At 61.3% G+C, this 111,332-nt stretch carries 111 protein-coding genes and 1 tRNA gene (2 of these 112 cut by a window edge); 38 read left to right on the top strand and 74 right to left on the bottom strand.

From position 1 onward, the window contains the following. Both AMK00_RS04435 and AMK00_RS04430 read left to right on the top strand, forming a co-directional pair. Positions 1–984 carry the 3' portion of a PA0069 family radical SAM protein gene (locus tag AMK00_RS04435; RefSeq protein ID WP_064800848.1) on the top strand. It extends 174 nt beyond the left edge of the window, so 984 of the gene's 1,158 nt are visible here — the last part of the coding sequence; its start codon lies beyond the left edge, outside the window; the stop codon is at positions 982–984. A 167-nt stretch (positions 985–1,151) separates the two neighbouring features. Further along, the gene (locus AMK00_RS04430; protein ID WP_064809695.1) at positions 1,152–1,841 is read left to right on the top strand and encodes a ribonuclease HII; all 690 of its coding nucleotides are present in this window, start codon (positions 1,152–1,154) and stop codon (positions 1,839–1,841) included. Between the two features lie 447 nt (positions 1,842–2,288). On the opposite strand, the gene AMK00_RS04425 is transcribed toward AMK00_RS04430, so the two are convergent. From AMK00_RS04425 to AMK00_RS04370, 11 genes are all read right to left on the bottom strand, one after another. After that, positions 2,289–2,780 (bottom strand): F0F1 ATP synthase subunit B, encoded by a 492-nt coding sequence (locus AMK00_RS04425; RefSeq protein ID WP_011424215.1) that lies wholly within the window; start codon positions 2,778–2,780, stop codon positions 2,289–2,291. 3 nt (positions 2,781–2,783) lie between these two features. Next, complete coding sequence (locus tag AMK00_RS04420; RefSeq protein WP_064800845.1) at positions 2,784–3,407, bottom strand: F0F1 ATP synthase subunit B; 624 nt, start codon at positions 3,405–3,407, stop codon at positions 2,784–2,786. 77 nt (positions 3,408–3,484) lie between these two features. Further along, entirely contained in the window at positions 3,485–3,712 is a 228-nt protein-coding gene (locus AMK00_RS04415) for a F0F1 ATP synthase subunit C (protein WP_003588243.1), read from the bottom strand. 68 nt (positions 3,713–3,780) lie between these two features. Further along, on the bottom strand, positions 3,781–4,533 hold the full coding sequence (locus AMK00_RS04410; RefSeq protein WP_064800844.1) for a F0F1 ATP synthase subunit A: 753 nt from the start codon (positions 4,531–4,533) through the stop codon (positions 3,781–3,783). A 62-nt stretch (positions 4,534–4,595) separates the two neighbouring features. Then, on the bottom strand, positions 4,596–4,934 hold the full coding sequence (locus AMK00_RS04405) for an AtpZ/AtpI family protein (RefSeq protein WP_064800843.1): 339 nt from the start codon (positions 4,932–4,934) through the stop codon (positions 4,596–4,598). Positions 4,935–5,206: 272 nt separating this feature from the next. Next, positions 5,207–6,418, bottom strand: a complete 1,212-nt coding sequence (locus AMK00_RS04400; protein ID WP_064809694.1) for a cell wall hydrolase — start codon at positions 6,416–6,418, stop codon at positions 5,207–5,209. 281 nt (positions 6,419–6,699) lie between these two features. Then, complete coding sequence (locus AMK00_RS04395; RefSeq protein WP_064800841.1) at positions 6,700–8,601, bottom strand: potassium transporter Kup; 1,902 nt, start codon at positions 8,599–8,601, stop codon at positions 6,700–6,702. Between the two features lie 18 nt (positions 8,602–8,619). Then, positions 8,620–9,594 (bottom strand): magnesium transporter CorA family protein, encoded by a 975-nt coding sequence (locus tag AMK00_RS04390; protein WP_064809693.1) that lies wholly within the window; start codon positions 9,592–9,594, stop codon positions 8,620–8,622. Between the two features lie 454 nt (positions 9,595–10,048). Further along, positions 10,049–11,215, bottom strand: a complete 1,167-nt coding sequence (locus AMK00_RS04380; RefSeq protein ID WP_064800838.1) for an Mrp/NBP35 family ATP-binding protein — start codon at positions 11,213–11,215, stop codon at positions 10,049–10,051. 615 nt (positions 11,216–11,830) lie between these two features. After that, a complete protein-coding gene (locus AMK00_RS04375; protein WP_064809692.1) occupies positions 11,831–12,565 on the bottom strand; it encodes a LuxR family transcriptional regulator in 735 nt (244 codons plus the stop codon). Between the two features lie 216 nt (positions 12,566–12,781). Continuing rightward, on the bottom strand, positions 12,782–13,576 hold the full coding sequence (locus AMK00_RS04370; protein WP_064809691.1) for an IclR family transcriptional regulator: 795 nt from the start codon (positions 13,574–13,576) through the stop codon (positions 12,782–12,784). A gap of 103 nt (positions 13,577–13,679) precedes the next feature. Between AMK00_RS04370 and AMK00_RS04365 the strand changes: the two genes are divergently transcribed. The 5 genes from AMK00_RS04365 to AMK00_RS04345 all read left to right on the top strand — a co-directional run bounded on the left by AMK00_RS04365 (position 13,680) and on the right by AMK00_RS04345 (position 17,755). Further along, entirely contained in the window at positions 13,680–14,477 is a 798-nt protein-coding gene (locus AMK00_RS04365; protein ID WP_064809690.1) for an SDR family NAD(P)-dependent oxidoreductase, read from the top strand. Then, positions 14,477–15,391, top strand: a complete 915-nt coding sequence (locus tag AMK00_RS04360) for a 2-dehydro-3-deoxygalactonokinase (RefSeq protein ID WP_064809689.1) — start codon at positions 14,477–14,479, stop codon at positions 15,389–15,391. The genes AMK00_RS04365 and AMK00_RS04360 overlap by 1 nt, the downstream gene beginning before the upstream one ends. A 13-nt stretch (positions 15,392–15,404) precedes the next feature. Continuing rightward, entirely contained in the window at positions 15,405–16,037 is a 633-nt protein-coding gene (locus tag AMK00_RS04355) for a 2-dehydro-3-deoxy-6-phosphogalactonate aldolase (protein WP_064809688.1), read from the top strand. Between the two features lie 4 nt (positions 16,038–16,041). Then, the gene (locus AMK00_RS04350; protein WP_064800833.1) at positions 16,042–16,929 is read left to right on the top strand and encodes an SMP-30/gluconolactonase/LRE family protein; all 888 of its coding nucleotides are present in this window, start codon (positions 16,042–16,044) and stop codon (positions 16,927–16,929) included. A 220-nt stretch (positions 16,930–17,149) separates the two neighbouring features. After that, positions 17,150–17,755, top strand: coding sequence for a PRC-barrel domain-containing protein (locus AMK00_RS04345; protein WP_064809687.1), 606 nt, complete (start codon positions 17,150–17,152; stop codon positions 17,753–17,755). 117 nt (positions 17,756–17,872) lie between these two features. On the opposite strand, the gene AMK00_RS04340 is transcribed toward AMK00_RS04345, so the two are convergent. Continuing rightward, positions 17,873–19,237 carry a putative bifunctional diguanylate cyclase/phosphodiesterase gene (locus tag AMK00_RS04340; RefSeq protein ID WP_064809686.1) on the bottom strand — a complete coding sequence of 455 codons (1,365 nt, stop codon included), beginning with the start codon at positions 19,235–19,237 and terminating at the stop codon, positions 17,873–17,875. A gap of 147 nt (positions 19,238–19,384) precedes the next feature. Beyond that, positions 19,385–21,112, bottom strand: a complete 1,728-nt coding sequence (locus AMK00_RS04335; RefSeq protein WP_064809685.1) for a response regulator — start codon at positions 21,110–21,112, stop codon at positions 19,385–19,387. Between the two features lie 183 nt (positions 21,113–21,295). Between AMK00_RS04335 and mutL the strand changes: the two genes are divergently transcribed. Together mutL and AMK00_RS04325 are read left to right on the top strand one after the other, a co-directional pair. Beyond that, complete coding sequence (gene mutL / locus AMK00_RS04330; protein WP_064809684.1) at positions 21,296–23,128, top strand: DNA mismatch repair endonuclease MutL; 1,833 nt, start codon at positions 21,296–21,298, stop codon at positions 23,126–23,128. Positions 23,129–23,195: 67 nt separating this feature from the next. Next, positions 23,196–23,426, top strand: coding sequence for a DUF2093 domain-containing protein (locus AMK00_RS04325; RefSeq protein WP_010010632.1), 231 nt, complete (start codon positions 23,196–23,198; stop codon positions 23,424–23,426). On the opposite strand, the gene lpxK is transcribed toward AMK00_RS04325, so the two are convergent. The 6 genes from lpxK to AMK00_RS04295 form a co-directional block, all read right to left on the bottom strand. Beyond that, entirely contained in the window at positions 23,423–24,466 is a 1,044-nt protein-coding gene (gene lpxK / locus AMK00_RS04320) for a tetraacyldisaccharide 4'-kinase (RefSeq protein WP_064809683.1), read from the bottom strand. The two genes, AMK00_RS04325 and lpxK, sit on opposite strands and share 4 nt — an antisense overlap. A 90-nt stretch (positions 24,467–24,556) precedes the next feature. After that, complete coding sequence (locus AMK00_RS04315; RefSeq protein ID WP_064809682.1) at positions 24,557–25,279, bottom strand: HAD family hydrolase; 723 nt, start codon at positions 25,277–25,279, stop codon at positions 24,557–24,559. Between the two features lie 9 nt (positions 25,280–25,288). Further along, the gene (gene waaA / locus AMK00_RS04310; protein ID WP_064809681.1) at positions 25,289–26,608 is read right to left on the bottom strand and encodes a lipid IV(A) 3-deoxy-D-manno-octulosonic acid transferase; all 1,320 of its coding nucleotides are present in this window, start codon (positions 26,606–26,608) and stop codon (positions 25,289–25,291) included. Positions 26,609–26,767: 159 nt separating this feature from the next. Then, positions 26,768–27,016, bottom strand: coding sequence for a DUF4170 domain-containing protein (locus AMK00_RS04305; protein ID WP_064800825.1), 249 nt, complete (start codon positions 27,014–27,016; stop codon positions 26,768–26,770). Between the two features lie 62 nt (positions 27,017–27,078). Next, the gene (locus AMK00_RS04300; protein ID WP_064800824.1) at positions 27,079–27,888 is read right to left on the bottom strand and encodes a 3'(2'),5'-bisphosphate nucleotidase CysQ; all 810 of its coding nucleotides are present in this window, start codon (positions 27,886–27,888) and stop codon (positions 27,079–27,081) included. Between the two features lie 29 nt (positions 27,889–27,917). Continuing rightward, positions 27,918–29,264: a TldD/PmbA family protein gene (locus AMK00_RS04295; protein WP_064809680.1), complete on the bottom strand. Its 1,347-nt coding sequence runs from the start codon at positions 29,262–29,264 to the stop codon at positions 27,918–27,920. A gap of 119 nt (positions 29,265–29,383) precedes the next feature. Between AMK00_RS04295 and AMK00_RS04290 the strand changes: the two genes are divergently transcribed. The 3 genes from AMK00_RS04290 to AMK00_RS04280 all read left to right on the top strand — a co-directional run bounded on the left by AMK00_RS04290 (position 29,384) and on the right by AMK00_RS04280 (position 32,174). Further along, positions 29,384–31,198 carry a monovalent cation:proton antiporter-2 (CPA2) family protein gene (locus AMK00_RS04290; protein WP_064809679.1) on the top strand — a complete coding sequence of 605 codons (1,815 nt, stop codon included), beginning with the start codon at positions 29,384–29,386 and terminating at the stop codon, positions 31,196–31,198. Positions 31,199–31,319: 121 nt separating this feature from the next. Next, complete coding sequence (locus AMK00_RS04285) at positions 31,320–31,691, top strand: VOC family protein (RefSeq protein WP_064800821.1); 372 nt, start codon at positions 31,320–31,322, stop codon at positions 31,689–31,691. Positions 31,692–31,694: 3 nt separating this feature from the next. Beyond that, the gene (locus AMK00_RS04280; RefSeq protein WP_064800820.1) at positions 31,695–32,174 is read left to right on the top strand and encodes an EVE domain-containing protein; all 480 of its coding nucleotides are present in this window, start codon (positions 31,695–31,697) and stop codon (positions 32,172–32,174) included. On the opposite strand, the gene AMK00_RS04275 is transcribed toward AMK00_RS04280, so the two are convergent. From AMK00_RS04275 to AMK00_RS04265, 3 genes are read right to left on the bottom strand one after another with little or no spacing between them, the layout of a single operon-like run. Continuing rightward, entirely contained in the window at positions 32,163–33,044 is an 882-nt protein-coding gene (locus tag AMK00_RS04275) for a patatin-like phospholipase family protein (RefSeq protein ID WP_064800819.1), read from the bottom strand. The two genes, AMK00_RS04280 and AMK00_RS04275, sit on opposite strands and share 12 nt — an antisense overlap. Before the next feature lie 15 nt (positions 33,045–33,059). Further along, positions 33,060–33,620 carry a 16S rRNA (guanine(966)-N(2))-methyltransferase RsmD gene (rsmD, locus tag AMK00_RS04270; protein WP_064800818.1) on the bottom strand — a complete coding sequence of 187 codons (561 nt, stop codon included), beginning with the start codon at positions 33,618–33,620 and terminating at the stop codon, positions 33,060–33,062. Next, complete coding sequence (locus tag AMK00_RS04265; RefSeq protein ID WP_064809678.1) at positions 33,601–35,571, bottom strand: pseudouridine synthase; 1,971 nt, start codon at positions 35,569–35,571, stop codon at positions 33,601–33,603. Before AMK00_RS04265 ends, rsmD begins: the two co-directional genes overlap by 20 nt. Positions 35,572–35,661: 90 nt before the next feature. On the opposite strand from AMK00_RS04265, the gene AMK00_RS04260 reads away from it, so the two are divergent. Next, complete coding sequence (locus tag AMK00_RS04260; protein ID WP_064809677.1) at positions 35,662–36,099, top strand: nucleoside deaminase; 438 nt, start codon at positions 35,662–35,664, stop codon at positions 36,097–36,099. A gap of 273 nt (positions 36,100–36,372) precedes the next feature. Here AMK00_RS04260 and AMK00_RS04255 read toward each other — a convergent pair whose 3' ends face one another. The 4 genes from AMK00_RS04255 to AMK00_RS04240 all read right to left on the bottom strand — a co-directional run bounded on the left by AMK00_RS04255 (position 36,373) and on the right by AMK00_RS04240 (position 42,167). After that, positions 36,373–37,002, bottom strand: a complete 630-nt coding sequence (locus tag AMK00_RS04255; RefSeq protein WP_064800815.1) for a hypothetical protein — start codon at positions 37,000–37,002, stop codon at positions 36,373–36,375. 131 nt (positions 37,003–37,133) lie between these two features. Then, entirely contained in the window at positions 37,134–40,040 is a 2,907-nt protein-coding gene (ileS, locus tag AMK00_RS04250; protein WP_064811637.1) for an isoleucine--tRNA ligase, read from the bottom strand. Positions 40,041–40,320: 280 nt separating this feature from the next. After that, positions 40,321–41,304 carry a bifunctional riboflavin kinase/FAD synthetase gene (locus tag AMK00_RS04245; protein WP_064805916.1) on the bottom strand — a complete coding sequence of 328 codons (984 nt, stop codon included), beginning with the start codon at positions 41,302–41,304 and terminating at the stop codon, positions 40,321–40,323. Positions 41,305–41,318: 14 nt separating this feature from the next. Beyond that, a complete protein-coding gene (locus AMK00_RS04240; RefSeq protein ID WP_064809676.1) occupies positions 41,319–42,167 on the bottom strand; it encodes a TIGR01459 family HAD-type hydrolase in 849 nt (282 codons plus the stop codon). A 343-nt stretch (positions 42,168–42,510) separates the two neighbouring features. On the opposite strand from AMK00_RS04240, the gene groES reads away from it, so the two are divergent. From groES to AMK00_RS04225, 3 genes are all read left to right on the top strand, one after another. Next, the gene (groES, locus tag AMK00_RS04235) at positions 42,511–42,807 is read left to right on the top strand and encodes a co-chaperone GroES (RefSeq protein WP_004675403.1); all 297 of its coding nucleotides are present in this window, start codon (positions 42,511–42,513) and stop codon (positions 42,805–42,807) included. A 70-nt stretch (positions 42,808–42,877) separates the two neighbouring features. After that, the gene (gene groL, locus AMK00_RS04230) at positions 42,878–44,515 is read left to right on the top strand and encodes a chaperonin GroEL (RefSeq protein ID WP_016734675.1); all 1,638 of its coding nucleotides are present in this window, start codon (positions 42,878–42,880) and stop codon (positions 44,513–44,515) included. A 606-nt stretch (positions 44,516–45,121) separates the two neighbouring features. Beyond that, complete coding sequence (locus AMK00_RS04225) at positions 45,122–45,568, top strand: hypothetical protein (RefSeq protein ID WP_064809675.1); 447 nt, start codon at positions 45,122–45,124, stop codon at positions 45,566–45,568. A gap of 214 nt (positions 45,569–45,782) precedes the next feature. Here the strand turns inward: AMK00_RS04225 and AMK00_RS04220 are convergent, their stop codons facing one another. Continuing rightward, positions 45,783–46,493 carry a glutathione S-transferase family protein gene (locus AMK00_RS04220; RefSeq protein ID WP_064809674.1) on the bottom strand — a complete coding sequence of 237 codons (711 nt, stop codon included), beginning with the start codon at positions 46,491–46,493 and terminating at the stop codon, positions 45,783–45,785. Between the two features lie 203 nt (positions 46,494–46,696). Between AMK00_RS04220 and AMK00_RS04215 the strand changes: the two genes are divergently transcribed. Continuing rightward, positions 46,697–47,116 carry a DoxX family protein gene (locus tag AMK00_RS04215; protein ID WP_064800810.1) on the top strand — a complete coding sequence of 140 codons (420 nt, stop codon included), beginning with the start codon at positions 46,697–46,699 and terminating at the stop codon, positions 47,114–47,116. Positions 47,117–47,193: 77 nt separating this feature from the next. Here AMK00_RS04215 and hisG read toward each other — a convergent pair whose 3' ends face one another. The 3 genes from hisG to hisS form a co-directional block, all read right to left on the bottom strand. Next, positions 47,194–47,889, bottom strand: a complete 696-nt coding sequence (hisG, locus tag AMK00_RS04210; RefSeq protein ID WP_064809673.1) for an ATP phosphoribosyltransferase — start codon at positions 47,887–47,889, stop codon at positions 47,194–47,196. Next, a complete protein-coding gene (locus tag AMK00_RS04205) occupies positions 47,886–49,007 on the bottom strand; it encodes an ATP phosphoribosyltransferase regulatory subunit (RefSeq protein WP_064809672.1) in 1,122 nt (373 codons plus the stop codon). The genes hisG and AMK00_RS04205 overlap by 4 nt, the downstream gene beginning before the upstream one ends. 180 nt (positions 49,008–49,187) lie before the next feature. Further along, positions 49,188–50,759 carry a histidine--tRNA ligase gene (gene hisS / locus AMK00_RS04200; protein WP_064809671.1) on the bottom strand — a complete coding sequence of 524 codons (1,572 nt, stop codon included), beginning with the start codon at positions 50,757–50,759 and terminating at the stop codon, positions 49,188–49,190. 129 nt (positions 50,760–50,888) lie between these two features. On the opposite strand from hisS, the gene AMK00_RS04195 reads away from it, so the two are divergent. From AMK00_RS04195 to copM, 3 genes are all read left to right on the top strand, one after another. Then, the gene (locus tag AMK00_RS04195; protein WP_064811636.1) at positions 50,889–51,653 is read left to right on the top strand and encodes a hypothetical protein; all 765 of its coding nucleotides are present in this window, start codon (positions 50,889–50,891) and stop codon (positions 51,651–51,653) included. Between the two features lie 59 nt (positions 51,654–51,712). Next, positions 51,713–52,081, top strand: a complete 369-nt coding sequence (locus tag AMK00_RS04190; protein ID WP_064809670.1) for a hypothetical protein — start codon at positions 51,713–51,715, stop codon at positions 52,079–52,081. 76 nt (positions 52,082–52,157) lie between these two features. After that, complete coding sequence (gene copM, locus AMK00_RS04185) at positions 52,158–52,514, top strand: CopM family metallochaperone (protein WP_064809669.1); 357 nt, start codon at positions 52,158–52,160, stop codon at positions 52,512–52,514. Positions 52,515–52,744: 230 nt separating this feature from the next. Here copM and AMK00_RS04180 read toward each other — a convergent pair whose 3' ends face one another. Continuing rightward, the gene (locus tag AMK00_RS04180) at positions 52,745–53,794 is read right to left on the bottom strand and encodes an aldo/keto reductase (RefSeq protein WP_064809668.1); all 1,050 of its coding nucleotides are present in this window, start codon (positions 53,792–53,794) and stop codon (positions 52,745–52,747) included. A gap of 254 nt (positions 53,795–54,048) precedes the next feature. Here AMK00_RS04180 and AMK00_RS04175 point away from each other — a divergent pair, with 254 nt between their 5' ends. Then, positions 54,049–54,753: an HAD family hydrolase gene (locus AMK00_RS04175; RefSeq protein WP_064809667.1), complete on the top strand. Its 705-nt coding sequence runs from the start codon at positions 54,049–54,051 to the stop codon at positions 54,751–54,753. A gap of 12 nt (positions 54,754–54,765) precedes the next feature. Here AMK00_RS04175 and AMK00_RS04170 read toward each other — a convergent pair whose 3' ends face one another. Both AMK00_RS04170 and AMK00_RS04165 read right to left on the bottom strand, forming a co-directional pair. Continuing rightward, positions 54,766–55,263 (bottom strand): hypothetical protein, encoded by a 498-nt coding sequence (locus tag AMK00_RS04170; protein ID WP_064809666.1) that lies wholly within the window; start codon positions 55,261–55,263, stop codon positions 54,766–54,768. Then, positions 55,260–55,889: a DNA-3-methyladenine glycosylase I gene (locus tag AMK00_RS04165; RefSeq protein ID WP_064809665.1), complete on the bottom strand. Its 630-nt coding sequence runs from the start codon at positions 55,887–55,889 to the stop codon at positions 55,260–55,262. Before AMK00_RS04165 ends, AMK00_RS04170 begins: the two co-directional genes overlap by 4 nt. A 229-nt stretch (positions 55,890–56,118) precedes the next feature. Here AMK00_RS04165 and AMK00_RS04160 point away from each other — a divergent pair, with 229 nt between their 5' ends. From AMK00_RS04160 to AMK00_RS04150, 3 genes are all read left to right on the top strand, one after another. Then, complete coding sequence (locus AMK00_RS04160) at positions 56,119–56,868, top strand: L,D-transpeptidase (protein ID WP_064809664.1); 750 nt, start codon at positions 56,119–56,121, stop codon at positions 56,866–56,868. 135 nt (positions 56,869–57,003) lie between these two features. After that, positions 57,004–57,696: a L,D-transpeptidase gene (locus tag AMK00_RS04155; RefSeq protein WP_064800799.1), complete on the top strand. Its 693-nt coding sequence runs from the start codon at positions 57,004–57,006 to the stop codon at positions 57,694–57,696. Between the two features lie 122 nt (positions 57,697–57,818). After that, a complete protein-coding gene (locus tag AMK00_RS04150; protein ID WP_064805913.1) occupies positions 57,819–58,493 on the top strand; it encodes an outer membrane protein in 675 nt (224 codons plus the stop codon). 121 nt (positions 58,494–58,614) lie between these two features. On the opposite strand, the gene AMK00_RS04145 is transcribed toward AMK00_RS04150, so the two are convergent. From AMK00_RS04145 to AMK00_RS04130, 4 genes are all read right to left on the bottom strand, one after another. Then, complete coding sequence (locus AMK00_RS04145; protein WP_064800798.1) at positions 58,615–59,052, bottom strand: hypothetical protein; 438 nt, start codon at positions 59,050–59,052, stop codon at positions 58,615–58,617. A gap of 43 nt (positions 59,053–59,095) precedes the next feature. Continuing rightward, positions 59,096–60,406, bottom strand: a complete 1,311-nt coding sequence (gene glcF / locus AMK00_RS04140) for a glycolate oxidase subunit GlcF (protein ID WP_064809663.1) — start codon at positions 60,404–60,406, stop codon at positions 59,096–59,098. A 242-nt stretch (positions 60,407–60,648) separates the two neighbouring features. Beyond that, positions 60,649–61,848: a glycolate oxidase subunit GlcE gene (gene glcE / locus AMK00_RS04135; RefSeq protein ID WP_064809662.1), complete on the bottom strand. Its 1,200-nt coding sequence runs from the start codon at positions 61,846–61,848 to the stop codon at positions 60,649–60,651. Continuing rightward, a complete protein-coding gene (locus AMK00_RS04130; RefSeq protein WP_064809661.1) occupies positions 61,845–63,284 on the bottom strand; it encodes an FAD-linked oxidase C-terminal domain-containing protein in 1,440 nt (479 codons plus the stop codon). Before AMK00_RS04130 ends, glcE begins: the two co-directional genes overlap by 4 nt. A gap of 157 nt (positions 63,285–63,441) precedes the next feature. Between AMK00_RS04130 and AMK00_RS04125 the strand changes: the two genes are divergently transcribed. The 6 genes from AMK00_RS04125 (at position 63,442) to AMK00_RS04100 (ending at position 70,016) form a co-directional block, all read left to right on the top strand. After that, the gene (locus tag AMK00_RS04125; protein ID WP_064809660.1) at positions 63,442–64,338 is read left to right on the top strand and encodes a LysR family transcriptional regulator; all 897 of its coding nucleotides are present in this window, start codon (positions 63,442–63,444) and stop codon (positions 64,336–64,338) included. Between the two features lie 352 nt (positions 64,339–64,690). After that, positions 64,691–65,200 carry an NUDIX hydrolase gene (locus tag AMK00_RS04120; protein WP_064809659.1) on the top strand — a complete coding sequence of 170 codons (510 nt, stop codon included), beginning with the start codon at positions 64,691–64,693 and terminating at the stop codon, positions 65,198–65,200. A 62-nt stretch (positions 65,201–65,262) separates the two neighbouring features. Then, positions 65,263–66,762: an inorganic phosphate transporter gene (locus AMK00_RS04115; protein ID WP_064809658.1), complete on the top strand. Its 1,500-nt coding sequence runs from the start codon at positions 65,263–65,265 to the stop codon at positions 66,760–66,762. Between the two features lie 17 nt (positions 66,763–66,779). After that, positions 66,780–67,517 (top strand): 16S rRNA (uracil(1498)-N(3))-methyltransferase, encoded by a 738-nt coding sequence (locus AMK00_RS04110; protein WP_064809657.1) that lies wholly within the window; start codon positions 66,780–66,782, stop codon positions 67,515–67,517. Positions 67,518–67,662: 145 nt separating this feature from the next. Next, entirely contained in the window at positions 67,663–69,036 is a 1,374-nt protein-coding gene (locus AMK00_RS04105; protein WP_064809656.1) for a glutamate--cysteine ligase, read from the top strand. Positions 69,037–69,134: 98 nt separating this feature from the next. After that, the gene (locus tag AMK00_RS04100; RefSeq protein ID WP_064809655.1) at positions 69,135–70,016 is read left to right on the top strand and encodes a DUF937 domain-containing protein; all 882 of its coding nucleotides are present in this window, start codon (positions 69,135–69,137) and stop codon (positions 70,014–70,016) included. 84 nt (positions 70,017–70,100) lie between these two features. Here AMK00_RS04100 and AMK00_RS04095 read toward each other — a convergent pair whose 3' ends face one another. Continuing rightward, positions 70,101–70,400 carry a DUF1127 domain-containing protein gene (locus tag AMK00_RS04095; RefSeq protein ID WP_010032235.1) on the bottom strand — a complete coding sequence of 100 codons (300 nt, stop codon included), beginning with the start codon at positions 70,398–70,400 and terminating at the stop codon, positions 70,101–70,103. A gap of 202 nt (positions 70,401–70,602) precedes the next feature. Here AMK00_RS04095 and AMK00_RS04090 point away from each other — a divergent pair, with 202 nt between their 5' ends. Then, positions 70,603–71,559 carry a LysR substrate-binding domain-containing protein gene (locus AMK00_RS04090; RefSeq protein WP_064809654.1) on the top strand — a complete coding sequence of 319 codons (957 nt, stop codon included), beginning with the start codon at positions 70,603–70,605 and terminating at the stop codon, positions 71,557–71,559. An 8-nt stretch (positions 71,560–71,567) separates the two neighbouring features. On the opposite strand, the gene AMK00_RS04085 is transcribed toward AMK00_RS04090, so the two are convergent. The 5 genes from AMK00_RS04085 to AMK00_RS04065 all read right to left on the bottom strand — a co-directional run bounded on the left by AMK00_RS04085 (position 71,568) and on the right by AMK00_RS04065 (position 76,271). Continuing rightward, positions 71,568–72,209 carry a TetR/AcrR family transcriptional regulator gene (locus AMK00_RS04085; protein WP_064809653.1) on the bottom strand — a complete coding sequence of 214 codons (642 nt, stop codon included), beginning with the start codon at positions 72,207–72,209 and terminating at the stop codon, positions 71,568–71,570. Positions 72,210–72,436: 227 nt separating this feature from the next. Then, positions 72,437–72,853: an MAPEG family protein gene (locus tag AMK00_RS04080; RefSeq protein ID WP_064809652.1), complete on the bottom strand. Its 417-nt coding sequence runs from the start codon at positions 72,851–72,853 to the stop codon at positions 72,437–72,439. 106 nt (positions 72,854–72,959) lie between these two features. Then, the gene (locus AMK00_RS04075; protein WP_064809651.1) at positions 72,960–73,514 is read right to left on the bottom strand and encodes a hypothetical protein; all 555 of its coding nucleotides are present in this window, start codon (positions 73,512–73,514) and stop codon (positions 72,960–72,962) included. Positions 73,515–73,516: 2 nt separating this feature from the next. Next, complete coding sequence (gene guaB, locus AMK00_RS04070) at positions 73,517–75,001, bottom strand: IMP dehydrogenase (protein WP_064800783.1); 1,485 nt, start codon at positions 74,999–75,001, stop codon at positions 73,517–73,519. A 280-nt stretch (positions 75,002–75,281) separates the two neighbouring features. Further along, complete coding sequence (locus AMK00_RS04065; protein WP_064809650.1) at positions 75,282–76,271, bottom strand: MBL fold metallo-hydrolase; 990 nt, start codon at positions 76,269–76,271, stop codon at positions 75,282–75,284. A 243-nt stretch (positions 76,272–76,514) separates the two neighbouring features. On the opposite strand from AMK00_RS04065, the gene AMK00_RS04060 reads away from it, so the two are divergent. Beyond that, positions 76,515–77,939, top strand: a complete 1,425-nt coding sequence (locus tag AMK00_RS04060; protein WP_064800781.1) for a DHA2 family efflux MFS transporter permease subunit — start codon at positions 76,515–76,517, stop codon at positions 77,937–77,939. A gap of 4 nt (positions 77,940–77,943) precedes the next feature. Here the strand turns inward: AMK00_RS04060 and AMK00_RS04055 are convergent, their stop codons facing one another. From AMK00_RS04055 to AMK00_RS04045, 3 genes are read right to left on the bottom strand one after another with little or no spacing between them, the layout of a single operon-like run. Next, entirely contained in the window at positions 77,944–78,327 is a 384-nt protein-coding gene (locus AMK00_RS04055) for a VOC family protein (protein WP_064800780.1), read from the bottom strand. 33 nt (positions 78,328–78,360) lie between these two features. Beyond that, complete coding sequence (locus tag AMK00_RS04050; protein WP_064800779.1) at positions 78,361–79,080, bottom strand: RlmE family RNA methyltransferase; 720 nt, start codon at positions 79,078–79,080, stop codon at positions 78,361–78,363. Positions 79,081–79,090: 10 nt separating this feature from the next. Next, positions 79,091–80,644 carry a Ppx/GppA phosphatase family protein gene (locus AMK00_RS04045; RefSeq protein ID WP_064811635.1) on the bottom strand — a complete coding sequence of 518 codons (1,554 nt, stop codon included), beginning with the start codon at positions 80,642–80,644 and terminating at the stop codon, positions 79,091–79,093. 246 nt (positions 80,645–80,890) lie between these two features. Between AMK00_RS04045 and AMK00_RS04040 the strand changes: the two genes are divergently transcribed. Then, positions 80,891–80,964 (top strand) — tRNA-Gln (locus tag AMK00_RS04040). 70 nt (positions 80,965–81,034) lie between these two features. On the opposite strand, the gene AMK00_RS04035 is transcribed toward AMK00_RS04040, so the two are convergent. From AMK00_RS04035 to gmd, 3 genes are all read right to left on the bottom strand, one after another. Beyond that, positions 81,035–82,057, bottom strand: a complete 1,023-nt coding sequence (locus AMK00_RS04035) for a class I SAM-dependent methyltransferase (protein ID WP_064809649.1) — start codon at positions 82,055–82,057, stop codon at positions 81,035–81,037. A 268-nt stretch (positions 82,058–82,325) separates the two neighbouring features. Beyond that, positions 82,326–83,276 (bottom strand): GDP-L-fucose synthase, encoded by a 951-nt coding sequence (gene fcl / locus AMK00_RS04030; RefSeq protein ID WP_064800761.1) that lies wholly within the window; start codon positions 83,274–83,276, stop codon positions 82,326–82,328. Continuing rightward, positions 83,277–84,338 carry a GDP-mannose 4,6-dehydratase gene (gmd, locus tag AMK00_RS04025; protein ID WP_064809648.1) on the bottom strand — a complete coding sequence of 354 codons (1,062 nt, stop codon included), beginning with the start codon at positions 84,336–84,338 and terminating at the stop codon, positions 83,277–83,279. A gap of 184 nt (positions 84,339–84,522) precedes the next feature. Here gmd and rfbB point away from each other — a divergent pair, with 184 nt between their 5' ends. Beyond that, positions 84,523–85,578 (top strand): dTDP-glucose 4,6-dehydratase, encoded by a 1,056-nt coding sequence (gene rfbB, locus AMK00_RS04020; protein WP_064809647.1) that lies wholly within the window; start codon positions 84,523–84,525, stop codon positions 85,576–85,578. A gap of 39 nt (positions 85,579–85,617) precedes the next feature. On the opposite strand, the gene AMK00_RS04015 is transcribed toward rfbB, so the two are convergent. The 20 genes from AMK00_RS04015 to rfbA form a co-directional block, all read right to left on the bottom strand. Next, positions 85,618–86,589: a hypothetical protein gene (locus tag AMK00_RS04015; protein ID WP_064809646.1), complete on the bottom strand. Its 972-nt coding sequence runs from the start codon at positions 86,587–86,589 to the stop codon at positions 85,618–85,620. Beyond that, on the bottom strand, positions 86,586–87,338 hold the full coding sequence (locus AMK00_RS04010) for a class I SAM-dependent methyltransferase (RefSeq protein ID WP_237350436.1): 753 nt from the start codon (positions 87,336–87,338) through the stop codon (positions 86,586–86,588). The genes AMK00_RS04015 and AMK00_RS04010 overlap by 4 nt, the downstream gene beginning before the upstream one ends. Before the next feature lie 59 nt (positions 87,339–87,397). Further along, complete coding sequence (locus AMK00_RS04005) at positions 87,398–88,591, bottom strand: CgeB family protein (protein WP_237352967.1); 1,194 nt, start codon at positions 88,589–88,591, stop codon at positions 87,398–87,400. Continuing rightward, positions 88,512–90,005 carry a glycosyltransferase gene (locus tag AMK00_RS04000; RefSeq protein WP_064809643.1) on the bottom strand — a complete coding sequence of 498 codons (1,494 nt, stop codon included), beginning with the start codon at positions 90,003–90,005 and terminating at the stop codon, positions 88,512–88,514. Before AMK00_RS04000 ends, AMK00_RS04005 begins: the two co-directional genes overlap by 80 nt. A gap of 2 nt (positions 90,006–90,007) precedes the next feature. Continuing rightward, positions 90,008–90,772 carry a TIGR04325 family methyltransferase gene (locus AMK00_RS03995; RefSeq protein WP_237350434.1) on the bottom strand — a complete coding sequence of 255 codons (765 nt, stop codon included), beginning with the start codon at positions 90,770–90,772 and terminating at the stop codon, positions 90,008–90,010. 146 nt (positions 90,773–90,918) lie between these two features. Next, positions 90,919–91,785, bottom strand: a complete 867-nt coding sequence (locus AMK00_RS03990) for a hypothetical protein (RefSeq protein WP_041683541.1) — start codon at positions 91,783–91,785, stop codon at positions 90,919–90,921. Continuing rightward, entirely contained in the window at positions 91,770–92,402 is a 633-nt protein-coding gene (locus AMK00_RS03985; protein WP_012482757.1) for a PIG-L deacetylase family protein, read from the bottom strand. Before AMK00_RS03985 ends, AMK00_RS03990 begins: the two co-directional genes overlap by 16 nt. After that, a complete protein-coding gene (locus AMK00_RS03980) occupies positions 92,399–93,100 on the bottom strand; it encodes a WbqC family protein (RefSeq protein ID WP_012482756.1) in 702 nt (233 codons plus the stop codon). Before AMK00_RS03980 ends, AMK00_RS03985 begins: the two co-directional genes overlap by 4 nt. Further along, positions 93,097–94,062: a PseG/SpsG family protein gene (locus AMK00_RS03975; RefSeq protein ID WP_004677162.1), complete on the bottom strand. Its 966-nt coding sequence runs from the start codon at positions 94,060–94,062 to the stop codon at positions 93,097–93,099. The genes AMK00_RS03980 and AMK00_RS03975 overlap by 4 nt, the downstream gene beginning before the upstream one ends. Next, a complete protein-coding gene (locus tag AMK00_RS03970) occupies positions 94,044–94,721 on the bottom strand; it encodes a cytidylyltransferase domain-containing protein (protein WP_012482754.1) in 678 nt (225 codons plus the stop codon). Before AMK00_RS03970 ends, AMK00_RS03975 begins: the two co-directional genes overlap by 19 nt. After that, positions 94,718–95,734, bottom strand: a complete 1,017-nt coding sequence (locus AMK00_RS03965) for an N-acetylneuraminate synthase family protein (RefSeq protein WP_064809642.1) — start codon at positions 95,732–95,734, stop codon at positions 94,718–94,720. The genes AMK00_RS03970 and AMK00_RS03965 overlap by 4 nt, the downstream gene beginning before the upstream one ends. 113 nt (positions 95,735–95,847) lie before the next feature. Further along, entirely contained in the window at positions 95,848–96,918 is a 1,071-nt protein-coding gene (locus tag AMK00_RS03960) for a radical SAM/SPASM domain-containing protein (protein WP_064809641.1), read from the bottom strand. 1 nt (position 96,919) lies between these two features. Next, entirely contained in the window at positions 96,920–97,765 is an 846-nt protein-coding gene (locus tag AMK00_RS03955; protein WP_064809640.1) for an NAD-dependent epimerase/dehydratase family protein, read from the bottom strand. Then, the gene (locus AMK00_RS03950; protein ID WP_064809639.1) at positions 97,758–98,471 is read right to left on the bottom strand and encodes a nucleotidyltransferase family protein; all 714 of its coding nucleotides are present in this window, start codon (positions 98,469–98,471) and stop codon (positions 97,758–97,760) included. Before AMK00_RS03950 ends, AMK00_RS03955 begins: the two co-directional genes overlap by 8 nt. Then, positions 98,464–99,444, bottom strand: coding sequence for an NAD-dependent 4,6-dehydratase LegB (locus AMK00_RS03945; RefSeq protein WP_064809638.1), 981 nt, complete (start codon positions 99,442–99,444; stop codon positions 98,464–98,466). The genes AMK00_RS03950 and AMK00_RS03945 overlap by 8 nt, the downstream gene beginning before the upstream one ends. Further along, positions 99,441–100,760, bottom strand: coding sequence for an ABC transporter ATP-binding protein (locus tag AMK00_RS03940; protein ID WP_004677155.1), 1,320 nt, complete (start codon positions 100,758–100,760; stop codon positions 99,441–99,443). The genes AMK00_RS03945 and AMK00_RS03940 overlap by 4 nt, the downstream gene beginning before the upstream one ends. Continuing rightward, entirely contained in the window at positions 100,760–101,635 is an 876-nt protein-coding gene (locus AMK00_RS03935) for an ABC transporter permease (protein ID WP_064809637.1), read from the bottom strand. Before AMK00_RS03935 ends, AMK00_RS03940 begins: the two co-directional genes overlap by 1 nt. Then, positions 101,632–102,738: a DegT/DnrJ/EryC1/StrS family aminotransferase gene (locus AMK00_RS03930; RefSeq protein WP_064809636.1), complete on the bottom strand. Its 1,107-nt coding sequence runs from the start codon at positions 102,736–102,738 to the stop codon at positions 101,632–101,634. Before AMK00_RS03930 ends, AMK00_RS03935 begins: the two co-directional genes overlap by 4 nt. Position 102,739: 1 nt before the next feature. Next, positions 102,740–103,114 (bottom strand): sugar 3,4-ketoisomerase, encoded by a 375-nt coding sequence (locus AMK00_RS03925; protein ID WP_012482746.1) that lies wholly within the window; start codon positions 103,112–103,114, stop codon positions 102,740–102,742. Between the two features lie 22 nt (positions 103,115–103,136). Next, a complete protein-coding gene (gene rfbA, locus AMK00_RS03920) occupies positions 103,137–104,048 on the bottom strand; it encodes a glucose-1-phosphate thymidylyltransferase RfbA (RefSeq protein ID WP_012482745.1) in 912 nt (303 codons plus the stop codon). Positions 104,049–104,294: 246 nt separating this feature from the next. Between rfbA and AMK00_RS03915 the strand changes: the two genes are divergently transcribed. Beyond that, positions 104,295–105,092 (top strand): glycosyltransferase family 2 protein, encoded by a 798-nt coding sequence (locus tag AMK00_RS03915; RefSeq protein WP_012482744.1) that lies wholly within the window; start codon positions 104,295–104,297, stop codon positions 105,090–105,092. 28 nt (positions 105,093–105,120) lie between these two features. Here the strand turns inward: AMK00_RS03915 and AMK00_RS03910 are convergent, their stop codons facing one another. From AMK00_RS03910 to AMK00_RS03900, 3 genes are read right to left on the bottom strand one after another with little or no spacing between them, the layout of a single operon-like run. Further along, a complete protein-coding gene (locus AMK00_RS03910; protein WP_064809635.1) occupies positions 105,121–105,921 on the bottom strand; it encodes an anti-sigma factor family protein in 801 nt (266 codons plus the stop codon). Then, entirely contained in the window at positions 105,918–106,523 is a 606-nt protein-coding gene (locus AMK00_RS03905) for an RNA polymerase sigma factor (protein WP_064809634.1), read from the bottom strand. The genes AMK00_RS03910 and AMK00_RS03905 overlap by 4 nt, the downstream gene beginning before the upstream one ends. 44 nt (positions 106,524–106,567) lie before the next feature. Then, on the bottom strand, positions 106,568–107,104 hold the full coding sequence (locus AMK00_RS03900) for a tetratricopeptide repeat protein (protein WP_064809633.1): 537 nt from the start codon (positions 107,102–107,104) through the stop codon (positions 106,568–106,570). Positions 107,105–107,273: 169 nt separating this feature from the next. Between AMK00_RS03900 and AMK00_RS03895 the strand changes: the two genes are divergently transcribed. The 3 genes from AMK00_RS03895 to AMK00_RS03885 all read left to right on the top strand — a co-directional run bounded on the left by AMK00_RS03895 (position 107,274) and on the right by AMK00_RS03885 (position 110,147). Next, the gene (locus tag AMK00_RS03895; protein WP_064809632.1) at positions 107,274–108,326 is read left to right on the top strand and encodes a type III polyketide synthase; all 1,053 of its coding nucleotides are present in this window, start codon (positions 107,274–107,276) and stop codon (positions 108,324–108,326) included. Next, a complete protein-coding gene (locus AMK00_RS03890; RefSeq protein WP_064809631.1) occupies positions 108,323–108,826 on the top strand; it encodes an isoprenylcysteine carboxyl methyltransferase family protein in 504 nt (167 codons plus the stop codon). The genes AMK00_RS03895 and AMK00_RS03890 overlap by 4 nt, the downstream gene beginning before the upstream one ends. 73 nt (positions 108,827–108,899) lie before the next feature. After that, complete coding sequence (locus tag AMK00_RS03885) at positions 108,900–110,147, top strand: NAD(P)/FAD-dependent oxidoreductase (protein WP_064809630.1); 1,248 nt, start codon at positions 108,900–108,902, stop codon at positions 110,145–110,147. On the opposite strand, the gene AMK00_RS03880 is transcribed toward AMK00_RS03885, so the two are convergent. Both AMK00_RS03880 and AMK00_RS03875 read right to left on the bottom strand, forming a co-directional pair. Continuing rightward, entirely contained in the window at positions 110,137–110,676 is a 540-nt protein-coding gene (locus tag AMK00_RS03880; protein WP_064809629.1) for a gluconokinase, read from the bottom strand. The genes AMK00_RS03885 and AMK00_RS03880 overlap by 11 nt on opposite strands. A gap of 26 nt (positions 110,677–110,702) precedes the next feature. Next, positions 110,703–111,332: the 3' portion of a peptide ABC transporter ATP-binding protein gene (locus tag AMK00_RS03875; RefSeq protein ID WP_064800742.1), read on the bottom strand. Its footprint extends 324 nt past the window's final position; 630 of the gene's 954 nt are visible here — the last part of the coding sequence; its start codon lies beyond the right edge, outside the window; its stop codon occupies positions 110,703–110,705.

Raw genomic sequence — 111,332 nt, 5'->3', positions numbered from 1 at the left:
GACGACGGTTGGCAGACGCTGGAAGAGCTGCCGCCGTTCAAGACCGAGGTGCAGATCGAAAAGCCGCGCACCGCGATTACCCGCAACGAATCGCCGGATCTTTCCTTCGACCGCTCGATCAATCCCTATCGCGGCTGCGAGCACGGCTGCATCTATTGTTTTGCCCGGCCGACCCACGCCTATATGGGGCTTTCGGCAGGGCTCGATTTCGAAACGAAGCTCTTCGCCAAGCCCGATGCGGCGAAGCTCTTGGAGCGGGAGCTCGCCAAGCCAGGCTACAAGGTACGGGTGATCGCGATCGGCACCAATACCGACCCCTATCAGCCGATCGAGAAGGAATGGCGCATCATGCGCGGCATCCTCGAGGTGCTGAACAAGGCGAACCATCCGGTGTCGATCGTCACCAAATCGGCAATGATCCTGCGCGATCTCGATATTCTCCAGGAGATGGCCGGCAAGAACCTGGTGCGCGTCGGCATCTCGGTCACCACGCTCGACCGCAAGCTCGCCCGAGCGATGGAGCCGCGCGCCGCCACACCGCCGCGACGGCTGGAGACCATTCATGCGCTCTCGGAGGCAGGCATCCAGACTGCCGTCATGGCCGCTCCGCTGATCCCGGCGCTGAACGATCACGAATTGGAGCGCATCCTCGAATCGGCCAAGGCTGCCGGCGCGGCCGAGGCGAGTTATGTCATTCTCAGGCTGCCGCTCGAAGTCAGCCCGCTCTTTCGCGACTGGCTGCTGCAGCACTATCCCGATCGTTACCGGCACGTGATGTCTCTGGTGCGCTCGATGCGCGGCGGCAAGGATTACGACGCCGAATTCGGCAAGCGCATGAAGGGCGCCGGCCCCTATGCCTGGCAGATCGCCCGGCGTTTCGAAATGGCGGCGAAACGCTTCGAGCTGACGCGGCGCAGTGTGCCGCTGCGCGACGATCTGTTCGTGCCGCCGGATGGCAGCGGCGTACAGCTGTCGCTGCTCTGATTTTTTAAGCTTGCGCATCGGCTGCTCAGAAAAACCGCCCTGTTTTCGAGCCCCGAGCGCAATTCCCGCGGATGGCTTTGACCGCCACCATCCGCCGGACCGTCCCCGGCCGCCGCCCTGATCCGGGGACTTGCGGGAAATCGGGTTGGCGTGCGAGGTTCAGCCGCATGAAACGTCGCACGCCACCCGATTCTCCCCTGCTTTTCGACACGGTCCCTCTCGTGCCGGATTTCAAGCTCGAGCTCAAAGCCCGCAAGGCCGGCCACTGGCCGGTCGCCGGCGCCGACGAGGCAGGCCGCGGGCCGCTGGCGGGGCCTGTGGTGGCCGCTGCGGTCATCCTCGATCCGAAGCGCATCCCTGAAGGCCTCAACGATTCCAAGCAGCTCTCGGCGCAGCGACGCGAGGAACTCTTCGTGCAAATCCTGGCGACTGCGACGGTTTCCATCGCCTCTTCCAGCTCGACCCGCATCGACGAGACCGACATTCGCAAGGCGAGCCTGGACGCGATGCGCCGCGCCATCTGCAGCCTCGCCGTTCCCGCAAGCTACGTGCTGACGGATGGGCTTGATGTGCCGCCTGGCCTCGATTGCCCCGGACAGGCGGTGGTCAAGGGCGATGCCCGATCCGTCTCGATCGCCGCCGCCTCGATCGTCGCCAAGGTGACGCGCGACCGGATGATGGCAAGGGCGCATAATGTTTTTCCGGATTACGGGTTTGCCGCCCATGTCGGCTACGGCACGGCGCAGCACCGCGCCGGCATCGAGAAACATGGGCCGTGTTCGCTGCACCGGATGAGCTTTAGACCGCTGCGCAAGGGCGAGGACGGTCCTGAAATGGACGAGCTGATTTCCGAATAGCTCACCCAAAGAAAACCTGGCAATGAGAAGCCGGACTAGCACCGTAAGAGGCGCGCGAGGAAAAGAGAGGCCACGGCATGTCCTCTTCTCCCCGGCGGGGAGAAGGTGCCGGCAGGCGGATGAGGGGCCGCCGGCACACCCTCACGGAAAACCTATCCGCCACGCCAGCGGTAACGCCGCGCGCCACCGCCCTGAACACCGTCGACACAGGCTTGAACGGTCGAAACCCGCATCGGTTTCATTCGGAAAGACGGCTTCCCCGGCTCCCTCATCCGCCCTACGGGCACCGACCTGGGTCGAGCCACGTGTCTCGACCCGTCCTTCGGACCCCCGAGGGGAGAAGAGGGAATCGAGAGGGAGCGGTATGCCCTCGACCCGAGATCGAGTATTCAACAACAAAAAAGGCCGGGACATGCCCGGCCTTTTCCTCATTCTATACGCTACCGCTCAGTTGAGCCGTGTCTTGACCTGGCCAACGGCGTTGCCGAAGAGCTCGGACTGGACTTTGCCGTCGGCCTTCTTGGCGAGCACCGTTTCGGCGGCTGCGATCGCCAGATCGACGGCGGCGGAACGCACCGCCTTCATCGCATCGGCCTCGGCCTGCTTGATCTTCTGCTCGGAGAGCGCCGTGCGGTTAGCGACGAATTCTTCCGTCTTCTTCTTCGCCTCGGCGGTCAGCATCTCGGCTTCGCGCTCAGCGGCGGCAACAATATGGGCGGCCTCTGCTTCCGCTTCCTTGCGCTTACGCTGGTATTCGGCGAGCAGATGCTGGGCTTCCTCGCGCAGGCGCTTGGCTTCAGCCAGTTCGTTGCGGATCTGGTCGGCGCGGTCGTCGAGCGAGCGCGCCATCATGCCCGGAACCTTGAGGTAAACGACCAGCGCCAGGAAGAGGATGAGACCGACAAAAGCGAAGAAAGTCGCGTCGAAATGAAATTCCATCGATCAAGCCTCCTTCTTGGCGGCCGCGACGGCGGCGGCGACGTCTGCCTGCGCAGCGGTGCTGCCGATCAGCTGTTCGACGACCGCGGCTGCCGTTTCCTCGGCAATGGTGCCGACGTCGGCGAAAGCCTTGGCCTTGATGTCAGCGATGCGGGCTTCGGCAGCCTTGATCTTTTCCGACAGGCTGGCCTCGACGGTGCGGCGATCCTCTTCGGCCTTGACCTTGGCGGCGTCACGGGCGGCGGAGCCGATCGCGTGGGACTTGGCGCGGGCAGCGGCCAGTTCGCCTTCATAGGTCTGGACGGCGGCGTCGGCCTCCGCCTTCAGGCGGCCTGCTTCTTCCAGGTCCTGGGAGATGCGCGTGTGGCGCTGATCGAGGATGGCCCCGATGCGCGGCGCGATGACCTTTTGCATAAGGAGGTAGAAGACGCCGAACGTAATCACCAGCCAGAGCAGCTGGGATGCGTAGGTCGTCGAATCGAAAGGCGGGAACGGGCCGCGGGCGTGTTCGCCTTCGGCAACGCCGGTCTCGGTATGGACCTCGCCTGCGGCCGGAGCGGCATGCGCATCCGTGCCGGTCGCTGCCGCCGGTGCTTCTTCAGCGTAAGCCGGGGTCACAAAAAACATGCTCACCTCCAGGTGGACTGCAAATGCAAAGGATCACGGCTTGCGGTCGCAGGCCGTGATCCATCTATTCGCCGATATCAGACAGCGAAGAGGAGGAGGAGAGCGACGAGCAGCGAGAAGATGCCCAGAGCTTCCGTAACGGCGAAGCCGAATACCAGACGGCCGAACTGGCTGTCAGCGGCAGACGGATTGCGCAGAGCGCCGGAGAGGTAGCTGCCGAAGATATTGCCGAGGCCGAGAGCCGTACCGGCCATACCAAAGCAAGCCAGGCCTGCACCGATGAACTTTGCTGCTTCCGCTTCCATGTTGAACTCCTTTGAAATGGTTGTTGCGGCGAATGACTGACGCCCTGGAGACGTCGTTGTCGTTATCCTTAGTGCCCGCCCGGATGGATTGCGTCGTTGAGGTACATGCAAGTCAGCACCGCGAAGACGTAAGCCTGAAGGAAGGCGACGAGGAACTCGAGACCGGTCAGGGCGACGGTCATGATGAGGGGAAGAACGGCGCCGCCGATACCAACGGCACCGAGGGTTCCAAGCGAGGCGACGAAGCCTGCGAACACCTTCAGCGTGATGTGACCGGCGAGCATGTTGGCGAAAAGACGAACGGAGAGCGAAATCGGACGGGACAGGAAGGAAATGATTTCGATCGCGACGACCAGCGGCAGCAATATGCCCGGCACGCCCGAGGGCACGAAGACATTCAGGAAGTGGAAACCGTGCTTATAGAAGCCGTAGATCAGAACCGTGCTGATAACGAGGATCGCCAGCGCGAAGGTGACGATGATCTGGCTGGTGATCGTGAAGAAATAGGGGAACATGCCGAGCAGGTTCGCCGTCAGCACGAACATGAAGAGCGAGAAGACCAGCGGGAAGAACTTCAGCCCCTGCTTGCCCGCGCCTTCCTTCAGCATGTTGGCGATGAATTCATAGGACATTTCGGCGACCGACTGCGAACGGCCGGGCACGATGGCGCGGTTCGAGGTCGAGAAATACAGGAAGCCGGCGGCAACGGCTGCCGAAGCGACCATGAAGAGCGATGCGTTGGTGAACGAAAAATCAATTCCGCCGATTTCGATCGGGACAATCTTCTGGATCAGGAACTGATGAGTCGGATCGTTAGACACCGCTTGTTCTCTCTCTTTGGCCCGCAGGACGCGGGGTCATTGCACTGGACCGGGACCGGCCCCTATTTCTTGTCGTCCTGGTCGTCCAGCGGATGAGCAACCACCCCCGCAGAACGCAATACGTTCAGAACGCCGGCACAGAATCCGAGAAGCAGAAGAACAATCAACCCCCAAGGCGCCGTGCCAACAAAACGGTCGAGAAGATAGCCAAGGACGGCACCGACGACGATTGCGGCAATGAACTCGCTGGAAAGCTTCATCGCCTGGGCATAACCTTTGCGGCTTACCTCGGCTTGGGCCTCGCTTGCTTTTTCCACTCCCGCCTCAGCGCGCTTGGTCGCGAGTTCCGCTCCCAGTTGCGCACGGCGCTTCTCAAGACTTTCCTCGCGGTCGTCCGCCATGGATCTCTCCTCGCCTGCCCGTCGCCCGCACTCCCGCTACCCCGGTCATTCGGACCCCGGACGCGAAGGTTGAGACCCTTCCGGCCCGTTCTGAAGTCGCGCGCAACATAGTTTTAGGGATTGGTATAGTCAAGGCGTAGACGGCTTCTGTCCAGCCAGAAAATAATGGTGTAAAATCAAGGAGATATATCGATATTCAGCCGTGTGGGCAAATTCAACGGAAAGAATCCGCTTTTGCGGGCCGGAAATCACTGCCGCCCTGGCGGATTCTCTTAGCTCCAGCCGCCGCCATAGGTGCGGTAGAAGACGTGGAGACCGATGCGCCCCACCTTTTCCATGGTCTTTGCCCATTTCGGGCGGACATAGACGGCATGGTAGTGTGTTGCCGAACCTACCTGCGGCAGCCAGATCTTGCCTGATGTCACCGCCATGGCCACGTCGCGGGCCACCCGCCAGTGATATTGTGAATTCACCCGGTCCTTGATGCTGTCGCAGGCGAAGGAAAACTGGCAGCGGTTGCGCCAATCCTCGTTCTGATAGACGACGCCGCAAATGCTCTTGGGATAGGCGGGGTTGCGGACACGGTTGAGGATGACCTGGGCGACGGCCGCCTGGCCCTTCACCGATTCCCCGCGCGCCTCGAAATAGATGCCGGAGGCAAGGCATTGCTGCTCGCGGGCGGAGAAGACGCTCGGCGGCAGCACGCTTGCGGCCCAGGCGTGGTCGCCCGGACCGATCTGGGGCACGAAGCGGCCGCTGTCCGGTTCGGTCAGGATCGAATCGAAGGGCGACTGGCGGGCATAATCCGGTGCGGCCGGCGCATAGGCGGTGGCAAGCACGTCGGCCTTGTTGCTGGTGACGAGGCTTGCGAGCATCGCCGGCACGCCGACCTCGGGCATCACCGGCTGCTTCTTATAGAAAGAGGTGGCGATCTCGATTTCCCTGCCCTGGATCTTCGGCTTGACGAAAGCCGACCGGTCCTTGAGATCGAAATTCGGGGTGAACAGCATCTTGGTGCGCTCGAGAATCGAGCCGGCGGAAAAATCCTTCGGCGGCTGCATCTTCTCGACGGCGACAACGCGGCCTTTCTTCGTGCCGCGAATGACGCGGTCCTCGTCCGGCGTGTCCTCGTGACCCTTGTCCTTGGCCGTAAAAGCCACCTTGCGGCCATCGGGCAGCACCATGCCGGCGTCTGAGGCGATCGAGCCGGTCGCTGCCGGATCGGCGAAGGCGAGCTCGGCCTGGTGGATGGAGCCGGCCGGCGAATTGGTCAGCACCATGCGCCAGCTCTCCCCCTCACGATCGAGACCGGCGAGCATCGTGGCGAGATCGGCGTGGGAGGCAACGCTCGGGAAGATCAGCCAGCCGGCAAGCCCGAAGATGGCGGGCGACACCCAGTTCTCGGGAAGAAGACGCAGCTTGCTACGGGAAGGGCTCTTTCGACGCAACACGAACTCCGGGCATGGAACGCGGGAACATGCCATCGAAAATCTCTCATTAACCTTGACGTCCGGTTAACGAGGCGTGCCGGAAAGTAGCAGTGGGAGTTTTTGGATGTTCTAATATGGCTGATAAGTTCATAGGACGAGGTGTGTGTCGCAGCCTTGTGAAAGACCCCTCCCCAACCCCTGCACACAAGGGGGAGGGACTAACCCGGGGGTTCCGCCTCGGGTCCTCCGACACGTTGAAAATATGTTAAGTCGTCGCGGCAAGTTAAGCCCCTCCCCCTTGTGGGCAGGGGTTGGGGCGGGTCTTTGCCCACGCATCAAATAATAACGTGCGAGCCCAGCTCCACGACGCGGTTGGCCGGCAGGCGGAAGTAGTCCGAGGGGTTGGCGGCGGCGTTGGCCAGCGCGATGTACAGCCGGTCCTGCCAGTAGGGCATGCCCGACTTGGCATCCGGCACCAGCTTGCGGCGGCCGAGATAGAAGGAGGTCGACATGATGTCGAACTTCAGACCGGTCTTGCGCAACGTTGCCAGCGCCTGCGAGACGTTCTGCGATTCCATGAAGCCGAAGAGCAGCTCGACGCGCGAGAAGCGTTCGGAAATCGGCTCGACCTTGTAGCGGTCGTGGCTCGGTACACGCGGCTTGTTGACCGTGCGGATCGTCAGGATGACGTTGCGATCGTGAAGCACGTGGTTGTGCTTGAGATTGTGCAGCAGGGCGGCGGGGGCCGATTCCGGATCACTGGTCAGGAAGATCGCCGTGCCCGGAACCTGGGCCGGCGAATGCTCGCTCTTACGCTCGATGGAACTGACGAAGGAGGCGAGCGGAATATCGGTGTGCCGGGTCTTCTCCATCAGGATCGCGGTGCCGCGGCGCCAGGTCCACATGACGACGGTAAAGGCAGTAGCGATCAGGATCGGGATATAGCCGCCATCGTGGATCTTCAGAAGGTTGGCGCCGAGGAAGATCATTTCGAGCACGACGAGCGGCGCGAGCGCGATCACCGCGACCGGCAGCGACCAATTCCAGCGGGCGCGGACGAATTCGAAGGCCATGATAGAGGTGACGACCATGGCGCCCGTGACGGAGATGCCGTAGGCGGTCGCCAATGCGTCCGACGTCTTGAAGCTCAGCACCAGGAAAATGACGCCAAAGAACAGCACGGCGTTGACCGACGGCAAGAAGATCTGTCCCGTGTTGGTTTCCGAGGTGAAGAGGATTTCCATGCGCGGCAGGAAGCCGAGGTTGATGCCCTGGCGCACCAGCGAAAAGGCCCCCGTTATGACGGCCTGGCTGGCGATGATTGTTGCGGCGGTGGCGAGGATGACGACCGGCAGCAGCGCCCATTGCGGAAACATCAGATAGAAGGGGTCGGACATCGTCTCCGGTCTGCCGAGCACGAGCGCGCCCTGCCCGAGATAGTTCAGCGTCAACGCCGGAAACACCAGCGCGAACCAGGCCCATTGGATCGGGCGACGGCCGAAATGGCCGAGATCGGCATAAAGCGCCTCGGCGCCTGTCACCGTCAGGAAGACGGCACCAAGCACGACGACACCGTAAAAACCCTCATGCAGCAGGAAGCTGACCGCATAATAGGGGTTGAAGGCGGCCAGAATGCCGAAATCGTCGGAGATGTGGGAAATGCCGGCGGCGGCGATGACGAGGAACCAGACGGCGGTGATCGGGCCGAAGAATTTGGCGACGGCCCCGGTGCCGCGCGACTGCACGACGAAGAGCAGCACCAGGATCGCCACCGAGATCGGCACGATGTATTCCGCCAGGCTGGGCGTGACGAGCTTCAGACCCTCGACGGCCGACAGCACCGAAAGCGCCGGCGTGATCATCGCATCGCCGAGGAACAGGGCAGCGCCCATCAGTCCGAGCAGCATCAGCAGTGCGGTATGACCGTTGGCGGTCTTCATCAGAAGGGCGAGCAGCGACAGCGTGCCGCCCTCCCCGTCGTTGTCGGCGCGCAGCAGGAACAGAACGTATTTGATGGTGACGATGATGGTCAGCGCCCAGATCATCAGCGAAATCAGACTGATGACCTCGAAACGGGTGACGCCGTCATGGGCGACGGGCTTCAGCGCTTCGCGAAAAGCGTAGAGCGGGCTCGTGCCGATATCGCCATAGACGACACCGACGGAACCGAGCGCGAGATAGAACAGCTTGCGTGGCGTCATATGGCGTTCGTGCGGAGGATGGCTCTCTTCGGACATGAAATTTCAACAAGCTCCTCAGAGCCAGCCTTTCCAGCGAAAAAAGAAAAAAGGAATGACGGCCGATATTACCATCAAGGCCAGCGAATAGGGATAACCCCCCGTCCAGGCCAGTTCCGGCATGACCTGAAAATTCATGCCATAGATGGAGGCGACCAATGTCGGCGGCAGGAACACGACCGAGGCGATCGAGAAAATCTTGATGATCGAGTTCTGTTCGATGTTGATGAGGCCGAGCGAGGCATCGAGCAGGAAGGTGATGTTGGCGGCAACGAAGGAGGCATGCTCCGACAGCGACTGAATATCGCGTGAGACGGTGCGGCAGAGCTCCTTCGCCTCGTGATCCTGCTGGATCGCCGGGATCGTGTAGAAGAACGTCAGAAGCCGGGAAAGCGAGCCGAGACTGTCTCGCAGCTTGCTGATCATGCGGTGATGACCGGCGATATCGCGCAATTTCTGCTCGAGGTAGTTTGAAGGCTTGCGGACCTTTTTCGCCCTGCCGAAGACATGCGTCGACAAGATGTCGATGCGCGAGACGGAGATTTCGAGGATTTCGGCAGTCCGGTCGACGATCGTCTCCAGCAGCTTGGCAAGAAGGGCCGCGCCGCTGCGCCAGTTTTCCGGCAGCCGGTGCAGGGCGGCGATAAACAGCGCAAAGGATTTCGGTTGGGCGTAGCGGATGGTGACCAGGCGGTTTTTGGCCAGGATGAAGGCGACATCAGTCAGCGTCGGCGCGTCGGTATCGGCCTTCCAGACCAGCGAAGCGGTCATGAAGACGGCGTCGTTTTCGATATAAAGGCGAGCCGAAGGTTCGATGTCCTTGAGATCGTCACGGGTCGGAACCTCGATGCCGAGAACCTTCTCGACATAAAGCTCCTCCTCGCGGCTCGGCTCGATCATGTCGATCCAGACGACATCCTCGGGAAAGGATGCCGGCTGCCCGAGATCGCGGATCTCGACCGATTTGCAATTGGAACGGTAAGCGGTGATCACCGGCAGCGTCTCCGATGCTCACGACACTTCGTGGTCATCGCCATCTTCATCGCAAGCCTTTCCATCCGTCCGCCATCGCGGCAATGCGAGGCTGGCACGTCCCAGGTCCAAACGGAAGCAGATCAAGAAAGTTCATACAACTCCGGCTGCATCCGGCCGCAAAAGCCAGCATGCCCATTGTGCTCCACCGCATCGCAGTACCCATCCTTCGACCTTGCAGGCGGGCCGGACCTTCGAAACGAAGACGGCCGTCGTTGAGCATCTGCAGCAATGCCATCATGGCGCCGCGGCATATGAAGCAAAGCCGTGAAATAATCAAGACATCTTCCGTGAAGCGCGGCTTTTCACCACATTTCCTGCACAATTCGGGGTGATCGCAACGGTGATTCGGCGGCTCAGCGCTCTGCTGTCATGCGCGCGCCCTGGCCTGGAAGTCTGCCCATAAACGGAGACGTCATTCAAAAACGATCGCCGGCGCCGGGCGCTGGGGCTGGCCGCCGAGCTGCTGCCACACCTTGGCGGCGATGCCGCGATAGATGCCGGCGACGACGCCGTTCGGATCGGAGGCGACGAGCGGCGTGCCGGCATCTGACGTTTCGCGGATGTTCATCGTCAGCGGCACTTCGCCGAGGAAGGGCACGCCGATGCGCTCGGCCTCCTTGCGGGCGCCGCCATGACCGAAGATGTCGTAGCGGGTACCGGTGTCGGGCGCTATGAAATAGCTCATGTTTTCGACGATGCCGAGAACCGGCACCTCGACTTTGCGGAACATGTTGAGGCCCTTGCGGGCATCGATCAGGGCAAGGTCCTGCGGCGTGGAAACGATGACGGCGCCGGCAAGCGGCACTTGCTGGGCCATCGTCAATTGCGCATCGCCGGTGCCGGGCGGCATGTCGACGACCAGGACGTCGAGCTCGCCCCATGCCACTTCGCGCAGCATCTGCAACAGCGCCGACTGGACCATCGGCCCGCGCCAGATCATCGCCGTCTCCTCGTCGACGAGGAAACCCATCGACATCACCTTGAGGCCGTAATTCTCCATCGGATTGATGATGCGGCCATCGATCTGCGTCGGGCGGCCGGAGATTTTCAAGAGCCGCGGCATCGAGGGGCCGTAGATATCGGCATCGAGAATGCCGACGCGAAGACCGTTGGCGAGCAGACCGAGCGCCAGGTTGACGGCGGTGGTGGACTTGCCGACCCCGCCCTTGCCGGAGGCGACGGCAATGATGGCGCCGACACCGGGGACGCCGATCTTGCCGGTTCGGGGCGGCTGTTGCTGCGGCGCATGCGCGTGTTGCCCATGATCATGACCGGGATGACCGTGGGGCGGATTCGACGCCGGGCGGGCAGCGGGCGCGGCGGCCGCCTTCTTGTCCGCAGTCAGCGTGACGAGAGCACCCTTGACACCCGGGATCTCCTTGATGACGCGCTCGGCGGCGAGCCGCATCGGCTCCAGTTCCTTGGCGCGCTCGGCCGGAACGGTGATGGAGAAATAGACCTTGCCGTCGGAAATGAAGATATCGGAGACCATGCCGAGCGCGACGATGTCGTGTTCAAGATCCGGTCCGCGCACGGTCTTCAGCGTTTCGAGAACCTGTTCCTTCGTGACGTCAGTCATTCCACCCTCATTGCTTCTTCTCGCAGACTACGGCGCCGCGCGCCTTTCAAGACGCGCGCATGATTTTAGTCTCGGCCGATTCCGACCAAGACATGAAATCATGCGGTAGAGATAGTGGAGCCGCACGCCTTCGCCAAACAAAATCATCGGGAGGAAAATTCGATTTGCCGGCGTCGAAAACGCCGGCGGGGACCCCGCGAAGCCGTTGCGGCCATCAAGTCCGCCGGGCTTTTCGCCCTGATGGCCGCAACGGTCTCTCTCCCCGAGAACCGGCGCAATGCGGGGCGAACTAGCGCAAGCCGAAAAAAAGGCCAGAGAAAAGTGATCGGGAAGAGGAATTCGTCAACAGCTGCGAAAGAAGCGGTGCCAAAAGGCAACAACCGCCACCGACGCCGAGGGCCGGGAGAGAAGCGGCGTCGGCGTCGGGCAGCGGTGTGTCGGCCGCGCCATTTCCTGGCGCTGGTCATCAAAGTCCCCTCTGGACCTCTGGCAAAGGAGATGCAGAAAGCGTGCCAGATGAAAAAATCGGGAAAAGCGCGCAGAAGTGCCGGCGGCGCGTCCCGTTTCTGCCTAAGCACTGAGCGGCCGCCCGCAGCGCGCCGCCATCTTTGCGACTTATTTGATCAGGCCGATCCGCAGCGCCTTGGCGACCGCCTGGGTGCGGTTGACCGTGTCCAGCTTCTTGGTGGCGCGGTTGAGGTAATGATTGACCGTATGCTCGGACAGCGCCAGGATTTCCGCGATTTCGGCGCTGGTCTTGCCGGCCGCCGTCCAGTTGAGGCAGTCGATTTCGCGGTCGGTCAGCGAGTCCGTCATGCGCGTGTCAAGGTTGCGGATTTCGGCAAGCCTGTCGAAGACATGGATGGCGATATAGCAAAGCTCGCGCATCTCGGCGGCGCTGAACGGTTCACGATCGCCCGAGAAGGAGACGGCGCCGCGCAGGCCGGAGGCCTCATGGGTTGGGAAATAGGCGCCGCGCATCATCCTGAAACGCTCGAACAACCCGGTGACCAGCGCGGACTTGCCGTCGTCCCGCGACCAGGTCTCACGCGACATGTCGTAAAAGAACGGCCGCGTCGATGTTCTCAGCCGCCTCAGAACCGGGCTGTTCACCATCAGCGCTTCCTGGTCGTAGAGCGCCAGAAGCTCGGCCGGCCAACTGGTGATGACGGTGCTGCCCTGCAGGTCGAGAGAGGTGATCGGCGGCAGATTGAGAACCATGAAGGCGCGGCTGCGATAAGCTTCCGTGACGCGTTTCAAGAAACGGAAAATATCGAACTGCGTCTTCAGGCCGGCGATTTCATTGATGTAATCGTCTTCTTCCGTGGATGTTTGCGACAAGGGTACCATCACAGTTTTCATCTTCGGCGCCGCGGCCGGTTTGGTTGCATCGAGGCGTGAGGAGCGTGAGTTGGATCACGTGGAGCCGGCCTCGGCGGACAGGCTTCGGCCAATGCGTGGTTGCAGATTTCGCGGGCCATTCCACTTGGCGTGATTCGACCGTAAATCTCAATATCGCGCTCATCATAAGCATGCTCAGCAAGGGGGTCGAGCAAGGGATGACCGTCAACGGCGCGGGCCGAGGCGAACGCGCATGCCCTCCATAATCCTTGCAGCCGCCAGCTGCACGGGAACGGCCCACTGACGCAGAAGTTCCATCGACAGCCGATAGGCCGGGCCGGTGACCGAAATGCCGCCGATGAAGGTGCGATCCTCCGACCAGACGGGCGCGGCGACGCAGCGGATGCCGGCCTCGTGCTCCTCGCGGTCGAAAGCATAGCCCTGTTCGGCAATCTCGCGGATTTCGGCGGTAAGCGTCTCGGCCGAAGCATGGGTCGAGGCGGTAAAGCTGGTGAAGCTCAGACCGGCGAGGAGGTCGACAAGAGTTTCTCGCGAAAGCAGCGAAAGAGCGGCCTTGCCGACCCCAGTGCAGTAGCAGGGCGACGCGTTACCGATCTGCGAATACATGCGCACCGGCTGACGGCCTTCAACCTTGTCGAGATAAATGATCGACTGTCCCCGGAGAACGCCGAGATGCACCGTCTCGCCGGTCGCCTGCTGGAGTTCGCTCAGGTGCGGTTCGGCAACCAGGCGGAATTCGTTGCGCGCCCAGCTGCGCGCGGCAAAATCGAGCAGGCGCAGGCCCGGCGCATAACGGCCGTCGCCATCAAGCTCGAGCAACCCCTCCTCCACCAGGTGGCTGAGCTGGCGATGCAGCGTGCCGCGCGGCTGGCCGGCCCGCGCCAGAATATCGGTGAAGCGCAATGGCGTATCCGCATGGGTGACGAGATCGAGGAGAACCATCAATTTGCCGAGGGTGCCGGTCTCGCGTGCCTGAGCCATGCCGTCGCTTGAAGTCATTGTCTATGTGCCATTCAATCGGTTCGCGCTTGCAAGCCTGCGCCCTTGACAGAAAGCCCAGCATAATCCGATAATTCCACATAGTCAAATTAAGTTCCAAATAATGGAACATCAGCGGCCGGAGGAGACGGTGAGCGCAGTGGCAGCACAATTTCCCGAGTTCAAGGATCGCGCCGTGCTCGTGACCGGCGGCGGATCCGGCATCGGCGCGGCGATCGTCGAAGGTTTCGCACGCCAGGGCGCCAAGGTCTCCTTCATCGACATTGCCGAGACGGCCGGCAGGGAACTCGCCGAAAGACTGTCGCGGGAAACGGCGCATCCGGTGCTCTTCTACCATGCCGATCTGCGCGACATCGAGGCGATCCGGCGCACGGTCGATGCCGTCGTTCAGACATCCGGGCCGATCCGCGTGCTTGTCAACAACGCCGCCTGGGACGACCGCCATGAATTTGATGATGTGACCGAGGCCTATTGGGACAACAATCAGGCGGTCAATCTGCGGCACGTGTTCTTCACCTCGCAGGCGGTGGCGCCGTCGATGCGGTCGGCCGGCGGCGGCGCGATCGTCAATATGTCGTCGATCGCCTTCAAGCTGAACATGGGCGGATTTCCCGCCTATGCGGCAGCGAAGGCGGCGGTCGTCGGACTGACGAAGAGCATGGCGGGCCGGCTCGGGCCGGAGAATATCCGGGTCAACTGCATCCTGCCCGGCATGGTGGTGACCGAACGGCAGATGCAGCTGTGGCTCACCGAGGAAAGCATCGCGCGCTCGGTCGAGCAGCAATGCCTGAAAGTCGCGCTCAAGGCCGATGCGATCGTCGGTCCCTGCCTGTTTCTTGCATCCGACTGCGCGGCGGCGATGACCGCCCAGTCCCTGATCGTCGATGGAGGCGTTTTGTAATGGCTAATCCCGCTTATGTCGCGGTGGACTGGGGCACCAGCAGTTTCCGGCTCTGGCTGATCGGCAGGGACGGCAGCATCCTTGCCGAACGCCGCAGCGGCGAAGGCATGACCAGCGCGGCAAAGACCGGCTTTTCCGCCGTGCTGTCGGGCCATCTTACAGCTGTCGAAGCGCCGGAAGGCCTGCCTGTCATCGTCTGCGGCATGGCCGGCGCAAGGCAGGGCTGGGTCGAGGCCGGTTATATCGACGTGCCCGCGCCGCTCGCCTCGATCCTCACTGCGGCGGTCCGCGTGCCGGGTGAAAGCCGTGACATCCGCATCCTGCCGGGCCTTGCCCAGCGGGATGTGGCGAGGCCCGATGTCATGCGCGGCGAGGAAACCCAGCTTCTCGGCGCGCTCGGCCGCGCGAATTCCGCGGCGCAGGCAGTCTGCATGCCCGGCACGCATTCGAAATGGGTGCATGTCGTGGACGGCAAGGTCACCGGCTTTTCGACCTTCATGACCGGCGAACTTTTCGACGCGATCAGTAAAAGTACGATCCTGTCGCATGCCGTGTCGGGTGCCGAACAACAGCCGGCGGATACGGCTGCCTTCGAGGCGGCGGTATCGGCGGCCTTTGCGCATCCGGCACTTGCCTCCAATCTGCTGTTTACCGCCCGTTCGGGCCAGCTGCTGCACGGGATCTCCGCCGCATCAGCGCAGGCCCGGCTTTCCGGCACACTGATCGGCCTCGAAATTGCCGGCGCGCTGCAGGATGCCGCCAACTCAGGCATCACCCTCGTCGCCTCCGGACGCCTGCAGGCGCTCTACGAGCAGGCTTTCAACACCCTCTCCCTTGCCTTCACCGCCATCGACGCCGACGCGGCCGTGCGCCGCGGCCTATCGGCAGCCGCCGAAGCCATCTGGCCGAATTGAGAAAGCTGACACGATGAACCGTATCCCCTTCCCCGACATGAAGCGCCCGCTGATCGCCATCCTGCGCGGCATCCGGCCCGACGAGACCGAGAGCGTCGTCGGCGCCTTGATCGAAAACGGCCTGACGGCGATCGAGATCCCACTCAATTCGCCGGAGCCGTTCAAATCCATCGAGATTGCCGCGAAGATGGCGCCGGCCGAGGTGCTGATCGGCGCCGGCACGGTGCTGACGGTGGAGGCTGTCGACAGTCTGAATGCGGCCGGCGGCAAGCTGCTGGTGACCCCGAATGTCGAACCGGAGGTGATCATCCGGGCGGGCGAACATGGTATGGTGACGATGCCCGGCGTCTTTACGCCGACCGAGGCGCTCGCCGCAGCGCGGGCCGGCGCCACCGGTCTCAAATTCTTCCCGGCGAGCGTTCTTGGCCCCTCCGGCATCACGGCGATCCGGGCGATCCTGCCGCCGGAACTGACGATTGCCGCCGTCGGCGGCGTGTCGGAGAAGAACTTCGCCGATTACACCAAGGCCGGCATCTCAGCCTTCGGCCTCGGCACCAGCCTCTACAAGCCCGGAATGACCGCGGCAGAGGTTGCCGAGCGCGCCAAGACGACCATTTACGCCTATGATGCAGCCATGGGAGCGTGAACGTATGACCGACATTTACGAGTTCGAAGGCAAGACCCTTTGCAACACCAATTCCGTTCTCGGCGAAGGTCCGACCTATGATCCGGACAGCGATACCGTCTGGTGGTTCAACATCCTCGGCAAGGAGCTGCACGAGCTCAACCTTTCGACGCGCGCCAAAAAGGTCCATTCGCTGCCGGTCATGGCAAGCGTGCTGGCCCGCATCGACGCCGGACGGCAGCTGATCGCGACCGAAGAAGGGCTTTTCGTGCGCGACTTGGCCAGCGGCAACCTCACCTTCTATGCGGCGCTCGAAAACGACAGACCGGAGAACCGCTCGAATGACGGCCGCACCCATCCGTCGGGCTCACTCTGGATCGGCACGATGAGCAAGCGGGCGGAGAACCAGGCCGGCGCCATCTATCATGTTGCCGGCGGCAAGGTGACAAAGATCTTCAGCGGCATCAGCATCCCGAATTCAATCTGCTTTTCCCCGGACGGCACGGTCGGATACTACACGGATTCCCGCATCAACCGGCTGATGCGCGTCATGGTCGATCCGCAGACCGGCCTGCCCTCGGGCGAGCCGATCGTGCTCGTCGACAGCATGAACGAGCCCGGCGGCATCGACGGTTCGGTGGTCGATGCCGACGGCTATATCTGGAATGCCCGCTGGGGCGCCGGCGTCGTCGATCGCTACAATCCCGATGGCTTGCGTATCTCGCGCTACAAGGTTCCCGCCGTCCAGCCCTCCTGCCCGGCCTTCATCGGCGCCAATGCAGACCGGCTGGCGGTGACGACGGCCTGGGAAGGGCTTGACGAGGATGCCCGTTCGGCTCAACCGAGTGCCGGCGCGCTTCTGGAACTCGGCATCGAGGTCAAGGGCGTGTTCGATCCCGTCTATGTGCTGTGACTGCCGTATCGGCCAGCCACCATTCAAGGCGCTCCCGAGTGGGGCGCCTTTTTCGTTTCGGGCCGTTCGCCAATAAAAGTTCCGTGATAATCGAGAAATTTTCCGTGTTTTCAACCGGAACCAATCGGCGCACCGCTCATTTTCCCTTCGAACCGGCGCGGCAAAGGATGATGCATTGCCGAGTCAGCGATCACTCTAGGGAAATGAAAGTAGGTTCGAAATGACAAGCAAACTTTTGACGACCGTTGCCGCTGGCGCGCTGTTTGCCACGGCTTTCGCACCGGCGGCATTCTCGCAGACGGCGCCGCAGCCTGCCGATCCCGCCGCGACCAATCAGGCAGCGCCGGCCGATCCGGCTGCCCCCAAGCCGGTCACCCCTGATGTCACCAAGCCCGCAGGCGACGCTGCACAGGCTCCGGCTGTAAAACCGAGCACGGATGTCGCTCAAGGTACCTATCTGACGGAGCAGGCTCCGGACCAGGTCAGTGCCAACACCTATATCGGTCAGTCGGTCTATAACGCCAACAATGAAAGCATCGGTAGCATCAACGACCTGATCATGAAAAAGGATGGCGGCATCGTTGCTGCGATCGTCGGCGTCGGCGGCTTCCTCGGCATTGGCGAAAAGGATGTCGCCGTTCCGATGGAGAAAATCGCCATCGCCCAGAATACCCAGGATGGCAGTCTCAAGCTGACAACCAGCGAGACCGCTGAATCGCTGAAGGCTGCGCCCGAGTTCAAGACGCTGGCAATGCAGTCTGCAGAGAAGGCCCCGGCCGCAACCGGCACCGATACGACGGCAACCGGCTCGACCACGCCTAAGTAAACCGCGCGCGCGGTAGTATAGCGTAGGTGATGGCGCTCCTAGGGGCGCCATCGCTGTTTGGTGATCGCTTGACGCAATCCCGAACGCAAAACCGCTGCGCACTTTTGCTGGGATAGCTTATGCGCTGACGCGTTCGGCGGGCGCCATATCGTAATAGTTCTCGTGCAGGAAGCGCAGCGTGGCGATGCCATCGGCCGGGCGGCCGAAATGGTAGCCCTGGCCCATGCCGCAGCCGAGTGTGCGCAGCTTCACCGCCTCGGCATAATCCTCGATGCCTTCGGCCACGACTTCCAGCTCCAAGCCTTCGCACATGGAAAGGATCGCCTTGATGATGTGTTCGGAGGCGCGGTCGGAATTGATGCGCGAGACGAAGGCGCGGTCGATCTTGATCTTGTCGAAAATGAAGTCGCGCAGACGCCCGAGGCTCGACTGGCCCGTGCCGAAATCGTCGAGGGAGATGCGAACGCCGGCGGCGCGCAGATCGGCGATGATGCGATGGGCGGTATCGGCCGAACCCATCACCGCCGTCTCGGTGATTTCCAGTTCCAGGCGGTGCGGGTCGAAGCCGACGCGGCCGAGGATCGACAGGATGCTACCGCTCGTGCCGGGATCCATCAGCTGCGCCGAAGAGAGGTTGAAGGACAGGAAGAGTTCGCGCGGCCAAGACAAGGCTGCTTCGGCGGCCTTGCGAAGCAGGGCCTCCGACAGCGCATCGATGAAACCGCGCTCTTCGGCGAGCGGCACGAAGACGCCGGGGGACACGAAGCCGAGATCGGGATCGTTCCAGCGGGCGAGCGCCTCGAAGCCGACGACCTGATTGTTGCCGAGCGAGACGATCGGCTGGAAATGAACGTCGATCGCGTCGGAGATGATCGCATTTCTGAGCGCCTGCTCCAGCTGTGTCGCACGCTTCATCTCCTGGGCGATTTCACGCGAATAGACGGTGATCTGGCCGCGGCCGCGACGCTTGGAACGATAGAGGGCGGTTTCGGCGCTCTTCAACAGTTCCTCGCAATCCTCTCCGGCGAACGGGAAGATGGCGAAGCCGAAGGAGGCGGAGAGACGGACATTGCGGTCGCCGAGGTCATAGGGCGCCGACAGCACCTCGCGGATCATCTGGCCGAATTTTTCGGCGCTCGCCCGCTCGAAGATCAACGGCAGCACGAAGGCGAATTCGTCACCATCGTGACGGGTGACCAGCGCCCCGTCCGGAATGCAGGCCCTGAGCCGATGGGCGACCTGGCAAAGGATCTCATCGCCGGCCGAGGAGCCAAAAAGATCGTTGATCGGCTTGAAGCTGTCGAGATTGGCGATGCCGATGGTGAAGGGAGCGGGATCGCTGGCGCGCTCGGCAGAGATCTGCAGCACCTTGTCGCGCATGCGATTGCGGTTTCCCAACCCGGTCAGCGGATCGGTATAAGCCATCGCCTGAAGCTCATTATGACTCACGGTCAAGGAAGCTGTTTCCGCCGATTTCATCATCCAAACCCGAGCTTCCCTCCGCAGCCGAGGAGAGAATGACCGGCATTTCTTAACAATTCGCTAGTAAATCAGCTGCCTTTGACGGGCTGATCTACCCCAGATTTGGGGAGATTGCTGTATACGGGAGACGGCGACCGGACTTCCGTCTCATCCGCTCGCTCGAACCGGCGCAGCCCCTTCCGTCAGGTATTTCTGAAATATCGTCTCCAGCATGTCGGGACTGACGGGCTTCATGATGACGTCGTCCATGCCCGATTTGGCGCATTCGGCGCGATCGCGCTCGAAGGCCTGGGTCAGCACGCCGATGATCGGCGTGCGGGCTGCGCGGCCGGCTTCCTCCATCTGTCGGATCAGGCGCGCCGCCTCGAAGCCGTTGAAGCCCGGCAGCGAAATGTCCATCAGCACCACGCCGGGCCGGTGTTCGGCCCAGAGGCGCACGACCTCGTCGCCGGTCACAGCGATCATATGACGATAGCCGAGGCCCTCGAGGATCTGTGAAAACACGATCTGATTGATATCGTTGTCTTCGGCGACGAGAACCTGCAAGCCGGCAGTATCGTCGGAAGTGCTGATTTCCCAATCCGCGTCCGCCCCGCTGCCGTTGTTGCGGCTGTTGCGATTGAAATGGCGGGCGATCTGGAAGGTGAGCTCGTTGGCGATCTGGAAGCCGTCCATGACGAGCGCCGGAATTCCGTATTGCTCGGCAAGCTCGAGGCAGCGCATGCCCATCTGATTGTCGATGATCAGCAGATCGAGCGAAATGCCGGAGGAGGTGGCGATTTCCAGGAACCGCTCCTCTTCATCCTCGCCGCGCACCGAGCAGGATTCGAAACCGTATTTCGTCAGCGTCCGCAGAGCGGCGGTCTCGGCGGCGAGGTCGGCGGTGACGACGAGAATCTTGCGGCCGGAGAAATTCTCCGGAACGATCGCCTCCATCGCCGCCGGCTCGCGGCGCTCCACCGCGCTCGGCACCGGCACATAGGCGCGGCGATAACTCTGGTTGGTGGAGGCGGTGATCGCCGAGGCGCGGTCGAACTCCTCGAGATCGGCGCCGTCGCGCGGCAGGTCCTGCATGGTCGACACCAGGAAATAGCGGCCGGGCTTGCCGATGCGATGCTTGCGGCTGACGATGTCGCGCTCGATGCCGTCGCGGGAGATCTGCCGCTGGCGGGAGATCGACATCTCGCCGGTTTCCAGCACGTGACGATCGCTTTCTTCGAAGCGCTTGGCGATCTCGGGTGAGAAGAGATCGCCGCTCTTGCGCCCGAGCACCTCGTCGGCGCTCCTCTGGTATTTCTCACAAAAGGCGAGGTTTACCGCGACATAGGTGAGGTTGCGATCCTTGACGAAAAGCGGGAACGGCAGGTTATCGAGAATGTCTTCGGTGAGCTGCACCCGCTCCATGTCCGAGCGCCACTGCTCCTCGCGCTTCTTGTCCTCGGAAATGTCGGAGACGACGGTGACGCCGTAACCGCCCGGCAGCCTGCGCTTGACGAAGCGGACCCAGCTGTCGGCGCCATGTCGCTCGACGGATTCGAAGCGTTCGCGCCAATGCGAGGCGATTTTCTGCGACAGCCAGTCCTCGCGGCTGAGCGAGCCGCTCTGCCTGATATATTGCTGGCGAACGCCGGTATCGTAGATCGCGCCCAGGAAATCGCGCAGCCGGATGCCTGGCTTCAGCATCTCGGACGGCAAGGGGAAGAATTCGAGAATCTGGCGGCTTGCGAAGATCAGATGATCGTTCTTGTCGTAGATGATGAACGCTGCCGAAAGGCTGTCGCACACCGCATCGAAGAGCGCCGTCTGCAGATCGGCCCCGGCGAGAGTCCCGTCGGTCTCTGATGATGTGTCCGCCTTTTCGAAGCCGGCACTCATTCCATTTCGTCCCACATCTGTTTGATTTCGCGGCTTCCGGAGGGTATTGATTAGAAATGCCATTTTTCTGTTAAAACCGGCTTAACACTGCCAATCCCCGAATTCGGGGCAGCCGCGGATCACAGTTTTGCCAAGCGATCGGAAAGCCCTTCCCTCCAGGCCGCGAATCCCCGAAAATAGCCCATGGCCATCAGACAGCTTTCCGAAACGCTCATCAACCAGATCGCCGCCGGCGAAGTCATTGAACGGCCGGCGAGCGCTGCCAAGGAATTGATCGAAAACGCGCTCGATGCGGGGGCGACGCGCATCGAGATCGCCACGGCAGGCGGCGGCAAGGCGCTGCTGCGGGTCAGCGACAACGGCTCCGGCATGGACGCCGGCGATCTGGAGCTGGCAATCAGGCGCCACTGCACCTCGAAGATCTCCGAGACGCTCGAGGATATCAGAACGCTCGGCTTTCGCGGCGAGGCGCTGCCTTCGATCGGGTCCGTGGCCAGGCTCAGCATCGCAAGCCGCAAGCGCGACAGCGCCGGCGGCCACGAGATTGCCGTCGCCGGCGGCAAGGTCCTGCATCTGAGGCCGGCCGCCGCCAATCCCGGCACGATCGTCGAAGTCCGCGACCTGTTCTTCGCCACGCCGGCGCGGCTCAAATTCCTGAAGACGGAGAAGGCCGAAGCCGGCGCCATTACCGAGATCGTCAAACGCATGGCGATCGCCTTTCCCGCCGTGCGCTTCGTGCTGTCCGGCTCTGACCGCGCAACGCTGGAATTTCCGGCGACGGGCGACGATCATCTGGCGCGCATGGCGCAGGTTCTCGGCAAGGACTTCAGCGACAATGCCATTGCGCTCGACGCCGTACGCGAGGACATCGCGCTGACCGGCTTTGCCGGCGTGCCGACCTTCAATCGCGGCAACTCCGCCCATCAATATGCCTTCGTCAACGGCCGCCCAGTGCAGGACAAGCTGATCCTCTCGGCGATCCGCGGCGCCTATGCCGAGACGATCCCGTCCGGGCGCTATCCGGTGGCAGTGCTGTCGATCACTCTCGATCCGGCCCTCGTCGACGTCAACGTGCATCCGGCCAAGTCCGACGTGCGCTTCCGCGATCCCGGGCTGGTGCGCGGCCTGATCGTCGGCGCCATCCGCGAGGCGCTCGCGCGCGACGGCAGCCGGGCGGCAACGACCGGCGCGAGCGATATGCTGCGCGCTTTCCGCCCCGGTTTCCCGCCCTATGGGCAGCGGCCACAGGCGCCATGGTCGGCAGAGACCTCCCCTTCCCGCCCCTACCAGCCGGCACCGGCTTTTTCCGAACGGCCGCAGGCATCCTTCGACGGTCTGTCGATGCCGACCGCACGGGCCGAGCCGCAATTTTCTCCCGACCCCGTGTCTCCCGGCCTGGCCTCTCCTCGCCCGGCCGCGCCGGAACCCGTCGGGCGTTATCCGCTCGGCGCGGCACGGGCGCAGATCCACGCCAATTATATCGTCGCCCAGACCGAGGACGGGCTCGTCATCGTCGACCAGCATGCGGCGCATGAGCGGCTGGTTTTCGAGGCGATGCGCAAGGCGCTGCATTCGAAGCGGCTGGCCTCGCAGGTGCTGCTCATCCCAGAGATCGTCGACATTCCGGAAGAAGATTGCGACCGGCTGATGCTGCACGCGGCAGAGTTTGCCGAACTCGGTCTGGCGATCGAGCGCTTCGGTCCCGGGGCGATCGCGGTGCGCGAAACGCCGGCCATGCTCGGCGAGGTCGACGCCCATGGCCTGATCCGCCAGCTTGCCGACGAGATCGCCGAATGGGATACGGCGTCGGGCCTGTCGGCCAAGCTCGAATATGTGGCGGCGACCATGGCCTGCCATGGATCGGTTCGCTCCGGCCGGCGGCTGCGGCCGGAGGAAATGAACGCGCTGCTGAGGGAAATGGAAGTAACACCCGGCTCCGGCCAGTGCAATCACGGCCGGCCGACCTATATCGAATTGAAGCTCAGCGATATCGAGCGGCTTTTCGGCAGAAGCTGAAAAAGCTGGCAAAGCCCTTCATGCGGGAGTATGGCAGACGGATGACAAGTTGCAGGGAACGGAGCGCATGAATTTGTTCGAAGGGCACGGAAACCGCGAGGCGAAGATCCGCTATCTCGACGGCGATTTCCAGATTCTCTCGCCCGGCTCCTACGTCGTCTGCGCGATGACCGGAAAAAACATCCCGCTCGACGAGCTGCGCTACTGGAGCGTCGCCCGGCAGGAGCCCTATGCGGACGTAATCTCGGCGATCGAAGCCGACAAACGCGCCGGCGTGCTGCCGAACCAGCGGCGTTAGCTCTTACCTTTCAATTCCCTTAAACGCCGCTCGCGACAGGCGACGATCGCCCGATCGATGATCAGGCTCGGGGCGAGGTGATCTTCGAAGATCATGTCGACTTCGATCACCCGGCATTTTTGCGCCAGTTGCTCCGCCTTGCCGTGATGGCCGGAGAGGCGAACGAAATCCTTCGACGTGGTGACGATCAGGAGGTCCTGGCGCTCGGCGGTCTTCAGGATATCGTCGATCTCCTCCTCGGTCAGGTGCTCGTGGTCGCCGAAGGTCTTGGCGACCACGATTTCGGCGCCGCGCGATTCGACGGTGCGGAAGAATTTGGCGGGATCGGCGATACCGGCGAAAGCAAGCACCTTGATGCCGGAAAGCCGGTCGTCGCCGCGCACCTTGAGCGAAGCGGTGAAATAGGGCTTTGCGGCGCGTGCCGCCATGCGGACGATGCCGTCGGCGGCATTGCCGCCGCCGACCTTCAGCAGCGCCGTCGCCGACCGCAGCTGCTGGCGGATCGGCGCGCGGACCGGGCCGGCCGGCACGATATGGCCGTTGCCAAGGCCGCGGGTCGCATCGATGACGAGCAGCGCATAGTCGATCGCCAGCCGGGCGCTCTGAAACCCATCATCCATGATGATGAGATCGGCGCCTTCCGCGACCAGACGCCGAGCACCGTCGACGCGCCGGCGGGAAATCACCGTCAGCGCCTCCTGGGCGAGCAACAGTGGTTCATCGCCGACGGCGACCGCCCGGTGATGATGGGGATCGACCACCGTCGTCACGTCGAGCGAGCCGCCGTAACCTCTGCTGAGAAAGCCGGGCTTCAGGCCTTTCGCCTTGGCGGCGCGGGCGAGCGTCAGCGCCGTGGGCGTCTTGCCGGCGCCGCCGACGGTGAAATTGCCGACGCAGATGACGGGAACGGAAACCGAGGCACGGCGCGCATGGGCCATGCGATGGCCGGCAATACGGCCGTAAAGAAAGGACAGCGGCGCCAGCAGCCAAGCCCGCCAATCGGCTTTCCTCCACCAGAACGGCGGCGCTTCTGAAATCATTTTGCCGTCCCGCTCCCCGCCCGGCCAGAGAATTTCGTTTTCCGGCCGGATTGAGAGGTTAAAATCGATGAAAATGCAAGCCTTTACCGATCAGGCCGGCTGCAGATCGGGCAGCAGCGTCTCAAGGGCGGTGATGTCGTCGAGCACATGATCGGCCGCCGCAGCAAGTGAATCGCGCGAGCCGGTTCCCGTCAACACGGCGATCCTAAGTCCCGTGCCGGCATTCAGGCCCATGTGCAGATCGTGATTGTTGTCGCCGACCATGGCGACCTCTTCAGGCAAAAGCCCGGTCGCAGCGCAGAAGCCGAGCACCATGCCCGGCTCCGGCTTGACGCCGAAGCCGCTGTCGTAGCCGGCGATATAATCGATATAGCCGGCAAAACCGAAGCGCTCCGCCGTCTGGCGGATGGAGCGCTCATTGTCGCTGGAGGCAACGCCGAGCTTGAAACCGCGCCGATGCAGCCTTGCAAAAAAGCCGGCAAGGTCGGTCACCGGCACGGAAAATTCAGCGGCGCCGGAAAAGAGGTCGTCGAGACGGATCGTCAACTCCCCGATATCGACCATCGATCCGGCGGCGACGAGACCCTCGGCGATCTGCCTTGTATTGCCGGCGGCGAGCAGGCTGTCGGGAACGATATGGCCGCTGACCGGATCCATGCCGCAGGCGGACAGCAGCCGGTCGGCCAGAAGCGGGTCGCCCTCAGCGGCGATGCGGGCAAGCTCGCGATTGACCGGCAGCCAGCTCTCATCATAGTCGAGCAGCGTGCCGTCCTTGTCGAAGAGGATGCCTTTGATGTGCGCCGGGCCCGACATCGCGTCTCCTCAGACCTGGGCCGCGGCCTTGGGCAACAAACGCGCCTTGACCGTCAGCGGATTGATATAGGGTTCGAGCCCCTTCACCGTCGCCGACAGCGCGCCGCGCATCTCGTGCACGGTGGCGACGCCGGCCTCAATCATGTTACGGCGGGCGCCATCGTTGGTCAGCAGGTAATGCACGCCCTTGGCCAGCATTTCGGTATCGCGCACCATGCGGGCGCTGCCGCTGCGGGCGAGCTTCTGATAGGCCTCGCGGAAATTCTGCACACTGCCGCCGGAGAGGATGGCGCAGCCGAGCATGGCAGGCTCCAACGGGTTCTGACCGCCTTCGGCAAAGAGCGAACGGCCGACGAAAGCAATTTCAGTCAGACGGAGATAAAGCCCCATTTCGCCGATCGTATCGCCGAGAAAGATATCGACATCGGCGGAGAGGACATCGTCGCGGGTGCGGCGGGCGACTTTCAACCCCTGCTTGACGAGCGCCGCCTCGATCTCGTCGCTGCGCTCGGGATGGCGGGGCACGATGATGGTCAATTGACGATCGCGCTCCTTCAGGGCGCGATGGACGATACCGGCAGCATTCTCCTCGCCGTCGAAGGTGGAGATCGCCGCCCAGGTTTTGCGATCGCCGATCTGCTTCTTGTAGCGGGCGAAGACAGCGCTGTCATAAGGCGGCGCGTCGGTATCGACCTTCAGATTGCCCGAGGTGATGACGGGAACGGCACCGAGATCGCGGAATCGCTCGGCATCGACATCGGATTGGGCGATGACGAGGGCGAGGTTCTCGAACAAGGCCTCCGCAATCGACGGGCGGCGGCGCCAGCGGGCAAAGGAGCGGTCCGACATGCGGGCATTGACCAGGATCTGCGGGATGCGGCGACGGCCGAGCTCCAGCACGGTCGCCGGCCAGATCTCGGATTCGGCGATGATGGCGCAATCGGGCTGCCAATAATCGAGGAAGCGGCTGACGGAGGGTTTCAGATCCAGCGGCACATATTGATGGATCGCCTCCTGGCCGAGGCGCTCGGCGGCGAGCCTGGCGGAGGTGATGGTGCCGGTGGTTAGGATGACATGGATATCGCGGCGGCGGATTTCGCGGATCAGCGGAATGACGGCATTGGTTTCGCCCACACTTGCGGCATGGAACCAGACGAGCGGGCCCTGCGGCCGATTGGCGCTTGGATAGCCGAAGCGCTCCAGGCGGCGCGCCCGGTCTTCCTTGCCCTTGGCCGTGCGGTAGGTCAGATAGAGGCCGACGACCGGAGAAGCGATGGTTCCCGCCAGACGGTATGTGCTCAGACCGAGCCGCGCCATGCGGGAGCTCATCGCGCCAGCCTCCGACCCAAGACGATCGACATCAAACCCATTCCCTTATTATCGTTGCGGCCGGAATGGCCGATCAATTTGTTCAGAATGCGTCAAACGATCCGGATCGACGGGCGCCCGATGCACAAAGGCCCGCTCGGCTGGCGGCGGCTGCCGAGGTCAGTTGCCCCCAGCCTTTTGCTGCGGATCGAGCAGACGGTGCATGTGGACGATGAAATAGCGCATATGCGCGTTGTCGACCGTCTGCTGCGCCTTCGCCTTCCAGGCCGTCAGCGCCGTGGCATAGTCGGGAAAGATGCCGACGATATCGAGACCGTTCAGATCACGGAACTGGACATCTTCGAGGCTTTTCAGTTCGCCGCCAAAAACGAGGTGCAAAAGCTGCTTCTTGTCACCGGAGTCAGTCATTTTCTTGTTCTCTTTCTGCCTAGTTCCTCCGCCACCTCATCTGCGGGATTTTGACGGAAACGTCAACTGTCTCCTCGCCCGGCAAAGGCCGCGAGGAATTCATCGATGCGGGGCACCGGGGCCGCACAGAGGACCTTATGGGTGACGTCCGCCCTGTTATAGACGATCGGCTTGCCGTCGAGGTCGACGAGGCCGCCGCCGGCGCAGGCCAGAACGAGATCGGCGGCGGCAAGGTCCCAGTCATGCGAATTGCCCTTGACGAAGGTGCCTTCAAGACGGCCGTCCGCCACCATGGCGATACGATAGGCAAGCGACGGGACATATTTCTCGCGTCTCACCCGGTCACGGAAGGTCGGTGGAAAGGTCTTCAACAGGTCTTCGCCGATCGCAAGCCGGCTCATCTCGTCCGGCCCGGCGGCCGAAACGGTGAAGGGCATGCCGTTCTTCAACGCCACGCCGCCATCGACGGCCTCATAGAACTCCTCGAGCGCCGGCGCATAGAGCACGCCGGCGACGGGGCGGCCGCGATGCACGACGGCGACGCTGACGCACCAGACCTTCTGTCCGCCGAGGAAGGCGCGGGTGCCGTCGATCGGATCGACGATGAACAGCGTCTCGCGCGAGAGGCGGTCTTCATCGTCCTCGGTTTCCTCCGACAGCCAGCCATAGTCCGGCCGCGCCTTGCGCAGGATCGTTTCAAGCGTCTTGTTAGCGGCGAAGTCGGCGGCGCTGACGGGAGAGCGGTCGCCGTTCTTCCACCAGACCTCTGGAGACTGGTTGAAGAAGCCGTAGGCAACCGCCCCGGCCTCCTTCGCAGCATCGGCGATCAAGGCGAGATCGCTCTGCCAGCGGAGCTTTTCCCTATCGCTCATCCGTTAATCCATTTCCTGCCGCCCGTTTCTCACTGTCCGGCAAGCGTCATGCCTTCGATCGCGAAGGTCGGAGCCGCGACGCCGAACTTGCGGTCGATGTCATTTGCCGGCGTCAGGCGCATGAACATGTCCTTGAGGTTCGAGGCGATCGTCACCTCGGACACCGGGAAAGTGAGTTCGCCGTTCTCGATCCAGAAGCCGGTGGCGCCGCGGCTGTATTCGCCAGTGATCATATTGACCCCGTGGCCGATCAGTTCGGTGATGTAAAAACCGTTGCCGATGCTGCGGATCAGTTCCTCCGGCGAGATGTCGCCCGGCTCCAGCGCAAGATTGGTGGAAGACGGCGTGACGGCGCTGCCACCGCGCACGCCGCGGCCATTGGTCTCAAGGCCGAGTTCGCGGGCCGTCGAGGTCGAGAGGAACCAGTGCTTCAGGACACCGTCTTCGATCATGACAAGCCGCTCGCCGGACACGCCCTCACCGTCGAAGGGACGCGAGGAAGGCCCGCGCACGATCAGCGGATCGTCGGTGATCGACAGGCCTGACTTCAGCACCTGCTGACCCATCCTGTCACGCAGGAAGCTGGTCTTTCTAGCGACGGCGGCACCGTTGATCGCACCGGCAATATGGCCGACGAAACCGCGGGCGACGCGCGGATCGAAGACGACGGTGACGTTCTTGGCGGTCGGCACCTGGCGCGGATTGACGCGCTTGACCACCCGTTCGCCGGCGCGGCGGCCGATTTCGGAAGGATCGTCGAGCTCGGCGTAATAAAGCCGGCTGTCGAAATCATAGTCGCGCTCCATGCCGGTGCCTTCGCCTGCGATGACGCTGACGGAGTTGCCGAAACGGGAGGCCATGTAGCTGCCTTGGAAACCGTGCGACGTGGCGAGAACGAGGCCGCCCATGCCGGCCGACGCGCCGGCGCCGGAGGAATTTGTGACGCCCGTGACCGCAAGGGCGGCCGTCTCGGCGGCAAGAGCGGCCTCGCGCAGCATCTCGGAGGACACTTCCGTGGTATCGAGCAATTGCAGGTCGGGATAGGACCTGGCAAGGTTCGGCTCGTCCGCCAGGCACGCGAAGGGGTCTTCAGGGGAAACCTTGGCCATGGCGACGGCACGTTCGGCCAGCGCCTGGAGATCGAAGCCCGGATTGGCCGAAACGCTGGCGACACGCTTGCCGATGAAGACGCGGAGCGAAAAATCGTCGCTTTCCAACGATTCCGTTCCCTCGACCTTGCCAAGCCGGACGCTGACCGATTGCGAGCGAGAGCGGACAACGACGGCGTCGGCAGCGTCGGCTCCTGCCTTCCTTGCCAGATCGATCAATTGACTTGCGCGGGAAAGAAGTGTCGAGGAATCGATTTCAGAGGACATGATTTGGCCTTTCCTTCGGCTTCCATTTATTGTGCACTCTCCCTGGCATCAAGGCCGCCGCCGCCGATTCTTTGTCAGGGCTGCCAGGATGTTTCCCGCCGTCGAAAGAAATTGTCAGCATGTCAGCGCCCAACGACCTTTTTTCCGAAACGATCCTGCTGCTCGGCGGCGCGGTTGTGGCGGCACCGATCTTCAAGAAGCTCGGGCTCGGCACGGTGCTCGGTTACCTCGCCGCCGGCATCGTCATCGGCCCGGTCTTCCACGGCATCACCGATGGCGAACAGATCCTTGCCGTCGCCGAGCTCGGCGTCGTCTTCCTGCTCTTCATCATCGGACTGGAGCTGAAACCCAGCCGCCTCTGGCAGATGCGGCGCGACATTTTCGGACTCGGCACGGCGCAGGTGGTGGTGACCGGGTTGGCGCTGACCGGACTCGCCTGGTTTTCCCACGTCCTCGATTGGCGCGGCAGCATCGTCGCCGGCTTCGGCCTGGCGCTGTCCTCTACCGCCTTCGCCATGCAGATCCTCGAGGGCGACGGCGACGTCAACACGCGATATGGCCAGCGTTCATTCTCGATGCTGCTGTTCCAGGATCTGGCGATCGTGCCGCTCCTGGCGCTGATCACCGTTCTCGACGGCAGCGGCAAGGGCAGCAATGCGCCGCTTTCCGATTTTGCCGTGGCCGTCGGCGCCGTGGCGGCGATGATCGTCATGGGGCGCTATCTGCTGACGCCGCTCTTCCAGATCATCGCCCGCACCGGCGCGCGCGAGGCGATGATCGCGGCGGCGCTCTTCGTCGTCATGGGATCGGCCAGCCTGATGCAGCTTGCCGGACTGTCGATGGCGATGGGCGCCTTCCTGTCCGGGGTGATGCTCGCCGAATCCTCCTATCGGCACGAGCTTGAGGCCGATATCGAGCCTTTCCGCGGCGTGCTGCTCGCCATCTTTTTCATCGCCGTCGGCCTGTCGCTAGAGCTCGGCGTCCTCCTCGACAATGCGCTCTTCGTCATCGTCACGGTGCCGATCATCATGGCCGTCAAGGCGATCATCATCTACGGCCTCTGCCGGATATCAGGATCTCCGCACAACGATGCGATCCGCATCGCCTTCCTGCTGCCGCAGGGCGGCGAATTCGGCTTCGTGCTGTTCACCACGGCGGGCGTCGTCGGGTTGATGTCGACGAGCACGGCATCGTTGCTGGTCGCAATCGTCACGCTGTCGATGGCGCTGACGCCGATCGGCGCGGCGCTGTCGAAGCGGCTGCTCAACGGCGATGAACAGGAGGAACTGGACGAGGATTTCGAAGGCGCCGGCGCCGACGTGCTGATGGTCGGCTTCTCCCGTTTCGGCCAGATCGCCGCGCAGATCCTGCTGGCCGGCGGGCGCAGCGTCACCGTCATCGATTTTTCCGCCGACCGCATCCGCCAGGCCTCCTCATTCGGTTTCCGGATCTATTTCGGCGACGGCACCCGCAAGGACGTGCTGCGCTCGGCCGGGATCGATCGGGCAAAGATCGTGCTCGTCTGCACGCAGAAGAAGGAAATCACCGACAAAGTGGTGGAGCTGGTGCAGGCCGACTATCCGCACACCCGCCTCTACGTCCGCTCCTACGACCGCATCCATTCGATCGAACTGCGCAACAAGGGGATCGATTACGAGCTGCGCGAGACGCTGGAATCGGGCCTGCTGTTCGGAAGACGGACGCTGGAGGCGCTCGGTGTCTCCGAAACCGACGCTTATGAAATCGGCGAGGACATCCGCAAGCGCGACGAGGCGCGGCTCGCCCTGCAGGTCTCCGAAGGGCTGCAGGCGGGGCGCGACATGCTGTTTTCCCATCCGGTGCGTCCCGAACCGCTGGTCAAGCCGAAGCGCGCCGCTGATCCCTTCGAGGACGATCCGCTGGCGGGAATCGCGGATGCGACGGCGGACGCATAAATCAGATCCGGCAAGCGCGACGCCCGAGCGGATCGACAAGCGGAAGGGACGGAGGCTGCTGCCAGAATCTGTCAGCATGTCTCTCTAGATATTCTCCTGCCTAACACACAGGAGGCTTATCGTGATCGACAGCAACAGCATTCTACTTTTCGTAACCGACGCGTCGAAGAGCGCCAGCTTTTATGCGCGGCTGCTCGGGCAGGATCCCGTGGAGGCCAGCCCGACCTTCGCAATGTTCATTCTGCCTTCGGGCCTGGCGCTCGGACTGTGGGGCAAGGCGGGCGTCGAGCCGGCGCCGGCGGCTGAGGGCGGCGGCTGCGAGGTCGGTTTCAAGGTCGCGACAGCAGACATGGTCGATAGGCTCCACACCGAATGGCAGGGCAAGAGCGCGGCGATCCTTCTGCCGCCGACCGACCTCGATTTCGGCCGTAGCTTTGTTGCTGCCGATCCCGACGGGCATCGCTTGCGCGTCTACAACGTGGCGGAGGACTGAACCATGTCCCGCAGCTGGATTGCCGTCGCATCAGCAAACCACGTGCGCATCGGGCGCGCAGCCGGGTTCATGCAAGTCTGTCACGGCAAGGCCGCTCCGCTTAAGCGGAGTGCGCCAGGCGACCGCGTGATTTACTATTCGCCGACTGAAACGTTTGGCGGCAAGGATCGCCTGCAGGCGTTCACGGCCATTGGCGTGATCGAAGAAACGGCGGCATATCAAGTGGAGGCTCACCTCGGCTTCCGCCCCTGGCGACGGGATGTCGCGTGGTGGCGGGCCATGGAAACGCCGATCCGACCACTGCTCGGTCGATTATCTTTCACGAGCGATCGGACCGGCTGGGGCTATCGGTTGCGCTTTGGGCTCTTCGAAATCGACAATGAGGATGCCGAGCTCATAGCCGAAGCGATGTTCGCTGAACCGCTCGTGCATGCCGCGCGGACGCAGACAACGGTGCCCATGCAAGGTTCTTTAGCGTTTTAGCCGCGCTTCGATCTCGCGGTCGAGAGCGAATTTCAGATCGTCCTTGACGCCGACGGACATGGCCAGCACTTCGCGGGCCTTGAGGAAATCCATGACGCCGGTGCGGCCGACCGTCGGGCGCAGGAAGATGTGCGGCTGGCAAAGCTTCAGCTTCAGCGAGATCGCCGTCTGCATCATCAGCTGACCGGAACCGAAGATGCTTTCCATGCGGTTCGGGATATGGGTGCCGTCGCCTTCCGGGGCGCCGACCACATCGATGCCGATGACGATGTCGGCAAGATCCATCAGGGGTTCATAGGGCACCGGATTGCTGATGCCGCCATCGATCATCACGCGGCCGCGCAGGCGCACCGGCATGAACACGGCGGGGATGGAGGACGAGGCGGCGAGTGCCGGAAACAGCTCGCCCTCTTCGATGATGACCTCGTTCTGTCCGTAATAATCTGTGGTGATGACCTTCATCGGCACCAGCAGATCCTCGAACCGGGCCGGCAGCTCGGACGGCAGGAAGGCTTTCAGGATCCGCTCGAGATTGAACTGGCCGATGCGGATGCCTTTCGCCACCGCATCGCGCACCGTTGCCGGCCGCATGCCCCAAATGCGGGCGACGACAGCCGTCTTGTTGCCGACGGTTGCCAGCGCATGTTCGCGGATTTCGGCGCCGGACATGCCGGCGGCCATGCCGGCCCCCATGATGGCGCCGATCGACGAACCCGCAATCGCTACCGGGCGGATGCCGAGCTCGTCGAGGGTTTCGATGATATGGATATGGGAAAGGCCGCGCGCGCCGCCACCGCCGAAGGCGACAGCGACGGTCGGCATATCGCTGATCGCAGGCAGTTTCGGACTGATGATCTCTGCCTGCTGCACGCCCCGCCCCTGCGCCTATTGCGGCTGATATCGGAAGAAATGCACCCTCGTATCGCCAAAGATACGGCTTTCGAGGAAAACATAGGAAGGATGCACCGAAACGACAATGTCGGCGCGTTCTTCGAGCACCGCGATCGCACCCGACCGCAGCCAGCCGCCAACGGCGGCCGCAGCCATCGCCTTTTCGCCGAGGCCCTTGCCATATGGCGGGTCGGCAAAGAGCACGTCGAAAGGCTCGAGATTGCCGACGCTGCCGAGATCGGTCGCATCGCGGCGCAGGATGCGGGTGCGGCCGTGCAGGCCGAGCGCATCGATATTTTCCCAGAGCAGCGCCCTGCCCTCGACGCTGTTTTCGACGAAGAGCGCGTGGCGACAGCCGCGCGATACGGCTTCGAGGCCGACAGCGCCGGTTCCGGCAAAAAGATCGAGGATCCGGGTGCCGTCGACGCATTCCGGATAGGCGTGGCTCAATATATTGAACAGGCTCTCGCGCGTCCGGTCGGCAGTCGGCCGGATGTCGTTGGATTTTGGCACGGCGAGAGGCCGTCCGCGAAACTCACCGCCGACGATCCGCACCGCGCGTCATTCCCTTCCCTCTCGCACCACCTCTGGACGGACCGCCCGCGGGCCTGTCACCGCCCGGCCTGTCACCGCCCGGCTTGCCACTCTTCGGCTTGCCGGAAAAATTCTTGGCCCCACCGGGCTTGGCGCCGAAGCTCTTGCCGCGCGGCTTCTCGCCCGGGGCCTTGTCCCCGAACGACCGTTCGCCGCGTGGACGCTCGGAGCGCCCCTCGCCGGCAAAGCTTCTGGCTGTCCGCGGGCGCTCGTCACCCTCCTCGCGCGGCTTTCGATCGCCACGCGGCTTGCCGGCGAAAGGTCGGTCGCCACGCGAAGGACGATCGCCGAAGGGGCGGTCGCTGCGCGGACGCTCAGAACGGCCCTCGCCGGTGGAGGCTCTGGCGGCGCGAGGACGCTCATCACCATCGGCACGCGGCCTGCGGTCACCGCGCGGCTTGTCGCCGAAAGGCCGGTCACCACGCGAGGGACGATCACCGAAAGGCCGGTCGCCGCGCGAACGCTCCGCACGGCCTTCGCCACGCGCCGGGCGGTCGCCATAACCGCGGTCTTCGCGGGCCGGGCGATCCCCGAACGAGCGCTTGCGGCCGCGGCCTTCGCCCTCATCCTTGCGGTGGGGCTGCTCGCTCGAGCGGATCCATTCGCCGTCCTCCTCGCGCACGCGATTGATCTGCGTGCGCGGGCGATCCTCGATATGGTGGAAACCGGTGCCCTTTGCCGGCGTCTGCTCGCCGCGCCGGCGCGCGGTCTGCTCATTCTTGGCGGCTTTCGCCGCAGCCTTTTCGCCGAGCGGTCGGGCGCCCGGCGCCATCCAGACATTGGCGCTGCGGCGCTGGCCGAGCGGCTGGGGACGCTTCGGCTTGTCGTCGTCGAAGCGGCCGCCATCGCGGCGGTCGTCATCTCGACGCCCGCCACCGCGACGGTCGTCGCGCTTGGTGTCAAGGCGGCTCAGCGCCCGTTCGCGCTTGTCCTCCTCGCGGCGTGGACGCTGTTCGCGCTTTTCCGGGGCTGCGGGTTCAGCTTCTTCCTCGGCCGCAACGGCGGGCGCATTGTATATCGGCGCCTCGAAATTCGCCTTGGCTTCCTCAATCAGGCGCGGTCCGAGCTGGTCGCGAAGCGTGCGGCCGCGCACCTCGACGACATGGCCTTCCGGCAAGTCGCCGAGCTGGAACGGGCCGTAGGATATGCGGATCAGACGGTTGACGTCGAGGCCGAGAGCGCCGAGCACGTTCTTGATTTCGCGGTTCTTGCCTTCGCGCAGGCCCATGGTTATCCAGACGTTCGAGCCCTGGGTGCGGTCGAGCGTCGCCTCGATCGATCCATAGAGCACGCCGTCGACGGCGATGCCGTCCTTGAGCTTGTCGAGCGCTTCCTGATCGATCTCGCCATGGGCGCGGACGCGGTAGCGCCTCAGCCAACCGGTCGCCGGCAGTTCGAGGGCGCGGGCGAGGCCGCCGTCATTGGTGAGCAGCAGCAGGCCTTCGGTGTTGATGTCGAGCCGGCCGATCGACATGACGCGCGGCAGTTCTTCCGGCAGATTGTCGAAAACGGTCGGCCGGCCTTCCGGGTCGGCATTGGTGGTCACCAGACCCGCCGGCTTGTGATAGAGCCAGAGCCTGGTGCGCTCTATGCCGCGGATCGGCACGCCATCGACCTCGATGCGGTCGGCAAGCGTGACGTTGACGACGGGGGTTTCGAGAACCGTGCCGTTCAGCGTCACACGGCCTTCCATGATCATGCGTTCGATGTCGCGGCGGGAGGCGACGCCTGCGCGCGCCATCACCTTGGAAATGCGTTCGGCCTTGGTGTCGCTGTCGGCTTCGGCCGCCGCCGGACGCGCGGCTGCGGCCTTCGCCGGCTTCGCGCCGCCCGCCTTCGGACCGGCCTTCGGCCTGATATCCCGTGAAAGGGGCTTTGCGCCCGGGCGTTTTGGCTTGTCTTTGGGTGTCATTTGCTGTTTGCCTGCCTTTTGGGCCTGTCTATCAGGTCACGCATCTGCGGTTAAGTGGAAATTCGTGCGATCGTGAAGACAAATCGTTTCATGGAGATGGCGCTTGAAGAAGCGCGCGCCGCCGGAGAACGCGGCGAAGTGCCGATCGGCGCGGTCGTCGTTGTCGACGATATTGCCGTTTCACGCTCGGGAAATCGCACGCGCGAGCTCAAAGACGTCACCGCGCACGCCGAAATCGCCGCAATCCGGCTCGCCTGCGAGGCGCTTGGGCAGGAACGCCTTGTCGGCGCCGATCTCTATGTGACGCTCGAGCCTTGCACCATGTGCGCGGCAGCCATCTCGTTTGCGCGTGTCCGCAGGCTCTATTACGGCGCCGAGGACCCGAAGGGCGGCGGCGTCGACAATGGCGTGCGATTCTATGCGCAACCGACCTGCCACCACGTACCCGAGGTCTATTCCGGCATCAACGAGGTCCAGTCGGCCGAGATATTGCGGAGATTTTTTGCGGAACGGAGAGAGGCGCCGTAGTCCCCGCGGCGTGCATGCCGTTATCATTGGTCGCGCGCTGGCACTGTCCGGCTGATGAGCAACAGATTCAAATGTAATCTTGAGATATCCCGGCAGGAGATCACCGATACAAGCCCCTCATCCGGCTGCCGCCACCTTCTGCCCGTAAACGGGGCGAAGGGGATATGCCGCACCGGCGTCCTCAATCCTGACGCTCCGTTTGCCTCGTCCCCTCGCCCCACGAGCGGGGAGAGGGTTAGGGTGAGCGGCAAATCCGCGTGGCGAGAACGACCGCTACTGCAGGAAGTTCCACCACTGCTTGCCGGAATTGGCGATCGCCGCATCCTTCTTGCGCTTTTTCTGCTTTTTGAGCTCGGGCTCGCCGACGTCGTCGAGCTTTGCCGGGTCGTCGACGGTGCGGTAGCCGGGCGGCGGATCGGAAATATAGCGGCGCTGATCGACATAGGAGCCCTTCTGCAGGGCGCGGGCCTCGCGATAGGCCTGGGTCTGGGCTTCGGTCGTGCGCCGGCCGCCTTCGATGGCGGAGCTCGCCAGCGGAGAGCGGTAATTCGGATTGTCCGAATTGGCGTCAGCCTCGGAAACGAGGCGGGCGCGCGTCTCCTCCGGCGATTCAAGCCATTGCGGATTGTCCTTGTTGGCCACCGTCGGCTGCGGCGCGATGAGGGTTTCGCGCTGGCCCTCAGCCGGCAGCACCAGTGTCGGACGCGGCGTATATTTGACGCCCTTGTTCTTCGGTTCCGGTCCGGTCAGCGACACGGACTGGCCGAGATCGTCGGTCAGCTGCTCCATGGCGGTCTTGTCGGTGCCGTAGGTCGGGCTGCTGGCGCAGCCGGACACAAGGGAGCATCCCGCCATGACAACAGACAGGCAGGCGCCTACACGGAACCAATGCGTTGCGAACATGAAAACCCTTCCAGCCACCGGTGCAATCGTCGCCCTACCGGACAACCGTCCCCCTGACGCAAAAATCCGGCCATTTTCAGGCAGCTTTTACCGGATGAACGCCGCAAAGGCAATTCACCCGGCAAATATCTTCAGCCGCGGATGCCGAGTTCGCGCAAGGCGGCAGCGTCGCGCGCCGAGACGTCGGGATAATCCGGATCGGAACCGACATCGGTGGTGATGCGCCAGGAACGGGCGCATTTGACGCCTTCGGCAAGCCTTGGCACGACGGCGACATCAGGCACCTCGGCCAGGCGGAAGGCGTCGACCGGGCCTGCGTCCGTCTTGATCGTGATGCCAGAGGTGATGCAGACTTCGCTGAAATCCTGGCCCTCGAGCGCCTTGCGAAGCGCCGCGTCGGCGACATGCACGACCGGAGCCGCCTCGAGCGAGGAACCGATGCGCTTGTCCTTGCGCTCGATTTCAAGCGCGCCGGTCACGACGCTGCGGATCGCGCGGATCTTCCTCCATTTTTCGGCCAGCGCATCGTTGCGCCATTCCTTTGCGACCGGAGCGAACTGCTCCAGATGCACCGAGACGGCCGAGGGATTGCGCGAGAGCCATGCCTCTTCCGTCGTAAAGGGCAGCATCGGCGCAAGCCAGGTCACGACGCAATCGAAGATCATGCGGATGACATAGAGCGCCGAGCGACGCCGAAGGCTGGAGGGCGCGTCGCAATAGAGCGCATCCTTGCGAACGTCGAAGTAGAAGGCCGAGAGCTCGACATTGGCAAAGTCGATCAATGCGCGGGCAATCTTCTTGAAGTCGAACGCGTCGTAGTTTTCGCGCACCAGCTGATCGAGCTCGGCAAGCCGGTGCAGCATCATCTGCTCCAGCTCCGGCAGATCGGCAAGCGCAATCACCTCGCCCTTGTCGTGGGCGAGCGTGCCGAGCATCCAGCGGATGGTGTTGCGCAGCTTGCGATAGGCATCGACATTGGTCTGGATGATCGTCTTGCCGACGCGCAGGTCGTCGGCATAGTCCGAGGTCATAACCCAGAGACGCAGGATATCGGCGCCGGCGTCCTTCATCACCTCCTGCGGGGCGGTGACGTTGCCCTTCGACTTCGACATCTTCTCGCCCTTCTCGTCCATGGTGAAACCATGGGTGAGGACGGCATCATAAGGCGCGCGGCCGCGGGTGGCAGCAGATTCCAACAGCGAGGAATGGAACCAGCCGCGATGCTGGTCGGAGCCCTCGAGATAAAGGTCGGCCGGCCATTTCAGGTCTGGGCGGTCTTCCAGCGTGAAGGTGTGCGTCGAGCCCGAGTCGAACCAGACGTCGAGGATATCCATGACCTGCGACCACTTGGCCGGGTCATGCTCATTGCCGAGGAAGCGTTCCTTGGCGCCTTCGGCAAACCAGGCGTCAGCGCCCTCGGCGTCGAATGCCTCGAGGATGCGGGCGTTGACGGCCTCATCCTGCAGCACGGCGCCATGCTCATCGACGAAGACGCAGATCGGCACGCCCCAGGCGCGCTGACGAGAAAGCACCCAGTCCGGGCGCTGCTCGATCATGGCGCGCAGGCGGTTCTGGCCGGCAGCCGGCACGAAACGGGTGTCGTCGATTGCGGTGAGCGCACGGGTGCGCAGCGTCGTTCCATCCGGCAGCGTCTTGTCCATATAGACGAACCACTGCGGCGTGTTGCGGAAGATGACCGGCTTCTTCGAGCGCCAGGAATGCGGATACTGGTGCTTCAGGCGGCCGCGGGCAAAGAGCGCGCCGCATTCGATCAGCGCCTTAATGACGCGGTCGTTGGCATCGCCCTTCTTGCCGTTGTCGTCGATGACGCGGGCGCCTTCGAGGCCCGGCGCATCGGCTGTGTAGAAGCCGCCGTCGTCGACCGGGAACGGGATCTTGGTCTCGATGCCGCGCGCCTCGATCTCACGGGCATGCGCCATCCAGACGTCGAAGTCTTCGCGGCCGTGGCTGGGCGCCGTGTGCACGAAGCCCGTGCCGGCATCGTCGGTGACATGGTCGCCCTCGAGCAGCGGCACGGCAAATTCGTAGCCGTCTCCCAGACCCTTGAGCGGATGCGCGCAGGTGATGGCAGCGAGATCGGCAGGCGTAACATCGGCAAGACGCTTGTACTGCAGCTTCGCCTTGGCAAAGGATTCCTCAGCCAGCTTGTCAGCGAAGATCAGCTTCTCGCCCGGGCGCGGGCCAAAATCATTTTCGGCAGCCGTGACTTCGTAGAGGCCGTAGGCAACCCGCGAGGAATAGGCGATCGCCCGGTTACCGGGGATCGTCCAGGGCGTGGTCGTCCAGATGACGACGAAGGCATCCTTCACGCCATCGGGGCCTTTCCCGACGGGAAATTTCACCCAGATCGTGTCGCTCTCGTAGTCGTGATACTCGACTTCGGCTTCGGCCAGCGCGGTGCGCTCGACCACCGACCACATGATCGGCTTGGAGCCGCGGTAGAGCTGGCCGCTTGCGGCGATCTTCAGGAGCTCGCCGGCGATGCGGCTTTCCGCATGAAAGTTCATCGTCAGGTAGGGGTTTTCGAAGTCGCCGACGATGCCGAGGCGCTGGAACTCGTCGCCCTGGACCTTGATCCATTTTTCGGCATAGGCGCGGCACTCGCGGCGGAACTCGATCATCGCCGCCGGCTCTTTCAGATCCGGCTTGGCCTTGCCCTTGGCGCGATAGTTCTCCTCCTCGATCTTCCATTCGATCGGCAGGCCGTGGCAATCCCAGCCGGGCACGTAGTTGGCGTCGTAGCCGCGCATCTGGAACGAACGATTGATGACGTCCTTGAGGATCTTGTTCAGCGCGTGGCCGATATGGATGTTGCCGTTGGCATAGGGCGGGCCGTCATGCAGGACGAATTTTTCGCGGCCGGCGGCGGAGGCGCGCAGCTTCTTGTAGAGATCCATCTGCTGCCAGCGCTTGACGAGCTCCGGCTCCTTCTGCGGCAGGCCGGCGCGCATCGGGAAATCGGTTTCGGGCAAATAGAGGGTCTTCGAGTAATCGATCTTTTCGGCTGTGTCGGTCATATCGGGACAATCGTTTCTGGCGGCCCAGAAAGGGGCGCAACGGCGTGAAAAAGCTGGTGACGGAAGCGCTTGTATCCAAGCGCCGAAAACCCGGACCTCCCGGCCGCTTAGCGCGCGCGGAAGGCCGGGCCGATAATTCGTATCTTGATCGCCAGCCGAAATTTTCTCATCGGGCCGGTTCATAGGCGTTTTTCGGCGGAAAAGGAAGAGAAGAATTCTGCAATGCGATCCCCGGGCGCCGAGGTTTTTACGCTTGAAAGACGCCGCGCTTACCACGGCATCAGGAAAAGCACAGTTTCGCATCGAGCGGGCTGAGCGGCACGACACCCGCCAGCAGCGCCCTCGCCTCTTCCTCGTCGCGCTTGATTTGGGCGACGAGCGCATCGAGGCCGTCGAATTTCAGCTCGGGTCTGATATAGCCGAAGAAGGAGACGGCGCAGAGCTGGCCGTAGAGATCGCCGCTGAAATCGAAGAGATAGGTTTCAAGCAGCGGCGCGCCGTTTTCCGTCACCGTCGGCCGGCGGCCATAGCTGGCCACCGCATCGTGGAGCGTTCCGTCCTGGCGGCGGAAGCGGACGGCGTAGATGCCGGCGGCAAGTTCGGCCTCGGGCGGCAGGCGCATGTTGGCGGTGGGGAAACCGAGCTGGCGGCCGAGTTTTTCGCCGTCGATCACCTCGGCCTCCGCCGTATAGCGGTAGCCCAGCATGCCCGCGGCTTCGCTGACATTGCCGTCCTTCAGCAGCGCCCGGATGTGGCTCGAAGAGACGACGTCGGCGTTCTCGTCGCGGAAGGCATCGATCAGGGTGACGCCGAAACCATAGGTCTGGCCGGCATTCATCAAGAAGGCAGGACCGCCTTCGCGGCCGCGGCCGAAATGGAAATCGAAGCCCGTGACGACTTCGGAGGCGCCGAGCCAATCCTTCAGGATCGAATGGATGAAATCGTCGGCCGAGCGCTGTGAAAATTCGTAGTCGAAGGGATATTCGATGACCGCATTGAAACCAAGCGTTTCCAGGATGCGGGCCTTGAGCGGCGCGGGCGTCAGGCGGAAGACCGGCGCCTGCGGCCGGAACACCGTGCGCGGATGCGGCTCGAAGGTCAGCACCAGGGCAGGAATGCCGCGCGCCTTGGCGATTTCGAGCGCGCGGTTCAGCACCGACTGATGGCCGCGATGGACGCCGTCGAAATTGCCGATGGCAATCACCCCGCCCTTCAGATGGGCGGGCAAGGGTTCCCGGGTTTCATTGCGGTGGAAGACGGTCATCGGCTGGCTTCTCTTCATGCAAGGCGCGGCATCCACCACTTCGGCGCAGCCTTCTCCCGTTCGAGATAGGCATTGAGGATCGCCTCGTCGGTCTCGCCGTTCAAGGTGTATTCCTTGGCGTGGATACCGCCGCTGATGTAGAGAAGATCGAGGCCAAAATTCAAGGCGCCGCGTACATCGGTCGGAATGCCGTCGCCGATCGCGAGCACCCGCTCGGTGGGGAAATCGCCGCGAAGCTCCCGGGCAGCCGCAAGCGTCGCCTCGTAGATCGGCCGGTGCGGCTTGCCGGCGATGCGGGTCTTGCCGCCGAGCTGCTCGTAATAGGCGGCCATGGCGCCGGCGCACGGGATGATGCGATGGCCGCGCTCGACGACGAGGTCGGGATTGGCGCAGATCATCGGCACGTCGCGCGCCTGGAAATCCAGAAGCATGTCGGTGTAATCCTCGGGCTTCTCAGTCTCGTCGTCGAAAAAGCCGGTGCAGACGAGCGATTGCGCTTCGCCCGCCGGCCGACGCTCGACGCCAATGCCTTCGAGAAGCGCCTTGTCGCGCTCGGGGCCAAGCAGAAAAACCGTCTTCGGCCCCTCAGAAATCAGCCCGCGGGTGACATCGCCCGAGGTGACAATTCGATCATAGGCGCCGTCGGGAACGCCGATATGGCGCAACTGCTCGACCACCTGCCAGGAAAGACGCGGCGAATTGGTAATGAGGACGACGGCAAGGCCGCTCTCACGCGCGGCTTGAAGGGCGGCTGCAGCCTTTGGAAACGGATCGACGCCGTTGTGAACCACGCCCCAGACGTCGCAGAGCACCACATCATAGTGAGCTGATATCTGCGAGAAGTTTTCTATCCGCCTGGCCATTCCGATTTCCCGATTTGCTTCAGTCACCGGTGACATTGCAAAGGCGCAAGGCGATGGCAAGGCATTTTCTTCACACACAAGATCGCCGGCAATCCCGTGAGAGCGGACGGCAAGGTCCGGCGACGTTGCCAAACGCAACGGTTAGAGAACATTTCAACGGCAATCTCCGATAATTCGCCGCCTCTTCACAATTCCGGCACAAAAATTCGTGATTGCTCTCATTGACTCCTCTCGGAGCCATCCCTAAATGCTCGAGCGCTAGCACTCACCTTAGAGGAGTGCTAACACTTATCCATGTGGACCGCTCCGGTCCGCGAATGTCATTCGATCGAGGGATTAGACAATGGCAAGCACCAATTTCCGTCCGCTTCACGACCGCGTCGTCGTTCGTCGCGTCGAGTCCGAAGAGAAGACCAAGGGCGGGATTATCATTCCCGACACCGCCAAGGAAAAGCCGCAGGAAGGCGAAATCGTCGCCGTCGGTTCCGGCGCTCGTGACGAGTCCGGCAAGGTCGTCGCTCTCGACGTCAAGGCTGGCGACCGCGTGCTGTTCGGCAAGTGGTCCGGCACCGAAGTCAAGATCAACGGCGAAGACCTTCTGATCATGAAGGAAGCCGACATCATGGGCATCATCGGCTGATTGCCGATCCGCTTTCCCGAAATGACTGACGGGCTTTTGCCCGAACAAATCGAATTCAGGAGTCACAAACATGGCAGCTAAAGAAATCAAGTTTGGCCGCACCGCGCGCGAAAAGATGCTGCGCGGCGTCGACATTCTCGCCGACGCAGTCAAGGTCACGCTCGGCCCGAAGGGTCGTAACGTCATTATCGACAAGTCCTTCGGCGCGCCGCGCATCACTAAGGACGGCGTTTCGGTCGCCAAGGAAATCGAACTCGAAGACAAGTTCGAAAACATGGGCGCCCAGATGGTCCGCGAAGTTGCTTCGAAGACCAACGACATCGCCGGCGACGGCACGACCACTGCAACCGTTCTTGCCCAGGCGATCGTTCGCGAAGGCGCGAAGGCCGTTGCCGCCGGCATGAACCCGATGGACCTGAAGCGCGGCATCGATCTCGCCGTCGCCGAAGTCGTCAAGGATCTCCAGGCCAAGGCCAAGAAGATCAACACCTCGGAAGAAGTCGCTCAGGTCGGCACGATCTCCGCAAACGGCGAGCGCCAGGTTGGCCTCGACATTGCTGAAGCCATGCAGAAGGTCGGCAACGAAGGCGTCATCACGGTTGAAGAAGCCAAGACCGCCGAGACCGAACTCGAAGTCGTCGAAGGCATGCAGTTCGACCGCGGCTACCTCAGCCCCTACTTCGTCACCAACCCGGAAAAGATGGTCGCCGACCTCGAAGACGTCTTCATTCTCCTCCACGAAAAGAAGCTCTCGAACCTGCAGTCGATGCTCCCGGTTCTCGAAGCCGTCGTCCAGACCGGCAAGCCGCTCCTCATCATCGCTGAAGACGTCGAAGGCGAAGCCCTTGCAACGCTCGTCGTCAACAAGCTGCGCGGCGGCCTGAAGATCGCTGCCGTCAAGGCCCCTGGCTTCGGCGATCGCCGCAAGGCCATGCTCGAAGACATCGCCATCCTGACCGGCGGCACCGTGATCTCCGAAGACCTCGGCATCAAGCTCGAGAGCGTCACGCTCGACATGCTCGGCCGTGCCAAGAAGGTTTCGATCTCCAAGGAAAACACCACGATCGTCGACGGTTCGGGCGCCAAGTCCGACATCGAAGGCCGTGTTGCCCAGATCAAGGCCCAGATCGAAGAAACCACCTCCGACTACGACCGCGAAAAGCTGCAGGAACGCCTTGCCAAGCTCGCCGGCGGCGTTGCCGTCATCCGCGTCGGCGGTTCGACCGAAGTCGAAGTGAAGGAAAAGAAGGACCGCATCGACGACGCCCTCAACGCGACGCGCGCTGCCGTTCAGGAAGGCATCGTACCGGGCGGCGGCGTTGCCCTGCTGCGTTCTTCCGTCAAGATCACCTCCAAGGGTGTCAACGACGACCAGGAAGCCGGCATCAACATCGTTCGCCGCGCTCTGCAGGCTCCGGCCCGCCAGATCGCCGAGAATGCTGGTGACGAAGCTTCGATCGTCGTCGGCAAGATCCTCGACAAGGATCAGGACAACTACGGCTACAACGCCCAGACCGGCGAATATGGCGACATGATCGGCATGGGCATCATCGACCCGGTCAAGGTCGTTCGCACCGCCCTGCAGGACGCGGCTTCCGTCGCATCGCTGCTGATCACCACCGAAGCCATGATCGCCGAGCTGCCGAAGAAGGACGCTCCGGCTATGCCGGGCGGCATGGGCGGCATGGGTGGAATGGACATGATGTGATAGGCCAAAGGCCTTTCGCACATCATCCATGAAACTGGACAGGAAGGGCGGCCCTCGGGTCGCCCTTTTCTTTTGGCCGCGGCGATTCGATCCGTTGCGCATTATTTTATGCCGTGCAGCGCGTCAGCCGACCTCGAAGCTTTCGTCAGGCTTGCGTCACCGCTTATTTTCGATCCCACGAAACGGGAGGAGGAGGTCGGTATCTTGCCGTCGTCTGCTGTGCGCCATCGGGTGAAAACGCTTTAAAGTGCCAAAAACAGCAATTTTTGCTACTTTTCTGACGAAACCGGCCGGGGGAATGCGGGAGCCTCTAGAAAATAGCCGCCGCACCGTCTCTGAAAAAGGCGTTGCCGTTTGTTTAAAAGCTCCTATAAATCCGCGCAGCAATTGACGTGCGCCCCGGCGATAATTTTCGCCTCAAACGAGGCCGGAGCGCGAAAAAGCGACGCCAGAACGTTCGGTTTGAAGGTTCCGTTTCGGAAGCCCGATGGCTGTGGCGATGAGCGGCGAATGCCGGCGCGGACATAATGTCCGCTGCTACATGATCCTGTTTCTTGTGTTTGACGTGCGTGCGGCGGAGGAGCCGCATCCGAACTGGGGAACGCCTTGTTTAAGATCGCCAAAGCCAATGCAGCCGTGCCCTTGATGACTGGCTCGCTGAACGACAACCATCAAAATCACCAGATGCTGGCGCAGTTGTCGGTTTCCGAAAGCTGGACCGGAGATTTTTCGAGCGGCCTGATCCGTCTCGGCAAATGGAGCGCGATGCTGCACGGCCTCACCGCCGAGGAATGCGGGCTGCTGAACCTGATCCGCTGCTACGATAGCAAGGATCGCTCCCGCGTGCTGGAATTGTTCGAGCAGGCGGCGACGCACTGCTCCTCCTTCTGCTTTTCGACGACGATCATCATGCCGAACGGCTTGCGCCAGCCGCTGTTCTGCATGGGCGAGTCGAACGGACTCGAGGAGAAATACAGCGGCAGCATGACCGGCATCTTCATCTTTCCCCGCTTCAAGCTGGAAGGCGCAAGGCAGATCACACGCCGGCAATAAGACCGCCAGTACAAGATGAAAAGGCCGCTCCCGAGGGCGGATCAGCCCCTCATCCGGCTGCCGCCATCTTCTCCCCGCTTGCGGGACCATGCCGCGACCTCTCCGTTTCCCACCAACCTCGTGCTGGGCACGTCCCCTCGCCCGGTTTACGAGGCTAAGGTGAGGGGCAGCCTCACGGCAGCCGCCTGCGGCAAGGGTGGCTTTGTGCTTTCCGTTACTCCGGCTTGACCGGAATATTCAGACCCCTTTCGCTGGCCGGACGGGCGATGCAGCGCTCCAGCCAATCGGAAACCGCGGGGAATTTCGCATATTCGAGCACCTCGCGGCCGCCATAGAAGATGTCGGCGCCGCGAACCCAGGTGAAAGTGGTGATATCGGCGATCGTATATTGATCGCCCATGATCCATTGACGACCCTGCAGCCGGCCTTCGAGCACGCCGAGCAGGCGTTTGGATTCATCGCGGTAGCGCTCCACCGGATAGGAATTGTTGGCGACCTTGTCGGCGGCGAATTTGTGGAAATGGCCGAACTGGCCGAACATCGGGCCGATGCCAGCCATCTGGAAAAAAACCCATTGAATGCATTCGTAGCGGCCGGCGGCATCCTCGGGGATGAGCTTGCCGGTCTTTTCGGCGAGATAGAGCAGGATGGCGCCGGATTCGAACAGGCCGATCGGCTTTCCCCCGGGCCCGTTCGGATCGATGATCGCCGGAATGCGGCCGTTCGGATTGAGAGATTCGAATTCCGGCGACTTCTGCTCGTTGGCGGCAAAGGAAATATAGTGCGGCTCATAGGGGAGCCCGAACTCTTCGAGGGCGACCGATACCTTCACCCCGTTCGGCGTCTGAAGGGAATAGAGCTGGATGATGTCGGGGTTTTTCGCCGGCCAGCGCGTGGTGATCGGAAATGCGGAAAGATCTGCCATAAGAGACTCCATATTAACAGCCGACCATAGGAGACGAGGCTCCGGAAAAGCAAGCGAGGGTATCGTTCCAGATTATTGAACGAAGCGTCCCCTTCTGTTTATCTTTCCATGACGTAAGAAATAGGCGAGATAGGGGTATCAGAGATCCACAGCGTGCCGGGGGCACCAAGATCTCCAGAGCCCTTCAAACGGAGACAACATCCATGTCGAACGCCATCATCCTGATTGCCCGCATCCTTCTGTCTTTCATGTTCATCCTTTCCGGCTTCATGAAGCTAACCGATCCTGCCGGTACTGCGGGCATGATCGCCGGTGCCGGCCTGCCGGCAGCAACCCTGTTGGCCTATGTCGCAGGCCTTTTCGAACTGCTCGCCGGCCTTGCGGTTCTCACCGGCTTCCAGGTCCGCATTGCCGGCTGGCTGCTCGCCGCCTTCTGCGTCTTTACGGGCGTTGCCTTCCATCTGCCCTACGCAAGTGGCACGGAACTCGTGAACATTCTCAACCAGATCATGGTCATGAAGAACATCACGCTGGCCGGCGCGTACATCCTGCTCGCCACCGCCGGTGCCGGTGCCTATTCGATTGACGCGCGGCGTGGTCTGCAGGCCGTCGCTGCCCGCTAATTCCATCTCCTCCCAAGCATGCAAAACCCGCCGTCATTGAACTGACGGCGGGTTTTCTTACGCGTTGACAGTGGAGATCAGAGGGCCGCGCGTACCGCGTCGACGATCGCCTGCACCACGGGTTGATCTGCATGGCTCTCCTTGCGGGCACGCACGAGGCAAGCCTCTGAATGCAGGATGACGCCGTCCTGGAGCACCTTCAGATGATTGGCGCGCAGGGTCGAACCGGTGGAGGTGATATCGACGATGATATCGGCCGAACCGGACGCCGGAGCGCCCTCGGTTGCGCCCAGGCTTTCAACGATGCGATAAAGCTGAATGCCGTGCTGGCTCGAAAAGAACTGCTGGGTCAGGCGCCAGTATTTGGTGGCGATGGCAAGGCGCCTGGAGTGGCGGGCGCGGAAATCGACGGCGACATCGCCGAGATCGGCCATGGTCTCGACATCGAGCCAGATCTCGGGCACCGCGACGACGACATCGGCATGGCCGAAGCCGAGCCGGGCGCAGAATTCGACACGCTTGTCGACTTCGGCAAAACCTTCCCGCATCAGATCCTCGCCGGTGACGCCGAAATCGACGGTGCCGTTGCCGAGCTCGCGGGAGATTTCCGACGCCGACAGGAAGGCAACCTCGACATCGTCCCAGCCTTCGACGCGGCCGCGATAGGAGCGGTCGTTGCCGACAGCCGATATCGGCATGCCGGCCCGTTCGAAGATTGCCGAAGCGTCGTCCTTCATCCGGCCCTTGGAGGGAAGCGCGATGGTGATGGTCATGCGGCTGCCCTTTCGGTTTCGATGCGGTCGAGCCAGAAGGAGAAGCCGACGGCCGGAATGCGGTCCGTCGCACCGAGGAAGGTCAACAGCCGGTCGAAGCGGCCGCCGCCGGCCAGAACCGCGCTCGAGCCTTCCACCGTCACCTCGAAGACAAGGCCGGTGTAATAGTCGAGCGGACGTCCGAAAGCGGCGCGGTAGTCCAGGCAGGACAGATCGACGCCGGTATCGGCAAGGGCGGCGACGCGGCCGTTGAAGCGCGACAGCGCATTACCGAGCTTCAGGCCGGCAGCGTCGGCAAAGCCGGCAAGGGCTGCGGACGCATTGACGAGCGGCACATGCAGCGACAGGAACTCTTCCAGCACATGGAAGGCGGCATCGTCGAGACGCGTCTCGGACAGGACGAGCTTTTCCTTGAGGCGTCGGGCGATTTCCAGCGGCGAGCGGCTGGCATTCGTCGAATAACCAGTCGCCTGCATCTCGTGCTCGATATGGGCGACCAGCGCCGGCTCGTTGCCTGAGGCAACAAGCCTGGCGATATCGTCGTCGAGGCCGGTGACGAATTGCGGGCTGACGAGGCCGGCCAGCAGCGCCTCCAGCTGCGTCATGTTGCCGAAAGCGTGGATCAGCCGCTTCTGCCACCCGAGCGGCAGGCCGAGCGCCTGGACGACTGCCTCGAACACCGCCTGATCGCCCAACGTCACGGCTAAGCGCCGGCCCGGCAGAAGGCGGGCGAGAATGCCTGTGGCGTCACCGATGGCGCGCGCATCGGCGCCCGGTATGTTGATGTCGCCGAGATCCTCGATGCCGGCCTGGTAGAATTCATTGGCGCCATCGCGCCGCTGGCGGAAGACCTCGCCGAGATAGGCGTAACGCTTCGGCGTGCCGGTTGCCGTCTCGATGTGGCGCAGGCAGACAGGGATGGTGAATTCCGGACGCAGGCAGAGGCTGGCGCCGGTTTCGCTCTCGGTCATGAAGATGCGGCGGCGCAGATCCTCGCCGGCGATGTCGAGGAACGGCTCGGCCGGCTGAATGACAGGCGTATCGATGCGCTCGGCGTTGCGGGCGGCAAATTCGGAGAGCAGGTCCCTGGAGAATTCGGGGAGATTGATCAGGGGCATAGGCTGAACTTCCCTCTTCTCCCCAGCGGGGAGAAGATGCCCGACAGGGCAGATGAGGGGGATGAGGAGTGGAAACGACGAATGTCCTGAGCGGCGAGCGAAGGACAGCTTCTGCTATGTCGCCCCCTCATCCGACCCTTCGGGCCACCTTCTCCCCGAAGGGAGAAGGGGAGATCCTTCTCAAATGTCGTCATCGGTGTCACCGGCCTGGGTGGGATCATAGGGAATTTCGAGGCCCAGGGCAGCCCTCTTCCGATCCTCCGCTTGCGCCGCAAGGATCTCCCTCACCTTGGCGACCAAGTCGGCTTCCGGCACAGTCTCCTGGGCCACGCGGGCTTCGCGCCAGCTGGCATTATCCTCGATCTCGCCGGAGAGCCGTTTGCCCTCGATCAGATCCTTGATCTGCACGACACCGTCGGCGCGTTCGTCGCCGCCCTGGATGATGGCGATGGGGCAACCGCGGCGATCGGCATATTTCAGCTGATTGCCGAATTTCTTCCAGTTGCCCTGGAACATCTCGGCGCGGATGCCGGCGGCGCGCAGTTGCTGCGTCATCTTCTGATAACGGCCCATCGCCTCGACATCACCGTCCATGACGGTCACCAGCACCGGCTCGATCACCGCGCTGGCTCCGAGCTTGCCAAGGTTCTTCAGCGCCGTCATCAGGCGGGAGACGCCGATCGAAAAGCCGGTCGCCGGCACCGGCTGACCCATGAAACGGGAAACCAGGCCGTCATAACGGCCGCCGCCGGCGACGGAACCGAAGACGACCTTCTCGCCCTTCTCATTGGTGACGTCGAAAAGAAGCTCCGCCTCATAGACCGGGCCGGTATAATATTCGAGGCCGCGCACGACGGAGGGATCGATCTTGATGCGATCGGCGCCATAGCCGTCGCTTGAAACGAGCGCACCGATGAAATTCAGCTCCTCGACGCCTTCGCCGCCCTTCGAGGTTCCCGCGACGAGTTCGGCGAGGCGGCCGGCGCTTTCGGTGTAATCCTTGATGCCTACGAAGAAGAGAACCTTGTCGATCTGCTCCTGGTTGAGCCCGGCGCCCTTGGTGAAATCGCCGGATTCGTCCTTGCGGCCGGGACCGAGCAGCAGGGCCACGCCTTCCGGGCCGAACTTGTCGAGCTTGTCGATGGCGCGCAGCACCGCTAACCGCTGGCCAGCCTTGTCGTCGCCACCGAGGCCAATCGCCTCCAGCACGCCGTCCAGAACTTTGCGGTTGTTGACGCGGATGACGTAGTCGCCGCGCTTGATGCCGAGAGCTTCCAGCGTATCGGCCATCATCATGCACATTTCGGCATCTGCCTGGACGCCCGGCGCGCCGACCGTATCGGCATCGAACTGCATGAACTGACGGAAACGGCCCGGGCCCGGCTTCTCGTTGCGGAAGACGTAACCGGCGCGATAGGTGCGGTAGGGAAGCTGGATCTCGTTGAAGTTCTCGGCGACATGGCGGGCGAGCGGCGCCGTCAGGTCGTAACGCAGCGACATCCACTGCTCGTCATCATCCTGCAGCGAGAAGACGCCCTCGTTCGGCCGATCGCTGTCGGGCAGAAACTTGCCGAGCGCATCGGTATATTCGAACAGCGGCGTTTCCACAGGATCGAAACCATAATGCTCATAGACTTCCCGGATCTTTGCCGTCATCTCGTTGACGGCGCGGATATCGTCGGCCGAGCGGTCGACGAAGCCGCGCGGCAGGCGGGCCTTGAGCTTTTGCGGTTTCTTCTGCTTGTCGTTCATTTCCGGGAATTCCGCTGACTGTGACAGTGGCGGTGTCCTAGCGGATTGGGCGGGGAGCGGCAAGGGCGAAGGGCCTTGATGGCGCTACCAGAATCGATTGAACAATGCGGCCTTGTTCAGAATGCGGATATGCTCATGATCACCGAGGCGCTCCTCTATGCCGCGACATTGCCGCTGACCGGCAAGCCCCACCGGAAGTTCATCCGCTATTCCGTCAATCTCTGGTCGCGGGCCGGGCGTTGCGCCGGGGATTGGGCCGACCACGAGGAGAAGAGCCGCAACGCTATCCGTGCAGCGGCGGCCGGCCTCAGGCAGAAGCGGACCGCCGTCGTGCTCGGCTCCGGCCTGTTGCGGGACGTGCCGATCGAGGAACTGGCGAAAAGCTTCGACACCGTCGTGCTTGTCGATCTCGTTCATCTCGCCTCGGTGCGGCTCTGGCTTGCGGCCAAGGGCTATCGCAACGTCCGGCTGATCGAGCGCGATCTCTCCGGCTACGACGATCTCGCCGCCGGTCAGGAGCCGGAGCCGCTCGGCTTTCTGCGCAACGTGCCCTATCTCGATTTCGTGGTTTCCGCCAATCTCCTGTCCCAGATCGGCCGCGGCGTGAAGCGGCGCCATGAAGCCGAGGCGACCGGTCGAATGCCTGAAGACACGGTGGAGAGGCTGATCGCGGCGCATCTCAGCGGCCTTTCCGGACTTTCCTGCCGGCACTGCCTCGTGACCGACATCGCCTATGCCGTCATCGATCGCAACGGTAAAACACATGAGGAGGCCGACCTGCTGCACGGCGTCGCCCCGCCGCCGGCGAAAGCGGTCTGGACATGGCCGGTCGCTCCGCTCGGCGAGGAGAGCAGGGATTACCGGATCGAACACAAGGTCATTGCCGGCTGGTGATCGGGATGTGCCCCCGGCGGTACTTGGCTTGCAGCCGGCATTCACCTATATCAGACGCCATGCGCATGCTCGCCCTCATCACGATGTTTCTCGGCTGGCTGGTCTACGGCGCCATGTCGGCATGGGCGGGCTGTCCGACATGCGCGTCGATGAATGCGCCGGTTGCCGTCGACAGCGGCAGCATGCACCACGAAATGGCTGGCATGCATAAGCCGAAAGAAGCGGGCCAGGCCGCTCCCTTGAAAGATCCCTGCGCCAGCGGAAACTCCGCACATATGCCGCTTTGCGCCGCCTGTCTTCTGCTGCCGCCGGGAGCAATGGCCGTCGCCGGCGGAAAAGCCGATTTCGGCTATCCCGCGCCGCCGCTTGCCCGCGCCCTCGATGACAACAGGCCTGCTCCACAGGCGCCCCCTCCCCGACTGGTCTGATCCCGGATTTTCCATGCAGAATGGGCGGCTTCGGCTGCCCGGAAAACTCTATTGTCAGACAGAGGAAGGAACTCTCATGTCTTTGAAAATCATCACGCTTACCGCAATTGCCGCTTTTGCCGCCCCCGTTTTTGCCGAAGACAAGCCCATGGATATGAGCAAGCCAATGGGCAGCCACGACGCGGCGAGCCACGCCTTCAGCGAGGCGAACGACAAAATGCACAAGAATATGATGATCGAGTATAGCGGCGATGCCGACGTCGATTTCGTGCGCGGCATGATCCCGCACCATCAGGGCGCGATCGACATGGCCAAGGTCGAGCTCCAATACGGCAAGGATCCTAAAATCCGCAAGCTCGCCGAAACGGTCATCAAGGCGCAGGAAGCCGAGATCGCGGAGATGAACGCCTGGCTCAAGGCCCACGGCAAGTAAACGATCGCTGCCAGAGGCTGCTAACAACCACTGCAACACCCACGACGTCATCCTCGGCCTTGTGCCGAGGATCTGCTGCGATCGAATTAAGCGATTGAAAAATATTTGTTTTCCCGTCAAATAATTGCTGTGCTCAGATGCTCGGCACAAGGCCGGGCATGACGGAGGAGAAGTAGTCAACAAACTAGGGAACGCCTTATATCAGGCGTTCCCTACTGGTTCGAGCGACCTCAGTCCTTCGCCTCGAAATCCGCCGGCCGGCGGCCCGCGCCCTGCCGCGACAGCATCCAGCCAGGATACTCCGGAGCAAGGGCACTCACCTCGTCGAGCTTTTTCAAATCGTCTTCATCGAGCTTCAGCTTGACGGCAGCGAGGTTCTGGTCGAGCTGGTCGACGCGCTTGGCGCCGATGATCACCGTCGTGACGAAAGGCTTGGCGAGAATATAGGCGAGCGCCACGGTCGCGACGCTGACGCCGTGCTTTTCGGCGATCTCGCGCATGACGGCGACGCAGGCCCAGGCCCGGTCCCTGTCGACGGGCGGGAAGTCGAAACTAGCGCGGCGGCCCTCGCCGTTGCCGGGGGCGCCCGGACCATACTTGCCGGAGAGCAGGCCGCCGGCGAGCGGCGACCAGACCATCAGGCCGAGCTTTTCCTCCTGCATCATCGGCACGATGTCCCGTTCGAGATCGCGGCCGGCGATGGAATAATAGGCCTGCACGGTTTCGAAGCGGGCAAAGCCGCGGCGTTCGGAGAGACCGAGCGCCTTTGAAATACGCCACGCCTGCCAGTTGGAAACGCCGATATAACGCACGAGGCCGCGCGAAATGAGATCGTCGAAGGCGCGCAGCGTCTCCTCGATCGGCGTCACCGTATCGGTCGCGTGGATCTGGTAGAGATCGATATGATCTGTCTGCAGGCGCTTGAGGCTCGCCTCGACCGAATCCATGATGTGGCCGCGCGAGGCGCCGCGGTCGTTCGGCTGGTCGCCCATGACGCCATAGACCTTGGTGGCGATGACGACGTCCTTGCGGGGGATGTCGAGGTTCTTCAGCGCCTGACCGAGCAGCCTTTCGGACTCGCCGGCTGAATAGACGTCGGCCGTATCGATGAAATTGACGCCTGCTGCAAGCGAGCGCTCGACGATCCGATCGGCGGCATTCTGGTCGACATCGGCGATGGCGCCCCACATGCTGCCTTCTTTGGCTTCGCCGAAGGTCATCGTGCCCAGGCAGATTTCCGAGACGAAAAGTCCCGTATTTCCGAGTTGATTGTAACGCATGGTCGAAAAAATCCTTTGTGTCTGCCGCAAGAGGGACTTGCGAACGGAAGAACTTCATCTTTTGATTATTGGCCTGCGCGCGACAGGCACAGCCGTGGCTGGCTGCTGGGTGAGGCCCATTCGATGTAGTGCGACGGCGACGCTTTTCAACGCCAAGCCTTGTCGCATCGAAGGCGGACGCCCTTGTCTCGACATAGCCCTTGTCTCGACACAGGCGGCCGATAGATTGCGGCCATAGTTCAAGAGGTGCGCATGTGACGACCCGAGCACTGACGACGATCGGCTTCGATGCCGACGACACGCTTTGGCAGAACGAACAATATTACCGACTGACGGAAGCCCATTTTACCGAGCTTCTTGCCGATTTCGCCGAAGGCCCGAAGATTTCCGAGCGGCTGCTGGAAGCGGAGAAACGCAATCTTCGCCATTACGGCTTCGGCATCAAGGGCTTCACGCTGTCGATGATCGAGACGGCGATCGAGATCACCGAGGGCAAAGTGCCGGCCAGCGTCATCGCCAAGATCCTCGATACCGGCCGCGACCTCCTCAGCCATCCGGTCGAGACCATGCCGCATGCGCGCGACACGCTGGAGGCGCTTGCCGGCAAATATCTGCTGGTCGTGATCACCAAGGGCGATCTCTTCGACCAGGAGCGCAAGCTTGCCCAATCCGGGCTCGGCGACTTCTTCGATGCGGTCGAGATCGTATCCGACAAGACGGCCGTCACCTATCGCCGCATCTTCGCCAAGGTCGGGGACGGGCCGGAGCGGGCGATGATGGTCGGCAATTCGCTGAAATCGGATATCGTGCCGGCGATCGCCGCTGGCAGTTACGGCGTCTTCGTGCCGCACGAACTCACCTGGGTGCTGGAACATGTGGACGAACCGACGGAGGCGCCGCGTTTTCGCAAGATCGGCCATCTCGGCGAATTGCGCGAGTTGATCGAACGGCTGGCATAGCGGGGGCGTGCGTCATTTCGCCTTGGGAGGCGCCTTCGGAAACAGTGAGGGCGATTCCGGCTCCGGCGGCTGCTGCGGGGCGGCGGCCAACGGCTCGATCAAAATGCTGAAGGGAGCGCCGAGGCCGCGGCGCGGCGAGACCTTGGAGTAGTAGGGACGCAGCAGCCAGGTGGTGTTTTCCTTCACCGTCGTCTGGAAGCTCAAACCGTCCTCATCGGTGCCGAAGAAAGCTTCGTCGTCGGGTTTCGACAGGTCGAAGATCGCCAGGAAGGCGAACTTGCTCCTGGTGGAAAAATCGATCTTCACGTGCTGACCGGCGCGCACCGGCAGCGTGTAGACGTGGCCGCTGCCGAATTTCGTCCATCCCTTGAGCTGCATGGTGACGGCCGGAAACTGCAGCTTCTCCAGCTTCTCGCCGGGATCGAGCTGCGGCGTCTGCGCCATGGCAAAGGCCGGCAAGAACAACAGGGCAAGGGCGGCGAACACTATTCTCACGGACAGATCTTTCATGGTCGAACCAGGACGGCGCGCATCGCCTCCACCTCGGGCCGGCAGAAACAGCCCTCGAGATGATCGTTGACGAGGCCCATCGCCTGCATGAAGGCATAAACTGTGGTCGGGCCGACAAAGGTCCAGCCGCGTTTCTTCAGATCCTTCGAAATGGTGACCGATGTCGGCGTCGTCGGATTGGCGACGATGTGTTCACGGTCGACCACAACAGGCCGCTCATTGTGGCCGGGTTCGTAGCGCCAGAAATAACGGGCGAGCGAGCCGAATTCGTCGCGGAGCTCGAGGGCGCGCCTGGCATTGTTGATCGTCGAAACGATTTTGCCGCGATGACGGATAATGCCGGCATCGGCCAGGCAGCGGGCCACATCCTTCTCACCGAAGAGGGCAACCTTCTCGAAATCGAAGCCGGCGAAGGCGGCGCGGAAATTCTCCCGCTTGCGCAGGATGGTCAGCCAGGAAAGCCCGGATTGGAAACCTTCGAGGCAGATCTTCTCGAAGAGGCGGATATCGTCGGTGACAGGGCGGCCCCATTCCTCGTCGTGATACTTGAGATAGTCCGGCAAGTTGGCGTGCCAGTGGCAGCGGCCCCTGCCGTCCTCGCCGATGATGATGCCAGTCGTGCTCATGTCCGCTTCGTTCTCCGGTCATGATTCCGGCTTTACCATTTGCAAACCGTCTTTCCAAACCGATCGGTAACCCTGACGAAAAGTTTATTCGGCCGGTCGGTCTTTCATGGATCGATCTTTACCATTCGCTGGCGGATGGGATGGCAGCGTCTTTCCCGGGCGGACCATCTCCGCCCAGGCGGACCCGTCCCGCCAGTCTATTTTCGGTCATTTGTAGAGAGTTCGTCCGATGATGAAACACCTTTTTCTTGCCGCAGCCTTCTGCGGCATCTTCTCCACGGCCGCCATTGCAGACGACCGCTACGCCACCCGACCGCCCGTCGTCCTCAGCCCCGACCTCACCGCGCCATGGATCAACCAGCTCGGCGGCGGCACGGTCCGCCCCGTCGTCTATCAGCGCCCCGTCGTCCAGCCGCAGCAGCGCGGCCTTTTCCAGCGCCGCGTCATCCGTCAGGCGCCGCAGCCGGCACCGCAGACCGTCTCAGCGATCAATCCCGGCATCCCGGCGATCCGCCATCCGATCGAGCCGCAGTATCTGCCGCAGATGGTCGATTACGACACCACGGAAAAACCCGGCACCATCGTCATCGATACCAATAACCGCTTTCTCTATCTCATCATGGACGGCGGCAAAGCGCGGCGTTACGGGGTCGGCGTCGGCAAGCCCGGCTTCGAATGGGCCGGCGCCCACAAGATCACCCGCAAGACGGAATGGCCGGACTGGACGCCGCCTTCCGAGATGATCAGCCGCGAGGCCGCCAAAGGCCACTATCTGCCGGCGCGCATGGACGGCGGCCCGGAAAACCCGCTCGGCGCCCGCGCCATGTATCTCGGCTCGACGCTCTATCGCATCCATGGCACCAATGCGCCCTGGTCGATCGGCAGCGCTGTTTCGTCCGGCTGCATCCGCCTGCGCAACGAGGACGTCGTCGATCTCTACGACCGCGTCAACGTCGGAACCCGCGTCATCGTCATGTAAAGACACAGGCGATATCTTGGAAGCCGCAAGAACAGGCGGTTTCCTTCAGCGAAATTGCTTTATCCGGCCGGGTCGATCTTGAATCGAGCAGGAGTTCATGTAGCTTCGGGCGAATTTGCTTGAGGGGAATCGATCATGATCAAACTAATGCCGGGTCTGGCTGCCGCCGGACTTGTCTTGTCCTTGATGTCTACATCCGCCTTTGCAGCACCGGCAGGCTCCACGCCCGACAATACACGGGCTCCGGCGCAGATCGTGCGCGTCGCGCAGATGCCGAAATATGTGAAGCCGCAGTTCAAGCGCAAGAAAGTGCGCCTGGTGACGACGGAAGTGGCCGGCACCGTCATCATCGATACCAACAACAAGTATCTCTACCTTGTCGAAGGGAACAACCGCGCCACCCGCTACGGCATCGGCGTCGGCCGCGACGGCTTCGGCTGGTCTGGTATCGTCAAGATCGGCCGCAAGGCCGAATGGCCGGCCTGGACGCCGCCGGCCGAAATGCGCCGCCGCGAAGCCGCCAAGGGCCACATCATCCCCGCCTTCCAGGAAGGGGGCGAGGACAATCCGCTCGGTGCGCGCGCCATGTATCTCTATCAGGGCGGCCGCGACACCATCTTCCGCATCCATGGCACCAACCAGCCCTGGACGATCGGCCTGAACATGTCTTCCGGCTGCATCCGCATGATGAACGAGGACGTGATGCATCTTTATGATCGTGCCCCCGTCGGCACCAAGGTGATCGTCATCGGTCCCGGCAACAAGCAGGGCAAGGTGGCATTCGAGGACCGGGGCATCGACGTGTTGCGCACGATGTTCGGCGGCTGAGCAACACTTGCGAAAAAACGAAAGGCGCATTCTGACGCGCCTTTTCTTTTCCTTAGACTTTACGGCGGAAAGCTGGCACTGGTGCCTAAGAGTCGACATATTTGCAATATCGGGGCTATTCAATGACATATGCGCTGCGTTCCTCCGCCTCCCTGCTTGCGGGCATCGCGCTTTTCACCATCTGTTCAGCAGCCTCCGCCTCGGCGGAAGACCTGGAATTCTCCATTTACGGCGGCTATCAGACCGCGCCGCACAGTGGCGTCGACGTCTCGGACGGCACGCATTTTACGGCCGGCTGGGAAGGCAAATCCTTCGGCGCCCCGCCCTATTATGGCGGCCGCGTCACCTGGTGGCTCGAGAATTTCAACAAGCCGAACTGGGGTATCTCGCTCGATTATACCCATGACAAGGTCTATGCCGACGACGACACGCTCGCCAAGGCCGGCTGGTCGCATTTCGAGTTCACCGACGGCCTGAACCTGCTCACCGTGAACGGTCTCTATCGCTTCCAGGATCCGACCCGCCGCTGGACGCCCTATCTCGGCGCCGGCATCGGCGTGAACATTCCGCATGTCGAAGTGATTCGCCCCGAGGGCAAGACCTGGGCTTACGAATTCGGCGGCGTGACGCTGCAGGCCCAAGCCGGCGTCGACTTCAAGGTGACCGACCGCTGGTCGACCTTCGTCGAATACAAAGGCACCTATTCGCGCGTCGACGTTCCGATCGACAGCGGCGACCGGCTGAAGACCAATATCTTCACCAACGCCGTCAATGTCGGCGTATCGTTCCACTGGTAATGATTGAAATTCAGCTGCGGCGTTAGAGCGGTCCTGCTTTTCATGAAAGCAGGACCGCTCTAACTTTTTGTCTGGGCGCAATTTTGGACGGAAAACCGCTCACACTTTTCCTGAAATTGCTCTATTTCGTGCCGCAGCTGACCTTGCCCTCGGCGGCGTAAGGTTTGCTGCCGCCCTCGATTGTCAGGGAATAGGTGCCGCTGAAATTCGCCGCCGGCTTGCCGCGGGCGCCGGCAACCACCACCAGATCCAGCGTTGCGCCGCTGGTATCGTCACCGCCGCCGTCGAAGACTTCCAGGAGCAGTTCGCCATCGCGCGACCAGTGATTGCTCAGATGCTGCGATTCGAACAGACGTTTTGCAAAAGCCGCTTGCGCGGGATCCTTGACAATAAGCGCGCCGCGGAAATGGTTGAGCCTATGGCCGCCTTCGTTTGCAAAACCGCTTTCGAGGGTGAACCGCGCCTGCGCGTCATCGGCGGAACAGAATAGGCGGCTGTCGGCATGGGCCGCGCCTGCCGCACCGAGCAGTCCCGCAAATACAATCATTCCCCGCCACATCGCCCAACCTCCCGGGAGCAGCCCGAATGGGCCTGCATTCCCTTCAGCCTAACGGCAAACCGGTTAATTTTTCCGGCACAGCGCCGCCATAGGCCCAATCGAGAAGCTCGACCGTATGCAGGATCGGGATCTCGGTGCCGGTGGCGATCTGAGTGATGCAGCCGATATTGCCGGTGGCGATGATATCGGCCTTGGTGGCTTGGATGTTTTTGACCTTGCGCGCCTTCAGCTCCGCCGAAATCTCCGGCTGCATGATGTTGTAGGTGCCGGCCGAGCCGCAGCAGAGATGGCCTTCGGCCGGATCGCGGACAGTGAAGCCCGCCGCCTTCAGCAGTTGCTTTGGCGCAAGGGTGATGCGCTGGCCGTGCTGCATCGAACAAGCCGAATGATAGGCGACCGTGATGCCCCTCGGCATATGAGCCGGCAGGTCGAGGGTCGCCAGATATTCGGCGATGTCCTTTGCCAGCGCCGAGACCCTCGCCGCCTTTGCGGCATAGGCGGGGTCGAGGCGCAGCATGTGACCGTAATCCTTGATCGTCGTGCCGCAGCCCGATGCGGTGATGATGATCGCATCGAGGCCATGGCTCTCGATCTCGCGCGTCCAGATATCGACATTGGTGCGGGCGCTTGCGAGCGCCTGTTCGGACCGGCCCATATGATGGACCAGCGATCCGCAGCAGACCTCACCTTCCGGCGCCACAACCTCGATGCCGAGCCGCGTCAGCAGTCGGATCGCTGCGGCGTTGATGCCGGGATCGAGCACCGGCTGGGCGCAGCCGGTGAGAATCGCCACCCGGCCGCGCCGCGCCGTCTCGGGCCGATGGGTGCCGGGTTTTGAAAAGTCTGAAGGCGCGGGGATGCGGCGTGGCGCGAGCGCCAGCATAGCGGCAAAGGGTTTGAGTGCCGCTCCCCGCATCAGGCCGGCAAAGGGGCGGCCGAGACGGGCGAGATGGAGCGCCAGGCGGAAACGGCCGGGATAGGGCAGTACGGCCGCGAGAATGGCGCGCGTCAGCCGGTTCATGAACGGCCGCCTGTAAGTCTTTTCGATATGGGCGCGGGCGTGATCGACCAGATGCATATAGTCGACGCCCGAGGGACAGGTGGTGACGCAGGCAAGGCAGGAGAGACAGCGGTCGATATGGGTGACGACCTCGGCATCGGCGGGACGGCCGTTTTCCAGCATGTCCTTGATCAGGTAGATGCGGCCGCGCGGGCTGTCGAGCTCGTTGCCGAGCGTCACATAGGTGGGACAGGTGGCGGTGCAGAAGCCGCAGTGGACGCATTTGCGCAGGATCTGCTCGGATTCGGCGACATGGGGATCGAGCAGTTGCGACGGGGTGAAGTTGGTTTGCATCTAGCGGGGCCTCCGCTTGGGGGGCGCTGTGCCTGGGGCACCCCCCTCTGTCCTGCCGGACATCTCCCCCACAAGGGGGGAGATCAACAAGAGGTGGGACCATCGTCCATTCTCTGCCGTATTCCAACTGCAGTGCCCCAGTTGTTTGGGGAAGCCGCTGCCGCGATCCGATCTCCCCCATTGTGGGGGAGATGTCCGGCAGGACAGAGGGGGGTAACTCGCGCGCAGAGCCATCTTATCGCTCACCCCATCTTCCCCGGATTAAAAATCCCCGCCGGATCGAACTTTTCCTTCACCCGCCGCGACAGCATCGCCACCGCCTCCGGCTCCGGATGAAAGGCAGCCGTTGCCGCCCTCGCCACCGCCGACGCGCGGATCAGCGTCGCATGGCCACCGCCGAGCGCCTTGATGAAGCGGCGGACCAGCTCCGCTTCGGGGTCTGCCTCCATCCTCATCCAGACGAGACCGCCCTGCCAGTCGTAGAAGGCATCGACGCCGGCTTCGAGGCGAAGTGCCGCGACCAGCTGATGGCCGGTTCCTGGGGCGACCGAGACGCGCCAGACCGGCCGCGTCGTGCCGTCGGCATAGGGCAGCACGTCGCGAATCTCCTGCCAGAGCCTGCGGCTTTCCGGCTCATCCAGCCGTGTCACCGTGGCAAAGGCCGACATCGCCGCCGCAAGTTTTTCGATGCGCACGTCGACCGAACCGGGCAGGCCTTCGACGCGCAGAACCGTCGCCTCGCCCTCGGGCAATTTGCCGGCAAGGAATTTCCAGGTCACCGTCAGCGGCAGATGCGCGGCACTGGAGACCTCGACCGGCAGCGCCATCGCCGCCGCCATGGCATTGGCCGCTTCGGCATCGTTGAGGCCGGACAGAACCAGCGTCTGTTCGGTCTTCGGGCGCGGCGGCACGCGGAAGGTGACTTCGGTGAGAAAACCCAGCGTGCCGTGCGAGCCGGCGATCAGCTTGACGAGATCGAGGCCGGTGACGTTCTTCATCACCCGGCCGCCGGCCTTGATGATCTCGCCCCTGCCGTTGACGAAGCGCACGCCGAGCAGGCTGTCGCGGGCGGCCCCCGCAATGAGGCGGCGCGGGCCGGAAACATTGGCGGCAAAGACGCCGCCGATCGTCGGCTCGCCCGACCTGCGCATGACTGGGCGATGATCCATCGGCTCGAAGGCAAGCATCTGGCCACCTTCGGACAGGGCCGCCTCGACTTCCGCAAGCGGCGTACCCGAGCGAGCTGTCATGACCATCTCGCCGGGATTGTAGGCGACGATGCCGGAAAGCCTGGTCGATCGCAGCCGGTCTTCTGATGCAACGGCATTGCCGAAACCCGAGCGCGTATCACCGCCACAGACAGCGAGCGGCCGGTTCGTCTCCGCATGTGCTAGGACGATCGCCGCCGCCTGTTCCTCTCTTGTCGGCATCAGGTCGATCATGCGGCAGGGCGCCCTTCGAGCGGGAAGACCTTCGACGGGTTGAGGAGCCAGCCGGGATCAAAGGCGGCGCGCACCGCCATCTGCTGGGCGAGATCGGCCTTGGAATACTGATGGCGCATCAGGTCGCGCTTTTCGATGCCGACGCCGTGTTCGCCGGTGAGGCAGCCGCCGGCGTCGACGCAGAGCTTGAGGATATCGTTGCCGGCGGCTTCTGCGCGGGCGGCATCCTCGGGGTCATTGGCATTGAAGAGGATGAGCGGATGCATGTTGCCGTCGCCGGCATGAAAGACGTTCGCGACCCTCAGGCCATAGTGATCGACGATCTCAGTGGTCTTCTTCAGCACATAAGAAAGCTGGCTGAGCGGCACGGTGCCGTCCATGCAGATATAGTCGGCGATGCGGCCGGTGGCGCCGAAGGCGGATTTGCGCCCCTTCCAGATCAGCGCCGCTTCAATAGCCGACTGGCATTCACGCACGGTCTTTACAGCATGGCGGCGGGCGATCTCGACGATGTCTTTTAGGGTGGCGTCCATTTCGGCTTCCGAACCCTCGACCTCTACGATCAGCAGCGCCCCGACATCGAGGGGGTAGCCGGCATGGGCGAAGGCCTCGCAGATCTCGATTGCCGGCTTGTCCATGAATTCGATGGCAACCGGGATGATGCCGGCGGCGATGACATCGGCGACGCAGGCGCCCGCCTCTTCCGAACTCTCGAAGCCGAAGAGCACCGGGCGCGCACCTTCGGGCTTGGCGATCAGCCGCACGGTCGCTTCGGTGACGATGCCGAGCTGGCCTTCATGGCCGCAGACGAGGCCGAGCAGATCGTAACCCGCCGCATCCAGCGCCTTGCCGCCGAGCTCGATCACCGTGCCGTCGACCAGCACCATTCTGACGCCGAGCAGATTGTTGGTGGTGACGCCATATTTCAGGCAGTGGGCGCCGCCGGAATTCATGCCGATATTGCCGCCGATCGTGCAGGCGAGCTGCGAACTCGGATCAGGCGCATAGAAAAAGCCGTCGGCCGAGACGGATTCGGAGATGTTGAGATTGGTGACACCGGCCTGAACCACTGCGACACGGTTCGGCAGATCGATTTCGAGAATACTGTTCATCTTCGACAGGCCGAGCACAACGGCATCCTCCTGCGGAATGGCGCCGCCGGACAGCGAGGTGCCGGCGCCGCGCGGCACCACGGGAATACCGTAACGATGGCAATAACGCATGACGGCTGCCACCTCGGCCGTGGTGCGCGGCAGGGCAACGGCGAGCGGCAGGCGGCGGTAGGACACGAAGGCGTCGGTTTCGAATGGCACCAGCTCGCGCGCCTCATGAACCAGGCATTCCGGCGGCAGAAGATCGGTGAGATCGGCAACGATCCGGGCGCGGCGCGCCAGCACATCGGCGCGCGGGGCGAGAAACGGAATGGCGTCGGACATGGTGTCCTCCCTGACCCTGACGACCGGAAATCACAGCGGCAAGATGACAGCGGGACGGGCCGCCAGCCTCTGCCGCCGGTGAACCGGCTTAGCACTTTCCCGAAACTGGCGCAAATGCTAAGCACTTATGCCAAAAGGGGAAAAAGTTGAAAACCTTATGACCAATCTGGGCGATCTCGAAATCTTTGCCAAGGTCGTTTCGACGGGAAGCATGTCGCTGGCCGGGCGGGCGCTCGGCTTCTCGCCTGCGGTCGTCTCCAAGCGGATCAAGCGGCTGGAGGACCGGCTCGGCACCCGGCTTCTGCAGCGCACGACGCGGCAGATCTCGCTGACGGAAGCCGGACAGGGTTTTTACGACCGCGTTCTCGGCATTCTCGCCGGGTTGGAGGAGGCCGAATTCTACATTTCCGGCCGCTCGGCGCAGATGCACGGCACGCTGAAGATCTCGGCGCCGACCTCGTTCGGCCGCATGCATATCGCGCCGCATCTGACGGCGTTCATGCAGGCGCACCCGGCGCTTGCGATCAACCTTGTGCTGACCGACGAATTCAGCGACATCATCGGCGGCGGTTTCGATCTGGCGATCCGGATTGCCGAACTGACCGATTCCAGCCTCGTCGCCCGGCGGCTGGCGCCGGTGCGCCGGCTGCTCTGCGCTTCGCCGGATTACCTGGCCGCGCATGGCGAGCCCAGGCATATCGACGACCTGAAACACCATCGCTGCCTGCCGGCGCACAACAACGATACCTGGCGGCTGACCGGGCCGGATGGCGCCCTCAGCCTGCGGCCCGACGGCATGCTGATCACCAATTCCAGCGAGGTGATCCGCGAGGCTGTCATATCAGGCCTCGGGATCGCGCTGCGCTCCACCTGGGATATCGGCGAGGAACTCAAGGCCGGCCGCTTGGTGCAGGTGCTGCCCGCCTATGAGGGCTCGCACAATGTCACGCTTTCGGCCGTCTATCCCAGCCGACAGTTCCTGCCGGCCAAGGTGCGGCTGTTCATCGACTATCTCACCGAGCTGTACGGGCCGGTTCCCTATTGGGAGCGCTGACAGCACCTCACGTCAACGCGAAGGACCGAGACGGGCGTTTGCACGTTGGGCCGATGTCGGCCACGCCACCGGCGAGGGGACGCACGGTTCTCCAAATCTGAAATCCCGGTGGAACAAACGGCCCCGCCATTGATTTGGAGGCACGCCGGGATCATATTGTACACCTGTGCAACGCGACGCGTTCGAGACAGGAGGTGACGGTTTTTCGAGCCTGCCCCAGCTCGATTTCCTTATGAAACAGGGAGAAACAAATCGCGTTCGGATCATGCCGCAAATTTTGGCTTGCGCAAGCTTTCCGTGATACAAGATATATGAGCGATTCCTAACATCAACGACAAAGGTGAGCCGACAATTGACCCTTCTCGCCCGACTGGCATCCGATGTGCAACTGATGTTCCGGCGCCCGCCGCGACAGCAATATGGTGCGCTCTGCTATCGAGTGGGGGACGGTGATAAGCTCGAGGTTCTCCTGATGACGAGCCGCGATACCGGCCGCTGGGTCATTCCCAAGGGCTGGCCGATGAACGGCAAATGTGCGCACGAAGTCGCCGCACAGGAGGCCATGGAAGAAGCCGGGGTCAAGGGTTCAGTCGAAATGGAGACGCTTGGCGCCTACAGCTATCCCAAGGTGCTCCGGGATGGGGTGCGTGTATCTTGCAAGGTGCAAGTCTATCCGCTTGAAGTCACCGGCATCGCGAAAAATTTCAAGGAAAAGGGTGAACGCACCATCGAATGGGTTTCGTTCGACGAAGCGGCCGCCCGCGTGCGCGAACCGGAGCTGCGCCACCTGTTCCTCGCCTTCAAGCGAAAGCTGACCGACAGGCTTTCTGCCAAAGCGGCGAAGCAAATCCCGGCGGAATGAATCCTGCCATCTTGCACTGCTAGAAAGGCAGCGTAGAAGCAGATTCATCCTTGGGAAAAAGAATGCCACCACGCCCTGCCGTCCTCACGAAACGCACACTCGACAAGGACCTCGACAGGATCACTCATGTCGAGGACGTGGCCAAGCATGTGTTGCGACGACTGGTGGCGCCCGGGCTTGGGCTGATCTTCGTCGGCCTGACCATGCTCTTTGCCGGTGTCTATGTGTTCGACCGCCCAGGAGCCATGCTCGTCGTGGCGGCGGCGGCCCTTGCCGGCTACATGGCGATGAATATCGGCGCCAATGACGTCACCAACAATGTCGGCGCGGCCGTCGGTGCGCGCGCCATGACGATGGGCCAAGCGCTCGTCATCGCCGCGATTTTCGAAGTCCTCGGCGCCACGATCGCCGGCGGCGAGGTGGTCAAGACGATCTCCTCCAACATCGTCGATGCCGTAGAGGTGCCGGAGGCAATACTCGGCTGGATCATGATGGCGGCGCTGATGGCCGCCGCCCTCTGGATCAACCTCGCCACCTGGATGAATGCGCCGGTTTCCACCACCCATGCGATCGTGGGTGCAGTGATCGGCGCCGGCATCTCGGCCGTCGGGACGGAGCCGGTGAACTGGCGGGTCATGCTGGAGATCACCTCGAGCTGGATCACTTCGCCGTTGATCGGTGGATTGATTGCCGCCGGCCTGCTCTACCTCGTCAAGACGCTCATCATCTATCGCGACGACAAGATCGCGGCGGCACGACTCTGGGTGCCGGTGCTGGTCGCGGCGATGGCCGGCGCCTTCATGGCCTATATGGTGCTGCAGCTCTCGCCTCCGGGCCGGTTCCCGCCCTTCACCGTCATTCTGATCGGTATCGGGATCGGGCTGGTCAGCTGGCTTGCGGCTCGGCCACTCGTTCTCGCGCAAGCGCGGGATCTTGAAAACCGCAACAGCTCACTGCGGGCGCTATTCCGGCTGCCGCTGATCGGCTCTGCGGCGCTGCTGTCCTTCGCGCATGGCGCAAACGACGTTTCGAACGCGGTCGGGCCGCTGTCGGCGATCGTCCATTCGGCCGGCATCGGCGGCGACGGCGGCGTGGGCCATCCGCCCCTCTGGGTAATGCTGATCGGCGCCCTCGGCATCTCCGTCGGCCTGCTGCTGTTCGGGCCGCGCCTCATCCGCCTCGTCGGCGAGGAGATCACCAAGCTCAACCCGATGCGCGCCTACTGCGTCGCACTGTCGACCGCTTTCACCGTCATCGTCGCCTCCTGGCTCGGCCTGCCGGTCAGCACCACGCATATCGCCGTCGGCGCCGTGTTCGGCGTCGGCTTCTTCCGCGAATGGTACACCCGCCGTTCGAAGCGCCGCATCGCCTATATCAGGCGCAAGGCCGACAGCTGGGAACTGGATGAACCGGAGGAGCCGAACATTCATGAAAGGCGGCGGCGCTATCTCGTGCGCCGTTCGCATTTCATGACAATCATCGCGGCCTGGATCATCACTGTACCGGTTTCGGGAGCGCTTGCGGCGATGATTTATTGGGTTATGTTCGCGCTCTTTGTCTGAAACCTCAGGTTTTTCGAATGCGCGCCAATTTCCGCATGCAACGGCTTTTCGTCGAAGCGCCGCTTTCCAGCGGCGCCGTCGTGGAGGCGAATGCCGATCAGTTCAACTATCTCGCCAATGTGCTGAGGATGGAGAAAGCTGCGGAGATCCTGCTCTTCAACGGCCGTGACGGCGAGTGGAAGGCCTCCCTCGCCTTCCCCACACGCAAACGCATCCAGCTGACGGTAACCGAGCAGACGCGGCCACAGCCGGCGCCTTGCGACCTGCATTATCTCTTCGCGCCGCTCAAAATCGGGCGCATGGATTATCTCGTGCAGAAGGCGGTCGAAATGGGAGCAGGCCTGCTGCAGCCAGTCATGACCCAGCACGTGCAGGGCAAAATCACCAATCTCGACAAGCTGCGCGCCAATGTCGTCGAGGCGGCGGAGCAATGCGGCGTTCTCGGCATCCCTGCCGTGGCCGAACCGGTGAGACTTTCCGATCTGCTCGACCATTGGCCGAGCGAGCGGCGCATCATCTATTGCGACGAGGGCGATGCCGGGCAAAACCCGCTGCCGGTGCTGGCAACCATTCAGGAAAGGCATCTCGCTCTGCTCGTCGGGCCGGAAGGCGGCTTTTCGGAAGACGAGCGGGCGCGGCTTCGAAGCCTCGATTTCGTTACCGCCATTCCGCTCGGGCCGCGCATCCTCAGGGCCGATACGGCGGCCGTTGCGGCGCTGGCGGTGGTCCAGGCGACGATCGGCGACTGGACGTGACTGCGAAAACGGGTTGACGCGGAAATCACTGCTGTTTTTTTGATGCGTCGTTGAAAGAATTTCACTTGCAACATACGTGGCTTGGGTCCTAATCACCTTCCAATTGCCCGGCCCCCTGGGCGCCTTTCGAATACAGGTACCCCGCATGGCCCGCGACACCACCGACCAGACGCCGCTCTCTTCGGTCCAGGAATTGACCGATTACATCGCCGCGGGCAACAAGCCGCGGGAGCGCTTCCGGATCGGCACCGAACATGAGAAGTTCGCCTTCTTCCGCGCCGACAACAGCCCGGTTCCCTATTTCGGCGATGCCAGCATCTCCGCCCTGCTTACCGGCCTGCAGAAAAAGAGCGGCTGGGAGCCGATCCTGGACGGCGGCAACATCATCGGCCTTGCCGAACAGAACGGCATGGGCGCGATCTCGATCGAACCCGGCGGCCAGTTCGAACTCTCCGGCGCGCCGCTGGAGACGATCCACCAGACCTGCCGGGAATCGAACCAGCACCTGGCGACGTTGCGCGAGATCGCCGAACCGATGGGGATCCGTTTCCTCGGGATCGGCGGCAGTCCGAAATGGACCTATGCGCAAACGCCGCAAATGCCGAAATCGCGCTACGAGATCATGACCCGCTATATGCCGAAGGTCGGCACCAAGGGCCTCGACATGATGTACCGCACCTGCACGATCCAGGTGAATCTCGATTTCTCCTCGGAAGCCGACATGCGCCAGAAGATGCGTGTCTCGATGAAGCTGCAATCCTTGGCGACCGCGCTCTTTGCCTCCTCGCCCTTCACCGAGGGCAAGCCGAACGGTTTGCTCTCCTGGCGCGGCGATATCTGGCGCGATGTCGACAACCAGCGCTCCGGCCTGCTCGACTTCACCTTCCGCGACGATTTCGGCTTCCGCGACTATGCCGAATGGGCGCTCGACGTGCCGATGTATTTCATCGTCCGTGACGGGCGCTATCACGACTGTACGCACGTCACCTTCCGCCAGTTCATGAACGGCGCCTTGAAGGGCGAGGTCGCCGATCCCTCGCCGACGATGGGCGACTGGACCAATCATCTTTCGACACTCTTCCCTGATGTGCGGCTGAAACGCTTCCTCGAAATGCGCGGCGCCGACGGCGGCCCGTGGCGGCGCATCTGCGCCTTGCCGGCCTTCTGGGTCGGCCTGCTCTATGAAGATGCGGCGCTCGAGGCCGCCGACGAGCTGACGAAGGATTGGAGCTTTGCCGAGGTCAGCGCCCTGCGCAACGCCGTTCCGGCCGAAGGGTTGCAGGCTGAATTCCGCGGGCACGCGCTGCTCGAGATGGCCCGCGAGGTGGTCGGCATATCGAAGGCCGGCCTCAAAGCGCGCGGCAAGCTCAACGGCGAAGGCCAGGACGAAAGCATCTTCCTTGCGCCGCTCGACGAGGTGCTTGCCAAGAAGGCGACGCTCGCCGAGGATCTGCTTTCGCTCTATCACGGCCGCTGGCAGGGTTCCGTCGAACCGGTCTTCGAGGACTATCAGTACTGAGATCGTCCTAAACGCCTCTAGCAAAAAGCCGTTTGCGCATTACCATTTCCGGATATAGTGACGTCAAAACGCGTCACGACTCGGGGAAAGGGACCTCCATGCTGCCACTCTTCGACATGATGATGCAGGCGCAGAACGGCGCGGCGATGGAGGCGGTCGCCCGGCAATTCAACCTGGCGCAGGAACAGGCGACCAAGGCGATGGCGGCGCTGATGCCGGCCTTTTCCGCCGGCCTGAAGCGCAGCACCGGCAATCCTTACGATTTCGTCGGGCTGATGCAGGCCGTCGCCTCCGGCAATTATGCGCGATATTTCGAGGATATGAGCCGAGCCTTCACGCCGGAGGGCATTTCCGACGGCAACAACATTCTTGCCCAGCTGTTCGGCTCGAAAGAGGTTTCGCGTGCGGTTGCCGCCCAGGCGGCGCAGATGACCGGCATCGGCCAGGATATTTACAAGCAGATGCTGCCGGTGCTGGCCGACACACTGATGGGCGGCCTGTTCAAACAGACGACCGGCCAGATGGCTTCGCCGCTCAATCCCTTTGTCAACACAGCAATGGGCGAGACCATTCAGAAATGGCTCGAGAGCACCGGCTTTGCGCCGAAGCCGAAGGCGGCACCGGAACCGAACATCTTTGACAATCCCTTCACACAGGCGATGCAGCTGATGTTCTCGGTGCCGAAACAGGAACCGGCGCCGCAGCCGAATCCCTTCCTCGACAATCCCTTCGCCAAGGCTTTCCAGGAGATGATGACCGGGCTCCAGCAGCCGGCGGCCAAACAACCAGTGGCCAAGCAATCGGCGGCCAAGACGCCGGAAGCGCCAGAGGAAGAGGCGAAAGCCGCTGCCGAGAGCTATACCGGCATGCTGAACGTCATGTTCGACAGCGGACTTGAGGTGCAGAAGAGCTACCAGAGGAACCTGGAGGCGATTTTCGAAACCTACCGGCCGAAGCCCTCCCCTGACACCAAGACATAAAAAGACCCGGCGATGGCTGGGAAAGCCGATCACCGGGTCAAGCGGCAGGGCTATTGGCTATCACCCTGCGGGGAAACGCGACTCCTACTCCTCGTGGGAGCGGAAGAGCTGCAGGCGCCAGCGATTGCGCGCCGAGCGCGTCAGATGTTCCGACGGATCCTCGAAAAAGGTCGAGGCCAGGAACGCCGAGGTCAGGTCGGCCCTGGTGAGGCCGATATCCCTCAGCTGACTGTCGTTCAGATCATGCAGCCCGTTGACCTCCATTCGATTGCGAAACCCGCGAAAGAGGGAGACCAGCGGAGCGAGGCCTGCCACCAGACGCTGGAAAAGCGTCGGGGTCAGCTTGCTGCAGTCGAGTTCTAGTGTTCGGTCTGTCGTGTGCATCGAACTCTCCTTTCTCGGGCACGCAACAACCCACCCCTCCCGCGAGGTCGTGCGAGAGGGGATAAGGCTGAATTCTGCTTGGGCAGGCAGGGTGTCTGCCCTTCACTTTGCTTGATTTGCACCCCGAAGATGCCAAAGACCTATTGATCAGTCCAACGAATGTTTCTAATGATTATCATCAGCTATCTTTATAGGTGAATCCATGTCCGCGCCTCTTGATCTCGACCAGTTGCAGACTTTCATCGCCATCGTCGATTCCGGCAGCTTCACCAAGGCCGCCGACAGGGTCTACAAGACCCAATCCGCCGTCTCCATGCAGATGCGCCGTCTCGAAGAGCGCATCGGCAAGCAGCTGTTCATCAAGGACGGCCGCGGCAACCGGCTGACGGTCGAGGGTGAAAAACTGCTCAATTACGCCCGGCGCATTATCCGCCTCAACAATGAGGCGATCGCCGCCTTTGACGACAACAGGCTGGAGGGGACGCTGCGCATCGGCACGCCGGACGATTACGCCGACCGCTATATGCCTGAAATCATCGGCCGTTTTGCCAAGACGCATCCGAATGTCGAGCTTTACATCGTCTGCGAACCGTCGATGGACCTTGCCGAGCGCATGCACAAGGGCGAGCTCGATATCGCCCTTGTCACCCACAATCCGCGCGAGCGCATGTCCGATGTGGTGAGAACCGAGCCGCTCTGCTGGGTCGGCTCGGCCAACCATCAGATCCGCGACGACGCACCGGTGCCGCTTGCCGTCGGCCGCCGCGACTGCCAGTGGCGCCAGCTCGCCTGCTCGGCGCTCGATGCCGTCGGCCGCGAGCACCAGATCCTCTTCACCAGCTGGTCCTGCACCGTCGTCGCTGCGGCCGTGCTTGCCGGCATGGCGGTGTCGGTGATGCCGGAATCGGCGCTGCGCACGGGCATGAAGGTGCTGAGCCAGGCCGACGGTTTCCCGGCGCTGCCGCCGGTGCAGATCGGCATCATGAAGCGGCCGGGCGTCTCGCTGTCGCTGATGAACGCAATCACGGCCCATATCACTGCCTGCCTCGACAACATCACGCCGGCTGTCGTCGACGACGGCCTGGACGCGGATGTCAAATCCGCCCAGGCGCGCCTTTATCCGCGGCTGAAGGCTGCGAATATGGTGCCGAGCTGGTAGGAAAGGCTCTACGCGGCGCTCGACGCGCTCGCGGCAAAAAGGGAAGCGCGGATGACGCGTTTCCACTCGCCGAGCATGCTCCGCGCTATGGTCTCCTCGCTGACGGCGGCGAGCCGGATGACGGCGCCGATCAGGTGGCTGAAAAGGTAAGTGCGCGCGAACATTTTCTCGTCGCAAAGGTCGGGAGCCAACCTGCGTACAGCGTCATCAAAGATACCGGCGACGCGACCGCTGTGCTCGATATTCAGCCGAAGCAGATCCTGATCGGTCTCGGTTCCCATCCAGACGCCGAGATAGACGGGATCGCCGCGATAGGATTCGTAATACCAGTCGATGGTGGCGCAGACGACATCGAGGGCCTGGTCGAGTGACTGCACGTCGCTGAACATCGCCGCCGTCTTCGCCTGGATCGTCGAAGCGTGCTGGTCGAACAGGGCTTTGACGATCGCCGCCTTCTCCGGGAAATACTGGTAAACCGAGCCGATCGGCACCTTGGCGGCGACCGCGAGCTCCGTCATCCGCATGGCGCTGACGCCCTTTTGGGCGATTATTTTGGCGGCGGCAGCGAGGATAAGATCCAGCCTCTGGATGCTACGCTCCTGCTTCGGCTTCCTGCGCAAGCCGATGCGATCCATGCTTTCCGCGCCCATGTCGTTCCCATTCTTATTGTTTCGCGGCGGAGGCTATCTGCCACCACCGCGTCGAGCGGATATGACATGCAGGCCTTCATCAGCGGTAAATGGAAAAGCTCGCATTTTAACGATCGGCAAACGTCTGGAAAATCGGGCTTCTGGACCACATTACCCTGATTGACTGGCACGCGAAAAACGTCAATTGGTTGTAAAATCCAGCGAGCTGCTGCCTGCGCACATCAGCGTCAGCCCACCGCCATCCAGATGGCGAGCCAACCCCACATGGCTGCAAGCACCAGATAACCGGCAGCGAAGATCGGGCTGCGATAGCGGAGATCATTGCTGGTGACGTGAACGGCGGCGTGGGCATAACGCAGGGCGACGAAGACCCAGGCGAGGCCGACGGAGACAAGATTATCGGCCTCGGTGACATAGAGAAGAACACAGCAGGCATAGAAGAGCACAGGCAATTCGAACTGGTTGGCGAGGCAGTTCTTGACCACAAGGCTTTCGGCGGGTTCGTCACGATTTTCGCGATAATCCAATTGCTCTATCTTGCCGGCGCGGACCATTTTCGCGCGCCGCATGCCCAGAAGCGCATAAAGACCATAGACCAGGGCCACATGGGCGAGGAGTGGCCAGAAGATTTGATAGCCGGTCATATGCCTCGTTAAGTCCTTTCCGCATTTGCAATCTTTCGAGCAATAGCCGAAAGCGGAACTGGATACCACGCGGCCTTAAATCGCAGAGACAGAGGGCGCAAGCCCCTCAGTCTTCGCCCGGAGAGAGCCAACGGGCGATGACAAGCCGGGTGGCGACGATGAAGCAGATAGCGAGACTTGCGAATTTCAACCGCGTCATCCATGGCAGCAGGTGCATTGCAAGGTCTGCGGACGCGCCGTTGCCGAAGGCGATCAAGCTGGAAATGTTCTCGCCGTAGTCGGAGATGCCGTAGATGAAAGGCAGCAGATAGATTGCCTTGGCTATGAGCGGATGAAGCGGCCGGCCGAACCACGAGCCGATGGGGCCAAGCCTGAGGAAAACAAGGAACAGCAGTGCCGTCAGCAATGCCGGAAAGATCAGCTCCGGCCCGAAATACATGGCGTTGAGCAACTTGGCTGCCGTCTCGTTCTCATCGAGCAGCTTCTGCATGTGGAAGACGGCCGATTCGTCGTAGCCGGCGAAATAGGTGTCGAGCACCGCCTGCCCGGTTTCGTGCTTGAAGGGCACGACGAAGCCGAAGGTCGTCCAGGCGAGCACGGCAAGGCAGAGGGCGGCGAGCAGCGCGACGGTCCAGAGGGGAATTGCGCTGCCCGCCTTCATGATCAGAGGCCGGCGCCCGGATAGTTCGGGCTCTCGCGGGTGATCGTTACGTCATGAGCGTGGCTTTCGCGAAGGCCGGCGCCGGAGATGCGCACGAAGGTGGCGCGCTCCTGGAAATCCTTCAGGTCCTTGCCGCCGACATAACCCATGGCCGCCTTGAGACCGCCGGCGAGCTGGTGGACGACGGCCGAGACCGGTCCCTTGTAGGGCACCTGGCCCTCGATGCCCTCCGGGACGAGCTTCAGCGTGTCGCGCACCTCGGCCTGGAAATAGCGATCGGCCGAGCCACGGGCCATGGCGCCCACGGAGCCCATGCCACGATAGGCCTTGAAGGAACGGCCCTGGTAGAGATAGACCTCGCCCGGGCTCTCATCAGTGCCGGCGAGCAGCGAGCCGATCATGACGGCGGAGGCACCGGCGGCGATCGCCTTGGCAAGGTCGCCGGAGAATTTGATGCCGCCGTCGGCGATCACGGGCACATCCTGATCCTGGGCGGCCTGGACGGCCGACATAATGGCGGCGAGCTGGGGAACGCCGACGCCGGCGACAATGCGCGTGGTGCAGATCGAGCCCGGGCCGATACCGACCTTGACGGCATCGGCGCCGGCATCGATCAGCGCTCGGGTGCCGTCATAGGTGGCCACGTTGCCGGCCATGATGCGCACCGAGTTGGAAAGCTTCTTGACGCGGGCGACGGCATCGAGAACGCGCTGCGAATGGCCGTGGGCGGTATCGACGACCAGGAGGTCGACGCCTGCCTCGATCAGGCGCTCGGCGCGCTCGAAGCCGTCATCGCCGACGCTGATGGCGGCGGCGGCGCGAAGCCTGCCCTGGGCATCCTTGGAGGCGTTCGGGTTCAGCTGCGACTTCTCGATATCCTTGACGGTGATGAGACCGACACAGCGGCCTTCGGCATCGACGACCAGCAGCTTCTCGATGCGGTGCGAGTGCAGCAGGCGCTTGGCCTCCTGCTGATCGACGTTTTCCTTGACGGTGACCAGGTTGTCCTTGGTCATCAACTCATGGATTTTCTGCTCCGGATCGGAGGCGAAGCGGACGTCGCGGTTGGTGAGGATGCCGACGAGGCGGCCCGACTTCTCGACGACCGGGATGCCGGAAATGCCATGCGACTTCATCAGGGAGAGCGCTTCGGCAAGCTTCGCTTCCGGGCCGATGGTGACCGGATTGACGACCATGCCGCTTTCGAACTTCTTCACCTGGCGGACCTCTTCGGCCTGCTCGATCGGCGTCAGGTTGCGATGGATGACGCCGAGGCCGCCGGCCTGGGCCATGGCGATCGCCAGCCGGCTCTCGGTGACCGTATCCATGGCCGAAGAGAGGATCGGGATGTTGAGGTCAAAGTCGCGGGCGATGCGGGTGGCGATATTCGTCTGGCCGGGCATGACCTCGGAATGGCCGGGCTGCAGCAGCACGTCGTCGAAGGTAAGCGCGTCCGCGCCGGTTGCCGTTTCAATGATGCGGGCCATGGCCAAATTCCTTCAGTTAAGAAAATGCAACCCGGCCCGGAAACGAATCGTCCGCCCCGGCGGTGTGCATGAGTTGCTTGGAAGTTGGCGAGGGCTGGTAACACGTCTATGACAGGAAGGAAATAGCAAAAAGCCCGGCGTGGCCGCCAGGCTCGTCATGGGAGCCATGCATCAAAAGCGCATCGCGTCAAACTTCATTCATGCGATGCGCTTTAGCTCTTTGTTTTTACGCATGTCGTTATCCCGGAACCGCTGCACACTTCCGGGCGACATGCGTAGATCAAATGTCGAACTGATAGGTCTTCGGCACGAAGCGGTAACCGCCATCCTGCTTCTCGGCGAAACCGACCGCGGGGAACGGCATGTGATAGCCGAGGAAGGCGATCTTGTCGGTCGCGATCATGTCGAAAACCTTGCGGCGGCTGGCTGCCGCCTGCGCCTTGTCCATATCGAAGCGCACTTCCCAATCCGGGCGCAGCAGCGACAGAATATAGTGGTTGGCCGTATCGCCGGTCAGCACCAGGCGCTTGCCCTCGGATTCCACATGGAACACCATATGGCCCGGGCTGTGGCCGGCGGCCAGCATCGCTGTCATGCCGGGTGCAACGCTGTCCCCGTCCTTGATAAAGGTGGCTTTTTCGACGAGCGGCGTCACGTTGGCGAGCACGGCCTTGTGGCCGCCTTCGGCGGGCGTGCCTTCGCGTGATTTGTTCGACCAGAAATCATATTCGGCCTGGCCGATGACATAGCGGGCATTCTTGAAGGCGGCTGCGCCATTTTCCATCAGACCGCCGATATGATCGCCGTGCAGATGGGTGAGCGCCACGAGGGTGACGTCGTCCGCCGAGTATCCTGCAGTTTTCAGGCTTTCGGCAAGCCGGCCGGCGCCGCGCGCCCGCCCCGCTGCACCGAAACCGGTATCGACAAGAATGACATCCGAGCCGGTATCGATGAGGGCAGGCGTATAGCCGCTCAGGAACTTGTCGGCCGGCAGGAAGTTTGCGGTCAGCAATGCCTTGACCGTTTCGGGATCCTGATTGGTGCCATAGGTTTCATAGGGTTTTTCGGAGATGTTGATGCCATCGCGCACCACGGTGAATTTATAGGAACCGAGCTTGAATTGATCGATCTCGGGCAAAGGCACTGCATTCATATTGCTTTCTCCAGTCGCGGCCGCCACGGCCTTCTCTCTTAAAATCACCGGCGCCGCCATCAGCCCGAGGCCTGCGGCAAAAAACGTGCGCCGCTTTATTGGCGTTGAAATTGCCATATCCACTCCCGATGCGCGGTGTCATTGCGCTGCCCCCGACGATATGCCCGCCCGGATTTCCTGCGTCGGGCGAGGTGAACATAGGTCAATCTTGATAGGGAAGGATGTCGGGCAAGCCATCTCACGCAGACGTGAACCAAACGTGCCATCGAAGCAGATTGAAGGATTGGCAGGTCCGGGAAGTGGGTCTACACAGCAAATGCCTTTCCTGCTCCGATCCGCAGCCTATCAAGGCTCCCGCCTATGAACCGAATCGTCCCGCTGATCCTTGCCGTCGCTCTCTTCATGGAGCAGATGGACTCCACCGTGATTTCGACGGCGCTGCCGGCAATTGCCAGGGATCTCGATGTCGGGCCGATCACGCTGAAGCTGGCGCTGACCTCCTACATGGTGGCGCTGGCGGTGTTCATCCCGGTCAGCGGCTGGATGGCCGACAGGTTCGGCGCCAAGAAGATCTTCCGCCTTGCCATCTCGGTTTTCGTCATCGGTTCCATCTTCTGCGCCGTCTCCTCCAATCTCGTCGAATTCGTCTTCGCTCGCTTCTTGCAAGGCATGGGCGGCGCGATGATGACGCCGGTCGGCCGTCTCGTCCTGGTGCGCACCACGCAGCGCAGCGACCTCGTCTCGGCCATGGCGCTGCTCACCATTCCCGCCCTTGTCGGCCCGCTCACCGGTCCGCCGCTCGGAGGCTTCATCACCACCTATTTCAGCTGGCATTGGATCTTCCTGATCAACGTGCCGGTCGGCATCATCGGCATCTGGCTTGCGACGATCTTCCTGCCGGAGGTGGAGGCGATGGCGCCGCCGAAGCTCGACTTCACCGGCTTCGTGCTCACCTCGCTTTCAGCCGCGGGTGTCGTCTTCGGCCTGTCGGTGGTCAGCCTGCCGGCCCTGCCGCCGATCATCGGCATCACCGCGACCTTGATCGGCCTTGCCTGCGGCGTCCTCTATATCAGCCATGCGAAGCGCCACCCAGCGCCGATCCTCAACCTCAACCTGTTCAAAAATCCGACGTTCCGGGCTTCGACCATGGGCGGCAATCTCTTTCGAATCTGCGTCGGCGCCATGCCGTTCCTGACACCGCTGATGCTGCAGCTCGGCTTCGGGCTGACGCCGTTCCAATCCGGCCTCATTACCTTTGCCGGGGCGATCGGGGCGATCACCACGAAATTCATGGCCAAGCGCGTTTTCGCGGCCACCGGCTTTCGCACGACATTGGTCGGCGCCGCCATGGTGACGACGCTTGTGACCGTCATCACCGGCTTCTTCACGCCGGCAACGCCGCATCTCGTGATCATCAGCGTGCTGCTGCTCGGCGGCTTCTCCCGCTCCTTCATGTTCACCGGCGTCAATGCACTTGCCTTCGCCGACATCGAAGATGCGCAGGCGAGCCAAGCGACATCGATGAGCTCGGTGATGCAGCAGATCAGCCTGGCGCTCGGCGTCGCGGTGGCGGCCGCAATATTGGAGACCTCGATCTATATCAGAGGTGAGGCGCTTGATGTGGCCGATTTCCACCTGGCTTTCTACATCATCGCCGGGCTGACGGTGATTGCGACCATTCCCTTCATCCGCATGGACCGTAACGCCGGCGCGCTCGTTTCCGGCCACCGCTCGAGACGCGTGGCGGCATCTGCGATCGAGGCCGAGCAGCAAGCAGTCAAATGAGCTCCTATCCAGGGCTCTCGCAGACGGCAGAGAGTTTGTTGCCGTCGAGATCTCTAATATAGGCGGCATAGAAATGGGCATGATAGGGACGCAGACCCGGCCCGCCTTCATCGGCGGCGCCTGCCGCGATTGCCGCCGCATGGAAAGCATCGACGGCCGCCCGCGTTCCGGCCGCAAACGCGACCATGGCGCCATTGCCCGCAGTCGCCCGGCGGCGGTTGAAGGGCGTCACCACCCAAAAGCGGCAGCGCGTATCGCCCTCGGCCGAATAGCCGATCTCGTCCTGCGAATAATGTTGGCGGCGATAGCCGAGCACGGGCAGAACGGCATCATAAAAATGCCCTGCGCGGTCAAGGTCGTTGGTTCCGAGCGTGACGTAAAGAAGCATGGGACGTCATCATCTGCCGGGATCTGCCCGAGATCAAGCCTGCTCTGCGTCAGCTTCCGCCTTGCGGCCTTTGAATCCCTTGGCGAGCAGGAACATCTCGACCGATTCGGCACGCGAGGAGTTCGGCTTCACGTGGACGACCTGCCGGAAGTTCTGCTTCAGCATGGCAAGCAGATCACGCTCGGTGCCGCCCTGGAAGGTCTTGGTGAGGAAATGCCCGCCCTCGCCCAGCACCTCGATGGCGAAATGGGCCGCGACCTCGCACAGATGCATGGTGCGCAGATGATCGGTGCGGTGATGGCCGGTGGTCGGCGCCGCCATATCGGAGATGACAAGATCGGGCGTGCCGCCGACAGCCTCCATCAGCTTTTCCGGTGCACTGGGATCGAGGAAATCGAGCTGCAGGATTTTGACGCCGGGAAGCTGGGCCATTTCGAGGAAATCGATCGCGGCCACACGCACGTCCTCATCGGTCGAGCCGGTAACCTTGGCGGCGATCTGCGACCAGCTGCCGGGAGCCGCGCCCAGATCGATGATGCGCCTGGCGCCGCGCAGGATGTGGTATTTCTCATCGATCTCCAACAGCTTGAAGGCAGCGCGGGCACGATAGCCTTCGAGCTGGGCGCGCTGCACATAGGGATCGTTGATGTGGCGCTGCAGCCATTGGCGGGAGGATGCCTTCATCTTCTTGTTCTTGACGCGCTGGCCGAGCTTGCGGCCGGTGCGGTTTCCCGCGATCGGTGCCTTTGTCATGCCCTTCCCCTTATTTCGCCCGCTGGCCGCGGCGGTTGCGATGGCGCCGCCACACGCCGTCATCGGCCATCATGTCGGTGAGCAGACCTTCCCTCAAGCCGCGATCGGCAACGCGCATGCGCGGGCTCGGCCAGCGACGGCGGATCGCCTCGAGAATGGCGCAGCCGGCAAGCACCAGATCGGCCCGGTCCGGCCCGATGCAGGGATTGGCCGCACGGCTTTCGAAATCCCAGGAGAGAAGCTTCGCCTGCATGGCGGAGACCTCGTCATCCGAGAGCCAGATGCCATCGACCTTGCGTCGGTCATAACGCGGCAGGTCGAGATGGACGCCGGCAAGCGTCGTCACCGTGCCCGAGGTGCCGATCAGGTGGAAATCGCCGGTCCCAGCGATCTCGATCTCTGGGCAATCGAAGCGTCCGAGCATGGCTTCGACCTCGCGCACCATGCCCTCGAAAAGTTCCGGTGTGACGTCGCGCCCCCCGTGACGCTCCGACAGCGTCACGACTCCGACCGGCAGCGAGGTCCAGTGGGTGATGTGGTTGGCAAGCCGGCTGAAGCGATTATCGCCGATGCGGATGACGGCGATCTCCGACGAGCCGCCGCCAATATCGAAGAGGACAACGGAACGGGTCTCGCGGCCGACGAGGGAGGAGCAACCGGAAACGGCAAGCCGCGCCTCGGTCTCCCGGTCGATGATCTCAAGCTCCAGGCCGGTTTCGGCGACGACGCGGCCGAGGAATTCCTCGCCGTTGACCGCCTGGCGGCAGGCTTCGGTGGCGATCAGCCGCATGCGGCGGATCTCCCGGTTTCTGAGTTTGCCGGCGCAGATCCTGAGCGCCTCGATCGCCCTTTCCATCGCCTCGTCGGACAGACGGCCGCTGGCGGCAAGACCCTCGCCGAGGCGCACGATGCGGGAAAAGGCATCGACGACGCGGAACTGACCCGGCCGGGTCGGCTGGGCTATGAGCAGACGGCAATTGTTGGTACCGAGATCGAGCGCGGCATAAAGCTCTTCCGGCCATGCATGCTCGCCGGCCTGACGATCCCCCTGGTGACCGTTGCTCTCCTGGCGTCCTTTGCGGCCAGCGGGCGCGCCGTTCTGCATCTCGCGCGGAACAGCACTGCGCGCCGTCTCTTCGACGCGGTTTTCCTGCAGCGGGAGATGGGAGGGCTTTGCCGACGACAGCGGCCGGCCCTGCAGCCCGCGCTTGCCGCGATGCTTCCGGCGGTTGCGCCGGCTCGATGCCTGTTCACTGCCGGGACGGGCGGCATTGACTGCCGCGTCCTGTTCCACCTTCTGGCTTTGAACTGAACTATCCTGTGAAGCGCTTTGACCGCCGCGACGGCGGCGCTTTCGCTTGCGAGCCGGATGTCCGGCCGCATCTTCCATGGGGCGCGCAGGCTGCCCGGCACCGCCGGGGAACTCATGCGAAGCGGGATGAGCGGCGCTGCGGGTCTGCCCGCCACGCTTGCCCTTGCGACGCCTGGACTTCTTGCCGTCCCTGCGCCCTGCCGCCGACGCCCCGTCAAATTGCGGCTTCGCGCCGCCTTCGGGGTCTTCCACGTTGTTTTCCACCGCGCCGCGCAAGTCCCGGAGGTATGCAGCAGGCGCTTATTCGATTTTTGCGTTGCCGCAAGAATATCAGCGCCCGCCAAAATCACCAAATTCTTTTTTGACAGAGGGCTTTGCGGAAGAGTTTCGCCCCCGACCTGAGAAGGCCGATTTTTTTCAAAACAGGTATTTGCAATCGCCAGGCTTTTGTTTATAAGCGCCGCACACCAGCCGAACCGCCCGCCGGTTCGCCCTTGCTGGGGAATAGTTCAATGGTAGAACAGCGGACTCTGACTCCGTCGATCTTGGTTCGAATCCAGGTTCCCCAGCCAATCTTCTTCTTCAATCTCAGATAGCTCTGTTCTGTCGACAAAACAGGACAGACGGCTTTTTTGCTGGGTCCTATTCAAAGAGGATGATGCTTGCCGGAGTTGGCGGCATCGGTTTGACCGTGACGCCGGCGAGGCCGGCCAGTTTTGCCATCTCAGTCAGCTCGCTTTGCCTATAAGCCTGGCCCGCCGGTGTGCTGGCGAGCATCTCCCAGGAGAACGCCGCGGGAAAAGGCGGCGAGACGCCGTCTTCATTCGGCACGAAATCGACCGCGACGATCCGGCCATCCGCTGCAAGGCTCGCGGTGATCTTTCGCAACAGCTCAGCACATGTCGGCAAATTGAAATGGTGCAGGAAATTCGGAAGCAGGACGAGATCATAACCGGCGCCCCAGTCGACGTCGAAGGCGCTGCCGGCGATCGTCCGGTAACGGTCCGCCACGCCTGATTTTTCCGCATTCTGCCTCGACAGCTCCAAGACGGCGCCCCAGTCGACGGCGACGATCTCCGTCGATGGAAAGGCCTTGGCAATTTCGATGCCGAAGAGGCCCGGACCTGCCGCGATATCCAACACCTTTTTTGGAGGGCTCGGCCAGCCGGAGATTTCATCAGCCAATATTTTAGCGCTGAGACCGGTGAAGGAGCCCATGCCGCGCGCAAACTTCAACCAGACGGGATTGTCCGCCGACATGTTCGCAAGACCGGCCGAACCGCCGTTTCGCACGACGGCGGCCGGATCGCGCAGAAAATTATTCAGCACTTCGGGTGCAGCGGTAAACTCGACGGCAGAGCCCATAAAGGCCGGCGAATTGCGATCAAGGAACATTCTGGTCGAGGGCGTCATTCGGTACTGTTCGCCGTCCTTGGTCAGGAAGCCGTGGACCACGAGATAGTCGCAGAGGATGCGCACCCCTCGCTCCGAGGCGCTTGTTGCCGACGCCAGCCCTGCCGCCGTCTTGCCGTCGCCGATATGAGTAAAGAGATCAAGCTCGATCGCCGCCCTGATCGCCGCCGTCTTTCGGCATGCAAACAGTGCATCGACCACGAGTTCGGGCGACACGACGCCAGCATGGGCGTCCTCGACAATTGTTTCCATGGAATCCCCCGGAGCCTCGCCCGATCGTGTCTGGCAGCGCGCCAGCCGCAGAAATTATGCGTATATCCGCATATTCCACAATACTCCCCGCGCTAACCCTATCGGGTTCCCCGCCTCAATGACCGGGCTATTCTGCCGGCCGCCGCACACTTGTTGCGGTACATGCTCCGGGTGCCCATGAGGCAATCGGAGGCTGGCGACACCGCGAAATCGCGAAGACCGCTGCAGGAATGGAGAAATGCCGGTCCTCACCGGCCCAGTATCAGTATCAGGCCGCGGGATCGGCTCCATTTTCGAACTGCAGAAACCAGGCGTAAGTGGCTCGGATACCATCCTCGAGCGAGATGCGCGGTTTCCAGCCCATGTCCTGCAGCTTCTTGTTGCTCATCAGCTTTCGCGGCGTGCCGTCGGGCTTGGAAAGATCGTGGATGATCTCACCCTCGTAACCGACAACGCGGCAGACCAGACGCGTCAACTCGATAATTTCGAGATCCGTGCCCGAGCCGACATTGACGTGCTGCGAGCCCGAATAGGTTTTGAGCAGAAACACCAGGGCGTCGGCGCAGTCGTCGACGTGAAGAAACTCGCGGCGCGGGGTTCCCGTGCCCCAGACGACGATTTGCGGGTCTTTGCGCAGTTTCGCGGCATGCGCCTTGCGGATCAGCGCGGGCAGCACATGGCTGGAGTTCAGGTCGAAATTATCGCCGGGGCCATATAGATTGGTCGGCATGGCCGAAATGTAGTCCCGACCATATTGTTTGCGATAGGCTTCCGCGAGCTTAATACCGGCGATCTTGGCGATCGCGTACCATTCGTTGGTCGGCTCGAGCGGCCCGGTCAACAGAGCCTCTTCGGGAATCGGCTGTGGAGCGAGCTTCGGATAAATGCAGCTTGAGCCCAGGAAGAGAAGCCGGTCCACGCCACCACGATGGGCGGCTTCGAAGAGGTTGGTTTCGATAATCAGATTGTCATAGATGAATTCTGCGGGATAGCTGTCATTCGCAAGGATACCGCCAACCTTGGCAGCGGCGAGAATGATCGCGTCAGGCCGGGTTGCTTCAACAAATTTCTCGACCTGGTCCTGCCGCTTCAAATCGACCTCGGCGCGGGTTGCCGTGATGACCGTGCAATCTTCGGATTGAAGCCTGCGCACAAGCGCACTGCCGACCATACCACGATGACCGGCAACCCAGATCTTCTTGTTGGATAGATCGTACACTCAGACCTCTTTCCGGCCGCCTTGAGCCTTCCAGTGCTTGATATCCTCGCGCACCATCTCGGCGGCGAGCTCACGAACCGGCGTCTTATGGTGCCAGCCCAGATTCTGACGTGCCTTGGCCGGGTCGCCAAGCAACAGATCGACCTCCGTCGGGCGAAAATATCGAGGATCGATTTCCACAAGGCAAGCGCCGGACGCAGAGTCATAACCCTTTTCGTCGACGCCGGACCCCTTCCATTCCAAGGTGATGCCGACGTCGGCGAAGGCCCACTCGACAAACTGGCGGACATGCGTCGTCTCACCCGTCGCCAAGACGTAGTCATCCGGCTTATCCTGCTGCAGCATGAGCCACATGCCCTCAACATATTCGCGCGCATGACCCCAGTCACGCTGGGCGTCAAGATTTCCCAAAAAGAGCTTGTCTTGAAGTCCGAGGCTGATGGCGGCCACGGCCATCGTGATCTTGCGCGTGACGAAGGTCTCGCCGCGAAGCGGGCTTTCATGGTTGAACAGAATGCCGTTCGACGCGTGCATGCCGTAGGCCTCGCGATAATTCACGACGATCCAGTAGGCATAGAGCTTGGCTGCAGCATAGGGAGAGCGCGGATAAAAAGGCGTCTTCTCGTTCTGCGGCACTTGCTGCACGAGGCCGTAGAGTTCCGATGTCGATGCCTGGTAGAATCGGCTTTTTTTCTCAAGACCCAGGATGCGGATCGCTTCGAGCAACCTCAAGGTTCCGATACCATCGGCATCCGCCGTATATTCCGGCGTTTCGAAACTGACGCCGACATGGCTTTGTGCGGCAAGGTTGTAGATTTCATCGGGCTGTGTCTGCTGCACGATCCGCAGGAGGTTGGTCGAGTCGATCATATCGCCATAGTGGAGGATGAAGCGCGGATGAGTTTCGTGCGGATCCTGATAGATGTGCTCGATGCGGCCGGTGTTGAAAGACGACGATCGCCGCTTGATGCCGTGCACTGTATAGCCTTTGCTCAAAAGCAATTCGGCCAAATAGGCACCGTCCTGACCAGTTACCCCAGTAATAAGCGCGGTTTTCGTCATTTTTCACGTCGTCTTTCGATGCAATCTTCGGGAGGTGTTTATGGAAACGACCGAACCAGCGCAACCCCAATGTGACCGACACCCGGGACAAACGAAATTCAGCATTGTCGATCTCTTCGGTTGACGGCGGCTTGGCGCAATGAGACTAGAGCTTTCCATTTATCAGATGTCCAAAGGGAAAAACATGATCTTGGTGACGGGAGGCGCCGGCTTTATCGGTGCGAATTTCGTGCTCGACTGGCTTGCGCTTCACGATGAGCCGGTCGTCAACCTCGATGCCCTCACCTATGCCGGCAATCTTGAGAACCTCAACTCCATCTGGAGTGATCCGCGTCATGTCTTCGTCAAGGGCAGCATTGCGGATTACGACCTTGTCGACGCACTGCTCCGTGCCCATCAGCCTCGCGCCATTCTGAATTTCGCTGCCGAAAGTCATGTCGATCGATCGATCCATGGGCCAGAAGAATTTATCCAGACCAATATTGTCGGCACGTTTCGTCTGCTGGAGGCAATCCGGGGATTTCTTGCCTCACAGAATGAAGACTTCCGGGAAAGCTTTCGCTTCCTTCACGTATCGACGGACGAAGTCTATGGTTCGCTTGCTCCCGACGAGGCCGCTTTCAGCGAACATCGCAAATACGAACCCAATAGTCCTTATTCCGCGAGCAAGGCAGCAAGCGACCATCTGGTTCGCGCCTATCATCACACCTATGGCCTACCCGTTCTGACGACGAACTGTTCGAACAATTACGGTCCCTATCATTTTCCCGAGAAGCTTATTCCGCTCGTTATTCACAATGCCCTCTCGGGGAAACAGATTCCGATCTACGGAGACGGGATGCAGGTGCGCGACTGGCTGTTCGTCAAAGATCATTGCAGCGCCATTCGACGTGTTCTGGAAAGAGGAAAAGTCGGGGAAACCTACAATGTCGGCGGCAGGAATGAGCTGACGAACCTGTCGGTCGTCAATACGCTCTGCGAAATTCTCGACGAATTGAGGCCCCTGCCAAACGGGGCGAGCTACAAGGCCCAGATTTCCTTTGTGCGTGATCGGCCAGGTCATGATCGCCGTTACGCCATCGATGCGGCCAAGATAGAAAGGGACCTGGACTGGCGCCCTAGTGAGACCTTCGAGACAGGCATTCGCAAGACCGTCGAATGGTATCTCGCCAACGATGCTTGGGTAGAGAACGTCACAAGCGGCAGCTATCGACAGTGGATCAACCGGCAGTACCAATAACAGCTTGGTTAGAGGCAGGCTCCGCCCGCTGGCGGGACGTCAATACCTGATGAAATGGTGCAGGAAGCTTATGACCGGCCGGGGTACATGGCGTTGCACCCATCTGCGCGCCTTAACCCGGAAAAAGGGACGAATGCCGCCGGAAAAGCCGGGAGAAACCGTTCTGATCGCCTTCAGGGCTTGCATCAGAGCGCGTTCGTAGACCCTGTAAGCAGCGTCAGGTTCCTCGCAGACGGCGGTGTAGAAAGCCGACAACCGATCGAACATGCCATTGGTCAGCAACTGAAACTGGTGGAAGTGATAGAAGATCAGAGGCGAACCATCGACCTCGATCCTGCCTGATGCATCCTGCGAAAAATGCAGCTTTTCGTAGTTCCAGGGCGCGATCCCAGCTCCGGGATGCGCGATGATATGGCAATTCGGATACAGATCCGGCCATTCGTCCAAATACTTCTGATCACCCATCTTGCCGTCTTCCAGGCGATAGTAGCACCATTCGATGCACTGCTCGCGCCAGCGAGTGAGGCAGCGCATTCCCTCTTCGTCGCGCCGGAAACTCACCCATTCGACACAGAAACGGCCATTAATTTCCCGATTCTGCAGCCGCGGAGCAAAACGGTGTTCGATAATGGCGATGGAACTATTGCCGATTTCGTCGAAAATCGGCCTGAGCGGTGAATAAAACAGCAGATCGGAATCGAGATAGGTGATGAAATCGATTTCCGGATGGTGCGCCAGGACGAAACTCGGCAGACACGGAGACAGGGTCCAGCAATATTCGGCGACGCCGCGCGATTTCTTGACTTCCAGGAGTTCCGGCGTCTCGATATCGGCGAGTGGAATGCAGGTGATGTAGGACCTGTTGAGAGCGGTTAATATCTCCTGCGTCTGCTGGTCCATGCAAAGCACAAAAACATGCGCCTCGGGGCACCATTGGACGAGGCTCTCCATCATGGTCATTCCCTTGATGAGATAGCCGTTGTCGAAAAGGGTACAGAAATAGTTCGTCATGATTGGGTTTGTTTCCTGCACAAATAGGTGCGCATTGCATTGCCCTTGCGACTGTCGTGTGGATCCACGTTCTCGGTAAGCGTGAACGTCGCCAGGACGTGCAGGCCGTGAACCCGAAACATGTCCAATAGCTGCGGCTCGGAAAAATGGATTTCTATGGTCTCGACGCCATAGGCCTGTTTGCGGAAATACTTGGTCGGCTCGCCATAGACAACAGGCGTACGGTGAAAAATCACGTATTCCTTGGCAACTCGGGCGCTCTCTGCGATCGCCGCGTCATAATTGGGGATATGCAGCAGACAACATCCTGAGACGACGACGTCGAAAGCGTCATTCTGATAGCTGAGCCGCGTCGCATCCTCCACGTCGAACGACAGCCCGGGATAGATGCTGCGCGCCATATCGATGAAAGCGTCCGAGTAATCGCAGCCGCGATAACGCAGCGGCAAGCCACTCACATCAAGCACTTCGGAATAATAGCCGCTGGAACAACCGATTTCGAGCAGCGAAGCATTGGCCGGAAGATTGTCGATGCTGCGCAAAGCCGCGGTAAAAACATCGAATACGTCAATGGTAGCGCCGCTGCGGTATTCCCTCAGCTGGCGCTCGACGAGGGCTCTCTGACGGGCGGGCAGATCACTCGCTTTCCAAGATGCGGCAAGGCGCGAACTCTCGCTGTCTCGACGAGCCGCCTCTATCTCGACATAGCGGGACGATACCGACGTCGCCGGCAACAGCCGTTCACGCAATCGCTTCAATTGGCTCTTCACCCCCGGAAAGCGATTGAGACTCGTACGCAGAAACGACATCAGCCCTGTTTCTCCAGATATCGTTCGAGGATCGGCACCAATTCTTCCATTCTCGATTTGTAGGTGTGGTCCTTCAGCGTCCTTGCCTGACCAGCCTTCGCGATCGCATCGGCCTCGTCGGGGTGGTCTATATAGTAGCGGACGAGTTCTGTCGCTTCCTCAGCACTGGAATAGGCAACCACTTCCTTGCCGACCTCGAAAATCTCCCCGAGATTATCCTTCCTATCGGTTATCAGCAGCGATCCGACACCGGTCGCCTCATAGAGCCGCATGTTATTGGCGTTGTTTTCGGCCACATTGATGTGTCGGTTGACGGTGATCCGGCTGCGCGCCAGCGCGCGATACATATCCGGGCCCCAGACTTCGCCATTGTGACGCTTGCGAATCGGAGAAGAGCGCGGGAGCGTCTTCGCGCCGTAGCCGAAAAACTGTATCGGCGTGGTATCGGCAAGATGTTCGAGCAAGGGAACGGCCTTGCCGTGATGACGGCTTATGCCGCCGACGAAGCTCACCGGCACATCGCGCCTGATATCGCCAAGGAGATCGAGCACTCGAGTATCGAAGCCAATCCTGAAATATTCGGATTTTATCCCCATCTCATGAAAACGGGATACGAAATGGGGGAAAGACGTCAGAATAAGGTCATAGGGTCGCAGAAACTCACCCGGTGGCAGCGGACAAGCGATCTGGCCGACAATCAACGGCACCGTCTTCTTCAGCTCCGTCAGGGCATGCGGCGGAAAGAAGCTGAGATCCTGACAGTAGAGTACATCCGGCTTGAATGCTCGAACACGGGCCATCGCGACCTCCAGCAAGCCAGGGAGCGCCGCCAGGCGTGCGCCAACATAAGGCAGCCTGAAAAACCGATGCGGCAGTTTCATCGCCCAAGCGCTGAATGGCTCGTTGTTTTCTTGCGCCCAGGCGGACTGAAGCGGGACACAATTGCCGATGATGTCAATGACGTCGCAACCCTGGTCCTTCAGGTGGCGCGAGTAGAAATCGGACGTGCCGAATGCGGCAGCCAAAAGAGCTTTCGTCTGTTCTGGCGAAGTCGATTTTCGGAGCTGTGGCCGCCGCGCATAGAATTGCTTCAGAAACCGCGCGTAATAGGTGTCAAATATTGCTATTTTCATGTTCACCGTCTGGTTGACTACCGGGACGTTCCTGGGACGTTCTATAGACGCTACCGACAACTTTTGCCGGGTTCCCGGCAATTATCGCCCCCTCGGGGAAATTTCCGCGGACGACCGCACCCGCAGCGATAATGCTATCACGTCCTATTTCCGTGCCACGCAAGATCAGGGCGTTGGTGCCAATGAACACATTATCGCCAATGTGCACCGGTGCAGTCTTTATATCCGCCTCGACATCCGAATGACGGCGCCCTTCCGGACGTATCGGATGAAAGTCCGTGTCGAAAATCGTGACGTTGGCTCCCATCAGCACTTCGGCGCCGATTGAAATCCGTGCAGCCGAGACGATGGTTGCACCACTGATCCCACTGTCTGCGCCAATGCTGATCTTCGATCCGGCGCGAATGGTCGCTATCTTCACCGGATGATTGAGAGCCAGCGCTGTAAATCGGGAATCAGAACACAGGACGACGCGATCACCGATGTGAATGTCACTGTCAGGATGCCGTTGCAACAGGGGGGCGCCATAGAGCACAACATCGCGGCCAACGCTTACTCCGTGACGTTTCAGTTCGCTAAGCCGCCTTGCACGCACAACGGAAACGGCAAATTTTTTAAGGCTGGTCGTCATCCTTCCCAAAAGGACACGAGCGTAAAAGAAATAGGCCATGCGGAAAGGTGCGGTCAATCTCTGCACCGGTGAACCGACAAGCGAATAGAAGATCAGGCGTTGAAAAACGTTGTGAGGAGAGCGCCTGCCAAACAATCGTTTTTTCCATGAATGCCTGGAGACGTCGTTTCCATATACTGGCGGCGAATAGACGATTGCTTTTGTGCTGACGATCAGAGGCACTCCGGCGCGCGAAAAGCGCATCGCGATTTCATAATCGGCCATGTAGTGCGGCAAAAGGCGTGGCCGCATACCGCCATATTTCCGAAACAAGAGGGCTGGATATAGAGTACCTCGACCGCTCAATGCATCCACGCGGTATTGGCTCTCAGGCGACCGTTGTTGCGCTTCGCTCAATTCCGAAAGAAGATCCCAAATCGCGAACCTGTTGATGTTGATCCGAGGTCCTATACTCACAAGAGGCGGATCTTTCCCCTCTTCATGGATAACGCTTCCGACGGCGGCTTCGCCATTCGCCTTGGATGTTTGCACCAGGGTTTCAACATAATCTTCGCCGAACCAGGTATCATTATTCAGAAACAGGATATAATCTTCCGCCTTGCAAGACGGAAGGACGTGTTTCAGCCCCTCCTCGATGGCACCCCCCCACCAAAGATTGCCGTCGCCTCGGATTTCGACCACATCGCCCTGCGACTGCAGGTATTCTGCCGTTCCATCGGTCGAACCGTCGTTGACAACGACGATCGTCAGCGCGTCGGCGAGAGTTTGTCTCCTGAGCGCGTCCAACACCTTCCGGGTGTGCTCCAGACGATTGAAGACAGGGATAATGACGTTAACGCGCATCGCTAGATTTCCGGCTTCTCAAGAAACCAGCCAGTATACGACCATTCGTATTGTCCCTGAGCTGGCGTAAGGCCAATGCCCCAACGCGTCAATTCTTGCAAGGGCGGCGGTGTTGCTATTCCAAATGTCCCAGCTGGCTGGAAACTGTCCAGCACTTCGTAGCCATGCCTCGCGAAGCGATCTTGCAATTCATGCGCGTTCAAGAACCACACGGGGTAGCTCGCGCGATAGATGCGCTCCGGCACATGCTGCACAAAAGGGACGTCGGCGACATCGAACTGCGCGCTTGTTCTATCAACAAGGATGAACTTGATGTCTTTCGAAAGTAGGCTCTCAAGATGCTGATGAGGATATTCGAGATACTGGAGCACGCCCGAGAGCAGAACGACGTGAGGGTTCACAAGATCGATTGCTTCTTCGAGGCAATGAGAAAAGCTCAGAAGCCCGTCTTCAAATTCTGCTCGGCCTGCTTCTGCAAAATGAGGCTGCTCGACGACGCACCATTTCAATTCCGCGAGATGAGCGAGTTTTGACCGGTGTTGGAAATAGGAGCTTCCGAGCGCGCCTCCAAAGTCGACCACTCTCAAACGACCATCGGATCTGGATGCAACATAGAGCAGCCAGGCAAGCAGCGGATGCGAGTAGCTTCTTTCCTTGAAGATTACAGTGTCGCGCTCATATGAGGCACGGCCCTGAACAACTGCGCGTGTGGCTTCGACGGCTTTTGCAAGAATGGCCGGCGCATCATAGCCGGTTGAATCAGCCATTGCCGAACGCCAATCATCGTAAGGTCCGTCGAAAGTGATGTTGTGCCGTCGGAATTCGGCCCAGATCTCCTGTTCGCGCGCTTGTGGCGATTCTCGCGTCACCTCAAGCAGACAGTGGATTCCCGGGAGCGCAAATTTAAGCCGTCTCATTCTTCAAACCAGGCTTGGAACGGCCGTCGCTCAAATTCGTCCAGTGCCCCACCGGGTGTGGAATTGAAGATGCGGATATCATTTGCTCGCGCGATATTTGCGATGGCTCTATATTGTCGCCACAGCCGCGCCGCCTGCTGAAAGTCGTCGTGACGGTTCGTTGTCGGGGTGCCGTCCGCATTTACGGTGAAATCTTTTCCTTTTTGCACCTTAAGGTCGAAAGCGTATTCATAGGTTGCCGACAGGAAGCGATCGTGGTCGACGCCCAGCAGGATGATTTCTTTGAAACCAAGATACATCGCTATCATGAGGGCCATCACCGGGACTGAATCGACGCGCGGCACTGGTTTGGAGATATCGACGATTTCCACAGATGGTCTTTCGTCGAAGCTTTCGCCGAGCATGAGATACCGGACCGTTCGTCCCGAAAACAGATTGTGTTTTCGAACCAGCTCCGCTTCCGTGGAGCTGAGGAACAGTTCCGCGCCGCCCAGGTGGGAATGCATCTCCTCGAACCAGCGGACCACGTCCTCGGGTGTCATTAATCCGTAGGTGATTTGCGGAACACAATGATAGCGAGACTGGAACTTGTCGAAATCGGAATGCAAATAGCCGTTGGAAACGGTTATGACATTTTCGCCTTGAAGCCGCGACAGATCCAAGCCCTTGACACTCGGTCCATTTCCTAAAATGAAACAGCGTTGGTCCGCACGCAGCCCGGCAAGCTGCCTATTTTCTGCCAGCGATCTCGCGACATCAGCAGATAACTTGTGACGATTTTTGAGCCTGCGCTTCAGCTCATGCACACCGTAGGGAAGCAGCATGGAGCCAAAGGTCAAAATCTTCCTCAAGGCTGCAGCCACTTCACCACCTCGAAGACTTCGGCGTATTTTACACCGATGCGCTGGCCGGCGTTCTCGGCTTCATTGCGGAAGAAGCTCACCCATTTCCGCCCGGTGCGCTCCATCTCGGATTCATGGGCAAGGATCGCTTTTTCCTTCTGGTCCCAATGGGTGGTGATGTCGACGTAGAAATTTCCCCTGAAATCGACGGTCGAATGATACCAGTTGCTGCGATACATCAGGAGGCGGGGCACATGACGGCAGCTGTGCAGCGATGCGCGCGACAAGGCCAAGTGATCATGATGGATGTCGCCCACCCAATGGGTATAGACCATATCGATCTTCAGATCCTGCACGAGCTTGAGGATCTCGATATTCAGCGGGTCGACGAATTCGATCTGGAGCGTTTTGAACTCGCCGCAAAACATCTTGTGGACGCCGAGAATTTCCATCGCAGCATCCGCTTCCGCTCTGGCGACCTGGCTGCTCCGCACGGACTGGTCATATTGGTTGGAAAAGCCGGAGACGGTCGCGACATAGACGTAAACCGTATCGCCGTTTGCTGTATGGCGTGCCAGTGCACCACCGCAGCCCAGCTCCACGTCGTCAAAATGGGCACCGATCGCGAGAATATTCATTTGCAACTCCAGAGCAGGTCACGCGTGCCTGCAATACCACAATTCAGCAGTGTGTCGAGAATACTGAGATAGGGAATGAACTCGCCGAAGGGCTGTGGATAAACCGGATGGACGAAATGCTGCCACTCGATTTCAATTCCGGCTGCCTCGAATAGTTCCGGTCGCATATAGTCGCGCGCGCCGAGACCCGAGAGATAGCGTGTTGCTCCCACTTTGCCCAGCAATTCGACAAGCAACTCGTTCCTATGACCCTCAGGGCTTAGAGTGCTCGATCGCACCGTCGGCATTGTGATTTCAAGCATATCCAGAATACCGTCCAGGAAATGCATGTTGAAATCGGCCAAAAGGTCGAACCGCTTGCCGTAGAGGGCTTCGATTCGGGGAAAGACTTCGCTCCAGCCGGCCGACTTGCGATAGTTTTCGCGAAGCAAGGAAAGGTTCTGATCTATCCAACCGGTGCCGGGCGCCAGCTCCACCTCGTTGATTGGGGTGCCGAAGCTTGGCTTTCTGATTCCGACGGTGAGCCAGCGATCCCCTTGCGCCGTCTTGATCCTGTCACGATGGGTCCAGCTCTTGCTCGTGCCGTGGACAAACTGGACATGATCCAGAACGATGTAGAGGTCGGCGTTCAGAAAACGCTGAAAAAAACCGAGATAGGAGGCAAAGTCCGGCTGATGGATCACCGCTGTCAGGGTCATGCAGCCAATCTTTCCAGCAAATCGGCAACGCGGCCCAGCCCGCCAAGGTCGACCTTGGTCATGGCGGTCTCGCTCATGCTCCGGATGGGGATCGCCTTCTCCAGGATGCCGAGATCGAAAGCCGAGTGATGCCCGGCGAAGAACGCTGCTCCAAGCTCCTCGAGCGCACGCCCGACCGGGACTTCAAAAGGTTCGTTGGCGACCACGACACAGGGCAGGCCGGCCGCACAAGCTTCGAAGGGCGTAAGGCCGCCACCGGTAATCGCCAGATCGTGCCCGTACATCTCCGCCGCAAGCGACGGCACCTGGTTCAGCAATCTGAACCGATCCGGCGCGGCGGTCGCGACCACCTCTTCAAGCTCCGCCATGTGCTGGAAGCTCGGGCCCGTGACAATGGTGACAGGAAAAGCCTTGCTGCTCAGCCATTTGGCGACGCGAACCGTCACTCCGTAAGTATCGGCGCCGCCGAGCGTGACAAGTATTGATGCAAGCTTTTCCCGAACTCTGCGATAGCTGGCGATTTCAGGATTGAGTATCATGTACCCTACGCCCAGCCGAACGTCCCTGCCTTTCAGGCCCTCCGTGTTTTCGAACAGGAGAGCGCAGATATTCAGGTCGGCAAGTTCCGCGCCATCACCACGATCATCAAAGGTGACAAGCTTGGCGTCCAAGCGCTTGATCGTCTCGCTATGGAGCCGCTGGGTGTTAAGGCGATCGTTGATCCAGATCGGAGACGAAGCAGCGGCTTCGAGGAAAGCCTTTTCCCATCCCGTCACGGCGGCGAGATCATAAAGCGCCACGTCAAAACCGCGCTCGCGGATGATTCTCAAGGAATTCGGATGATCGTTCACCAAAAAACGGACCGAGTGACCGCGGGTGCGCAATTCCGCTGCGAGCGTCAGCGACCGAAAGAGATGACCCATGCCGCGTGCATGTGAACTTTCTATGCAGAAGACGAACATAGCCGGATCGCTTCTTCCGTCCCGAGCCAATTCCCACCCGCCTGCGCTGCGAGTGCACGGGCGCGGCTCCAATCTTCCTCGGTATCCACCGTCAGGCGCAGCTCCGGAGAGATTTTGGCCGAGGGCACATCGAGCTGACCGATCTTGAACAGTTCGGGCCGATCGGTGAAGTATTCATTCACGTGTTCGCGATGGTGCGGCAGCTTCCCCTCGCGGTGGCTGCGCGCCAGGGCTTCGAAGGTAAATATCTCGGCGCCGACGCCAATAGGCAACTGGCCAAAGGCATGCGTGTAATCGAATCTCTGCTTTTGGTGCAGGTCGATCAGCCTCTCGAGTTCCTCGATGTCGGTGAAAGGATTATCTGCGGTCAACCGCACGATATCCGACATCCCGAGCGATCTCGCGCACTGAAAATAACGATCGAGAACATCGGTTTCGTCGCCGCGAAAGCAGCTGACGCCGTGCTCAAGGCACCAGGCTTCGATAACATCGTTCTCGCTGGCGGACGATGTCGCAACGACAACCTTGGCCGGGCGCTTCAACATCTGAAGCCGACCAAGGACATGTCCGAGCAGGGGCTTTCCGGAAATGTCGCGAAGCACTTTTCCCGGCAGCCGCGTCGATCCCATCCGCGCCTGGATAATAATTCCAAGCGTCACGCCAGATCGCTCCACTGGAGGACCGCGTCCGCATCGAGGTCGTTTGCGACCCGCCGTCCTGCGAGAGCGTCGAAATGCTTCGGTTCAATTCCTGTTCCAGGCCGCTTGACGGAAATGTCGCCGACGGAGATGACATGGCCGGCCTTGAGCGGTCGGTTGACGACAACGCTCTTGCGATTGTTCAACCTCGTCGTCGCTTCACTCGCAGCCGGCTCCTTGCGGCCACTGCCTTTCATGATCTCGAAGGCGCGTATCGCGTCGACGAGCCATTTCATTTCCGCCGGATCGGCCGAAAGCATATGGTCCGGGCCGTCTGCGGCCTTGTCATAGGTGAAATGACGTTCAATGACCCGGGCGCCCATTGCGACAGCGCACAGGCTTGCGACCGGGGTCAGCGTATGGTCGGAATAACCGACGTCAAGATCCGGAAACGCTTCCATCATCGTTTGCATCGCGCGCAGGTTCACATTTTCCGGATGCGTCGGATAACTCGTGATGGCATGCAGCAGAATGAGCTTGTCGTTGCCGGCCTCCTTGATTGCGGCGACGGACCCCCGAACTTCGTCGAGCGTCGACATCCCCGTCGACAGGATTATCGGCTTGCCGGTTCTTGCCAGATAACGGAGAAAGGGGATGTTGACCGCGTCGTCCGAACCCACCTTGTGGGCGCCGACTCCACACTTCTCCAGTAGGTCGACATCCGTTTCATGCGAGGGCGAGGAGAACCAGTCCAGCCCGTGCTCTTCGGCATAGCGAAACACCGCTTCGTGAAGCTCGTGACCGATTTCGTATTTGCGGAATAGTTCGAACTGCGAGGTAACGCCGGTGTTCTCCATGTCGAACATGGCGTTGCGGCTCGACAGGGTCTCCGCGCGATAGGTCTGGAGCTTGACGGCATCCACCCCCGCCGCTTTTGCCTCGTCAATCAGGCGCCTTGCCTGATCAAACGTCGTGAAGTTTCCGCCGATCTCAGCGATGATGTAGCACCGATCAGGCCGGTAATTCCGGAACATCCTGTTACTCCCTGTAATTCACGACCGGCAAAGCCGCCCCGCTCTCGCGGCGATCGCAGCCCCTAAACTATAGGCTTGGCGACGTCTGGCCGTAGCGCGTGGAATTCCGCCGATTACTGTCCGATTTCCTGGTTCCGGTCGACGTAATTCCGCACAATGACCTGCCGGCCGCAAATCTCAGCCGTCTCGTCATTGGTCTGTCTCGGCAGATAACACCTGCGGCACACCTCGCTCTTCAGGAAACCTTGGGGTTCCTTGTGCAGAGCGCGCACCGCGTTCATTTTTTCCCCATGCCAGATCTGGTGCACGGTTTCGGTGTTCGCATTCCCGATAACCTCGCGGTTCTCCTCGTCGTTCGAGCACTTCATGACCAATCCGTCGGCACCAATCACCAGGCGTTGGTACTGCTGCGGGCATGTGAAGTTATCGAGATAGGCGATATCGGAATCGTTGCCGAGGTAATCGATCAGCGGATTGAAGGCGACGAGATCCACGTGAGGCGCGAAGGTCTCGTAATAGAGATCCGGATTTTCCCGGATTGCCGGCCAGATACCCTGCACCTTGATGACAGGACGGTTGAGACCGCGCTCCTCCTTGTACTTCTTTATGTCCTTGATCTTGTCGAGCAGCGCCTCGAACTTGATCGGCTTGCGGATCTTCTCATAAGTCTCGCCGGTACCGTCGATCGAAACGGTGATCCAGTCGATGCCGGCATCGACGAGCTGGGCGAAATAGTCTCTGTTGAGCTTGAAGCCATGCGTCAGGGTCGAGACTTCCTTGATCCCGTGGTCCTTGGCATAGCGCACACAGTCGGCAAAACGCTTGTGCAGCGTCGCTTCGCCGCGCAGCGACAGACGGATGGCAGGAACCTTGCCGCCGATCTCATCGATGATGCGGCAATAGAGGTCCCAGTCCATCCGGGTCGTGTTGACGTTTTTCTTGAACTCGTCGCTGATCGTATAGCACATCGGGCAACGCAGATTGCAGATCGATGCCAGCTCGAGATCGACGAGCAGCGGGTAATCCGAAACCTGCTGGTTCAAGGCATATTCCGACCACTTGCGACGGTAATCCGCGTATTCGGCTTCCCATCCCTCGCCACGGAATCTGTCGAACGTGGCTTCGCGCTCGTCCGTGTCCATCGAGTAGTTGCCCTTATTGATCGGAACGTAACGCTCGTTCAATTTACGACTCCTTCATCATCACGCCGATGCCGGCCGGCAGATCCCACTCCGGCCGCCATCCAAGAACGGCGCGAGCTCGCGTAATATCCGCCCGCACGTCAGGTATTTCATTCCGCCGAACGGCGCAAGACGACACTACTGGTAGATCAGTGCCGGCCGCTTGCTGCAAGATATCGATGATTTCCTGCACCGAATACGACGTTCCGGAGCCGATATTGATGCAGTGGTAACCTTCCGACACATCCATGGCCTTGGCAAAGGCGCTCAAGACATCGTCAACGAAGACATAATCCCGCCGCGGACTGAGGTCCATAACCTGTATTTCCTGCCTCGCCCGTATCCGGTTCAGAAGCGTCGGTATCAGGAACTCCGGGCGCTGCCCAGCCCCATATATATTGAAAAGCCGCAATACCACCACCGGTATTTGCTCATGTGTGGCAGCGAACTCACAGAGTTGTTCGGCAAGATGCTTGGAGAGCGCATAAGGGTTATTCGGCCTGACCGGATCGTTTTCCTGGATCGGCAGTTGCTCCGGCACTCCATACACATAGGCGCTTGCGAATACGAGCTTGGCCTTGTGCCGCTTGCACCAGTTCAGAGCATGCTGCGTACCGAGAACATTGGCGGCCATGAAGCTCGGGCCTTGCGTCCAACTGTCGGGAACGAATGTCCTGCCTGCCAGATGAAACAGCGTACGCGCCGCGGGGAGCTCCTGCCACATCCCCTCCTCGCTTATGTCACCAAGCGTTCGGTCAGCTGCAAGCACATCGACGCCGGCCTGTTTAAGCCGCTCAACCAGACGCTTCCCGAGAAAGCCGCCAGCACCGGTGACGATGGCATCAACCATTCAAGAACCTGGACTGCATGGTTTCGAACTGCTCGATCGCCAAGGCATAATCGTCAGGGCGTCCGATATCGAGCCAATAGCCCGCAAAATCGCGAACAGTGGCTGGCTTTCCGGCCGCCAGAAGATCGAGCATCAACTGGTCAAAGCCGTAGGCGCCGCGTTGCGGTATGTGTTCGACGGCCCGCGACGACACCATGTAGACGCCCATGCTGACCTTGTATTCAGCCGTCGGCTTCTCTCGAAAGCCGGTCAGCAGCCCGCTCTCGCCGGTGTCGAGAACGCCGTAATCGATGCGATGCTGGCGTGTCTTGGACGAAATCGTGAATATATTGCCGTCGCGGACATGCGCGTCATGAAAATCGGCATAGTTCAGATCCGTCAGAATATCCCCGTTCATGACAAGGAAATTCTCCGGCAGATCCGTGATCAGCCGCAGCGGTCCCATGGTGCCAAGCGGTTCGTCCTCGAGCGAATAATCGATGCGCACGCCCCATTTGTCGCCATCCTGGAAAAACGCCTTGATCAGTTCGGCCTGATGGTTGACGGCAAGCGTTATGTGCTGAAAGCCACCTGCTATCAGCTGACGGATGATGACCTCGAGAATGGGATAATCGCCGATCGGCATCAGCGGCTTTGGAAGCACGACGGTGTAAGGCCGCAGCCGCGTTCCCATTCCGCCCGCCAGAATGACCGCGCGTCTAGACATTGAAGATATCCGCCTTGTATCTCGCCAGATTCTGCGGCTGACGCAGCCATTCGACAGTCGCCTTCAGACCTTCTTCCAAGCTATAACGGGGCGAAAATCCCGTTAGAGACTTGATCAGGCTGTTGTCGCAGCACAAACGCTCCACCTCGCTGTTTACAGGACGCAAACGCTGTTCGTCGCATTCGATCTCGACGCTGACACCGATGATGTCGGCGATCAGCCGAACGGTATCGCCGATCGAGATCTCGCTGCCGGAGCCGATATTGACCGTCTGACCGACCGCTTCGTCGCAGGCTGCAAGCGCCAGAAAACCGTCGCACGTATCCTGCACGAAATTGAAATCCCGCGTGGGTGAAAGCGCGCCGAGCTTCAGCGTCGTCCGCCCGCTCAGAAGCTGTGAAATGACTGTCGGAATAACCGCCCTGGCAGATTGTCTCGGGCCATAGGTGTTGAAAGGCCGTGCGATCGTCACCGGCAGATCGAAGCTCGAATGATAGCTGTAGGCGATCGCATCAGCGCCGATCTTGGACGCCGAATAGGGCGACTGCGCTTGCAGCGGATGGCTTTCGCTGATCGGCACAAAACGCGCCGTACCGTAGACTTCGCTCGTCGAGGTCTGGATCACTCTTCCGACGCCGGCGTCAAGCGCGCCTTGAAGAACGTTCAAGGTCCCGTGCACATTGGTGTCGATATAGCTTGACGGAGCCTGGTAGGAATAGGGAATCGCGATCAGAGCGGCGAGGTGAAAGATCGTGTCGACACCTTTGGCGACGGAGCGCATTTGGGCGGGATCGCGGACGTCTCCGAGGATCACCTCGAACTTGCCGCGGTATTCGGACTGATCGAGCCAGCCCCAGCTGGAAAACGAATTATACTGGCAGAGTGCGCGGACTTCGACACCCGATCTCACCAGCGTCTCGACAAGATGAGAGCCGATGAACCCATCTGCTCCGGTGACAAGCGCCTTCTTCATTTCAAAACACCTTCAGAATCGCGCTGGAAGACCTTCTCAACCTCCCAAGGCAACTGTATCGCCGAAATCGACGGCTTCCGCTGTTGACCGAGCATCTGGATAATTCCGACATTATCCTCCACGTCAAACCGAATACCCTCGGCGACGGAATATATCGAGAATCGACTCGATATGCCCAATCGCACGTAAAAAGTGCCGGTGTTGAGGAGATATCCGGGAAATTTCACGCGGGCTCGATAATAACCGGCAGGCCGGGCGTCCAGGCGGCTGACGTCGAGCTCGGGATCGGAGAGGCTGACGAGCGTGGTGTAGCCGTCCTCCATCTTGATCTGCATCCCGACCGAGAGGCCGGAAAGAGGTTCCCTCAACTCGTATTCGACCTCGATGGAGAAACCCTTCGACAGTTCCACGGTTTCGGAAATCTCGTCCTTCTCGTTCAATACCGCAACGCGACATATGACGGCCTTTCCGTCGATATCCTCGGGATTGACCGAGTAACTTGCCGTGCCGCCGAACTCAGGGCGATCGAGATAGGCCTTTATCACATCTGCGGTATCGCCCATTGCAGCGACCTTGCCGTCAGCCATCAAAATCGATTTCGGGCAGATGCTGCTGATCGCCGTCATGTTGTGGCTGACGAAGATGATCGTTCGGCCGGTCTTTGTCACTTCCTGCATCCGCCCCATGCATTTGTTCTGGAAGTTGACGTCGCCGACGGCCAGCACTTCATCGACCAAGAGGATCTCCGGCTCGAGATGCGCCGCGACGGAGAAAGCGAGACGCACATACATTCCAGATGAATACCGCTTCACCGGCGTGTCGATGAATTCGCCAATCTCGGCAAACTCGACGATTTCATCGAATTTCGATCTGACCTCGGCACGGCTCATGCCGAGGATGGCGCCGTTGAGATAGACGTTCTCCCGGCCGGTGAGCTCTGGATGAAATCCGGTGCCGACCTCAAGCAGGCTGGCAATTCTGCCCCGTATTCCTATGAAACCCGAATTGGGCATGGTGATCCGCGACATCACCTTCAGCAGCGTGGATTTTCCGGCCCCGTTCCTGCCGATAATCCCAACGATTTCGCCGTGCCCAACTTCGAAGGAGACATCATCCAACGCATGGAAGAGATCTCCTTTGAGTCGGGATTGCTTGCCGCGCTCGGACGCGTAATCTGACACGGAAACATTCGGATCCGGAAGATTGCGCCACTTCGCCCACCAGCTCTGAAGGTCGCGATAAAGGGTGCCGTGATTGATCACGCCGAGACGATAGAGTTTGCTGACGTGCTCCGCTCGAATAACGATATCGTTCATCAGACGGTGTCCATCGCGTTGGCTTCCGCCCGTGAAAAAAGCGCCAGCCCGCATAGGGTGATTGCGACAGTCACCGCGAGATTGGCAAGACAAAGACCGACGGGCAAGGCGGGGGCATCAAACAGCGCCCAGCGGAAGGTTTGAACCGGGGTCGTCATTGGATTGATATAATAAAACCAATGATACCGTTCCGGAATCTGGCTGAAAGGGTACACGATCGGCGTAGCATACATCCACAACTGCGTCATGAACCCGACGGCGTAGACGAGATCGCGGAAACGGACCGTTAGCGCCGAAACGACAAGCCCGGCACCGATGCCCAGCACTGCGATATAGAGCAGCACCAATGGCGTCAGAAGCAGGAACCAATAGCTCAGGACCAAATCGGGGTTGGCAATTTTCAACCCGATGGAAACCGTCAGCAAGAGCAGGAACTGGATCGCAAAGGCGACAAGGCCGCTCATTGCAACGGATACCGGCACCACCAGTCTCGGAAAGTAAACCTTTCCAAACAGATTGGAATTCTTCGAGAAAACGTCGGAGTTATTGGCCAAACAGACGGAAAAATAGCTCCAGATGATCGTGCCCGACATGTAGAACAGGAAGGGCGGAAGGCCATCCGTGGAAAGATTGGCTATTTTTCCGAACACGACATAATAGGTCAACGCCGTCAGCGATGGTTGAATGATGTACCAGGCCGGCCCCAAAACAGTCTGCTTGTAGAATGTCGTGAAATCCCGCTTGAAGAACATCCAGATGAGGTCGCGATACCGCCAGACAAGCGCAAGATCCGGTGAATTGCCCTTCGAAGGCTTGATCACGATGTCCCAAACCTCCTCGGGCGCGGAGGCCGATCCCTTCAAGTGCTCTGTCATGCCGCCAACTTCAGCTTTTCCGGGAGCGCCGCAAGAAGGCTGCAGACGCGCTCGATCTCATCCTTTCTGTGCCCGGCCGAAATAGGTAGGCTCAGCTCGGTAGCATGCAGTTCATCGGCAATGGGATAATCGCCGGAAAGAATGCCTTGCATTGCCTTCTGCCGATGCGGCGGTATCGGATAATGCACCTCGGTCTTGACCCCGTTATCGAGCAGCCACTGGCGCAACTCGTCGCGGGCCGGGTGCCGTATCGCGAAGATATGGAACACATCATACTCGGCAGGTCGACGAAGCGGCTGCGCCAGCCATTCAGGCAGATTGGCAAAATAGATATCGGCCAGTGCCCGCTTATGTTCAGTCACCTGATCGAGGTGACGCAGCTTGACCCGCAGGAATGCCGCCTGCATCTCATCAAGCCTCGAATTTACACCGATATAGACGTTCTCATATTTTTTCTTCGAGCCGTAGTTGCGCATGTGTCGCAAACGATCTGCAAATTCGTCATCATCGGTGACGATCGCGCCCGCATCTCCGAGAGCTCCAAGATTCTTGGTCGGATAGAAGCTGAAACAGCCGGCAATTCCAAAGGTGCCGGTCAGCTTGCCGTCATAGCGCGCGCCGTGCGACTGCGCGCAATCCTCGATCACCTTGAGACCATGCTCGCTTGCAAACGCGGCGATCTCGGTCATCCGGCAGGCTTTGCCGAAAAGATGCGTCACGCAGATTGCCTGCGTCTTGCGTGTGAGCGCCGCCGGAAGGCGCTCCGGATCGATATTGAAGGTTTCGCGCTCGGGCTCCACCAGAACGGGTTTGTGGCCCGCGCGAAGAATTGCCAGAATAGTGGCTATATAGGTGTTGGAGGCAACCATGATCTCGCTGCCTTTCGGCAGGTCGAGCGCTTCGATCGACAGGATCAATGCATCCAGACCATTGGCCACGCTGATGCAATGTTTGCTTTCCGCGAAGGCGGCGAATTCGGCTTCGAATGAGGAGACCTCATTGCCAAGTATGTACCATCCGGAACGAATGACACGGGATGCAACCGCCTCCAACTCTTCCATCAGCGCGCGGTTGGCTTGCGCAAGACTTTCATACTCAATCATCTCAGAGCCGTTCGTAGGGAGTGTCGATGTAGTCGTCCTTATCGTACCCGTGAGAGGCAAAAACCAGCAGGATAGAACCGGGACCGAAGGTCATTTCATGCCAATCCCTTGGCTCCACCAGCAGGCACTGGTCCGGTGACGACAAGGTGATCTCTTCCCTGGCTTTTCCATCGTCCATCAAAACCATCACGCTTCCCGATATCGCCACCAATGCCTGCCGAGTCTTGTGATGACGATGGCCGCCGCGTTTATATCCGTCGGCACCATAGATCCAGAAGCTCCGGACGACCGGAAATGGCAGTATTCCGTCCATGACGGTCAACGCGCCTCGTGCGTCGGACATCGTCTTTAACGTAAGCAGAGTAAAAGCAGACAAGATTGGTTTCCAGTTTTGCGGGTCAGCCGGGCGGGAAATGCGGAGCTGGTTCCCTCACCAGGCTGATGAGGTATCGACCGTAAGAGCTCTTTTCAAGTGGAGCCGCAAGTCTTAGCAACTGCTCGGCATCTATGTATCCCAAATGAAAGGCGATTTCTTCGGGGCAGGCAATCTTCAGCCCCTGGCGCCGCTCGATGGTGGCAATGAACTGACTGGCTTCAAGGAGTGAATCGTGCGTGCCCGTATCAAGCCAGGCATGTCCTCTGCCCAAGACGGCAACATTCAGCCTGCCGGCCGACAGATAATGCCGATTGATATCGGTAATTTCGGTTTCACCGCGCGGCGAGGGTTTCAAACCGGCTGCAATGTCAACCACGTCATTGTCGTAGAAATATAAGCCCGTCACAGCGTAAGAAGAGCGGGGCCTGGACGGCTTTTCCTCCAGGCTGAGGACTTTGCCCTCACCGTCAAACTCCACCACCCCATACCGTTCGGGATCGTGGACTTTGTACGCGAAGATCGTCGCTTCGTCCGATCTCGCGGAAGCCCCGGATAAATCATGAGTCAGGAGATTGCCGTAGAAGATATTGTCTCCCAGTACGAGAGCGGTTGCCTCCCGCGCGATGAATTCCCTGCCGATCGAGAATGCCTGGGGAATTCCGTCCGGTGCGGCCTGCACGGCATATTGGAGGTTTAGTCCCCATTGGGCGCCGTCACCCAGCAGCTGTTCAAAACGTGGGGTGTCCTGTGGCGTGGAGATAATCAGGATATCCCGGATGCCTGCAAGCATCAGCGTTGACAGGGGATAGTAGATCATCGGCTTGTCGAAAACCGGAAGAAGTTGCTTCGAAATGGCGAGAGTCGCCGGATGAAGTCGGGTGCCCGAGCCACCGGCGAGCAAGATGCCCTTGCGCAGTTTTTTATTCGAAGACAAGAGACCTCCTGCAACCGGTAAATCCACGCGCACTCACGAGCTTATCGTGGTGATATCGCTATTCGACAGTGCTCACTACAGATAGATGGGGCCGCATGCAATGCACTTAGCAAGAGGAGCAGCCGCCGCCGCTCACCAATCAGGCGTTGATCGAGGATAACTTGCGGTACTCGATTGCGGTAGTGCCTTTCCGTCTGATACGGGTTGGTGCTATCGCCTTTTGAAATGTGAGCAAGATACCCTTAGATGGCTGCAGATACTGCCAATCCAAGCTCCCCCCGGATAAGCCTCATCACCGTTTGCTGGAATGTCGAGCAGACAATTGCTGATACCTTGCGGTCCATCGACGCTCAAACCTACCGCAATTTCGAACACATCATCATTGATGGCGGCTCGAGCGATTCCACCCTCGCCATCATCGCTTCGGCGCCGGCGGACAACCGCTGCGTAGTCTCGGAACGGGACGGAGGTATCTATGAGGCCATGAACAAGGGGATTGGTCTTGCGAGCGGCGACATCATCGGCTTCTTGAATGCGGACGACACTTTCGAGAGCAATGACTCCCTCGGAACCGTGGCGGCCGCGCTGGATGATGAAGCATATGACGGCTGCTATGGTGATCTCGTCTATGTTTCCAACCGGCACATCGATCGCAAGGTCCGTTACTGGAAATCCCGCGCGTTCAAACCCGGTTTCTTCGCGCGCGGGTGGTGCCCGCCGCACCCAACATTCTATGTTCGGCGCAACATCTATGAACGGTTCGGGCGGTTTGATCTGCGTTATCGGCTTGCAGCCGACGTCGAGCTGATGATGCGATTCTTGGAAGTCGCGCGGATCAGAACAATCTATATCCCGCAAGTCTTGGTCAGAATGCGCTTAGGGGGCGCCACGAACAAAAACGTTCAAAATATATCGCGCCAGAACAAGGAGGTGCTGCGCGCCCTTGCCGACCACGGCCTCAAGGTCTCAACATCGATGTTCTGGGCCTTTAAGATCGTGAACCGGCTAGGCCAGTTCCTGAGGCGCAATCGATCGCAGGACTGATCAGCTCAAAGCCGCCGCCAATGGCGGGTCACACCGCCACCCTCCCCCGCACCCCATTCGCAATCGCCGTCATCCTGTCCGCCGCAGCATGCCCGATCAGCATGAACGCATGCGTCGCATTCGACCAGTAGACGACATTCATTCCCTTGCGGTTTTCAAGGTCCGGCGCCTTCGGCCCAGCGTCGGATTTCACGATGCAGAGCGCCATCGGGCCGGTCTCGGGATCGAGATAGGCGATCTGGGCGAGCGCCTTGCCGTCATATTGTAGCAGCAGGGCGCGTTTGAAATCGACCCCCGGGAGCGAAACGGCTTCCGGTGAGAGCGACAGGCCGAGCTTCTCGTCAAGACTGGCGAGCTGGGCGGCCTGGTCCTGCCTGCCGGGAACGGGGCCGGCGAGCGTTTCGGCGGTATAGAGCGAGATATAGTCCGCGACCACGGCGCGCCATTCGCTGTTTTCGTCCTTTGCCGACAAACCTTTACCGATGCCGATGACGGCGCGGTCGATGGCGATGCCGGCCACAAGCGAGGCGGCGAGCGCACCGAGGAAGCGACGGCGCGTGGGCGCGGGTGCAGCGACCGATCTTGCGTTCTCATGCGCAGGAATGGCGGAGAGCATCGCCTGCAGTTCTTCGCGCGGGGCTTCGGAGAGCAGCGGAGCGAAAGCCTGCTCGAACGGCAGGCTGGCGCGCGCCAGGAAATCCAATCGTTCGGCGACGCTCTCATCTTCCTTGACGATGGCCTCGATGCGGGCTCTCTCTTCCGCCGTCAGCTCGCCGTCGATGAAGGCTGTGAGGTCCTCGTCGGAAGGAATGGTGTGTTTCGTGCTCATGGCCGTCCCCCTGCCGGTCCGGCGCCGGAGAGCCTGGCGCGGGCGGCCGCCAGCCGGCTCATCACGGTCCCGATCGGAATATCCAATATGCCTGCAACCTCGCGATAGGAAAGTCCTTCCACATAGGCGAGGAAAACCGCCGTCCGCTGCGCCTCGGGCAACGCATTTACCTGCTTCAGCACCTGCCCCGCCATCACATGCGTTTCAGTATCGTGCGCGCCGTCGAAGGTCAGCGCCTCGCCGGCATCGACAAAACCCTGGCCCTGTCGCACCCGGCGCGATCGGATCTCGTTCAGCCAGATCGAATGCAGGATCGAAAACAGCCAGCGGTCGAGCCGGGTGCCGGGAACGAACTGGCCGGCGCGCTCGAGCGCGCGAAGGCAGGTCGCCTGCACCAGGTCGTCGGCGACATCGCGCTGATGCGAGAGAACGAGACCATAACGCCAGAGCCTGGCCAGGTTTTCCGTCAGACCGCTCCTGATATCCGCTTCGCTCGCGATGGCCGCCTCCGCCGATCCTGCATCCCTTGGAACCGCCTGACAAACCGGCGATTCCATTCTCGCGCGACTATAGGCAGGAAATGTAGCGTCCGCGACCGACATTCGGATATCCTTTTCCGGCTCCATTTCCCGCCAGTGGCCTAAGCTCAGATCTTCGACGGGTCGACGATCGCCGCGTTCAGATCCTGATATTCCTCGCAAGCCGTGCCGCAGATCGTCTTGATCGTGTTCAGCTGTTCTCTGGCAAGATCGAGCCGGCCCTTGATGACATAGGCTTCGCCGAGATATTCGCGGACCTTGGCGTATTGCGGATCCATCTTCACCGACTTCAGGTAATAGGAGATGCCTTCGTCGGTGCGGCCGAGCTTGCGGCTGGCGTAACCGCGATAGTTCAACACCTCGGCGCTGTTCTGGTTCCTGACCGTATCGAGCATGGCAAGCGCCTCTTCATAACGGCCGGCCTTGGCTAGCGAATAGGCATAGTCGGTACGGTTCTCGTCCGAAACATTGGCGCTCTGCTGCTTGACGCATTTCTTGGTCTTCTTGTCGTAGATCTCACCCTTCTTGCAGGTCGGCATCGTGCTGTTGTCATTGCCGACAGCAAAGACCGGGCCGGAGAAGAGCGAAGCGGCAAGGCAGCCGCCGAGAAGGACGGAAGCAATGCGGACTGTCGTGATCGTCATCGGAAAACTCCTGGAAAGTGACGTTGCGAGGAGAGAACACCGCTGCCCTGGGCTTTATTCGCCTGCCTCTCTATTTTCTCCATCACTGCTTCGTGAAGTCCCCGAGGCCGAATAAATCATCGGGACCGGGTGTTCTCAGCGTTGTGCCGGGAACGACAAGGAGAATTCCGTGACCGATACCGTCAGACTCGTCAGCCTCGCCACCGCCACGCCCGAACATGTCATCTTCCAAAACCAGGCGGCCGAAGCCTCGGCCCGGCTGTTTGCCGGCCGTTTCGAGGATTTCCATCATCTAGCTCGCGTCTTCGACAGCGCCGGCATCAACAAGCGCCATGCGGCGCGGCCGCTTGCCTGGTTCGACGAAACGCATGGCTGGCAGGACCGCATGCAGGCCTATGGAGAGGTGGCGGGCGCCCTTTTCGTGGAGGCCGCCACCTCGGCAATTCGCCGGGCGGACCTCAGCGCCTGTGATGTCGACTGTATCGTCACCGTCTCTTCCACCGGTTTTACGACGCCGAGCCTCGATGCGCAGCTTGCCCGCCGCATGGGCTTCAGAACCGATATCGAGCGGGTGCCGGTCTTCGGGCTCGGCTGCGCCGCCGGCGTCTCGGGCTTTGCCGTCGCGGCGCGGCTGGCAAGCAGCCGGCCGGGCGCCGTCGTGCTTTTCGTCTCGATCGAGCTTTGCACGCTCGCCTTCCGGCTGGACGAGCTGACGCGGCCGAACATCATCGCGACGGCGCTGTTCGGCGACGGCGCGGCCGCCTGCGTGCTCCGCGCCGGCGAAGGCGGGCTGGCCGAAGTGGAATCAACCGGCGAGCATCTCTTCCCGGACACTCTCGACATCATGGGCTGGAAGATCGACGATGGCGGCTTCGGCATCGTGCTGGCGCAATCCTTGCCGCCCTTCGCCGAACGGGAACTCGCCCCGGCGGTCACGGCCATTCTGGCGCGAAACGGGCTGGAACTGGCAGACATCGACCGTTTCATCTGCCACCCCGGCGGCATGAAGGTGCTGGCCGCAATGGAGAGCGCGCTTTCACTGACACCCGGCACGCTCGATCACGAACGAGGCGTGCTTGCCGAATATGGCAACATGTCTTCGCCGACGGTGCTGTTCGTGCTGGAGCGGGTAATCCGCGCCGGACTGCCGGAGCGAGCGGCGATGATCGCCATGGGACCGGGTTTTTCGGCCAGCTGCGTGACGCTGCGGAGGGCGGCATGATGTGGCCGTCGATCGCGCTCCTGACATTCGTGACGCTGCAGCGGCTGGGCGAGCTCGTGCTTGCCCAGCGCAACACTGCCGCCCTTCGTGCCAGAGGTGCAAGAGAGGTCGCGCCCGAGCACTATCCCATGATGGTGGCACTGCACGCGGCCTGGATCATTGGCCTCTGGCTGCTGGCGCCCGGCAGGCCGGTCGAGCCCTTCTGGTTGGCGATATTTATGGGGCTGCAGGCGCTGCGCCTCTGGGTGCTGGCGACGCTGAAGGATCGCTGGACGACACGCATCGTGATCTTGCCGGGTGTGCCGCTCGTCAGCTCCGGCCCCTACCGTTTCCTGCGGCATCCGAACTATGTGGTCGTCGTCGGCGAGATCGCCATCCTTCCGCTGACCTTCGGTCTGCCCGGCTATGCGACCGTCTTTTCGCTTTTCAACGCTGCGATCCTGCATGTGCGCGTAAAGGCCGAGAATGCCGCACTAAAAAGCGCAATGATTTTGAAATGAATGCTAATTTTCGTTTGCACGCCGCTATCGGCAGGGGCATTTTCACTGCGATAACAGAGCGGAATGCAGGGGAATGACGAAAAACGCAATCGTACTCGGCGCCGGCATCGTCGGGGTGTCCACCGCCATCCATCTGCAGCGACGCGGCCGCCAGGTGATGCTGATCGACCGCAAGGATCCGGGCAACGAAACCTCCTTCGGCAATGCCGGCCTGATCCAGCGCGAAGGGGTGGCACCTTACGGCTTTCCCCAGCAGCTCGGCCTGCTCATGCGTTATGCGCTCAACAACCGCATCGATGCGCATTATCATCTTAGAACGCTGCCGAGTCAGCTCGCCTTTCTCGCCCGTTACTGGTGGAATTCGAATGCCCGGCGACACGCGGCAATCACCCGTGCCTATGCGCCGCTGATCGAAAATTCGATTGCCGAGCACAAGGACCTGATCGAGGCCTCCCAGGCGCAGGCGCTGATCCGCAAGGACGGCTGGATGAAGATCTTCCGGACGGAGGCCAAACGCGACGAGGCCCTTGCGGAGGCCGTCCTTTGGCAGAATGAATTCGGAATAGACTATGACAGCCTTACCTCGGCCGATATCGTCCGAATGGAACCTGATATGACAGTCCGTTTCGCCGGCGGCATCCGCTGGCGCGATCCCTGGTCGGTGCTCGATCCGCATGCGCTGACATCGGCCTATCGCCGCTATTTCGAAAGCCTCGGTGGCCGCTTCGTCACCGGCGACGCCGCCTCGCTCGGCCAGTTCGGTTCCGGCTGGAAGATCATGACCGGGGAAGGCTCGCTCGAAGCCGATGATGCGGTGATCGCGCTCGGCCCCTGGGCAGCCGTCTCGACGCGCCGGCTCGGTTATTCCTTTCCCCTCGGCGTCAAGCGCGGCTATCACATGCATTATGCCGCCGAGGGCGATGCCGTGCTCAACAATTGGATTCTCGATGCCGAGCGCGGTTATTTGCTGGCGCCGATGAGCCGCGGCATCCGCCTGACGACAGGGGCGGAGTTCGCGACGCTCGACGCGCCGAAGACGCCGGTGCAGCTCGACCGGGCCGAAGCCGTGGCGCGTACGATCTTCCCTCTCGGAGGCAGGCTCGATCCCGAACCATGGATGGGCGCGCGCCCCTGCACGCCGGACATGATGCCTATCATCGGCAAGGCGCCGCGCCATCAGGGCCTGTGGTTCGCCTTCGGCCACGCCCATCACGGACTGACGCTCGGACCGGTGACCGGCCGCGTGCTTGCGGAACTCATCAGCGGCGAAACGCCGTTCATCGATATCTCGGCCTACTCGCCGCAGCGCTTCAAGCCATGACACCGAGGGTGGAGAGCCCGCTGAGCGCCGTTGCCGCAATGCCGTCGATCGTATCGTCGATATCGACGGTGACGACACCGGGTTCGCCTGTCGGCACCTCGAGTGTCGCCAGCTGACTTTCGAGCAGCGAGATCGGCATGAAATGCCCCTTGCGCTCGCCCATGCGCTTCGTCAGCAGAGCCTTGGATCCTTCGAGATAGACGAAGAACAGATTGCCGCCGGCAGCAGCCCTCAGCCTGCCGCGATAGGTACGTTTCAGCGCCGAACAGGAGACGATGATGCCCTCGCCTTTTTCCAGCGAGGCCTGCATCCGTTTGCCGATCAGGTCGAGCCAGGGCATCCGATCCTCATCGGTCAGCGGAATGCCCTTCGACATCTTCTCGACATTGGCGGCCGGATGAAGCGCATCACCTTCGACGAAGGCCAGATGCAAGGCCTCAGCAAGTTTCTCGCCGACCGAGGATTTGCCACAACCGCTGACCCCCATGACAATGATCGCATGAGGTCTGTTGATCCGATCGTCCTGCATGTTTCCTCTCAACGGCGGCTTCCCGCTCAGTCGAGCGGGAAATGACAGGCATATTGTTGTGCGCCTTCTCCACTTAATTCGGGAGAAACCTGCCGACAATAGTCCTGCGCCTTCCAGCAGCGCGGATTGAAGTGGCAGCCGGACGGCGGCTTCAGCGGCGACGGCAGTTCACCCTGCAGGCGGATGCGGTTCTTCTCGCGCTCGGGATCGGCGATCGGGGTCGCCGACAGCAAGGCGGCCGTGTAGGGATGGCGCGGACGGGCGAAGACTTCGGCGGCAGGACCGGTTTCGATCGGGCGGCCGAGATACATCACCATCACCTCGTCGGCGATGTGATGGACGACCGAGAGGCCGTGCGAGATGAAGAGATAGGCAAGGCCCATCTCCTTCTGCAGGTCCATAAGCAAGTTCAGCACCTGCGCCTGGATCGACAGGTCGAGGGCCGAAACCGGTTCGTCGAGCACCAGCACCTTCGGCCGCAGCATCAGCGCGCGGGCAATGGCGATGCGCTGGCGCTGGCCGCCGGAGAACATATGGGGATAACGGCCATGGTGTTCCGGGCGCAGCCCGACGCGGGCCATCATCTCCTCCACCTTGCGGCGGCGGGCGCTGGCATCGAGATCGGTATTGATCTTCAGCGGCTCGTCCAGAATTGC

It is taken from the genome of Rhizobium sp. N621 (assembly GCF_001664325.1).
Lineage (GTDB): Bacteria > Pseudomonadota > Alphaproteobacteria > Rhizobiales > Rhizobiaceae > Rhizobium > Rhizobium esperanzae.
Note: the sequence above shows the minus strand (reverse complement) of the source record. Positions and strands in the feature narration are given on the sequence as shown.

Excerpts from the sequence above, each read along its gene's own strand:
- AMK00_RS04430 (WP_064809695.1), top strand. The coding sequence starts at position 1,152 with ATGAAACGTCGCACGCCACCCGATTCTCCCCTGCTTTTCGACACGGTC.
- AMK00_RS04425 (WP_011424215.1), bottom strand. The coding sequence starts at position 2,780 with ATGGAATTTCATTTCGACGCGACTTTCTTCGCTTTTGTCGGTCTCATC.
- AMK00_RS04420 (WP_064800845.1), bottom strand. The coding sequence starts at position 3,407 with ATGTTTTTTGTGACCCCGGCTTACGCTGAAGAAGCACCGGCGGCAGCG.
- AMK00_RS04415 (WP_003588243.1), bottom strand. The coding sequence starts at position 3,712 with ATGGAAGCGGAAGCAGCAAAGTTCATCGGTGCAGGCCTGGCTTGCTTT.
- AMK00_RS04405 (WP_064800843.1), bottom strand. The coding sequence starts at position 4,934 with ATGGCGGACGACCGCGAGGAAAGTCTTGAGAAGCGCCGTGCGCAACTG.
- AMK00_RS04400 (WP_064809694.1), bottom strand. The coding sequence starts at position 6,418 with ATGGCATGTTCCCGCGTTCCATGCCCGGAGTTCGTGTTGCGTCGAAAG.
- AMK00_RS04395 (WP_064800841.1), bottom strand. The coding sequence starts at position 8,601 with ATGTCCGAAGAGAGCCATCCTCCGCACGAACGCCATATGACGCCACGC.
- AMK00_RS04380 (WP_064800838.1), bottom strand. The coding sequence starts at position 11,215 with ATGACTGACGTCACGAAGGAACAGGTTCTCGAAACGCTGAAGACCGTG.
- AMK00_RS04375 (WP_064809692.1), bottom strand. The coding sequence starts at position 12,565 with ATGGTACCCTTGTCGCAAACATCCACGGAAGAAGACGATTACATCAAT.
- AMK00_RS04370 (WP_064809691.1), bottom strand. The coding sequence starts at position 13,576 with ATGACTTCAAGCGACGGCATGGCTCAGGCACGCGAGACCGGCACCCTC.
- AMK00_RS04365 (WP_064809690.1), top strand. The coding sequence starts at position 13,680 with ATGGAACATCAGCGGCCGGAGGAGACGGTGAGCGCAGTGGCAGCACAA.
- AMK00_RS04360 (WP_064809689.1), top strand. The coding sequence starts at position 14,477 with ATGGCTAATCCCGCTTATGTCGCGGTGGACTGGGGCACCAGCAGTTTC.
- AMK00_RS04355 (WP_064809688.1), top strand. The coding sequence starts at position 15,405 with ATGAACCGTATCCCCTTCCCCGACATGAAGCGCCCGCTGATCGCCATC.
- AMK00_RS04350 (WP_064800833.1), top strand. The coding sequence starts at position 16,042 with ATGACCGACATTTACGAGTTCGAAGGCAAGACCCTTTGCAACACCAAT.
- AMK00_RS04345 (WP_064809687.1), top strand. The coding sequence starts at position 17,150 with ATGACAAGCAAACTTTTGACGACCGTTGCCGCTGGCGCGCTGTTTGCC.
- AMK00_RS04340 (WP_064809686.1), bottom strand. The coding sequence starts at position 19,237 with ATGATGAAATCGGCGGAAACAGCTTCCTTGACCGTGAGTCATAATGAG.
- AMK00_RS04335 (WP_064809685.1), bottom strand. The coding sequence starts at position 21,112 with ATGAGTGCCGGCTTCGAAAAGGCGGACACATCATCAGAGACCGACGGG.
- mutL (WP_064809684.1), top strand. The coding sequence starts at position 21,296 with ATGGCCATCAGACAGCTTTCCGAAACGCTCATCAACCAGATCGCCGCC.
- AMK00_RS04325 (WP_010010632.1), top strand. The coding sequence starts at position 23,196 with ATGAATTTGTTCGAAGGGCACGGAAACCGCGAGGCGAAGATCCGCTAT.
- lpxK (WP_064809683.1), bottom strand. The coding sequence starts at position 24,466 with ATGATTTCAGAAGCGCCGCCGTTCTGGTGGAGGAAAGCCGATTGGCGG.
- AMK00_RS04315 (WP_064809682.1), bottom strand. The coding sequence starts at position 25,279 with ATGTCGGGCCCGGCGCACATCAAAGGCATCCTCTTCGACAAGGACGGC.
- waaA (WP_064809681.1), bottom strand. The coding sequence starts at position 26,608 with ATGAGCTCCCGCATGGCGCGGCTCGGTCTGAGCACATACCGTCTGGCG.
- AMK00_RS04305 (WP_064800825.1), bottom strand. The coding sequence starts at position 27,016 with ATGACTGACTCCGGTGACAAGAAGCAGCTTTTGCACCTCGTTTTTGGC.
- AMK00_RS04300 (WP_064800824.1), bottom strand. The coding sequence starts at position 27,888 with ATGAGCGATAGGGAAAAGCTCCGCTGGCAGAGCGATCTCGCCTTGATC.
- AMK00_RS04295 (WP_064809680.1), bottom strand. The coding sequence starts at position 29,264 with ATGTCCTCTGAAATCGATTCCTCGACACTTCTTTCCCGCGCAAGTCAA.
- AMK00_RS04290 (WP_064809679.1), top strand. The coding sequence starts at position 29,384 with ATGTCAGCGCCCAACGACCTTTTTTCCGAAACGATCCTGCTGCTCGGC.
- AMK00_RS04280 (WP_064800820.1), top strand. The coding sequence starts at position 31,695 with ATGTCCCGCAGCTGGATTGCCGTCGCATCAGCAAACCACGTGCGCATC.
- AMK00_RS04265 (WP_064809678.1), bottom strand. The coding sequence starts at position 35,571 with ATGACACCCAAAGACAAGCCAAAACGCCCGGGCGCAAAGCCCCTTTCA.
- AMK00_RS04260 (WP_064809677.1), top strand. The coding sequence starts at position 35,662 with ATGGAGATGGCGCTTGAAGAAGCGCGCGCCGCCGGAGAACGCGGCGAA.
- AMK00_RS04255 (WP_064800815.1), bottom strand. The coding sequence starts at position 37,002 with ATGTTCGCAACGCATTGGTTCCGTGTAGGCGCCTGCCTGTCTGTTGTC.
- ileS (WP_064811637.1), bottom strand. The coding sequence starts at position 40,040 with ATGACCGACACAGCCGAAAAGATCGATTACTCGAAGACCCTCTATTTG.
- AMK00_RS04245 (WP_064805916.1), bottom strand. The coding sequence starts at position 41,304 with ATGACCGTCTTCCACCGCAATGAAACCCGGGAACCCTTGCCCGCCCAT.
- AMK00_RS04240 (WP_064809676.1), bottom strand. The coding sequence starts at position 42,167 with ATGGCCAGGCGGATAGAAAACTTCTCGCAGATATCAGCTCACTATGAT.
- groES (WP_004675403.1), top strand. The coding sequence starts at position 42,511 with ATGGCAAGCACCAATTTCCGTCCGCTTCACGACCGCGTCGTCGTTCGT.
- groL (WP_016734675.1), top strand. The coding sequence starts at position 42,878 with ATGGCAGCTAAAGAAATCAAGTTTGGCCGCACCGCGCGCGAAAAGATG.
- AMK00_RS04220 (WP_064809674.1), bottom strand. The coding sequence starts at position 46,493 with ATGGCAGATCTTTCCGCATTTCCGATCACCACGCGCTGGCCGGCGAAA.
- AMK00_RS04215 (WP_064800810.1), top strand. The coding sequence starts at position 46,697 with ATGTCGAACGCCATCATCCTGATTGCCCGCATCCTTCTGTCTTTCATG.
- hisG (WP_064809673.1), bottom strand. The coding sequence starts at position 47,889 with ATGACCATCACCATCGCGCTTCCCTCCAAGGGCCGGATGAAGGACGAC.
- AMK00_RS04205 (WP_064809672.1), bottom strand. The coding sequence starts at position 49,007 with ATGCCCCTGATCAATCTCCCCGAATTCTCCAGGGACCTGCTCTCCGAA.
- hisS (WP_064809671.1), bottom strand. The coding sequence starts at position 50,759 with ATGAACGACAAGCAGAAGAAACCGCAAAAGCTCAAGGCCCGCCTGCCG.
- AMK00_RS04195 (WP_064811636.1), top strand. The coding sequence starts at position 50,889 with ATGCTCATGATCACCGAGGCGCTCCTCTATGCCGCGACATTGCCGCTG.
- AMK00_RS04190 (WP_064809670.1), top strand. The coding sequence starts at position 51,713 with ATGCGCATGCTCGCCCTCATCACGATGTTTCTCGGCTGGCTGGTCTAC.
- copM (WP_064809669.1), top strand. The coding sequence starts at position 52,158 with ATGTCTTTGAAAATCATCACGCTTACCGCAATTGCCGCTTTTGCCGCC.
- AMK00_RS04180 (WP_064809668.1), bottom strand. The coding sequence starts at position 53,794 with ATGCGTTACAATCAACTCGGAAATACGGGACTTTTCGTCTCGGAAATC.
- AMK00_RS04170 (WP_064809666.1), bottom strand. The coding sequence starts at position 55,263 with ATGAAAGATCTGTCCGTGAGAATAGTGTTCGCCGCCCTTGCCCTGTTG.
- AMK00_RS04165 (WP_064809665.1), bottom strand. The coding sequence starts at position 55,889 with ATGAGCACGACTGGCATCATCATCGGCGAGGACGGCAGGGGCCGCTGC.
- AMK00_RS04160 (WP_064809664.1), top strand. The coding sequence starts at position 56,119 with ATGATGAAACACCTTTTTCTTGCCGCAGCCTTCTGCGGCATCTTCTCC.
- AMK00_RS04155 (WP_064800799.1), top strand. The coding sequence starts at position 57,004 with ATGATCAAACTAATGCCGGGTCTGGCTGCCGCCGGACTTGTCTTGTCC.
- AMK00_RS04150 (WP_064805913.1), top strand. The coding sequence starts at position 57,819 with ATGACATATGCGCTGCGTTCCTCCGCCTCCCTGCTTGCGGGCATCGCG.
- AMK00_RS04145 (WP_064800798.1), bottom strand. The coding sequence starts at position 59,052 with ATGTGGCGGGGAATGATTGTATTTGCGGGACTGCTCGGTGCGGCAGGC.
- glcF (WP_064809663.1), bottom strand. The coding sequence starts at position 60,406 with ATGCAAACCAACTTCACCCCGTCGCAACTGCTCGATCCCCATGTCGCC.
- glcE (WP_064809662.1), bottom strand. The coding sequence starts at position 61,848 with ATGATCGACCTGATGCCGACAAGAGAGGAACAGGCGGCGGCGATCGTC.
- AMK00_RS04130 (WP_064809661.1), bottom strand. The coding sequence starts at position 63,284 with ATGTCCGACGCCATTCCGTTTCTCGCCCCGCGCGCCGATGTGCTGGCG.
- AMK00_RS04125 (WP_064809660.1), top strand. The coding sequence starts at position 63,442 with ATGACCAATCTGGGCGATCTCGAAATCTTTGCCAAGGTCGTTTCGACG.
- AMK00_RS04115 (WP_064809658.1), top strand. The coding sequence starts at position 65,263 with ATGCCACCACGCCCTGCCGTCCTCACGAAACGCACACTCGACAAGGAC.
- AMK00_RS04110 (WP_064809657.1), top strand. The coding sequence starts at position 66,780 with ATGCGCGCCAATTTCCGCATGCAACGGCTTTTCGTCGAAGCGCCGCTT.
- AMK00_RS04105 (WP_064809656.1), top strand. The coding sequence starts at position 67,663 with ATGGCCCGCGACACCACCGACCAGACGCCGCTCTCTTCGGTCCAGGAA.
- AMK00_RS04100 (WP_064809655.1), top strand. The coding sequence starts at position 69,135 with ATGCTGCCACTCTTCGACATGATGATGCAGGCGCAGAACGGCGCGGCG.
- AMK00_RS04095 (WP_010032235.1), bottom strand. The coding sequence starts at position 70,400 with ATGCACACGACAGACCGAACACTAGAACTCGACTGCAGCAAGCTGACC.
- AMK00_RS04090 (WP_064809654.1), top strand. The coding sequence starts at position 70,603 with ATGTCCGCGCCTCTTGATCTCGACCAGTTGCAGACTTTCATCGCCATC.
- AMK00_RS04085 (WP_064809653.1), bottom strand. The coding sequence starts at position 72,209 with ATGGGCGCGGAAAGCATGGATCGCATCGGCTTGCGCAGGAAGCCGAAG.
- AMK00_RS04080 (WP_064809652.1), bottom strand. The coding sequence starts at position 72,853 with ATGACCGGCTATCAAATCTTCTGGCCACTCCTCGCCCATGTGGCCCTG.
- AMK00_RS04075 (WP_064809651.1), bottom strand. The coding sequence starts at position 73,514 with ATGAAGGCGGGCAGCGCAATTCCCCTCTGGACCGTCGCGCTGCTCGCC.
- guaB (WP_064800783.1), bottom strand. The coding sequence starts at position 75,001 with ATGGCCCGCATCATTGAAACGGCAACCGGCGCGGACGCGCTTACCTTC.
- AMK00_RS04065 (WP_064809650.1), bottom strand. The coding sequence starts at position 76,271 with ATGGCAATTTCAACGCCAATAAAGCGGCGCACGTTTTTTGCCGCAGGC.
- AMK00_RS04060 (WP_064800781.1), top strand. The coding sequence starts at position 76,515 with ATGAACCGAATCGTCCCGCTGATCCTTGCCGTCGCTCTCTTCATGGAG.
- AMK00_RS04055 (WP_064800780.1), bottom strand. The coding sequence starts at position 78,327 with ATGCTTCTTTACGTCACGCTCGGAACCAACGACCTTGACCGCGCAGGG.
- AMK00_RS04050 (WP_064800779.1), bottom strand. The coding sequence starts at position 79,080 with ATGACAAAGGCACCGATCGCGGGAAACCGCACCGGCCGCAAGCTCGGC.
- AMK00_RS04035 (WP_064809649.1), bottom strand. The coding sequence starts at position 82,057 with ATGGAAACAATTGTCGAGGACGCCCATGCTGGCGTCGTGTCGCCCGAA.
- gmd (WP_064809648.1), bottom strand. The coding sequence starts at position 84,338 with ATGACGAAAACCGCGCTTATTACTGGGGTAACTGGTCAGGACGGTGCC.
- rfbB (WP_064809647.1), top strand. The coding sequence starts at position 84,523 with ATGATCTTGGTGACGGGAGGCGCCGGCTTTATCGGTGCGAATTTCGTG.
- AMK00_RS04015 (WP_064809646.1), bottom strand. The coding sequence starts at position 86,589 with ATGACGAACTATTTCTGTACCCTTTTCGACAACGGCTATCTCATCAAG.
- AMK00_RS04000 (WP_064809643.1), bottom strand. The coding sequence starts at position 90,005 with ATGCGCGTTAACGTCATTATCCCTGTCTTCAATCGTCTGGAGCACACC.
- AMK00_RS03995 (WP_237350434.1), bottom strand. The coding sequence starts at position 90,772 with ATGGCTGATTCAACCGGCTATGATGCGCCGGCCATTCTTGCAAAAGCC.
- AMK00_RS03985 (WP_012482757.1), bottom strand. The coding sequence starts at position 92,402 with ATGAATATTCTCGCGATCGGTGCCCATTTTGACGACGTGGAGCTGGGC.
- AMK00_RS03980 (WP_012482756.1), bottom strand. The coding sequence starts at position 93,100 with ATGACCCTGACAGCGGTGATCCATCAGCCGGACTTTGCCTCCTATCTC.
- AMK00_RS03975 (WP_004677162.1), bottom strand. The coding sequence starts at position 94,062 with ATGTTCGTCTTCTGCATAGAAAGTTCACATGCACGCGGCATGGGTCAT.
- AMK00_RS03965 (WP_064809642.1), bottom strand. The coding sequence starts at position 95,734 with ATGTTCCGGAATTACCGGCCTGATCGGTGCTACATCATCGCTGAGATC.
- AMK00_RS03955 (WP_064809640.1), bottom strand. The coding sequence starts at position 97,765 with ATGGTTGATGCCATCGTCACCGGTGCTGGCGGCTTTCTCGGGAAGCGT.
- AMK00_RS03950 (WP_064809639.1), bottom strand. The coding sequence starts at position 98,471 with ATGTCTAGACGCGCGGTCATTCTGGCGGGCGGAATGGGAACGCGGCTG.
- AMK00_RS03945 (WP_064809638.1), bottom strand. The coding sequence starts at position 99,444 with ATGAAGAAGGCGCTTGTCACCGGAGCAGATGGGTTCATCGGCTCTCAT.
- AMK00_RS03940 (WP_004677155.1), bottom strand. The coding sequence starts at position 100,760 with ATGAACGATATCGTTATTCGAGCGGAGCACGTCAGCAAACTCTATCGT.
- AMK00_RS03935 (WP_064809637.1), bottom strand. The coding sequence starts at position 101,635 with ATGACAGAGCACTTGAAGGGATCGGCCTCCGCGCCCGAGGAGGTTTGG.
- AMK00_RS03930 (WP_064809636.1), bottom strand. The coding sequence starts at position 102,738 with ATGATTGAGTATGAAAGTCTTGCGCAAGCCAACCGCGCGCTGATGGAA.
- AMK00_RS03915 (WP_012482744.1), top strand. The coding sequence starts at position 104,295 with ATGGCTGCAGATACTGCCAATCCAAGCTCCCCCCGGATAAGCCTCATC.
- AMK00_RS03910 (WP_064809635.1), bottom strand. The coding sequence starts at position 105,921 with ATGAGCACGAAACACACCATTCCTTCCGACGAGGACCTCACAGCCTTC.
- AMK00_RS03905 (WP_064809634.1), bottom strand. The coding sequence starts at position 106,523 with ATGTCGGTCGCGGACGCTACATTTCCTGCCTATAGTCGCGCGAGAATG.
- AMK00_RS03900 (WP_064809633.1), bottom strand. The coding sequence starts at position 107,104 with ATGACGATCACGACAGTCCGCATTGCTTCCGTCCTTCTCGGCGGCTGC.
- AMK00_RS03890 (WP_064809631.1), top strand. The coding sequence starts at position 108,323 with ATGATGTGGCCGTCGATCGCGCTCCTGACATTCGTGACGCTGCAGCGG.
- AMK00_RS03885 (WP_064809630.1), top strand. The coding sequence starts at position 108,900 with ATGACGAAAAACGCAATCGTACTCGGCGCCGGCATCGTCGGGGTGTCC.
- AMK00_RS03880 (WP_064809629.1), bottom strand. The coding sequence starts at position 110,676 with ATGCAGGACGATCGGATCAACAGACCTCATGCGATCATTGTCATGGGG.